At 63.5% G+C, this 113,614-nt stretch carries 101 protein-coding genes, 1 other RNA gene and 3 pseudogenes (2 of these 105 running past the window's edge); 59 read left to right on the top strand and 46 right to left on the bottom strand.

The features are described from left to right. The 3 genes and pseudogenes from ABI582_RS04590 to coaBC all read right to left on the bottom strand — a co-directional run. A pseudogene (locus ABI582_RS04590) lies at positions 1-436 on the bottom strand (phosphomannomutase/phosphoglucomutase); its annotated part reaches 983 nt to the left of the window's first position; the annotation flags it as partial. Between the two features lie 93 nt (positions 437-529). Continuing rightward, positions 530-985 carry a dUTP diphosphatase gene (gene dut, locus ABI582_RS04595; RefSeq protein ID WP_063422509.1) on the bottom strand — a complete coding sequence of 152 codons (456 nt, stop codon included), beginning with the start codon at positions 983-985 and terminating at the stop codon, positions 530-532. A 5-nt stretch (positions 986-990) separates the two neighbouring features. After that, positions 991-2,202, bottom strand: coding sequence for a bifunctional phosphopantothenoylcysteine decarboxylase/phosphopantothenate--cysteine ligase CoaBC (coaBC, locus tag ABI582_RS04600; protein ID WP_016489816.1), 1,212 nt, complete (start codon positions 2,200-2,202; stop codon positions 991-993). A 128-nt stretch (positions 2,203-2,330) separates the two neighbouring features. Here coaBC and radC point away from each other — a divergent pair, with 128 nt between their 5' ends. Then, a complete protein-coding gene (gene radC / locus ABI582_RS04605) occupies positions 2,331-3,011 on the top strand; it encodes a RadC family protein (protein ID WP_442118512.1) in 681 nt (226 codons plus the stop codon). A gap of 320 nt (positions 3,012-3,331) precedes the next feature. On the opposite strand, the gene ABI582_RS04610 is transcribed toward radC, so the two are convergent. Next, on the bottom strand, positions 3,332-4,939 hold the full coding sequence (locus ABI582_RS04610; RefSeq protein WP_028614092.1) for an ABC transporter substrate-binding protein: 1,608 nt from the start codon (positions 4,937-4,939) through the stop codon (positions 3,332-3,334). A gap of 361 nt (positions 4,940-5,300) precedes the next feature. On the opposite strand from ABI582_RS04610, the gene rpmB reads away from it, so the two are divergent. Together rpmB and rpmG are read left to right on the top strand one after the other, a co-directional pair. Next, complete coding sequence (gene rpmB, locus ABI582_RS04615; protein WP_003253504.1) at positions 5,301-5,537, top strand: 50S ribosomal protein L28; 237 nt, start codon at positions 5,301-5,303, stop codon at positions 5,535-5,537. An 11-nt stretch (positions 5,538-5,548) separates the two neighbouring features. Further along, positions 5,549-5,704 carry a 50S ribosomal protein L33 gene (gene rpmG, locus ABI582_RS04620; RefSeq protein ID WP_003253507.1) on the top strand — a complete coding sequence of 52 codons (156 nt, stop codon included), beginning with the start codon at positions 5,549-5,551 and terminating at the stop codon, positions 5,702-5,704. Positions 5,705-5,773: 69 nt separating this feature from the next. Here the strand turns inward: rpmG and ABI582_RS04625 are convergent, their stop codons facing one another. Both ABI582_RS04625 and ABI582_RS04630 read right to left on the bottom strand, forming a co-directional pair. Then, a complete protein-coding gene (locus ABI582_RS04625) occupies positions 5,774-6,097 on the bottom strand; it encodes a hypothetical protein (protein WP_442118513.1) in 324 nt (107 codons plus the stop codon). 100 nt (positions 6,098-6,197) lie between these two features. Further along, positions 6,198-6,557, bottom strand: a complete 360-nt coding sequence (locus tag ABI582_RS04630) for a cupin domain-containing protein (protein ID WP_016502222.1) — start codon at positions 6,555-6,557, stop codon at positions 6,198-6,200. Positions 6,558-6,753: 196 nt separating this feature from the next. Here ABI582_RS04630 and ABI582_RS04635 point away from each other — a divergent pair, with 196 nt between their 5' ends. Together ABI582_RS04635 and ABI582_RS04640 are read left to right on the top strand one after the other, a co-directional pair. Then, entirely contained in the window at positions 6,754-8,247 is a 1,494-nt protein-coding gene (locus ABI582_RS04635) for an aldehyde dehydrogenase (RefSeq protein ID WP_442118514.1), read from the top strand. A gap of 202 nt (positions 8,248-8,449) precedes the next feature. Next, the gene (locus tag ABI582_RS04640; RefSeq protein WP_019472523.1) at positions 8,450-9,589 is read left to right on the top strand and encodes an MFS transporter; all 1,140 of its coding nucleotides are present in this window, start codon (positions 8,450-8,452) and stop codon (positions 9,587-9,589) included. Between the two features lie 122 nt (positions 9,590-9,711). Here ABI582_RS04640 and ABI582_RS04645 read toward each other — a convergent pair whose 3' ends face one another. Both ABI582_RS04645 and ABI582_RS04650 read right to left on the bottom strand, forming a co-directional pair. After that, positions 9,712-11,265 carry a phospholipase D family protein gene (locus tag ABI582_RS04645; RefSeq protein ID WP_403011668.1) on the bottom strand — a complete coding sequence of 518 codons (1,554 nt, stop codon included), beginning with the start codon at positions 11,263-11,265 and terminating at the stop codon, positions 9,712-9,714. Between the two features lie 59 nt (positions 11,266-11,324). Continuing rightward, on the bottom strand, positions 11,325-12,755 hold the full coding sequence (locus ABI582_RS04650) for an aminotransferase-like domain-containing protein (protein WP_258654368.1): 1,431 nt from the start codon (positions 12,753-12,755) through the stop codon (positions 11,325-11,327). 178 nt (positions 12,756-12,933) lie between these two features. Between ABI582_RS04650 and ABI582_RS04655 the strand changes: the two genes are divergently transcribed. After that, a complete protein-coding gene (locus ABI582_RS04655) occupies positions 12,934-13,164 on the top strand; it encodes a DUF1127 domain-containing protein (protein WP_016502218.1) in 231 nt (76 codons plus the stop codon). A gap of 155 nt (positions 13,165-13,319) precedes the next feature. Here the strand turns inward: ABI582_RS04655 and ABI582_RS04660 are convergent, their stop codons facing one another. Next, the gene (locus ABI582_RS04660) at positions 13,320-14,612 is read right to left on the bottom strand and encodes an NAD(P)/FAD-dependent oxidoreductase (protein ID WP_442118515.1); all 1,293 of its coding nucleotides are present in this window, start codon (positions 14,610-14,612) and stop codon (positions 13,320-13,322) included. Between the two features lie 209 nt (positions 14,613-14,821). On the opposite strand from ABI582_RS04660, the gene ABI582_RS04665 reads away from it, so the two are divergent. Continuing rightward, on the top strand, positions 14,822-15,175 hold the full coding sequence (locus tag ABI582_RS04665; RefSeq protein ID WP_016489806.1) for a YkgJ family cysteine cluster protein: 354 nt from the start codon (positions 14,822-14,824) through the stop codon (positions 15,173-15,175). A 2-nt stretch (positions 15,176-15,177) separates the two neighbouring features. Here the strand turns inward: ABI582_RS04665 and dadR are convergent, their stop codons facing one another. Beyond that, positions 15,178-15,666 carry a transcriptional regulator DadR gene (dadR, locus tag ABI582_RS04670; protein ID WP_003258963.1) on the bottom strand — a complete coding sequence of 163 codons (489 nt, stop codon included), beginning with the start codon at positions 15,664-15,666 and terminating at the stop codon, positions 15,178-15,180. A 156-nt stretch (positions 15,667-15,822) separates the two neighbouring features. On the opposite strand from dadR, the gene dadA reads away from it, so the two are divergent. From dadA to ABI582_RS04695, 5 genes are all read left to right on the top strand, one after another. Then, positions 15,823-17,127, top strand: a complete 1,305-nt coding sequence (dadA, locus tag ABI582_RS04675; RefSeq protein WP_019472517.1) for a D-amino acid dehydrogenase — start codon at positions 15,823-15,825, stop codon at positions 17,125-17,127. A gap of 146 nt (positions 17,128-17,273) precedes the next feature. Continuing rightward, positions 17,274-18,347 carry an alanine racemase gene (gene alr / locus ABI582_RS04680; RefSeq protein ID WP_442118516.1) on the top strand — a complete coding sequence of 358 codons (1,074 nt, stop codon included), beginning with the start codon at positions 17,274-17,276 and terminating at the stop codon, positions 18,345-18,347. A gap of 109 nt (positions 18,348-18,456) precedes the next feature. Further along, positions 18,457-19,005 (top strand): cupin domain-containing protein, encoded by a 549-nt coding sequence (locus tag ABI582_RS04685; RefSeq protein WP_016489803.1) that lies wholly within the window; start codon positions 18,457-18,459, stop codon positions 19,003-19,005. A 154-nt stretch (positions 19,006-19,159) separates the two neighbouring features. Further along, on the top strand, positions 19,160-19,564 hold the full coding sequence (locus ABI582_RS04690; RefSeq protein WP_033692624.1) for a c-type cytochrome: 405 nt from the start codon (positions 19,160-19,162) through the stop codon (positions 19,562-19,564). 226 nt (positions 19,565-19,790) lie between these two features. After that, positions 19,791-21,647, top strand: a complete 1,857-nt coding sequence (locus ABI582_RS04695) for an acetyl-CoA hydrolase/transferase C-terminal domain-containing protein (RefSeq protein WP_442118517.1) — start codon at positions 19,791-19,793, stop codon at positions 21,645-21,647. Between the two features lie 119 nt (positions 21,648-21,766). On the opposite strand, the gene ABI582_RS04700 is transcribed toward ABI582_RS04695, so the two are convergent. Both ABI582_RS04700 and rep read right to left on the bottom strand, forming a co-directional pair. Then, the gene (locus ABI582_RS04700) at positions 21,767-22,339 is read right to left on the bottom strand and encodes a xanthine phosphoribosyltransferase (protein ID WP_019472726.1); all 573 of its coding nucleotides are present in this window, start codon (positions 22,337-22,339) and stop codon (positions 21,767-21,769) included. 63 nt (positions 22,340-22,402) lie between these two features. Continuing rightward, positions 22,403-24,412, bottom strand: coding sequence for a DNA helicase Rep (gene rep, locus ABI582_RS04705; RefSeq protein WP_016502210.1), 2,010 nt, complete (start codon positions 24,410-24,412; stop codon positions 22,403-22,405). Positions 24,413-24,706: 294 nt separating this feature from the next. Between rep and ABI582_RS04710 the strand changes: the two genes are divergently transcribed. Continuing rightward, positions 24,707-26,374: a putative bifunctional diguanylate cyclase/phosphodiesterase gene (locus ABI582_RS04710; protein ID WP_442118518.1), complete on the top strand. Its 1,668-nt coding sequence runs from the start codon at positions 24,707-24,709 to the stop codon at positions 26,372-26,374. 81 nt (positions 26,375-26,455) lie between these two features. On the opposite strand, the gene ABI582_RS04715 is transcribed toward ABI582_RS04710, so the two are convergent. Further along, a complete protein-coding gene (locus tag ABI582_RS04715; protein ID WP_442118519.1) occupies positions 26,456-27,844 on the bottom strand; it encodes a NorM family multidrug efflux MATE transporter in 1,389 nt (462 codons plus the stop codon). Between the two features lie 157 nt (positions 27,845-28,001). Between ABI582_RS04715 and ABI582_RS04720 the strand changes: the two genes are divergently transcribed. The 3 genes and pseudogenes from ABI582_RS04720 (at position 28,002) to ABI582_RS04730 (ending at position 31,042) form a co-directional block, all read left to right on the top strand. Further along, on the top strand, positions 28,002-28,928 hold the full coding sequence (locus tag ABI582_RS04720; RefSeq protein ID WP_442118520.1) for a LysR substrate-binding domain-containing protein: 927 nt from the start codon (positions 28,002-28,004) through the stop codon (positions 28,926-28,928). A gap of 215 nt (positions 28,929-29,143) precedes the next feature. Then, positions 29,144-30,187 (top strand): annotated as a pseudogene (locus ABI582_RS04725) (Cache 3/Cache 2 fusion domain-containing protein); the annotation flags it as partial. 132 nt (positions 30,188-30,319) lie between these two features. Continuing rightward, on the top strand, positions 30,320-31,042 hold the full coding sequence (locus ABI582_RS04730; protein ID WP_442118616.1) for a methyl-accepting chemotaxis protein: 723 nt from the start codon (positions 30,320-30,322) through the stop codon (positions 31,040-31,042). Positions 31,043-31,082: 40 nt separating this feature from the next. Here the strand turns inward: ABI582_RS04730 and hglS are convergent, their stop codons facing one another. Together hglS and ABI582_RS04740 are read right to left on the bottom strand one after the other, a co-directional pair. Then, positions 31,083-32,477, bottom strand: coding sequence for a 2-oxoadipate dioxygenase/decarboxylase HglS (gene hglS / locus ABI582_RS04735; RefSeq protein ID WP_442118521.1), 1,395 nt, complete (start codon positions 32,475-32,477; stop codon positions 31,083-31,085). A gap of 190 nt (positions 32,478-32,667) precedes the next feature. Continuing rightward, on the bottom strand, positions 32,668-33,558 hold the full coding sequence (locus ABI582_RS04740; protein WP_442118522.1) for a LysR family transcriptional regulator: 891 nt from the start codon (positions 33,556-33,558) through the stop codon (positions 32,668-32,670). A gap of 134 nt (positions 33,559-33,692) precedes the next feature. Between ABI582_RS04740 and amaB the strand changes: the two genes are divergently transcribed. Together amaB and amaA are read left to right on the top strand one after the other, a co-directional pair. Then, positions 33,693-35,183, top strand: a complete 1,491-nt coding sequence (gene amaB / locus ABI582_RS04745) for an L-piperidine-6-carboxylate dehydrogenase (protein WP_012274799.1) — start codon at positions 33,693-33,695, stop codon at positions 35,181-35,183. 162 nt (positions 35,184-35,345) lie between these two features. Next, on the top strand, positions 35,346-36,632 hold the full coding sequence (amaA, locus tag ABI582_RS04750) for an L-pipecolate oxidase (RefSeq protein ID WP_258654359.1): 1,287 nt from the start codon (positions 35,346-35,348) through the stop codon (positions 36,630-36,632). Between the two features lie 46 nt (positions 36,633-36,678). Here amaA and ABI582_RS04755 read toward each other — a convergent pair whose 3' ends face one another. Beyond that, entirely contained in the window at positions 36,679-38,106 is a 1,428-nt protein-coding gene (locus ABI582_RS04755) for a mechanosensitive ion channel domain-containing protein (protein ID WP_442118523.1), read from the bottom strand. A gap of 320 nt (positions 38,107-38,426) precedes the next feature. Here ABI582_RS04755 and ycaC (ABI582_RS04760) point away from each other — a divergent pair, with 320 nt between their 5' ends. From ycaC (ABI582_RS04760) to ABI582_RS04770, 3 genes are all read left to right on the top strand, one after another. After that, on the top strand, positions 38,427-39,056 hold the full coding sequence (gene ycaC / locus ABI582_RS04760) for an isochorismate family cysteine hydrolase YcaC (protein ID WP_019472736.1): 630 nt from the start codon (positions 38,427-38,429) through the stop codon (positions 39,054-39,056). A gap of 116 nt (positions 39,057-39,172) precedes the next feature. Further along, a complete protein-coding gene (locus ABI582_RS04765; protein WP_442118524.1) occupies positions 39,173-39,493 on the top strand; it encodes a hypothetical protein in 321 nt (106 codons plus the stop codon). Between the two features lie 244 nt (positions 39,494-39,737). Continuing rightward, positions 39,738-41,579 (top strand): amidohydrolase, encoded by a 1,842-nt coding sequence (locus tag ABI582_RS04770; protein ID WP_442118617.1) that lies wholly within the window; start codon positions 39,738-39,740, stop codon positions 41,577-41,579. 139 nt (positions 41,580-41,718) lie between these two features. Here the strand turns inward: ABI582_RS04770 and ABI582_RS04775 are convergent, their stop codons facing one another. Continuing rightward, positions 41,719-42,630, bottom strand: coding sequence for a LysR substrate-binding domain-containing protein (locus ABI582_RS04775; RefSeq protein WP_442118525.1), 912 nt, complete (start codon positions 42,628-42,630; stop codon positions 41,719-41,721). A gap of 135 nt (positions 42,631-42,765) precedes the next feature. On the opposite strand from ABI582_RS04775, the gene ycaC (ABI582_RS04780) reads away from it, so the two are divergent. The 3 genes from ycaC (ABI582_RS04780) to ABI582_RS04790 all read left to right on the top strand — a co-directional run bounded on the left by ycaC (ABI582_RS04780) (position 42,766) and on the right by ABI582_RS04790 (position 44,466). Beyond that, positions 42,766-43,395: an isochorismate family cysteine hydrolase YcaC gene (ycaC, locus tag ABI582_RS04780; RefSeq protein ID WP_012274792.1), complete on the top strand. Its 630-nt coding sequence runs from the start codon at positions 42,766-42,768 to the stop codon at positions 43,393-43,395. A gap of 495 nt (positions 43,396-43,890) precedes the next feature. Further along, positions 43,891-44,169, top strand: a complete 279-nt coding sequence (locus ABI582_RS04785; RefSeq protein WP_132844748.1) for a type II toxin-antitoxin system RelE/ParE family toxin — start codon at positions 43,891-43,893, stop codon at positions 44,167-44,169. A 12-nt stretch (positions 44,170-44,181) separates the two neighbouring features. Next, positions 44,182-44,466 carry a HigA family addiction module antitoxin gene (locus ABI582_RS04790; protein WP_024717670.1) on the top strand — a complete coding sequence of 95 codons (285 nt, stop codon included), beginning with the start codon at positions 44,182-44,184 and terminating at the stop codon, positions 44,464-44,466. A gap of 4 nt (positions 44,467-44,470) precedes the next feature. Here ABI582_RS04790 and ABI582_RS04795 read toward each other — a convergent pair whose 3' ends face one another. Next, a complete protein-coding gene (locus ABI582_RS04795; RefSeq protein ID WP_338745599.1) occupies positions 44,471-46,258 on the bottom strand; it encodes a monovalent cation:proton antiporter-2 (CPA2) family protein in 1,788 nt (595 codons plus the stop codon). A gap of 197 nt (positions 46,259-46,455) precedes the next feature. Further along, the gene (locus ABI582_RS04800; protein WP_442118526.1) at positions 46,456-47,946 is read right to left on the bottom strand and encodes a YifB family Mg chelatase-like AAA ATPase; all 1,491 of its coding nucleotides are present in this window, start codon (positions 47,944-47,946) and stop codon (positions 46,456-46,458) included. A 258-nt stretch (positions 47,947-48,204) separates the two neighbouring features. On the opposite strand from ABI582_RS04800, the gene ABI582_RS04805 reads away from it, so the two are divergent. Beyond that, the gene (locus ABI582_RS04805; RefSeq protein ID WP_442118527.1) at positions 48,205-50,223 is read left to right on the top strand and encodes a DUF4034 domain-containing protein; all 2,019 of its coding nucleotides are present in this window, start codon (positions 48,205-48,207) and stop codon (positions 50,221-50,223) included. Positions 50,224-50,228: 5 nt separating this feature from the next. Here ABI582_RS04805 and ABI582_RS04810 read toward each other — a convergent pair whose 3' ends face one another. The 3 genes from ABI582_RS04810 to ABI582_RS04820 are packed head-to-tail and all read right to left on the bottom strand — an operon-like array spanning position 50,229 to position 51,315. Continuing rightward, the gene (locus tag ABI582_RS04810) at positions 50,229-50,657 is read right to left on the bottom strand and encodes a TOBE domain-containing protein (RefSeq protein WP_338745591.1); all 429 of its coding nucleotides are present in this window, start codon (positions 50,655-50,657) and stop codon (positions 50,229-50,231) included. A 37-nt stretch (positions 50,658-50,694) separates the two neighbouring features. Continuing rightward, on the bottom strand, positions 50,695-51,048 hold the full coding sequence (locus ABI582_RS04815; RefSeq protein WP_258910669.1) for a gamma-glutamylcyclotransferase family protein: 354 nt from the start codon (positions 51,046-51,048) through the stop codon (positions 50,695-50,697). Continuing rightward, positions 51,049-51,315 (bottom strand): accessory factor UbiK family protein, encoded by a 267-nt coding sequence (locus ABI582_RS04820; protein ID WP_258654351.1) that lies wholly within the window; start codon positions 51,313-51,315, stop codon positions 51,049-51,051. It lies immediately after the preceding gene. A gap of 361 nt (positions 51,316-51,676) precedes the next feature. Between ABI582_RS04820 and glnK the strand changes: the two genes are divergently transcribed. The 3 genes from glnK to sutA all read left to right on the top strand — a co-directional run bounded on the left by glnK (position 51,677) and on the right by sutA (position 54,153). Further along, positions 51,677-52,015 (top strand): P-II family nitrogen regulator, encoded by a 339-nt coding sequence (gene glnK / locus ABI582_RS04825; RefSeq protein ID WP_002555808.1) that lies wholly within the window; start codon positions 51,677-51,679, stop codon positions 52,013-52,015. A gap of 46 nt (positions 52,016-52,061) precedes the next feature. Further along, entirely contained in the window at positions 52,062-53,393 is a 1,332-nt protein-coding gene (locus ABI582_RS04830) for an ammonium transporter (protein WP_016502193.1), read from the top strand. Between the two features lie 430 nt (positions 53,394-53,823). Further along, positions 53,824-54,153, top strand: coding sequence for a transcriptional regulator SutA (sutA, locus tag ABI582_RS04835; RefSeq protein ID WP_338745590.1), 330 nt, complete (start codon positions 53,824-53,826; stop codon positions 54,151-54,153). Between the two features lie 219 nt (positions 54,154-54,372). Here the strand turns inward: sutA and ABI582_RS04840 are convergent, their stop codons facing one another. Genes ABI582_RS04840 through lptM form a run of 6 tightly spaced genes read right to left on the bottom strand, consistent with a single transcriptional unit; the run spans position 54,373 to position 58,992 of the window. Next, the gene (locus ABI582_RS04840; RefSeq protein WP_063424102.1) at positions 54,373-55,068 is read right to left on the bottom strand and encodes an HAD family hydrolase; all 696 of its coding nucleotides are present in this window, start codon (positions 55,066-55,068) and stop codon (positions 54,373-54,375) included. Then, positions 55,065-55,964 (bottom strand): tyrosine recombinase XerC, encoded by a 900-nt coding sequence (xerC, locus tag ABI582_RS04845; protein WP_442118528.1) that lies wholly within the window; start codon positions 55,962-55,964, stop codon positions 55,065-55,067. The genes ABI582_RS04840 and xerC overlap by 4 nt, the downstream gene beginning before the upstream one ends. Next, complete coding sequence (locus tag ABI582_RS04850; RefSeq protein ID WP_049273680.1) at positions 55,964-56,674, bottom strand: DUF484 family protein; 711 nt, start codon at positions 56,672-56,674, stop codon at positions 55,964-55,966. The genes xerC and ABI582_RS04850 overlap by 1 nt, the downstream gene beginning before the upstream one ends. A gap of 13 nt (positions 56,675-56,687) precedes the next feature. After that, complete coding sequence (gene dapF / locus ABI582_RS04855; RefSeq protein WP_019473711.1) at positions 56,688-57,518, bottom strand: diaminopimelate epimerase; 831 nt, start codon at positions 57,516-57,518, stop codon at positions 56,688-56,690. Positions 57,519-57,522: 4 nt separating this feature from the next. Continuing rightward, on the bottom strand, positions 57,523-58,770 hold the full coding sequence (gene lysA / locus ABI582_RS04860; protein ID WP_258910787.1) for a diaminopimelate decarboxylase: 1,248 nt from the start codon (positions 58,768-58,770) through the stop codon (positions 57,523-57,525). 9 nt (positions 58,771-58,779) lie between these two features. Beyond that, positions 58,780-58,992, bottom strand: coding sequence for an LPS translocon maturation chaperone LptM (gene lptM, locus ABI582_RS04865; RefSeq protein WP_016502186.1), 213 nt, complete (start codon positions 58,990-58,992; stop codon positions 58,780-58,782). 190 nt (positions 58,993-59,182) lie between these two features. On the opposite strand from lptM, the gene cyaY reads away from it, so the two are divergent. The 3 genes from cyaY (at position 59,183) to rnk (ending at position 60,299) form a co-directional block, all read left to right on the top strand. After that, the gene (gene cyaY / locus ABI582_RS04870) at positions 59,183-59,515 is read left to right on the top strand and encodes an iron donor protein CyaY (protein ID WP_016502185.1); all 333 of its coding nucleotides are present in this window, start codon (positions 59,183-59,185) and stop codon (positions 59,513-59,515) included. Position 59,516: 1 nt separating this feature from the next. Continuing rightward, positions 59,517-59,741, top strand: a complete 225-nt coding sequence (locus ABI582_RS04875) for a DUF1289 domain-containing protein (RefSeq protein WP_338745587.1) — start codon at positions 59,517-59,519, stop codon at positions 59,739-59,741. Between the two features lie 147 nt (positions 59,742-59,888). Continuing rightward, positions 59,889-60,299 carry a nucleoside diphosphate kinase regulator gene (gene rnk, locus ABI582_RS04880; RefSeq protein WP_016502183.1) on the top strand — a complete coding sequence of 137 codons (411 nt, stop codon included), beginning with the start codon at positions 59,889-59,891 and terminating at the stop codon, positions 60,297-60,299. Between the two features lie 29 nt (positions 60,300-60,328). On the opposite strand, the gene ABI582_RS04885 is transcribed toward rnk, so the two are convergent. Next, entirely contained in the window at positions 60,329-63,178 is a 2,850-nt protein-coding gene (locus tag ABI582_RS04885) for a class I adenylate cyclase (RefSeq protein ID WP_442118529.1), read from the bottom strand. Between the two features lie 167 nt (positions 63,179-63,345). Between ABI582_RS04885 and ABI582_RS04890 the strand changes: the two genes are divergently transcribed. After that, positions 63,346-63,798: a YaiI/YqxD family protein gene (locus ABI582_RS04890; protein WP_403014407.1), complete on the top strand. Its 453-nt coding sequence runs from the start codon at positions 63,346-63,348 to the stop codon at positions 63,796-63,798. A gap of 153 nt (positions 63,799-63,951) precedes the next feature. On the opposite strand, the gene elbB is transcribed toward ABI582_RS04890, so the two are convergent. Continuing rightward, positions 63,952-64,611, bottom strand: a complete 660-nt coding sequence (elbB, locus tag ABI582_RS04895; RefSeq protein ID WP_017148021.1) for an isoprenoid biosynthesis glyoxalase ElbB — start codon at positions 64,609-64,611, stop codon at positions 63,952-63,954. A 112-nt stretch (positions 64,612-64,723) separates the two neighbouring features. Between elbB and ABI582_RS04900 the strand changes: the two are divergent. Then, positions 64,724-65,350 (top strand): annotated as a pseudogene (locus ABI582_RS04900) (sterol desaturase family protein); the annotation flags it as partial. Positions 65,351-65,851: 501 nt separating this feature from the next. On the opposite strand, the gene ABI582_RS04905 reads toward ABI582_RS04900, so the two are convergent. Further along, positions 65,852-66,496 (bottom strand): DedA family protein, encoded by a 645-nt coding sequence (locus tag ABI582_RS04905; RefSeq protein ID WP_442118530.1) that lies wholly within the window; start codon positions 66,494-66,496, stop codon positions 65,852-65,854. A gap of 213 nt (positions 66,497-66,709) precedes the next feature. Here ABI582_RS04905 and ppk1 point away from each other — a divergent pair, with 213 nt between their 5' ends. Further along, a complete protein-coding gene (ppk1, locus tag ABI582_RS04910; protein ID WP_016502177.1) occupies positions 66,710-68,965 on the top strand; it encodes a polyphosphate kinase 1 in 2,256 nt (751 codons plus the stop codon). On the opposite strand, the gene ppx is transcribed toward ppk1, so the two are convergent. Beyond that, positions 68,952-70,454, bottom strand: a complete 1,503-nt coding sequence (ppx, locus tag ABI582_RS04915) for an exopolyphosphatase (RefSeq protein ID WP_338745584.1) — start codon at positions 70,452-70,454, stop codon at positions 68,952-68,954. The two genes, ppk1 and ppx, sit on opposite strands and share 14 nt — an antisense overlap. A 256-nt stretch (positions 70,455-70,710) precedes the next feature. Here ppx and trxA point away from each other — a divergent pair, with 256 nt between their 5' ends. From trxA to ABI582_RS04940, 5 genes are all read left to right on the top strand, one after another. Next, entirely contained in the window at positions 70,711-71,037 is a 327-nt protein-coding gene (trxA, locus tag ABI582_RS04920; protein ID WP_063424113.1) for a thioredoxin TrxA, read from the top strand. Positions 71,038-71,265: 228 nt separating this feature from the next. Further along, a complete protein-coding gene (rho, locus tag ABI582_RS04925; protein WP_003253661.1) occupies positions 71,266-72,525 on the top strand; it encodes a transcription termination factor Rho in 1,260 nt (419 codons plus the stop codon). A 201-nt stretch (positions 72,526-72,726) separates the two neighbouring features. Then, a complete protein-coding gene (ubiD, locus tag ABI582_RS04930; protein ID WP_016489755.1) occupies positions 72,727-74,193 on the top strand; it encodes a 4-hydroxy-3-polyprenylbenzoate decarboxylase in 1,467 nt (488 codons plus the stop codon). Continuing rightward, the gene (locus ABI582_RS04935; RefSeq protein ID WP_442118531.1) at positions 74,193-75,161 is read left to right on the top strand and encodes a CDP-6-deoxy-delta-3,4-glucoseen reductase; all 969 of its coding nucleotides are present in this window, start codon (positions 74,193-74,195) and stop codon (positions 75,159-75,161) included. The genes ubiD and ABI582_RS04935 overlap by 1 nt, the downstream gene beginning before the upstream one ends. A 246-nt stretch (positions 75,162-75,407) precedes the next feature. After that, the gene (locus ABI582_RS04940) at positions 75,408-76,058 is read left to right on the top strand and encodes a gamma-glutamylcyclotransferase (RefSeq protein ID WP_019470975.1); all 651 of its coding nucleotides are present in this window, start codon (positions 75,408-75,410) and stop codon (positions 76,056-76,058) included. A 115-nt stretch (positions 76,059-76,173) separates the two neighbouring features. Here ABI582_RS04940 and ABI582_RS04945 read toward each other — a convergent pair whose 3' ends face one another. Continuing rightward, positions 76,174-77,151, bottom strand: a complete 978-nt coding sequence (locus tag ABI582_RS04945; protein WP_442118532.1) for an NADPH:quinone oxidoreductase family protein — start codon at positions 77,149-77,151, stop codon at positions 76,174-76,176. A gap of 157 nt (positions 77,152-77,308) precedes the next feature. Between ABI582_RS04945 and ABI582_RS04950 the strand changes: the two genes are divergently transcribed. Then, entirely contained in the window at positions 77,309-77,713 is a 405-nt protein-coding gene (locus tag ABI582_RS04950; protein WP_016489751.1) for a flagellar basal body-associated protein FliL, read from the top strand. Between the two features lie 407 nt (positions 77,714-78,120). On the opposite strand, the gene ABI582_RS04955 is transcribed toward ABI582_RS04950, so the two are convergent. The 4 genes from ABI582_RS04955 to ABI582_RS04970 form a co-directional block, all read right to left on the bottom strand. Next, positions 78,121-79,233, bottom strand: coding sequence for an ABC transporter permease (locus ABI582_RS04955; protein ID WP_442118533.1), 1,113 nt, complete (start codon positions 79,231-79,233; stop codon positions 78,121-78,123). Between the two features lies 1 nt (position 79,234). Beyond that, the gene (rbbA, locus tag ABI582_RS04960; protein WP_442118534.1) at positions 79,235-81,955 is read right to left on the bottom strand and encodes a ribosome-associated ATPase/putative transporter RbbA; all 2,721 of its coding nucleotides are present in this window, start codon (positions 81,953-81,955) and stop codon (positions 79,235-79,237) included. Beyond that, positions 81,952-82,911 carry an HlyD family secretion protein gene (locus ABI582_RS04965; RefSeq protein WP_442118535.1) on the bottom strand — a complete coding sequence of 320 codons (960 nt, stop codon included), beginning with the start codon at positions 82,909-82,911 and terminating at the stop codon, positions 81,952-81,954. The genes rbbA and ABI582_RS04965 overlap by 4 nt, the downstream gene beginning before the upstream one ends. A 95-nt stretch (positions 82,912-83,006) precedes the next feature. Next, entirely contained in the window at positions 83,007-83,456 is a 450-nt protein-coding gene (locus ABI582_RS04970; protein WP_442118536.1) for an EVE domain-containing protein, read from the bottom strand. A gap of 179 nt (positions 83,457-83,635) precedes the next feature. Here ABI582_RS04970 and ABI582_RS04975 point away from each other — a divergent pair, with 179 nt between their 5' ends. Continuing rightward, positions 83,636-83,788, top strand: coding sequence for a hypothetical protein (locus ABI582_RS04975; protein ID WP_016489747.1), 153 nt, complete (start codon positions 83,636-83,638; stop codon positions 83,786-83,788). A gap of 18 nt (positions 83,789-83,806) precedes the next feature. Here ABI582_RS04975 and ABI582_RS04980 read toward each other — a convergent pair whose 3' ends face one another. From ABI582_RS04980 to ABI582_RS04995, 4 genes are all read right to left on the bottom strand, one after another. Continuing rightward, on the bottom strand, positions 83,807-84,415 hold the full coding sequence (locus ABI582_RS04980; RefSeq protein ID WP_338745578.1) for a 5-formyltetrahydrofolate cyclo-ligase: 609 nt from the start codon (positions 84,413-84,415) through the stop codon (positions 83,807-83,809). Positions 84,416-84,502: 87 nt separating this feature from the next. After that, a non-coding RNA gene (gene ssrS / locus ABI582_RS04985) (6S RNA) lies at positions 84,503-84,682 on the bottom strand. A gap of 17 nt (positions 84,683-84,699) precedes the next feature. After that, positions 84,700-85,020, bottom strand: coding sequence for a cell division protein ZapA (locus ABI582_RS04990; RefSeq protein WP_234226386.1), 321 nt, complete (start codon positions 85,018-85,020; stop codon positions 84,700-84,702). Continuing rightward, positions 85,017-85,199 (bottom strand): TIGR02449 family protein, encoded by a 183-nt coding sequence (locus tag ABI582_RS04995; RefSeq protein WP_029886233.1) that lies wholly within the window; start codon positions 85,197-85,199, stop codon positions 85,017-85,019. The genes ABI582_RS04990 and ABI582_RS04995 overlap by 4 nt, the downstream gene beginning before the upstream one ends. Before the next feature lie 181 nt (positions 85,200-85,380). On the opposite strand from ABI582_RS04995, the gene ABI582_RS05000 reads away from it, so the two are divergent. The 10 genes from ABI582_RS05000 to gcvP all read left to right on the top strand — a co-directional run bounded on the left by ABI582_RS05000 (position 85,381) and on the right by gcvP (position 97,928). Further along, on the top strand, positions 85,381-85,935 hold the full coding sequence (locus ABI582_RS05000; RefSeq protein WP_043198934.1) for a YecA/YgfB family protein: 555 nt from the start codon (positions 85,381-85,383) through the stop codon (positions 85,933-85,935). A gap of 21 nt (positions 85,936-85,956) precedes the next feature. Next, the gene (pepP, locus tag ABI582_RS05005) at positions 85,957-87,291 is read left to right on the top strand and encodes a Xaa-Pro aminopeptidase (protein ID WP_442118537.1); all 1,335 of its coding nucleotides are present in this window, start codon (positions 85,957-85,959) and stop codon (positions 87,289-87,291) included. Further along, positions 87,288-88,487 carry a 2-octaprenyl-6-methoxyphenyl hydroxylase gene (gene ubiH / locus ABI582_RS05010; protein ID WP_338745577.1) on the top strand — a complete coding sequence of 400 codons (1,200 nt, stop codon included), beginning with the start codon at positions 87,288-87,290 and terminating at the stop codon, positions 88,485-88,487. Before pepP ends, ubiH begins: the two co-directional genes overlap by 4 nt. Further along, entirely contained in the window at positions 88,484-88,966 is a 483-nt protein-coding gene (locus ABI582_RS05015; protein ID WP_016489741.1) for a DUF4442 domain-containing protein, read from the top strand. Before ubiH ends, ABI582_RS05015 begins: the two co-directional genes overlap by 4 nt. Positions 88,967-88,975: 9 nt before the next feature. After that, positions 88,976-90,193: a 2-octaprenyl-3-methyl-6-methoxy-1,4-benzoquinol hydroxylase gene (locus ABI582_RS05020; RefSeq protein ID WP_442118538.1), complete on the top strand. Its 1,218-nt coding sequence runs from the start codon at positions 88,976-88,978 to the stop codon at positions 90,191-90,193. A gap of 220 nt (positions 90,194-90,413) precedes the next feature. Next, entirely contained in the window at positions 90,414-91,415 is a 1,002-nt protein-coding gene (locus ABI582_RS05025) for an extracellular solute-binding protein (RefSeq protein WP_016489739.1), read from the top strand. A gap of 160 nt (positions 91,416-91,575) precedes the next feature. Next, positions 91,576-93,198, top strand: a complete 1,623-nt coding sequence (locus tag ABI582_RS05030; RefSeq protein ID WP_442118539.1) for an ABC transporter permease — start codon at positions 91,576-91,578, stop codon at positions 93,196-93,198. A 123-nt stretch (positions 93,199-93,321) separates the two neighbouring features. After that, on the top strand, positions 93,322-94,404 hold the full coding sequence (gene gcvT, locus ABI582_RS05035; RefSeq protein ID WP_338745574.1) for a glycine cleavage system aminomethyltransferase GcvT: 1,083 nt from the start codon (positions 93,322-93,324) through the stop codon (positions 94,402-94,404). Positions 94,405-94,455: 51 nt separating this feature from the next. Then, positions 94,456-94,839: a glycine cleavage system protein GcvH gene (gene gcvH / locus ABI582_RS05040; protein ID WP_338745573.1), complete on the top strand. Its 384-nt coding sequence runs from the start codon at positions 94,456-94,458 to the stop codon at positions 94,837-94,839. Positions 94,840-95,054: 215 nt separating this feature from the next. Continuing rightward, entirely contained in the window at positions 95,055-97,928 is a 2,874-nt protein-coding gene (gcvP, locus tag ABI582_RS05045) for an aminomethyl-transferring glycine dehydrogenase (RefSeq protein WP_442118540.1), read from the top strand. Between the two features lie 114 nt (positions 97,929-98,042). Here gcvP and ABI582_RS05050 read toward each other — a convergent pair whose 3' ends face one another. The 3 genes from ABI582_RS05050 to ABI582_RS05060 all read right to left on the bottom strand — a co-directional run bounded on the left by ABI582_RS05050 (position 98,043) and on the right by ABI582_RS05060 (position 100,640). After that, the gene (locus ABI582_RS05050) at positions 98,043-98,357 is read right to left on the bottom strand and encodes a DUF2388 domain-containing protein (RefSeq protein ID WP_338745571.1); all 315 of its coding nucleotides are present in this window, start codon (positions 98,355-98,357) and stop codon (positions 98,043-98,045) included. Positions 98,358-98,445: 88 nt separating this feature from the next. Then, positions 98,446-100,119 (bottom strand): GspE/PulE family protein, encoded by a 1,674-nt coding sequence (locus ABI582_RS05055; RefSeq protein ID WP_442118541.1) that lies wholly within the window; start codon positions 100,117-100,119, stop codon positions 98,446-98,448. Positions 100,120-100,334: 215 nt separating this feature from the next. Then, positions 100,335-100,640 carry a hypothetical protein gene (locus ABI582_RS05060; RefSeq protein WP_258654328.1) on the bottom strand — a complete coding sequence of 102 codons (306 nt, stop codon included), beginning with the start codon at positions 100,638-100,640 and terminating at the stop codon, positions 100,335-100,337. 126 nt (positions 100,641-100,766) lie between these two features. Here ABI582_RS05060 and ABI582_RS05065 point away from each other — a divergent pair, with 126 nt between their 5' ends. Then, on the top strand, positions 100,767-101,237 hold the full coding sequence (locus ABI582_RS05065; protein WP_016502150.1) for an Lrp/AsnC family transcriptional regulator: 471 nt from the start codon (positions 100,767-100,769) through the stop codon (positions 101,235-101,237). Positions 101,238-101,409: 172 nt separating this feature from the next. On the opposite strand, the gene ABI582_RS05070 is transcribed toward ABI582_RS05065, so the two are convergent. Further along, positions 101,410-102,777 (bottom strand): CYTH domain-containing protein, encoded by a 1,368-nt coding sequence (locus tag ABI582_RS05070; RefSeq protein ID WP_016502149.1) that lies wholly within the window; start codon positions 102,775-102,777, stop codon positions 101,410-101,412. 115 nt (positions 102,778-102,892) lie between these two features. Here ABI582_RS05070 and argE point away from each other — a divergent pair, with 115 nt between their 5' ends. Both argE and argA read left to right on the top strand, forming a co-directional pair. Beyond that, positions 102,893-104,035 (top strand): acetylornithine deacetylase, encoded by a 1,143-nt coding sequence (gene argE / locus ABI582_RS05075; protein ID WP_019473412.1) that lies wholly within the window; start codon positions 102,893-102,895, stop codon positions 104,033-104,035. Positions 104,036-104,159: 124 nt separating this feature from the next. Continuing rightward, positions 104,160-105,458, top strand: coding sequence for an amino-acid N-acetyltransferase (argA, locus tag ABI582_RS05080; protein WP_016502147.1), 1,299 nt, complete (start codon positions 104,160-104,162; stop codon positions 105,456-105,458). A gap of 149 nt (positions 105,459-105,607) precedes the next feature. On the opposite strand, the gene ABI582_RS05085 is transcribed toward argA, so the two are convergent. After that, entirely contained in the window at positions 105,608-106,984 is a 1,377-nt protein-coding gene (locus tag ABI582_RS05085; RefSeq protein ID WP_016502146.1) for a glutamine synthetase family protein, read from the bottom strand. 574 nt (positions 106,985-107,558) lie between these two features. On the opposite strand from ABI582_RS05085, the gene ABI582_RS05090 reads away from it, so the two are divergent. The 5 genes from ABI582_RS05090 to potA all read left to right on the top strand — a co-directional run. Then, the gene (locus tag ABI582_RS05090; RefSeq protein ID WP_338745566.1) at positions 107,559-108,917 is read left to right on the top strand and encodes a glutamine synthetase family protein; all 1,359 of its coding nucleotides are present in this window, start codon (positions 107,559-107,561) and stop codon (positions 108,915-108,917) included. A gap of 48 nt (positions 108,918-108,965) precedes the next feature. Further along, positions 108,966-110,327, top strand: coding sequence for an aspartate aminotransferase family protein (locus ABI582_RS05095; RefSeq protein ID WP_338745565.1), 1,362 nt, complete (start codon positions 108,966-108,968; stop codon positions 110,325-110,327). 169 nt (positions 110,328-110,496) lie between these two features. Beyond that, positions 110,497-111,594 carry a polyamine ABC transporter substrate-binding protein gene (locus tag ABI582_RS05100; protein ID WP_338745564.1) on the top strand — a complete coding sequence of 366 codons (1,098 nt, stop codon included), beginning with the start codon at positions 110,497-110,499 and terminating at the stop codon, positions 111,592-111,594. A gap of 158 nt (positions 111,595-111,752) precedes the next feature. Next, positions 111,753-112,847, top strand: coding sequence for a polyamine ABC transporter substrate-binding protein (locus tag ABI582_RS05105; RefSeq protein WP_043198901.1), 1,095 nt, complete (start codon positions 111,753-111,755; stop codon positions 112,845-112,847). A 60-nt stretch (positions 112,848-112,907) separates the two neighbouring features. After that, positions 112,908-113,614 carry the 5' portion of a polyamine ABC transporter ATP-binding protein gene (potA, locus tag ABI582_RS05110; RefSeq protein ID WP_442118542.1) on the top strand. It continues 436 nt past the right edge of the window, so only the first 707 of its 1,143 coding nucleotides appear in the window; the start codon lies at positions 112,908-112,910; its stop codon lies off the right edge, out of view.

The following is a 113,614-nucleotide window of genomic DNA, read 5'->3' on the forward strand; positions in this document are numbered from 1 at the left end:
GGGTCAGCAGGGCCTGGATCTGTTCGTTGGCCAGGGTGTCACCGGCAATGACGATCTTGAAACCGTTGTAGTCCGCCGGGTTGTGGCTGCCAGTCAGCATCACCCCCGACTTGCCGGCCAGTACATTGGCCGCGTAGTACAGCGCAGGGGTAGGCACCAGGCCGACGTCGCTGACCTGGCAACCGGCATCGACCAGGCCTTTGATCAGCTGTTCGCCCAGCATCGGGCCCGATAGGCGGCCATCGCGACCTACCGAAACCTGCGGTTCGCCCTGGGCCAGGCTCTGCGCACCGATGGCGCGGCCGATCCAGTAGGCGGTATCGGCATGGAGGGTTTTGCCGACCACGCCGCGAATGTCATAGGCGCGGAAGATGCTGTCTGGTAGCGCGGCGGGGACCAAGTGGGCCATGTCGTTCATCTCTGGAAGCTCCAATAGTCAAAGGCTTTCTGGACAGGCGCAAACTGAACGCTTGGACGGTGCTTTCGCCAGAGAGTTCGCCATCCTTGGCCTGAACGGTCATTTGCCGGCTTAGTGGCTGCCGGAGTGACCGAAACCGCCAGCGCCACGCTGGCTTTCATCGAACGCTTCGACGATGTCGAAATGCGCCTGTACCACCGGGACCAGCACCAGCTGGGCGATACGTTCGCCAACCGCGATGGTGAACGGCGTGTTGCCACGGTTCCAGCACGACACCATCAGCTCGCCTTGGTAGTCCGAGTCGATCAGGCCGACCAGGTTGCCCAGCACGATGCCGTGCTTATGGCCCAGGCCCGAGCGCGGCAGGATCATCGCTGCCAGGCCCGGGTCGCCGATGTAGATCGACAGGCCGGTAGGGATCAGCAGGGTCTGGCCTGGCTCGAGGACGGTGTCCTCCTTGAGCAGGGCGCGCAGGTCCAGGCCGGCGGAGCCAGGGGTGGCGTAGGCTGGCAGGGGGAATTCGGTACCCAGGCGTGGGTCGAGGATCTTGGCTTGAAGAGCGTGCATGTAACTTATTGAACCTGATTGAGCCGATCGGCGATGAAGGCGACCAGTTGCCGGGCGATCTTGCCCTTGCTGGTCTGCGCGAAGAGGGTCTGGTGCTGCTGGCGGTCGATCACGGTCAGGGCGTTTTCTTCGCTGTTGAAGCCGATGCTGGGGTTGGCCACATCATTGGCGACGATCAGGTCGAGGTTCTTGTCCTTGAGCTTGCGCGTGGCGTAATCGAGCAGGTGTTCGGTTTCGGCGGCGAAGCCGACGCTGAACGGGCGGTCGCTGCGGCCAGCAATGGTGGCAAGGATATCGGGATTGCGCACCATCTGCAGCAGCATGCCGTCGCCGGTCGTAGGATCTTTCTTCAACTTTTGCGTGGCAACGACTTCCGGGCGGTAGTCCGCAACCGCCGCCGAGGCGATGAACAGGTCGCACGGCATGGCCGCTTCACAGGCCGCGAGCATGTCCCGCGCGCTGACCACGTCAATGCGGCTGACCCGGTCGGGGGTTGGCAGGTGCACAGGGCCGGTGACGAGGGTGACCCGAGCCCCGGCTTCGGCGGCCGCTTCGGCCAGGGCGAAGCCCATCTTGCCGGAGCTATGATTGGTGATGTAGCGCACCGGGTCGATATTTTCCTGGGTCGGGCCGGCGGTGATCAGCACGTGCTTGCCGGTCAGTGCCTGGCGCTTGAAGCTTTCTGCGGCGCACCAGGCCAGATCGGTGGCTTCGAGCATGCGGCCCAGGCCCACGTCGCCACAGGCCTGGCTGCCGGATGCCGGGCCGAACACCTGGATGCCACGGCTCTTGAGCAGCTCGAGGTTGGCCTGGGTAGCCGGGTCGCGCCACATGGCCTGGTTCATGGCCGGGGCCACGGCGACGGTGGCGTCGGTGGCCAGCACCAGGGTGGTCAGCAGGTCGTCGGCCATGCCTTGGGCCATGCGCGCCATGAGGTCGGCCGTGGCCGGGGCGATCAGCACCAGGTCGGCCCACTTGGCCAGTTCGATATGGCCCATGGCCGCTTCGGCGGCGGGGTCGAGCAGGTCCATGTGCACCGGGTGGCCCGACAGCGCCTGCAGGGTCAGCGGGGTGATGAACTCGGCACCACCACGGGTCATGACGACGCGCACCTGCGCGCCGTGCTCCAGGAGACGGCGAATCAGCTCGGCGCTTTTGTAGGCGGCAATGCCGCCACCCACGCCGAGAACGATGCGCTTGCGATACAGCCGCTGCATAGGCTTGCCTTTTTCCAGTGAGAGCGGGCGGCGACGTTTGAAATTGCCTGCGGCAGTACGTCGCATGTACGAGGCGAAATAGATTAACACAGGGTCGAAATGGGCCGCAGCAAGGGCAGGGGGCGGGGATGAATATCAGGGAATGGCCGGCTGAAGAAAGGCCGCGGGAAAAGTTGCTGCAGCGTGGGGCGGCGGTACTCACGGATGCCGAATTGCTTGCCGTGCTGCTGGGGTCTGGTGTGGCCGGGCGCAACGTACTGGACCTTGCGCGGGGGCTGTTGGTGCGTTTTGGCGGGCTGAGGCAGTTTCTGGAGGCCGATCGCGAAGCGGTGCTGCGCGAGCCGGGCATCGGGGCCGTGAAGTATGCGCAGTTACAGGCGCTACTGGAGATCGGCCGGCGTTATCTGGGTGAAAACATCAAGCGCGCAGAGGCTCTGGATGGGCCAGCGGCGGTGCGGCGTTACCTCAAGGCCATGCTGCGGCATGAGGCCAGTGAAGTGTTCGGGTGTCTGTTTCTGGACACCAAGCACCGGCCGTTGGCGTTCGAGATCCTGTTCAGGGGCACGATAGATCGGGCAAGCGTTTATCCGCGCGAAGTGGTGCGGCGGGCTTTGCTGCATAACGCGGCGGCTTTGATCCTGTGTCACAACCATCCTTCGGGGAACAGTGAGCCGAGCCAGGATGACGTGCATTTGACCCTGTCGTTGAAGCGGGGGCTGGGGCTGATCGATGTGCGGGTGCTGGATCACATCATCATCGGTGACGGGGAGCCCTTATCGATGGTTGAGCAGGGGTGGATTGTGGCGTAGGCAGGTCGATGCGGTCAGGGCTAGCACGCGCCTGTCTTGAGGTTTGTGGCGCCTGGGAGATCGAGCGCCGCCCGCGCGGCGCATCGCGAGCTGCGCTCGCTCCTACGTTTGTTTCGGGCCAATTATACCTGTGGGATTTGCGCGCGAACGCCCTGGCGCATGGCGCAATATCGCGTCGTACAAACAAGGCGGTCGCGCGCGCCGGTCACAGGCGTTACTGGCCCGAAACAAACGTAGGAGCGAGCGCAGCTCGCGATGCGCCGCGCGGGCGGCGCTCGATCTCACAGACGCCACAACGCTTAAGGCAGGCGCCCCAAAACTCACTTGGTCACTGACACCTTGCTGAAATCCAGCCGTCCGAACGGGCTCACCTGGTACCCCTCAACCCCTTGGCGCAGCAGGGTAGCCGCCGTCGGATGCGCCAGCGGCACCCACAGTGCCTGCTGCTGGATCAGCGTCTGCGCCTGCTGATACAGCCGGCTGCGCACGCTCTGGTCGTTGGTGGTGCGCCCGGCGCTGATCAGTTGGTCCAGGCGGTTGTCGCAGAAACGGGCAAAGTTGGTCCCCGACTCTACCGCAGCGCAGGAAAACTGCGGGCTGAGGAAGTTGTCCGGGTCGCCGTTGTCGCCCGCCCAGCCCATGAACAGCAGGTCATGCTCACCGGCTTTGGCGCGGCGGATCAGCTCGCCCCATTCGATCACGCGGATCTCTGCCTTGACCCCGATCTTGGCCAGGTCGGCCTGCAGCATCTGCGCGCCAAGGCTGGGGTTGGGGTTAAGCAGGCTGCCCGACGGGCGGGTCCAGATGGTGGTGCTGAAGCCATCGCCCAGGCCCGCCTTGGTCAGCAGCGCCTTGGCTTTCTTCAGGTCCAGCGGGTAACCGGGCAGGTCCTTGGCATAGCTCCAGGTGTTGGGCGGGTAGGGGCCGTTGGCGGCCACCGCGGAGTCTTCGAACACGGCCTTGAGGTAGGCCTGCTTGTCGAATGCCAGGTTGATGGCCTGGCGCACTTCCGGTTTGTCCAGTGGCGGGTGCTGGCTGTTGATGGCGACGAAGGCAGTCATGAATGCCGGGGTCGTGGCCACCTTGAGGTTGCCGTCCTTGCCTGCTTCGGCAATATCCAGCGGCTTGGGCGACAGGGCCACCTGGCACTCGCCACGCTTGAGTTTCTGCAGGCGCACGTTGGCATCGGTGGTGATGGCGAAAATCAGCGGGTCGACCGCGGGCTTGCCGGCAAAGTAGTCAGGGTTGGCGCGGTAACGCACCACGGCGTCTTTCTGGAAGCGCTGGAACACGAACGGCCCGGTGCCGATCGGCTGGTTGTTGAGCTTCTCGGGCGTGCCGGCCTTCAGCAGCTTGTCGGCATATTCGGCGGAGTAGATCGAGGCGAAGCCCATGCTCAGCGTGGCCAGGAATGTGGCGTCCGGGTGGCTGAGGGTAAAGCGCACGGTGTTTGGCGCCGGGGCCTCGATTGCCTTGATCAGGCTGCCCAGTTGCAGCGACTGGGCATGCGGGTAGCCACCCGGTGCGGTCTTGTGCCAGGCATGGGCGGGGTAGAGCATGCGCTGGAAGCTGAACAGCACGTCGTCGGCGTTCAGCTCACGGCCTGGCTTGAAGTAGGGGGTGGTGTGGAATTTCACGCCATCGCGCAGGGTGAAATCATACACCAGGCCGTCGGCCGACACCGTCCAGCTGGCTGCCAGGCTCGGCACCACCTTGCCTTGCGCCGCGTCGAACTCCACCAGGCGGTTCATCAGCACGTCTGCCGTGGCGTTGGTGGTGGTCAGCGAGTTGTACTGCACCACGTCGAAGCCTTCGGGGCTGGCTTCGCTGCACACGCTCAGCGGCGCGGCCTGGGCTACGCCGGCAGCGAACAGAGCGCCGGCGGCGAACAGAGAGTTGAACAATAAGGAAAGGGCGGCAGCACGCATGGTGGCTCCTTGGCTGTCGGTGGCCCATCTGCCAGTGCAGTCTGGAAAAGGCCTACCCTAGTGTGCCTGCCGATAAATGACCACACCCTTTTTTACAAATCTGGCGACGAGCGGTCGACGGCTGACGGGGCCTGCCGCTATGCTGGCCCGGCGCGTTCTGGCTTGCGGCAATGTGTATCTACTGTTGTTGCACGCGAGTCTTTCTGGTATAAAGCAGCGCTCTTTTCTAGGGGCTCGGCCTGTCGCATAAGCGGATCCGGTCGATAAGACCTCCAGAATCACGGCGCCCAGGCGCCAAAGACTGAGAGATTAAGCGGCCAACCCATGCCGGGTTGGGCATGTGGTTTTAGAGGGCTGAGTCATGTCGAGAGTCTGTCAAGTTACTGGTAAGGGTCCAGTAACCGGGAACAACATTTCCCACGCAAACAACAAAACCCGTCGTCGTTTCCTGCCGAACCTGCAGCACCACCGTTTCTGGGTTGAATCCGAGAAGCGTTTCGTGCGTCTGCGCGTTTCCGCCAAGGGCATGCGTATCATCGACAAGCGCGGCATCGACGCCGTTCTGGTTGACATCCGTAAAGCTGGCGCCAAGGTTTAAGGGAGAACATCATGCGTGAATTGATCCGTCTGGTTTCGAGTGCCGGTACCGGCCACTTCTACACCACCGACAAGAACAAGCGCACCACCCCGGACAAAATCGAGATCAAGAAATATGATCCGGTTGTTCGCAAGCACGTGGTGTACAAGGAAGCCAAGATCAAGTAATTGATCGGCGACCTGAAAAAAAACCCGCATCCGAAAGGACGCGGGTTTTTTTATGGCTGACGTTCTGAATTAGCCGAAACTGCAACCCTCAATCACGCCCTGTGCGTTGGTGCGCAGGGTGATGCGGTTAGGATTCAGTTCGCGGGTGGAGAGGTCGCCAGGGCCAATGACGGGGCGCTGAGTGAGGTCCTCAATGTTTACCTTGACCGCCGCGGAGAAGCGGGTGCCGATGATGGATTTCATAAGCTGTAAGATCTGCTCGTCTGTCATCCGCGGTCGCTCCTGCTCGGGTGGCTTGGGCTTGGGCTTGGGTGGTCGTGACACTGCGGCACCGCCAGCGACGCCCAAGCCAATCTTGGTGTTTGCTTTGTCCAGTGATTCATCTTTTAGCATGACAAGTTCCTTAGATCAGGGTTTGCTCAATGTGAGCACGGCCATGCTGAACCTGAACAATGCGTGCATGCGGTAGATAACCACTGCCTCACAGCTCTGATCATTTCTGCTCGAACATCACATAGATCTTGCGGCAAGGCTCCAGCACCTCCCAGGTGCCCTTGAAGCCGGCCGGGATGACAAACCGATCACCGGTACGCAGGGTCTTGGCACCCCCGTCCTGGTCGCGCAGCACCGAAACGCCATGGACGATCTCGCAGTACTCGTGCTCGGTGTAGTTCACCGTCCACTGCCCTACCTCACCTTCCCACACGCCCGCGGCAAACTGCCCGCAAGGGCTGGAGTAATGGTTGTAGACCGCTTGGTCTGGCTCGCCCTTGAGGATTTTTTCCGCCGCCGGGCGGTAGCGTTCGGCCTCGGTGATGACCTGGGCGAAGTCGATGATGCTGTCGATTCTCATGGTGCGGCTCCTGTTGTTGTTTAATAAAATGAACATCAGTAGGCTTTTGAGCCTTTCGTGTCAAATATATTGATAGTTTACAACGGCTGGTTTAGGGTATCGCTTGCCAGTGTGCGCTCGTCGCCCGGCCAGAATTCTGACAACGCCTGTGAGTCCTCAGTGCGGCGTTGCACCTAAACAAGAGGAGGAGTTTCGTATGACTACCCTGACCCGTGCGGACTGGGAACAACGTGCCCAGCAACTGAAGATCGAAGGCCGCGCCTTCATCAACGGCGAATACACCGATGCCGCATCCGGTGAAACCTTCGAGTGCCTGAGCCCGGTCGACGGACGCTTCCTGGCCAAGGTTGCCAGCTGCGACCTGGCCGATGCCAACCGCGCTGTGGAAAACGCCCGCGCCACCTTCAATTCCGGTGTGTGGTCGCAGCTGGCCCCGGCCAAGCGCAAGGCCAAGCTGATCCGCTTCGCCGACCTGCTGCGCAAGAACGTCGAAGAGCTGGCGCTGCTGGAAACCCTGGACATGGGCAAGCCGATTGGCGACTCCTCCAGCATCGACATCCCGGGTGCGGCGCAAGCCATTCACTGGACTGCCGAAGCCATCGACAAGGTTTACGACGAAGTCGCCCCGACCCCGCACGACCAGCTTGGCCTGGTGACGCGCGAAGCCGTGGGTGTGGTCGGTGCCATCGTACCGTGGAATTTCCCGCTGCTGATGGCCTGCTGGAAACTCGGCCCGGCGCTGGCTACCGGTAACTCGGTGGTGCTCAAGCCGTCCGAAAAATCGCCGCTGACCGCCATCCGCATCGCCCAACTGGCGATCGAAGCCGGTATCCCGGCTGGCGTGCTGAACGTGCTGCCAGGCTACGGCCACACCGTGGGCAAGGCCCTGGCCCTGCACATGGACGTCGACACCCTGGTGTTCACCGGTTCCACCAAGATCGCCAAGCAGTTGATGGTGTACGCGGGCGAATCGAACATGAAGCGCATCTGGCTGGAAGCCGGTGGCAAGAGCCCGAACATCGTCTTTGCCGACGCGCCAGACCTGCAAGCTGCCGCCGAGGCCGCTGCCAGCGCCATCGCCTTCAACCAGGGCGAAGTGTGCACTGCAGGCTCGCGCCTGCTGGTCGAGCGTTCGATCAAAGACAAGTTCCTGCCAATGGTGGTCGAAGCCCTGAAAGGCTGGAAGCCAGGCAACCCGCTGGACCCACAGACCACGGTCGGTGCCCTGGTCGATACCCAGCAGATGAACACCGTGCTGTCGTACATCGAAGCTGGCCACAAGGACGGCGCCAAGCTGCTGGCCGGCGGCAAGCGCACCCTGGAAGAGACTGGCGGCACCTATGTCGAGCCGACCATCTTCGACGGCGTGACCAACGCCATGCGCATTGCCCAGGAAGAAATCTTCGGCCCAGTGCTGTCGGTGATCGCCTTCGACACCGCCGAAGAAGCCATCGCCATTGCCAACGACACGCCATACGGCCTGGCGGCTGGCATCTGGACCTCGGACATTTCCAAGGCCCACAAGACCGCCCGTGCTGTGCGCGCTGGCAGCGTCTGGGTCAACCAGTACGACGGCGGCGACATGACCGCACCGTTCGGTGGCTTCAAGCAGTCGGGCAACGGCCGTGACAAGTCGCTGCATGCGCTGGAGAAATACACCGAGCTGAAGGCGACCTGGATCAAGCTGTAATTCCAGGGGGCCGCGTTGCGGCCCAATCGCCGGCAAGCCAGCTCCCACAGGTTCTTCGCAGCCCTCAAGGCCTCCGTTGTACCTGTGGGAGCCCGGCTTGCCGGCGATGGGCTGCACAGCAGCCCCAACAATAGCCGGGTCGGCTTACGCTGACCCGGCTTCGTCGTTTTTGCTGTTCAAGAATTCTGCCTGGGAGGCTGCAATGCGTTGGGGTACCTACTTCGCCGTACTGGCATCGGTGCTCAGTGTCGGGCTGGCGCTTGGCGTGAGCATGCCGCTGGTGTCCCTGCGGCTGGAGGCCTGGGGCTACGGCAGCTTTGCCATCGGTGTGATGGCGGCGATGCCGGCGCTGGGCGTACTGGCGGGTGCCAGCCTGGCCAGCCGCCTGGCAGGCTGGGTTGGCGTACCTTCGGCGATGCGCCTGTGCCTGTGGGGTGGGGCGCTGTCGATCGGCCTGCTGGCCCTGTTGCCTAGCTACCCGCTGTGGCTGCTGCTGCGGCTGATGATCGGCATGTCCCTGACCGTGGTGTTCATCCTCGGCGAAAGCTGGATCAACCAGCTGGTGGTCGAGCAATGGCGTGGCCGCCTGGTGGCGCTGTACGGCAGCAGCTACGCCTTGAGCCAGCTGGCGGGGCCGCTGGTGCTGGGCTTTCTCGGCTCCGATGACGACTTCGGTTTCTGGGCCGCGACGGGCCTGCTGCTGGTCGCGCCGCTGATCCTGCTGGGGCGTGGCGGTGCACCGAGCACGGAAGCCTGCAACGTTACCTTCGGCGACCTGTTCCGTTTCTGCCGGCGTTTGCCGGTGATCGCCTGGGCCATTGCCCTGTTCGCTTCGTTCGAGGCGATGATCCTTACCTTGCTGCCGGTGTATTGCCTGCAGCAGGGCTTCACCACCGAGATCGCCCTGTTCATGGTCAGTACCGTGGTGGTGGGTGATGCAGTGTTGCAATTGCCCATCGGCGCGTTGGCCGACCATATGTCGCGCCGCACCCTGTTCACCGGCTGCGCGGTAAGCCTGCTGGTGTCCAGCCTGGCGATTCCGCTCTTGCTGCATACCCCGGTGATCTGGCCGCTGTGGGTATTGTTCGGGGCCAGTGCAGGAGGGTTGTTCACCTTGTCACTGGTGTTGATTGGCGAGCGCTACCGGGATGATGCGCTGGTGCGGGCCAACGCCCATGTTGCGCAGCTGTGGGGTATTGGTTGCCTGCTCGGGCCGTTGCTGGCGGGGGCGGGGAGCCAGTGGGTCAGCGGGCATGCGCTGCTGTGGCTGATGGCTGCGGGGGCTGCGGGGCTTGTGGTGTTGACCCAGCGGCGTGGGGCTTTCGAGGCTGTTTCCGCCTGAGGGATTTTGGGGCCGCTTTGCGGCCCATCGCGACACAAGGCCGCTCCTACAAGTGATCGGGTATCGCCTGTAGGAGCGGCCTTGTGTCGCGATGGGCTGCAAAGCAGCCCCAAAGATGGCGGCTACAACATCTTCTCCAAGCCAACCGCCTTGCTGATCCAGGCATTGAACCGCCGCCACATCCCACCCGGTTCAGACGTCAGCACGTGCCGCTGGCCATTGTCCTCGGTGGCCCACACCAGCTTGTCACCCATCAGTTTCACCTGATAGCTCAGCGCAGGCGCCATGCCCTGCTGGGCCAGCTCGCGGGTGTATTCGGCCAGCTCCGGGCTGTCTACCAGCACCCCGACCTCGGTGTTCCACAGCACTGAACGCGGGTCGAAGTTGAACGAGCCGATGAAGGTTTTGCGCCGGTCGAACACGATCGCCTTGGTGTGCAGGCTCGAGTCGGAGCTACCACTAAAACTCAACCGCCCCGCGCTGGGGTCGCCTGGCTGGCGGCGAAGCTCAAAAAGCTGTACCCCATGCTCAAGCAAGGCCCTGCGATAGGGCGCATAGCCGCCATGCACTGCCGGCACGTCGGTGGCTTCCAGCGAGTTGGTCAGCAGCTTCACCGAAACGCCAGCGTCGGCGCGGCCGGTCAGGTACAGCAGGCCCGGTTCGCCCGGCACAAAGTAGGCCGATGCCAGGATCAGCTCTCGGTGCACGTTGGCCAGGTCCGGTGCCAGCTGCTGGCTCAACAGCAACTGTGGGTCCGGTTCGTCGTCGGCCAGCACCTTGCTGGGTGCATCCCACAGCACCTGGGCGTGGGCCCAGATCAGCTCGTTGCGCCACACGTCCAGGCGCGGTTGCGACTGGTAGGCCATCAAGCGGTCGTACAGGGCTTTGCGCTGGGTGCGCGCCTCAGCCAGGGACACTTCCAAGCGATGGCGGCTGGCCCGCAGGTCGTTGGCATCCGGCTCACGCCAGAGGAAGTCGGTGATCGGCCGGCTGAGGGCGCTGTTCCAGTACTGGTCGAAGCTGTGCCCCAGCTGCTCGGCCACCGGGCCTATACCCAGCAGGTCGATGTCGGTGAAGTTGAGGTTGGGCTCGGCATCGAAATACTCGTCGCCCAGGTTACGCCCGCCGACAATCGCCATGCTGTTGTCTACCAGGAACAGCTTGTTGTGCATGCGCCGGTGCTGGCGCGACAGGTTGAACAGCCGCCCCACGGCGCGCGTTACGCCGGTGCTGCGGCCCAGGTGCAGCGGGTTGAACACGCGGATCTGGATGTTGGGGTGGGCATCGAGGGTGCCCATGATGGTGTCCAGGCCGTCGCTGGTGGTGTCGTCCAGCAGGATGCGCACACGCACGCCACGGTCGGCGGCACGCAGCAGTTCGTGCACCAGGGCGCGGGTGCTGAGGCCGTCGTGGACGATGTAGTACTGCAGGTCGATGCTGGCCTGGGCGTTGCGGATCAGTTCGGCACGGGCGCGGAACGCTTCATTGCTGTTGGGCAGCAGGCGAAAGCCCGAGCGACCGCCGTACGGCGCGGCCTGGCGCAGCACCGAGCGGCCGAAGGCGGAGTCATTGGCGGGCAGCGCCTGGCTGGTTTCGCGGGGCGCGCTGACGCTGGCGCAGCCGGCAAGGCCGAGCAGCAGCACCAGCAGCAGAGGCAAGGCGTGCTGGAGTCTCAAGGGTGGATCGTCCTGTGCAGCAAGGGCTTTGGGGTTGGACCGTGGCGGGCGGCGCAAAGTTACGCGTCGGCGCTTTCTTCATCCAGTAGACGAAGGGCGGTTTCACCCACCTTGCGCACGGCAGCCTCGATCTGCGGCGTCGGCCGCGCGGCGAAGTTCATGCGCAGGCAGTGGCGAAACTTGCCCGAGGCCGAGAAGATGCTGCCCACCGCAACTTGCACACCTTGCTCCAGTAAAGCCCGGTTCAGGCGCAGCGTATCGAAATGTTCGGGTAGTTCCACCCACAGCATGAAGCCACCCTGGGGTCGGCTGACCCGGGTGCCCGGCGGGAAGTAGCGGGTTACCCATTCGCTCATCAGGTCTCGGCCACGCTGGTACTGGCTGCGCATGCGCCGCACGTGGGGCTGGTAGTGGCCGCCGGCAATGAAGTCGGCGATGGCCAGCTGCGGCTGGCTGGCGCTGCTGCCGGTGCTGATGTACTTCATGTGCAGCACCCGCTCCAGGTACCGCCCGGGCGCCACCCAGCCCACCCGCAGGCCGGGGGCGAGGGTTTTGGAAAACGAGCTGCAGAACAACACGCGGCCATCGTCGTCGAACGACTTGAGCGTACGCGGGCGCGGGTAGGTGTAGGCCAGGTCGCCGTACACATCGTCCTCCAGAATCGCCACGTCGTAGCGCTGGGCGAGGCTCAGCAGGGCCTTTTTGCGGGCCTCGGGCATGATGTAGCCGAGCGGGTTGTTGCAGCTGGGGGTGATCTGGATGAGCTTGATCGGCCACTGTTCCAGGGCCAGTTCCAACGCCTCCAGGCTGATGCCGGTCACCGGGTCGGTGGGGATTTCCAGCGCCTTCATGCCCAGGCCCTTCAGGGTTTGCATGGCGCCGTGGAAGCTGGGCGAGTCGACTGCGACGATGTCGCCTGGCTCGCAGACCGCGCGAATGCTGCACGACAGCGCCTCGTGGCAACCGGTGGTCACTACCAGGTCGGCCGGGCTCAGGCGGCAACCGGAGTCGAGCATCAGCCGCGCCACCTGCTCACGCAGGGCCAGGTTGCCGTGGATGTTGTCGTAATACAGGCCAGGCATGTCCTGGCGCCGGCTCAACTGAGCCAGGCTACGCAGCAGCGGCTTGAGGGTAGGGCTGTTGATGTCGGGCATGCCACGGCCGAGCTGGACTACATCCTGGCGCGGCGTGCTGCGGATCAGCTCCAGCACTTGTTCCCACTGCGAGATATCCACCGGCCGCTGGGCCGGGCGGCTGACGGCGGGCAGGGCTGGCAGGTGGCGGTGGTCGCTGACGAAGTAGCCGGATTTGGGCCTGGGCGAGACCATGCCGCCGTCTTCCAGTATGCGATAGGCCTGCTGCACGGTGCTCAGGCTTACCCCGTGTTCCACACTCAGGGCGCGCACCGAGGGCAAGCGCTGGCCGGGGCGATACAGGCCCTGCTCGATACGGGCACCGAGCAGTTCAGCCAGGTTCAGGTAGAGGGTCACGGCATACTCCTGCGCTGCATTGGCATAGCGACCGGTACAGTTGGGCTGAAAATACAGCATTCAGTCGGCCGACGGCCAATTCTGTATGGGAATAATAAGGCTGTATTGGATCTGTATTGTCGATGGTGCCGACGCGCATCCTTTCTCCACGGTATCAACTGAACGGGAGGGTGCGGTGATGGGTGGCATGAGCGATGTGCGCTTGCAACTGATGGCCAGGGAGCTGGAAGCCGGGCAGCAGGCCAAGGTATTCAACGCGCCGGAAGGGCTTGGGCGTTGGGGGCTGATGCTGCATCGCTGGCACACCCGCAGGGCGCTGTTGCAGCTGACGGATGACGAGTTGCGCGATGTCGGGCTCAGCTGGGAGCAGGCCCGTACCGAAGGGCGTAAACCCTTCTGGAAAGACTGATCAACGTGACGATGCGCGGCCCCTGTAGGAGCGGCCTTGCGTCGCGAAAGGGGTGCGAAGCGCCCCCGATTTTCAGCTTCGCCGCTAATATCGCTGGGGCCGCTAGGCGGCCCTTTCGCGACGCAAGGCCGCTCCTACAACGACCGCGTCAGCTTTCAGATCAGCTCTTTGAGGCGATGCCACAGCATGCCCAGCGCCAGCAGCGGCGAGCGCAGGTGCTTGCCGCCAGGGAAGGTGATATGCGGCACTTTGGCGAACAGGTCGAACCGCCCGCTTGCCTGGCCACTGATGGCCTCGCCCAGCAGGCGCGCGGCCAGGTGGGTGGCGTTGAGCCCATGGCCTGAATAGGCCTGGGCGTGATACACGTTCGGCTGGCTGGCCAGGCGGCCAACCTGCGGCAGGCGGTTGGCGCCAATGCCAATCATGCCGCCCCACTGGTAGTCGATACGCACGTCGGCCAGCTGCGGGAACACCTTGAGCATCTTCGGGCGCATGTAGGCGGCGATGTCCTTCGGGTCGCGGCCTGAATAGTGGCAGGCACCGCCGAACAGCAGGCGGTGGTCGGCGGACAGCCGGTAGTAATCCAGCGCCACGCGCTGGTCACACACCGCCATGTTCTGCGGCAGCAACGCGCGGGCGCGTTCTTCGCCCAGCGGCTCGGTGGCGATGATGTAGCTGCCGGCCGGCAGCACCTTGCCGCCCAGCTCGCGGTTGAGGCCGTTGAGGTAGGCGTTGCAGCACAGCACCAAGGTCTTGGCGCGTACCCGGCCCTGGGCGGTATGCACCTGCACTTCGGGGCCATAGTCGATGCGGGTAACCTCGGACTGCTCGAACAGCTTCACGCCCAGGCGGCTGGCCACGGCCGCTTCACCCAAGGCCAGGTTGAGCGGGTGCAGGTGGCCGGAGCCCATGTCGACCAGCCCGCCCACATAACAGTCGGCGCCGACCACGCTGTGGATATCGTCCTTGCCAACCAGCCGCAGCTCATGCGCGTAGCCCAGGCTGCGCAGTTCTTCGGCGTCTTCGGCAAAGCCCAGCAGCTCGGCGGGCTTGTTGGCCAGGTCGCAGTAGCCCCAGGTCAGGTCGCAGGCGATGGCATGCTTTTCGACCCGCTCGCGGACGATCTGCACGGCCTCCAGGCCCATCAGCTTCATGCTGCGCACGCCTTCCTCGCCTATTACCGGCAGGAACTGTTCCAGGCCGTGGCCGACGCCGCGGATCAACTGCCCGCCATTGCGCCCGCTGGCGCCCCAGCCGAGCTTGCGCGCTTCCAGCAGGATGACCGAGAGGCCGCGTTCGGCCAGCTCGATGGCAGTGTTCAGGCCCGAGTAGCCTCCGCCAATGATGCATACATCGGCGCTGTGCTCGCCTTGCAGGAAGGAGTAGTCAGGGTGTGGCGCGCTGCTGGCGGCGTAATAGGAGGCGGCGTGCTGCGCGCTGTGGATCATGGGCTTGGTCCTGAGGCTGGTGGGCTAGGGGAGGAGGATAAGTCGGGGTGGGGTAGTGGGCAACAAGGCGAGGGCTGCGCCCTCGTTCGCGGGCTCGCCCGCTCCCACAGGCACTCTACAATCTTGAGACCTGCGAGTTACCTGTGGCAGCGGGCAAGCCCGCGAATGGGCTTATAATCCAACTTCAGTCTTCAATTTTGTACCTAGCCATGTCCTGCAACCGCCACAAGATCCACTTCCTGCGCGAACTCATCCCCTCGTTCGAGTGCGAGCCCGGCTGCCACGACTGCTGCGGCCCGGTCACCACGTCGACAGAAGAAATGGCCCGCCTGCCGCGCAAGTCCCAGGCCGAGCAGGAAGCTGCCCTGGAGCGCCTGGACTGCGTGCACCTGGGCCCCAACGGTTGCACGGTGTATGAAGAGCGCCCGATGATCTGCCGCCTGTTTGGCACCACACCACGCATGGCCTGCCCGCGTGGCCGTGGGCCTGAGCCGATGATCGAGCCCGCAGCCGAGCAGCTCGTACACCAGTTCATTGCCACCACCCGCCAGGTGCTGGTCTAGCCTCAGTCCGGGATCGGCAGGCAGAGGCTTTCTTTCACCTCTTCCATCACGATGTAGCTCTTCGATTCGCGCACGTGCGGCAGCTTCAGCAGGATGTCGCCAAGCAGCTTGCGGTACGACGCCATCTCCGAAATGCGCGCCTTCACCAGGTAGTCGAAGTCACCTGACACCAGGTGGCATTCCAGCACGTGGGGCAGTTTCAACACCGCGCGGCGGAACTCTTCGAAGGTGTCGCCCGACTTGTAGTCCAGGCTGATTTCGACGAACACCAGCAGGCTGCCCTTGAGGTGCTGCGGGTTCAGGCGGGCGTTGTAGCCCATGATGATGCCCTCGCGCTCCAGCCGGCGAACCCGCTCGGTGCAAGGGGTGGTGGACAGCCCAACTTTCTCGCCCAGTTCGGTGAAGGAAATACGCCCGTCATTCTGCAGGATCCGCAGGATGTTACGGTCGATCTTGTCCAGTTCACGCTTGCTCTGGTGCTGGGTTCTCATAGGGGATGCCCCTCCGTGAAAGGCGATTTTGCCGAGAATTCTCGCCAATAATAGGCTTTTATATAGTGAATTGCACTGGTCTCAAATTCCTATACTGCGCCCATTCATGCCATATCAATAAAAGTCTGCGGCGTGCCGCGTGTGAGGGATATAACGATGCGAGTTCTGGTACTTGGTAGCGGTGTAATCGGAACCGCCAGTGCCTACTACCTGGCCCGGCAAGGTTTTGAAGTGACGGTGGTCGACCGCCAGCCGGCGGTGGCCATGGAAACCAGTTTTGCCAACGCAGGCCAGATCTCGCCCGGTTATGCCTCGCCCTGGGCCGCCCCAGGCGTGCCGCTGAAGGCCATCAAGTGGCTGCTCGAGCGCCACGCGCCCCTGGCCATCAAGCTCACCGGCGACGTCGACCAGTACCTGTGGATGGCGCAGATGCTGCGCAACTGCACCGCCAGCCGTTACGCAGTGAACAAGGAGCGCATGGTGCGCCTGTCCGAGTACAGCCGCGACTGCCTGGACGAATTGCGCGCCGAAACCGGCATTGCCTACGAAAGCCGCTCCCTGGGTACCACCCAGCTGTTCCGCACCCAGGCCCAGGTGGATGCGGCGGCCAAGGACATTGCCGTGCTCGAGCAGTCTGGCGTGCCTTACGAGCTGCTGGACCGCGAGGGGATTGCCCGCGTCGAGCCGGCCCTGGCTGGCGTGAAGGACATTCTGGCCGGCGCCCTGCGCTTGCCTAACGACCAGACCGGCGACTGCCAGATGTTCACCACCAAGCTCGCCGACATGGCCATCAAGCTGGGTGTGGAATTCCGTTTTGGCCAGGACATCCAACGCCTGGACTTCGCGGGCGACCGCATCAATGGCGTGTGGATCGACGGCAAGCTGGAAACCGCCGACCGCTACGTGTTGGCGCTGGGCAGCTACTCGCCGCAGATGCTCAAGCCGCTGGGTATCAAGGCCCCGGTTTACCCGCTGAAGGGCTACTCGCTGACTGTGCCGATCACCAACGGCGACATGGCCCCGACCTCGACCATCCTCGACGAGACGTACAAGGTCGCGATCACCCGTTTCGACAACCGTATCCGTGTTGGCGGCATGGCTGAAATTGCCGGTTTTGACCTGTCGCTGAACCCGCGCCGACGCGAAACGCTGGAGATGATCGTCAACGACCTTTATCCTCGCGGTGGTGACCTGAGCCAGGCCAGCTTCTGGACCGGCCTACGCCCGGCGACCCCGGACGGCACGCCGATCGTGGGTGCCACGGCGTTCCGCAACCTGTTCCTGAACACCGGTCACGGTACCCTGGGCTGGACCATGGCGTGCGGCTCCGGTCGCCTGCTGGCCGACCTGATTGCGCGCAAGAAACCGCAGATCAGTGCCGAAGGCCTGGACATTTCCCGTTATGGCAACAGCCGGGAAGCGACCAAGCACGGGCAGGGCGCGCCGGTTCACCAGCAGTAAAAGCCTGCACCGGCCCATTCGCGGCTAAAGCCGCTCCCACAGGGATCGCATGGTCTTGGCCATTGTGCGGTCCCTTGTGGGAGCGGCTTTAGCCGCGAAGAACCCAACACCGTTTTCAACCTGTGAACCACCATAAGGCAGCCGCCATGCGTCCCGCCCGCGCCCTGATCGACCTCCAGGCCCTGCGCCACAACTACCGTCTGGCCCGTGAACTGACCGGTGCCAAAGCCCTCGCCGTGATCAAGGCCGATGCCTATGGCCACGGTGCCGTCCGCTGCGCCCTGGCCCTGGAGGCCGAAGCCGACGGCTTTGCCGTGGCCTGCATCGAAGAGGCGCTGGAGTTGCGCGCCGCCGGTATCAAGGCCCCGGTGCTGCTGCTGGAAGGCTTCTTCGAAGCCAGCGAGCTGGCGCTGATTGCCGAGCACGACCTGTGGTGCGTGGTGCACTCGCTGTGGCAGCTGGAAGCCATCGAGAAAACCCAGCTGCACAAGCCACTCACCGTCTGGCTGAAGCTGGACAGCGGCATGCACCGCGTCGGCCTGCACCCCAAGGACTACCACGACGCCTACCAGCGCCTGCTGGCCAGCGGCAAGGTTGTGCGCATCGTGCTGATGAGCCACTTCGCCCGTGCCGACGAACTGGATGCCGACGCCACCGCCCAGCAGATCGCCGTGTTCGAGACCGCCCGCCAGGGCCTGGCCGCCGAGTGCAGCCTGCGCAACTCGCCGGGCGTGCTGGGCTGGCCGCAAGCGCCCGGCGACTGGGTACGCCCAGGCCTGATGCTGTACGGCGCCACGCCGTTCGAAGTGCCCCAGGCCCAGGCCGCACGCCTGCAACCGGTGATGACCCTGCAATCGCGGGTCATCAGCGTGCGCGAGCTGCCTGCCGGCGAGCCGGTGGGCTACGGCGCCAAGTTCGTCAGCCCACGGCCAACCCGTGTTGGCGTGGTCGCCATGGGCTATGCCGATGGCTACCCGCGCCAGGCGCCCAACGGCACCCCGGTGCTGGTCGCCGGCCAGCGCACTCAGCTGATTGGCCGGGTGTCGATGGACATGCTCAACATCGACCTGACCGACGTGCCGCAAGCCACCGTCGGCAGCCCGGTCGAACTGTGGGGCAAGCAGGTGCTGGCCAGCGAAGTGGCCGCACACGCGGGCACTATTCCTTACCAGATCTTCTGCAACCTGAAGCGGGTACCGCGGGACTACATCGGCGAATGACACGCTGAAGCGGACAGGTTGAGGGGCGGTGTGTTGTAAATACTGAACGGCATTGCCATGATATCGTTCACATCCATCCCCCTTTCCACCGTTTCAGGAGGCTCCAGCTTTGGACGTCGGCGAACGACTGCAAGCCATCCGCAAGCTCAAGGGCCTGTCCCAGCGCGAACTCGCCAAGCGTGCCGGTGTGACCAACAGCACCATCTCGATGATCGAGAAGAACAGCGTGAGCCCCTCCATCAGCTCGCTGCGCAAGGTGCTGAGCGGCATTCCCATGTCGATGGTCGAGTTCTTTTCGGTCGAGCTGGAACCTGAAAGCCCCACTCAGATCGTCTACAAGGCCCACGAGCTGATCGATATCTCGGACGGCGCGGTGACCATGAAGCTGGTGGGCAAGTCGCACCCCAACCGTGCCATCGCGTTTCTCACCGAGGTGTACCCGCCTGGCGCCGACACCGGTGCCGAAATGCTCACCCACGACGGCGAAGAAACCGGCATCCTGCTCGAAGGCCGGCTGGAGCTGGTGGTCGGCAACGAGATCTTCATCCTCGAAGAAGGCGACAGCTACTACTTCGAAAGCACGCGCCCCCACCGCTTTCGCAACCCGTTCAACCAGCCTGCGCGCCTGATCAGTGCGGCGACGCCTTCAAATTTTTGATCCAGCGCAGTGCATTGATTCGGCAATACCCCTTTCCCGTGTAGGGTCGTTTCACGGCCTCTGGGTTCCCGCTATACTTTTCAACGCTCGCCGTTCCGTGGCCGCGAGCGTGATTAGCCACCATGAGGGTGTTCGCGTGAACCAAATCAAGAAGATGCTGGCCGTACCAGCAGCCGTATTCGCCCTCTGGGCAATGAGCGCAACCGCTGCGACCAATGACGACATTGCCAAACGCCTGGAGCCGGTTGGCCAGGTGTGCGTCCAGGGCCAGGAATGCAAAGGCATGGAAGTGGCTGTTGCAGCGGGGGGCGGGGGTGCCAAGACGCCCGATGAGATCATCGCCAAGCACTGCAATGCCTGCCATGGCACCGGGCTGCTTGGTGCGCCTAAAGTGGGCGACACCGCCGCGTGGAAAGAACGCGCCGACCACCAGGGCGGCCTGGATGGCATCCTGGCGAAGGCCATTACCGGCATCAACGCCATGCCGCCCAAAGGCACCTGCGCAGACTGCTCGGATGACGACCTGAAAGGGGCGATCAAGAAAATGTCCGGGCTGTAAGGCACAGCTGAATTGCATCAGGCCCGCCGTTGATGGCGGGCTTTGTTTTTGTGGTGCCTGTGCCGGCCCTTTCGCGGGCACGCCCGCTCCCACAAGTCCCACACAGAACCTGAGGATTGTGGTTATCCTGTGGGAGCGGGCGCGCCCGCGAAAGGGCCGGTACAGGCAACCAACCTGTCAGCGCCATGTCCAACCCCTGAACCCATGGATGTCTCAGGAGGCCCCGATGCACCTCTGCTCCATCGACCATGCTGTCGAGCAGGTCTTGTCCCGGCTGCCAAACCATATCCATATGGGCCTGCCATTGGGCCTGGGCAAGCCTAATGCTTTCGTGAACGCCCTCTACGCACGGGTGCGCGAGCTGCCCGAGCGGCGGCTGACTATCTACACCGCGCTGTCCCTCGGCCGCCCACCATTGGGCGACGGCCTGCAGCGGCGCTTTCTCGAACCCTTCGTCGAGCGCGTCTTCGCCGACTACGAAGAGCTCGACTACCTTGCCGACCTGCGCAACGACAGCCTGCCGTCGAACATCCGCGTCGAGCAGTTCTTCATGCAGCCCGGCAGCCTGCTGCACAGCGAGGCCGCCCAGCAGGACTACATCAGCAGCAACTACAGCCACGCCGCACGCGACATCAACGCCAAGGGCCTTAACCTGGTCGCGCAACTGGTGGCCGCCACACCTGAAAAGCCTGTTCACCTGAGCCTTGCCTGCAACCCCGACATCACCCTCGACCTGCTGCCGATGATCGCCAAGCGCCGTGCGGCCGGCGAAACCATCCTCATGCTCGGCCAGGTGCACGCCGAACTGCCCTACATGCCGGGCGATGCGGAACTGCCCATTGATGCGTTCGACCTACTGCTCGATGAAACCGAGCAACGTCGCCTGTTCTCCACGCCTAACATGCCGGTGAGCACCCAGGACCACTGCATCGGCTTGCACGCCAGCACGCTGGTGCGCGATGGCGGCACCCTGCAGATCGGCATCGGTGCCATGGGCGATGCAGTCGCCGCCGCGTTGCTGGCGCGCCAGGGTGACAACGCAGGCTACCGGGCCTTGCTAGACGAGCTGGATATGGGCCCGTGGCATGCGCTGATCGAGCGCGAAGGGGGGCTGGGGACGTTTGCCCAAGGCTTGTACGGCTGCAGCGAAATGTTCGTCAATGGCCTGCTGGTACTGGCCGAAGCCGGCCTGTTGCGGCGCCCGGCCGATGACGAAGGGCCAGTGGTGCATGGCGGTTTTTTCCTCGGCCCGCAGGCCTTCTACCAGCGGTTGAGGGAGATGCCACTCGAACAGCGCGCGCGGTTTGCCATGACTCGTATCAGCTTTATCAACGAGCTGTACGGGCAGGAAGAACTTAAGCGACGCCAGCGCCGCGATGCGCGCTTCCTCAATACTGCGTTTGCCATGACCTTGCTCGGCGCCGGCGTGGCCGATCAGCTGGAAGACGGCCGCGTGCTGAGCGGCGTGGGCGGGCAGTACAACTTCGTCGCCCAGGGCCACGCGCTGGAAGGCGGGCGTTCGATTCTGCTTTTGCGCAGCTGGCGCGAGGCAGGCGGGGAGGTGACCTCGAACCTGTTCTGGACCTACGGCCACTGCACCATCCCCCGGCACCTGCGCGATATCGTGGTGACCGAATACGGCATTGCCGACTTGCGTGGGCAGACCGACAGCGAGGTGATTGCGCGGTTGCTGGCGGTGAGCGATTCGCGGTTTCAGCAGGGGCTCATCGAGCAGGCCAAAGAGGCCGGCAAGCTGCCCAAGGGTTTTGAGCTGGACGCTCGCTTTACCGACAATACGCCGCAGCGGTTGGAGGCGATCAGGGCGCGGCATGCGCGGCTGTTCCCGGAGTATCCGATGGGGACGGACTTTACAGCTGAGGAGCGGGACCTGTTGCGGGCGCTGAACTGGTTGAAGAGCAAGTTCAAGCTGAGCGAGGTGCTGGAGCTGGGCAAGGCAGCGTTGGATGCGCCGGGGCCTGAGGGGTATCAAGGGCACCTGGAGCGGATGGGGCTGGGCGCTCCGCAGGGATTGAAGGAAGAGCTGTATCAGCGGCTTTTGCTGGCAGGGTTGGCGGCGACCTGAAAATTGCCGGGGCTGCTTTGCAGCCCATCGCGACACAAGGCCGCTCCTACAAGGGTTATGCGTTTTCCTGTAGGAGCGGCCTTGTGTCGCGATGGGCCGCAGAGCGGCCCCAGTGGGCATCACTCGATGAAGCTGACCACACCGCCTTCCAGCGACTTCACCCGGGCCAACGATTCAACGCGGTAGCCCTGGCTGTCCAGCTCGGCACGGCCGCCCTGGAACGACTTCTCGATCACGATACCCAGGCCGGCCACGGTGGCACCGGCTTGCTTGATGATCGAGATCAGCGCCTGCGACGCCTTGCCGTTGGCCAGGAAGTCGTCGATTACCAGCACGCGGTCGCTGCTGTTGAGGTGGCGTGGCGAGATGGCCACGGTGTTCTCGGTCTGCTTGGTGAAGGAATACACCGAGGCAGTCAGCAGGTTCTCGGTCAGGGTCAGCGACTGGTGCTTGCGCGCAAATATCACCGGTACGCCCAGCTTCAGGCCGGTCATCACCGCCGGGGCAATGCCCGAGGCTTCGATGGTGACGATCTTGGTCACGCCGGCATCGGCGAACAGGCGGGCGAACTCGTCACCGATCAGCTGCATCAGGGCAGGGTCGATCTGGTGGTTGAGAAACGCGTCGACTTTGAGAACTTGATCGGAAAGCACGATGCCTTCTTCGCGAATCTTCTGCTGCAGTGCTTCCACTGTGTATCTCCGATGTAGCAAAGGTGGCCGCAAGAAGCGGCAAAGTTAAAGAGTAGTGGTTGATCAGCGTTTGAGCATTGCCCGAATATCGGCCAGGGCGTTGTTGCCGCGTGCGGCCTTTACTTCGACCGGCGCATCGTCCAGGCCCTCCCAGGCCAGGTCGTCCGGAGGCAGTTCGTCAAGGAACCGGCTGGGCGTGCAGTCGATGATTTCACCGTACTGCTTGCGCTTGGCAGCGAAGGTGAAAGCCAGGGTCTGGCGCGCGCGGGTAATGCCCACGTAGGCCAGGCGGCGTTCCTCTTCGATGGTGTCGGCCTCGATGCTGGAGCGGTGCGGGAGGATTTCCTCTTCCATGCCCATGATGAACACGTAGGGGAACTCCAGGCCCTTGGAGGCGTGCAGGGTCATCATCTGCACACCTTCGGCGTTCTCTTCTTCTTCCTGCTGACGCTCGAGCATGTCACGCAACACCAGCTTGCCGATGGCGTCCTCGATGGTCATGTCGCCCTCTTCGTCCTTCTCGAGGGTGTTTTTCAGCGCTTCGACCAGGAACCAGACGTTGCTGATACGGAACTCCGCCGCCTTGTCGCTGGCGGTCTGCTGGCGGATCCAGTTCTCGTAGTCGATATCGCGGATCATCTCGTGCAGCGCGGCAATCGGGTCTTCCAGGGCGACCTTGTGGCGTACCCCGTCCAGCCAGTGCTTGAAGCGCTGCAAACGCTCGGTGTAGCGGGCGTCCAGGTGCTCGCCCAGGCCCAACTCCTCGCTGGCGGCGTACATCGAAATGCCGCGCTCGGTGGAATAGTTGCCGAGCTTTTCCAGGGTGGTGGAGCCGATTTCGCGGCGCGGTACGTTGATCACCCGCAGGTAGGCGTTGTCATCGTCCGGGTTCACCAGCAGGCGCAGGTAGGCCATCAGGTCCTTGACTTCCTGGCGGCCGAAGAAGCTGTTGCCGCCCGACAGGCGATACGGCACCTGGTGGTGCTGCAGCTTCAGTTCGATCAGCTTGGCCTGGTAGTTGCCACGGTAGAGGATGGCGAAATCGCTGTACGGGCGGTTGGTGCGCAGGTGCAAGGTGAGGATTTCCATGGCCACGCGTTCGGCCTCGGCTTCCTCGTTCTTGCAGCGGATGACGCGGATCTCGTCGCCCACGCCCATCTCGCTCCACAGCTGTTTCTCGAACGCGTGCGGGTTGTTGGCGATCAACACGTTGGCACAGCGCAGGATGCGGCTGGTGGAGCGGTAGTTCTGCTCGAGCATGACGATCTTCAGGGAGGGGTAGTCCTCCTTGAGCAGCATCAGGTTTTCGGGGCGCGCACCGCGCCAGGCGTAGATCGACTGGTCGTCGTCGCCCACCACGGTGAACTGGTTGCGCATGCCGATCAGCATTTTCACCAGCAGGTACTGGCTGGCGTTGGTGTCCTGGTATTCGTCCACCAGCAGGTAGCGCACGCGGTTCTGCCAGCGCTCCAGTACCTCGGGGTGCTCCTGGAACAGTTTGACCGGCTGCAGGATCAGGTCGTCGAAGTCCACCGCGTTAAACGCCTTGAGCGTGCGCTGGTAGTGGGTGTAGACGATGGCGGCGGTCTGCTCGCGCGGGTTGCGCGCCTTTTCCAGGGCCTCGGGTGGCAGGACCAGGTCGTTCTTCCAGGCACCGATCATGTTCTTGATCTCGTCGATGCCGTCGTCGCCGGAGTATTCCTTCTGCATGATGTCCGACAGCAACGCCTTGATGTCGGACTCGTCGAAGATCGAGAAGCCTGGCTTGTAGCCCAGCTTGTCGTGCTCCTTGCGGATGATGTTCAGGCCCAGGTTGTGGAAGGTACACACCGTCAGGCCACGGCCCTCCCCTGGGCGCAGCAGGGTGGCGACCCGCTCCTTCATCTCGCGTGCGGCCTTGTTGGTGAAGGTCATCGCCACGATGTACTGGGCACGGATGCCGCAGTTCTGGATGAGGTGGGCAATCTTGCGCGTGATCACGCTGGTCTTGCCCGAACCTGCACCGGCGAGCACCAAAAGAGGGCCGCCGACGTAGTCACGGGCTTCTTGCTGCCTGGGATTGAGTCGGGACATGCTAGAAACCGGGGGTCGCCAGAAAATAGCCGCGCATTCTAACAGGCATGGGGCGGTTGTGGCGCGACCGTCTGACGTCTGAGTCAGACTTTTGTCTGTCCCATTATTAGTGCGACTAATGCTACTAGAGGAAAAAATCATATTTGCCGCTTCCTCTGGTTTCGAGCAGGATGCACGACAAAATACGTCGGGATGCTACGCCCGCAACTGCATGTATAAAAGTGAAAATCATTTTCATTAATGCAGTAGCATACTGGCAGTTATCGTTGCACCGTGAAGTCCTAAGGAGCCCGCTTGTCCACGCCTGTCGAACCTTTGCGTTTGCTGCTGTTGGCTGATGAGCCGCAATGGGCTGCCTTGTTGCACGCCTGCATGCCTGCCCTTAACGGCAGTGCCGTGCTGCTGACCGCGCCTGACTGGGACTCGGTCGATAGCCTGTTCAGCCATGATCGCCAGGCCGTGGTGCTGGCAACTCCGGCCTTGCAGCCAGTGCCTGGGCGCTGCGAGCTGCCAACTATTCTGCTGCTGGACCACGAGCCCGAGGTGGCGCCCAGCGCCGTCAGCGACTGGCTGGTACGCGACCAGCTCAATGCCGACACCCTGCGCCGCTCGCTGCGCCATGTGCGCGAACGCGGGGTGCTGGTGGCCACCTTGCAGCGCCTGGCCGAACAGGACCCACTGACCGGCATCGCCAACCGCCAGGGCTTCCAGGCCTTGCTGACCGCGCGCCTGGCCGAGAACGAGGGCCGTGGCATTGCCTTGGGCCACCTGGACTTGGACAACTTCCGCCACGTCAACGATGCGCTCGGCCACCAGAGCGGCGACCGCCTGATCCTGCAAGTGGTGGCGCGGCTGCAAAACCAGCTCGAAGCAGGCGACCAGCTGGCGCGCCTGGGCAGCGACGAGTTTGCCTTGCTGATCGACACCCGCCGCGACGCCAACCGCGCTGAATGGATCGCCGAGCGCATCGTCGAGGCCCTGGCCGAACCCTACTGGATCGACGGCGAAAGCCTGCTGCTGGGTTGCAGCCTGGGCCTGGCCCATGCCCGCGCGCACAGCGGTGCCGACCCGCTGATGTGGCATGCGCACATCGCCATGCGCCAGGCCAAGGGCAGCCAGGGCTGCACCTTCCATGTGTTCAATGAACGCATCAATCGCAACGCCCGCAGCCTTGCCGACCTGGAAAGCGAACTGCGCCGCGCGCTGCGCCGTGACGAGCTGGAGCTGCACTATCAGCCGCGGCTCGACCTGGCCGACGGGCGCATTGTCGGCCTGGAGGCGCTAGTGCGCTGGCGCCATGCCGAACGCGGGCTGTTACCGCCCAGCGAATTCGTGCCCCTGGCCGAGCAGAGCGGCCTGATCGTGCCCTTGGGCTACTGGGTGATTTCCCGCGCGCTGCGCGACATGCAGGCGCTGTGCGAGCGCGGCCTGGAGCCGCTGCACATGGCGGTAAACCTGAGTTTTCGGCAGTTCCAGGACAGCCAGCTGCTGGCCACCCTGAGCCGCCTGATCCTTGAGCATGGCGTGGACGCCCGCTGGCTGGAATTCGAACTGACCGAAACGGCGGTGATGCGCCGCAACGAGCTGGTGCGCCAGACCATGGACGCCCTCGGCCGCCTGGGCGTGCGCTTCTCGCTCGACGATTTTGGCACCGGGTTTTCTTCGTTCGTACACCTCAACAGCTTGCCGATCACTTTGCTCAAGGTGGATCGCAGTTTTGTTGCGGGAATGGAAATGCGTGAGGAAAACCGCAAGCTGGTGCACGCCATGATCAACCTGGCGCACAACCTCAACCTCGAAGTGGTGGCCGAGGGGGTGGAGAGCGAAGAGCAGCTGGCGTTGTTGCGTGGGTTTGGCTGTGACCAGGTGCAGGGCTTTTTGGTCAGCAAGCCGCTGCCGGTGGGGGAGTTGATCGATTTTTTGCTGAAGGTGCCTGGCTGTCAGTTGGATGCTGTCCTGTAGGGCCCTTTCGCGGGCACGCCCGCTCCCACAGGGATCGCGCAATCCTGTGGGAGCGGGCGTGCCCGCGAAGAGGCCCTGAAGTCAGGCCGAAGCAGCAGCCCCTGCGCGCGCCACCGCCTTCCTCAAAAGCCGTTTCATCCGCCACTCAAAGCCAAAGGTCAGCGCCACCGCCGCACACGCCAGCCCCAGCGCCAGCCCCCACCAGATGCCCACCGCCCCACCGCCCAGGGTAAAGGTGAACAACCAGGCGCTCGGCGCCCCCACCAGCCAGTAGCACACCAGCCCGATCAGGAAGGTGGTCTTGGCATCCTTCAGCCCACGGATCGAGCCCATGGCAATGGTCTGCATGCCATCGAAAAGCTCGAACCACGCCGCCACCATCAACAACTGCACGGCCACCTGGAAGATCGCGGCAAAGGCCGGGTCATTGCGGTCGATAAACAGCCCCACCAGCGCTTCGGGCAGCAGCAGGAACAGGGCGGCAAAGGCAAACATGATCATCGCCCCGAACCCGATACCCACGCGCCCGGCACTGCGCGCCGCCAGCAGGTTGCCAGCGCCGTAGTACAAGCCGACGCGCATGGTCACCGCATAGGACAAGCCCGTCGGCACCATGAACGCCGTGGACACGATCTGCAGGGCGATCTGGTGCGCCGCCAGTTCGGTACTGCCCAGCACGCCCATGCACAGCGCGGCGAAGGCGAACAGGCCCACCTCCACCATGTAGGTGCCGCCAATCGGCAAACCCAGCCGCCACAGCTCGCGCAGGGCCGGCAGCGACGGGCGTGACAGGCCCTTGCGCAGTGGGTAGGCGGCATAGGCCGAATGCCAGCGGATGTACAGGGCAAGGGCGATGGCCATGCCCAGCGATACCACTGCGGTGACCAGGCCGATGCCCATCAGGCCCAGCTTTGGCAGGCCGAACATGCCTTCGATCAACGCCACGTTGAACAGGTAGTTGAGCACCGTGCCGACCACGCTGATCACCATCACTGGGGTCGAGCGGCCCAGCGCGCTGGTAAAGCCACGCAAGGCCATGAAGGTCAGGTAGCTGGGCAGCGCCAGTGGCAGCAGGGTGAGGAATTCGGCGGCCGAGGCAACGTTTTCGGGCTGTTGCCCGAACATCAGTAGAACAGGCTCCAGGTTCCACAGCGCCAGCGCGGCAACCAGTGACAGCCCCCAGGCCAGCCACAGGCCGTTCTGGGCCAGGCGAGTGGCGCCTTCGATGTCGTTGGCGCCCTTGCGGATCGCCACCAGGGTGCCGACCGCAGCGATCACGCCCAGGCAAAAGATCGACACGAATGAGTAGCTGGCCGCGCCCAGGCCGCCACCGGCCAGCGCTTGCGGGCTGATTCGGGCCATCATCAGGGTGTCGGTCAACACCATCAGCATGTGCGCCAACTGCGAGGCGATCAGCGGCCCGGCCAGGCGCAGCAAAGCCTTGAGTTCTGTGGTGAGCGCGACATGCATGGGGGCGGTCCTTTTTCCTGGGGAAAACAACGAAGGGCGATTCTGAGGCTTCGGTCAACTTTGCACAAAAGGATAAAAGCGATCCTTGGCATGAGTGTGACTCATGTATATATGCTTGCTGGTGATTCGCTCCACAGTCCCGTATGGCAGGTGCCTCATGACCAGACAGCTCCCCCCGTTGTATGCCCTGCGCGCATTCGAAGCTGCTGCACGGCTTTGCTCCTTCACCCGTGCCGGCGAAGAGCTGTCGATTACCCAAAGTGCTGTCAGCCGGCATATCCGTACGCTGGAAGAGCACTTTGCCTGCCGCCTGTTCGTGCGCAGTGGCCGCAGCCTGCAATTGACTGAAGCGGCGCGGGTGCTGTTACCCGGCGTGCGCGAAGGCTTCGCGGCGCTGGAGCGGGCCTGCGATAACTTGCGCGGCGAAGATGACATCTTGCGTATGAAAGCCCCCTCGACCCTGACCATGCGCTGGTTGCTGGCGTGCCTTAGCCGGTTCCGCCACCTGCAACCGGGTAACGAAGTGCAGCTGACCAGCGCCTGGATGGACGTCGACCATGTGGACTTCAACCAGGAGCCGTTCGATTGTGCGGTGCTGCTCAGTGATGGCGTGTTCCCGGCAGAGTGGGAGGTGCGCAAGCTGTTTCCGGAATTGCTGATCCCGGTCGGCGCGCCCGACCTGCTCGACGAAGAACCCTGGGACGTGTGCCGGCTGGCCTCTATCGAACTGCTGCACCCCACGGTGGACAAGCGTGACTGGCGGGAATGGCTGGAGCGCATGGGGCTTGGCGACAAGGTTTCGCTCAAGGGCGGGCAGGTGTTCGACACCCTGGAGCTGGGCATGATTGCCGCTGCACGGGGCTACGGGATTTCCATGGGTGATTTGCTGATGGTGGCCGAAGATGTGGCGCAGGGGCGGTTGAGCCTGCCTTGGCCGACAGCAGTGCCCAGTGGGATGGACTACTACCTGGTGTGGCCGCGCACCCGGCCGGGTGGCGAACGGTTGCGGCGCTTGAGTGCTTTTCTGCAAGAGGAAGTGGCGGCGATGGATCTGCCCGATGTGGCAATCCTGCCGCCCCTTTGAGGGGCTGCACCGGCACCTTAGCGGGCAAGCTCGCAAAAAGCCCGGAACAGGCAATGGAAAACGTTTGCGTATATCCCGGTCCGGCGCTCAAGTATTCGGCGGCCACGCCGATCCAGTGGCACCAGCGTCCCGGAAGAGGACGCGCTTCCCGTCGATAAAAAAGCGGGCGGTCAGCGTGATCAGGATGATCCCGGCCTCTTGCCAGGAGCTTCCCCATGTCTCAACCGCGTGCCCGAATTGCCTCGCAACTCGGTATCGCCCTCGCCATCGTGCTGGCGCTGGTGATTTCCGGCAGTACCCTTTTTGCCCTGCGTTCGCTGGACGATGCCAACCTCGCCACACGCCAGGCACACCTGGCCAGTGAGGCGCGCTTGCTGGCCGACCAGCTCGACACGTTCCACGGCTCGCTCAAGGACAATACCCAGCGCCTGAGCGGCCTGTTCGAACGCCGCTTTGCCTCAGGCCTGTCGCTGCATGCAGGGGAAAGCGTGCAGGTCGCCGGCCAGGCGACGCCAGCCTTGTACCTGGGCGACCACTTGCTGAACAACGACTTCCAGCAGGTTGACGAGTTCCAGCAGATGACTGCTGGTATCGCCACGTTGTTCGTGCGCAGTGGCGACGACTTTGTACGCATCAGCACCAACCTGAAAAAGCAGGACGGCAGCCGTGCCATCGGTACCCAGCTCGACCGCCAGCACCCGGCCTACCCCAAGCTGCTGGCCGGGCAAATGTACGTGGGCCGTGCCGTGCTGTTCGAGCGCAACTACATGACGCGCTATGTGCCGGTGGTCGACGGCAATGGCCGGGTGATCGCCGTGTTGTTCGTCGGCTTCGACTACACCGACGCGCAGAATACCCAGTTCGCCAACCTCAAGCGCTTCCGCATCGGCCAGACCGGTTCGTTGGCACTGCAGGATGAAAAGGGCCAATGGCTGGTGCCGCCGGCCAATGCCGAGCAGCCGCTGTACAGCGCTAGTGCGCCCTTTGCCGAGGGCCCCTGGACGGTGGTTGCAAGCATGCCGCTGGCGGAAATCCGCGAGGTGACCTGGAGTGTCGGTCTGCGCCTTGCCGTCGGCAGCTTGCTGGCCATGCTGCTGGCCGTGGCTGCCACACTGTGGTTGCTGAGGCGCAAGCTGCGCCCGCTGGACGACTTGGTGCGTCAGGCCGAAGCGCTCGGGGCGGGTGACCTGAATGCGCGGCTGAGCGTGACCAGCCATGACGAAATCGGGCAGTTGGCCCGCAGCTTCAACAAGATGGGTGAGGCACTTTCGACCATGGTCGAGCACATCCGCGGTGCGTCCGAGCAGGTCAGTACGCGCGCCCGTTCGCTGTCTGGCCTGTCTGCCGGTGCCTGTGAGGGTATGGACCAGCAATCTGGCGAAATCACCAGCATGGCTGGCGCCGTGGAGGAGTTCAGCGCCACCTCGATGAACATCGCCGACAACATGGCGGGCACCGAGCGCATGGCCCGCGACAATGCCCAGCAGACCCGTATCGGTCGCAGCGCCATGGAAGAAGCGTCGTATTCGCTGAAGCAGATTGCCGATGCCCTCGGCGGTACCGCCACGGTGATGGACAGCCTGGGCGCATGTTCGCAAGAGATCGGCGGCATCATCAGCGTAATCACTGCGATCGCCGAGCAGACCAATCTGCTGGCATTGAACGCTGCCATCGAAGCGGCCCGTGCCGGGGAGCAGGGGCGTGGCTTTGCGGTGGTGGCTGACGAGGTGCGGGGTCTGGCAGCGCGAACCCGCCAGGCCACGGATGAAATCTCCGGGATGATCACCAGCATCCAGCAGCAGACCGGGCACGCCATCACCACACTGGAGCAGAGTAACCAGCTGATGCAGGAAGGCCTGGAGCGCAACGACAAAGTGGCACAGGCATTGACACGAATCGACGAGCAAAGCCGTGCGGCGGGTGAGCAGTTTGCCGTGATCAGTACGGCGACCCAGGAGCAAAGTAGCACCGCGACCGTGCTGAGCCGCAACTTGCAGAGCATCGCCCAGGCCAATGGCGAGCAGCGGGAGGTAGCCAATGAGCTGGCGTTTACTGCGCGGGAGCTGGAAGGGTTGGCGGCGCAGTTGCGTCAGGAAGTGGACCGCTTCCGCTGAAGGCACAGGGGGCGCGAAGCGCCCACTGTGATCTGTCGACTTACAGCGAGCCCAGGTTCAACGCCTGCGCACAGGCCTGAAGTGAGCGGCGCTCGCTTTGCGCATACAGTGCCAGCTCATCCTGCACCGCCAGCCCCAGCGCCGCTTCGAACGCATCGCGGTTGGCATTGCTGCCGTACTCGGCCTGCGCATCGTCGCCCAGGTTGGACTGGAAGATCCCCGCTGCGCTCACTGGCAGGAAGTCCTCGTAAACCAGCGCCTCGAAGTGCACATGGCCAGCGTCGATCAGCCCTTGCAGGGTGGTCGGGCGGCCTTCCTGGTCGCGCGCAGCCAGGCCTTTCTCAGTGGCGAAGTAGCGGAAGTACGCCAGGCCCTGTTCACGCATCTGCGCCAGGTCATCCGGGAACTCGGCAAAGGTATTTTTGAGCAAGGCCATGTAGCGCTCGGCATTGGCTTCGGCCGGTGCGCCACCCAGGGCAGCGCGGGTGGCGTCGAGCAGCTTGTCGTACAGCTGGCGACCTTTTGGGGTCAGGGCTGCACCGCGTTGCTCGATTTCGCCAAAGCGCGCGGTGTGGCTGCCTTCGCTACCCTGCTGGTCGCTGAACGCGACCTTTTCCTGCAAGGCCTTGAAGCTGGTCTGGCGCAGCAGGATCGGGTGGCGGCGGGTGGGCGGGCCTTCGACCACGGCCTTCGGGGGGATGCCCTTGGCCGGCATGCCGAGCTGGATTGCATCGATGTCCAGGGTGCGTGGGGTCAGGTGGTTGATGTGCGGGCCCTTGAAGGCCACCACATCGGCAATCAGGCGGTGCTGGTCGTGCAGTTGCTGGTACTGCTCGGCGGTGACGGTGGCGTCATGGTGCCAGCGGAAGGTGTGTAGCGCTTCCTGCACGAACGCTTCGGCATCGGCTGCGTTCAGGCCGCCATCGCGTTCGCACTGGGCGATCAGTTCGAGGGCGCGGGTGGTGAAGATCTGGCGCTTGGCCAAGATGCTCTGTGCCAGCTCACGCAGCTGCGGGTTGTCGATCAGCTCCAGGCGCAGCAGCGAGGTGAACACACGGAACGGGCTGACGTGCAGCGACTGCTCATGTACTGCGCGAAAAGCGGTGGAGTGCACCGGCACGCCGGCAGAGCTGAGGTCGTAATAGCCGACCGGCTGCATGCCCATGACGGCGAACAGGCGGGCGATGGTGGCCAGTTCTTCTGCGGTGCCGACGCGGATGGCGCCGTGGCGCTCGTGGTCCAGGCGCTCGATTTCGCCGGTCCAGCGCAGGGCTTCGGCAACCTCGGGCTGCTGGGCCATGACCTGCTGGTTGATTTCGCTCACCAGCTCCAGCAACGTGCCGTACAGCGGCACTTCCTGTTTGTACATGAGCGACATGGCGGCAGAGAACTGCGCGCGAATGCTGTCTGGGCTGACGAAATCGTGGGCGGGCATCGCTAGCTTCCTGGTTGGGTTAGGACGCTTACATGAAAGCTGGGAATGCACTTGGCTCACAAGCGAAAAAAAGTGAGTGTGTCATTCCTTTTTTGATCGACCTTCAGGGCTATTGGGGCTGCTTTGCAGCCCATTCGCGGCACAAGGCCGCTCCTACAGGGGACCGCGTTGGCCTTGTGCCCCGGCAATCTCAAGGCTGAAGCTGCTCCTGAATCCACCCCACCAAAGCCCGCACCTTGGGCACCTCCGCCGCATGCTCGGCATACGCCAGGTAATGCGCCCCGGCACTGCGCATCGCATGGTTCCACGGCACCACCAGGCTCCCTTCTGCCAGTTCCTTCGCCGCCAGGTAACGCGGCACCAGCGCCACCCCGCAACCCGCCTGCGCCGCGCTCAACGCCATATAGAACGTATCGAAGCGCGGCCCGTGGTAGGCGCTGACACTCTGCAACCCCAACTCCAGGAACCACTCATGCCAGGCCTCCGGCCGCGAAGTGCTTTGCAGCAGCACCAGGTCGGCCAGTTCTGCAGCATCGCCCAGCGTGCGCCCGGCCAGCAGCTCCGGCGCACACACCGGCACCACTTCCTCACGGAACAGCTCCACGCAGGTGGCACCCGGCCAGGTGCCCTGGCCATAGAAGAACACCACGTCCGCCGAACCCTGCAGCAGGGCGAACGGCTCCATCTCGTTGCGGATGTCCAGGTGGATGTTGGTGTGGCGCTTGCCAAAACCCTTGAGGTGCGGGATCAACCAGCGCACGCCAAAACTCGGTTGAGTGGCTACTTTCAATATCTCGGTCTGCTCGCCGTAGGTGAGTACGTAGCGGCTGGACATATCCACCTGGGTGAGGATCTTGTTGACCTCGGCCAGGTACAGGCTGCCGGCCGGGGTCAGTTGCAAGCGCCGGCGGATGCGCAGGAACAGGTGGTGGCGCAACATGTCTTCAAGCTGCGCCACCTGCTTGCTGACGGCGCTCTGGGTCAGGTGCAGTTCTTCGGCGGCACGGGTAAAGCTCAAGTGACGGGCTGCAGCTTCAAAGCACTGCAGGGCGGTCATGGAAGGCACCAGGCGTTTGGACATAGCGGTCTCTGCGGCTCAAATCATTACCTGACGGAATGATATGCGGAATAAAGGTCGTTTGTTGTACCTATGTGATCGGATTAATACTGATCCACATCATTTTCCACCCCATCACCGATGTAGGAGATGCACAAATGGTTGCTGGATTGCTCGAGCGCCTTGGCGTTGCCGCCGAGGCTTACACCCAGGGCGACTACCCTGTTCACACGCCGATCGACGGCAGCCAGATCGCCTCGGTGAAACTGCTCGGCAAGGCCGAGACCATCGCCCGCATCGATCAGGCCCAGAGCGCTTTCGACGCCTGGCGCACTGTGCCGGCCCCGCGCCGTGGCGAACTGGTGCGCCTGTTCGGCGAAGTGCTGCGTGAGCACAAGGCCGACCTGGGCGAGCTGGTCTCGATCGAAGCCGGCAAGATCACCCAGGAAGGCCTGGGCGAAGTGCAGGAAATGATCGATATCTGCGACTTCGCCGTTGGCCTGTCGCGCCAGCTGTACGGCCTGACCATCGCCTCTGAGCGCCCGGGCCACCACATGCGTGAAACCTGGCACCCGCTGGGCGTGGTTGGCGTGATCAGCGCCTTCAACTTCCCGGTCGCCGTCTGGGCCTGGAACACCGCTCTGGCCCTGGTGGCCGGTAACTCGGTGGTGTGGAAACCGTCTGAAAAGACCCCGCTGACCGCCCTGGCTTGCCAGGCGCTGTTCGAAAAAGCCCTGAAAGCCTTCGGCGACGCCCCGGCTGGCCTGGCACAACTGGTAATCGGTGGCCGTGAAGCCGGCGAAGCCATGGTCGATGACCCGCGCGTACCGCTGGTCAGCGCCACCGGCAGCACCCGCATGGGTCGCGAAGTCGGCCCACGTGTGGCTGCCCGCTTCGGCCGCAGCATCCTCGAACTGGGCGGCAACAACGCCATGATCCTGGCGCCGAGCGCCGACCTGGACCTGGCCGTGCGCGGCATCCTGTTCTCGGCTGTCGGCACCGCCGGCCAGCGTTGCACCACCCTGCGCCGCCTGATCGTGCACCGCTCGATCAAGGACGAAGTGGTTGCCCGCGTCAAAGCCGCCTACGGCAAAGTGCGTATCGGCGACCCGCGCAAGGACAACCTGGTGGGCCCGCTGATCGACAAGCTGTCGTTCGACGCCATGCAGGGCGCGCTGGCCAAGGCCCGCGACGAAGGTGGCCAGGTGTTTGGTGGCGAGCGTCAGCTGGCCGACCAGTACCCGAACGCCTACTACGTGTCGCCTGCCATTGCCGAAATGCCGGCGCAGAGCGACGTGGTGCGCCACGAAACCTTCGCCCCGATCCTGTATGTGCTGGCCTACGACGACTTCGAAGAGGCCCTGCGCCTGAACAACGAAGTGCCACAAGGCCTGTCGTCGTGCATCTTCACCACCGACATCCGTGAAGCCGAGCGCTTCCAGAGTGCGTCGGGCAGCGACTGCGGTATCGCCAACGTCAACATCGGTACCAGCGGCGCCGAGATCGGCGGTGCGTTTGGCGGCGAGAAGGAAACCGGCGGTGGTCGTGAGTCGGGTTCGGATGCCTGGAAAGGCTACATGCGTCGCCAGACCAACACCGTGAACTACTCGCGCGAGCTGCCGCTGGCGCAGGGTATCGTGTTCGACTGATTCGATGCTGCATGGCCGGGGGCAAAGCCCCCGGTTCGCGGGTAAACCCGCTCCCACAGGGACAACACAGTTTTCGGAATCTGTGATGACCCTGTGGGAGCGGGTTTACCCGCGAATGGGCCGCCCTGCGGCCCCAACAAGAACAAATTGCTGGAGCCGGCCATGTCCGAACTGCGTCAAGAATGCTTGTGGGAATTCGTCAGCAAACCGACCGTTGCCGCCCAGGCCCTGGCCGGTGAGCACAAGGCTGATGTCTGCGTGATCGGCGGTGGCATCACTGGCCTGTCGGCGGCCATCCACCTGCTCGAACAGGGCAAGTCGGTGATCCTGCTGGAGGCCTGGAAGATCGGCCACGGTGGCTCCGGGCGCAACGTCGGCCTGGTCAACGCCGGCACCTGGATCCGCCCCGACGACGTCGAGGCCACCCTCGGCCACAAGCAGGGCAGCCGCCTGAACAAGGTGCTCGGCGAAGCCCCCGGCGAAGTGTTCGCCATGATCGAGCGCCTGGGCATCGACTGCCAGGCCCAGCACAAAGGCACGCTGCACATGGCGCACAACGCCACCGGCATCGCTGACCTTGAGGCCCGCCACGAACAATGGCGCCGCCGTGGTGCCGACGTAGAGTTGCTGACCGGCGCCCAGTGCCAGGAATACTGCGGTACCAACAAAATTTCCGCCGCGCTGCTCGATCGCCGCGCCGGCACCATCAACCCCATGGGCTACACCCAGGGCCTGGCGGCTGCAGTGGCGCGCCTGGGCGGCAAGCTGTTCCAGCAGTCTTCGGTCGAAGGCCTGGAACGTGATGGCGATGGCTGGCGGGTGAAGACCGCGCGTGGCTCGGTGCGCGCCGACAAGGTGGTGATTTCCACTGGCGCCTACACCGAAGGCGACTGGAGCAACCTGCAGAAGCAGTTCTTCCGTGGTTACTACTACCAGGTGGCGTCCAAGCCGCTGCAGGGCGCCGCAGCCGACAAGGTGCTGCCACATGGCCAAGGCTCGTGGGACACCCGTACCGTGCTCAGCAGCATCCGCCGCGACGACCAGGGCCGCCTGCTGCTCGGCAGCCTGGGCCGGGTCGACAACAAGCCGGCGTGGTTTGTGCGCAGCTGGGCGGACCGTATCCAGAGCCACTACTACCCGGAGCTGGGCAAGGTCGAGTGGGAAATGCACTGGACCGGCTGTATCGACTTTACCCCAGACCACCTGATGCGCCTGTTCGAGCCGGCGCCAGGGTTGGTCGCGGTTACGGGTTACAACGGGCGGGGCAACACCACGGGTACCGTGATCGGCCGTGCGTTTGCCGAGTTTCTGCTCAAGGGTGAGGCGGACAGCCTGCCGATTCCGTTCTCGCCAATGAGCGGCGTGAGTGCGCCTTCGCTGCGGACTGCGTTCTACGAGTCCGGCTTCTCGCTGTACCACGCGGGGCAGTGCCTGAGGGTTGTGTTGTAAGTACTGGCCTCTTCGCGGGCACGCCCGCGAAGAGGCCGGCGCAGGCTTACTTGTGCAACCAGCTGAGGAAGCCGCCTTTCTTGATCAGGGCCGGTTTTTGCAGCAACAACGACTCCCGGCTTTGCCGCCGGAACCGCTGCAGTTTGCTTAACGCCGTCTGCACCTCGCCACGCTGCTGCAAACAGCTCTTCACCTGTTCCTTTTCGATGCGGTACAGCACGCAACCGGTCAGCGTGCGGAACTCGGCGAACGAGTCGTCCTCATCGATGATCCCCTCGATCCCCAGCACCTCGCCCGGCCCCATGCGCCCGGCCTCGATCCGCTTGTCGCCATCGCGCACCGACGCCGACACCACCCCGCTGCCAATCACCAGCAGGTGCTCGGAATGCTCGCCCACGCCCAGGATCACCTGGTCCGCCAGGTACTCCACCGCCGTCATGCGCTGGCTCAGCGCGTCACGCTCCTCATCACTTAGCGAGCGGAACACCCGCACTTCGTCCAGCACTTCGCGCTGGCGGCTGCGCGGCGGCAGGGCCAGGTCTACGTTCCACATCACCCCGCTGGCCGCCAGGTGCCGATGGGCAAGGTCGAACAGCTGATTGCGCGCGTCGCCCTTGGCGCCCGCATCGGCCACGAAGCCGCTGGCCTCGTACTCCACGGACTCCAGTGTCGAGGCCTTCACCGTCACCTTCGGCTTTGGGGTCGCAAGGATGGCACTCACGCCCTGCAAGGCTTTTTCCAGCGCATCGAACACTCGCTTGGGCCGCACCTTGGCCGGCACCACCACGCTGATCGACACCCCATGCACATCGGCCGGGCGGCTGTGGTTGAGCAGCCGCGCCTTGGCCGCGACCGAGTTGGGGATCACCGCCAGGCTGCCGGTGCCGGTCAGCAGGCGCGTGGCGCGCCAGTCGATGTCCAGCACCTTGCCTTCGGTGCCGTCGATGGAGATTGAATCGCCAATCTGATAGGGCCGCGTGGTGTTCAGCACGATGCCGCTGAACACGTCCGCCAAGGTGCTCTGCAACGCCAGGCCGATGACGATGGCCATCACCCCGGACGTCGCCAGCAAGCCCTTCACCGGCAGTTGCATCACATAGCCCGCGGCAGCCACTACAGCGACCAGAAAGATCAACGCCCCCAGCACATCCTGCAGCAACCGCCCGCCATGGCTGCCCCGGGCCACCAGCAGCAGGCCGAACACCACCGTGACCGTGCGCGCGCCAAACAGCCACCAGCCGATGGCCAGCACCGTGGCCATGAGGTTGCGCGAGACATCGTCGGGCCAGGGGGGCGGTTGCAGCGGGCTCATGCCGGCGGCCACCAGCACCGAGCTGAACAGCAGGAATATCACCAGCCGCGTGCCGATGCGCCAGGCACGGCGCTGCATGGGGATGACTTGCCAGAGCACCAGGTCGAGCAGGATGAGGGTAGTGCCGAGCAACAACGGGGACGACTGGATGAACGCCAGCATGGTGGTCTCGGGGGTGAGGGGAGGGCTGTGGGTAGTAATAGAGCAGGTTGCTGCTGCAGGCAATGGGGCCTGCACCGGCCTCTTCGCGGGTAAACCCGCTCCCACAGGGACTGTGCATGACTTGCAGGATGCGCGATCCCTGTGGGAGCGGGTTTACCCGCGAAGAGGCCAGCAAAACCAACGCCAATGTATCGTTCCTAAAACAGAACGCTAAAGCCAAAAACCGCTATCTACCGCTCCAAAGGTGATGGTTTTAATCTTCTCCCATCAACGCAAAACACCCAACTTACTGAAGACAGAAACCCTTAGGAGCAACGACCATGACAAACTTCAAATACAACCGCCTGAACAAAGACGACGCCGCCGTACTGCTGGTCGACCACCAGGCTGGCCTGCTGTCCTTGGTCCGCGACATCGAGCCGGACGCGTTCAAGAACAACGTGCTGGCCCTGGCTGACCTGGCCAAGTTCTTCAACCTGCCGACCATCCTCACCACCAGCTTCGAGCAAGGCCCCAATGGCCCACTGGTGCCGGAACTGAAAGCCCTGTTCCCGGACGCCCCGTACATCGCCCGCCCAGGCCAGATCAACGCCTGGGACAACGAAGACTTCGTCAAGGCAGTGAAGGCCACCGGCAAGAAGCAGCTGATCATCGCCGGCGTCGTGACGGAAGTGTGTGTTGCCTTCCCGGCCCTGGCGGCCCTGGAAGAAGAGTTTGATGTGTTCGTGGTGACCGACGCCTCCGGTACCTTCAACGCCATGACCCGCGACGCCGCCCATGACCGCATGAGCCAGGCCGGTGCGCAACTGATGACCTGGTTCGGCGTAGCGTGCGAGCTGCACCGCGACTGGCGCAACGACGTTGAAGGCCTGGCCGCGCTGTGCTCCAACCACATACCGGACTACCGTAATCTGATGACCAGCTACAACGCCTTCAACGCCGGCAAGTAAGCCGACCGCCCCGGGCACCGCCAGTCGGTGCCCGCCAAAGGGCAGCACACCCATCCAATCATCCGCCCGTTCACCGTTGCACAGTGGATGCGGGCAAGCTCATCCAAGGAACGCCGATGAACACCGCACTCCAGCACAACCGTGAAGTGGTGACCGTATGCCTGCAACACCAGGTTCTCGCTAGCCCGACGGGCGCCACGCCGGCCCAGCCGCCGCGCTGGAAGCAGGCGCTGCTGACCTATCTGGTGATCTGCCCGATGACCATGATCGTTCCGCAGTTGCTGGTGCCGCTGTTCGCACGCTTTCCGCAGCTGGGCGGCCCGATTACCGGCAACCTGATCGTCAACCTGTTCGTCATCCTTCCCGTGGTGTTCTACATCATGCCTTGGGTAACCCGCCGCTGTGCCAACTGGCTGCGCGGGCAGCACAAAGTTTGAACACGGCTAACCTTCTTCAACCCACCGCACATCCATCCAAGCCCTGACCGTGCATCAACCGGCATGCTGCGTAGTCGCCCTGCCGGCCCAGTCGGAGAAGCCTATGTCCCAGGACCGCAACGATAAGACCCGTCGCCAGTTCCTCGCCACCAGCACTGTGCTCGGTGCCGCCGGCGCGCTCTGGTCTGCATTGCCCTTCGCCGGCCAGGCCGGTTCCGCTCACGCATCCATCCAAGGAGGTTCCATGACCGCTGACCTGATTTTGTTCAACGGCAAACTGCACACCGTTGACCGCGAAAAGCCCACCGCGACTGCGGTCGCCATCAAGGACGGCCGCTTCATCGCCGTGGGCAGCGACGCCGAGGCCATGGCCCACAAGGGCGCCACCACGCAGATCATCGACCTCAAGCAGCGCACGGTCATCCCCGGCCTGAACGACTCGCACCTGCACCTGATCCGCGGTGGCCTGAACTACAACCTGGAGCTGCGCTGGGAAGGCGTGCCGTCGGTGGCCGATGCCCTGCGCATGCTCAAGGACCAGGCTGCGCGCACGCCCACCCCGCAGTGGGTACGCGTGGTGGGCGGCTGGAACGAATTCCAGTTTGCCGAAAAACGCATGCCAACCCTTGAGGAGATCAACCAGGCTGCGCCCGACACCCCGGTGTTCCTGTTGCACCTGTATGACCGCGCGCTGCTCAACCGCGCTGCGCTCAAGGCTGTCGGCTACGACAAGGCTACCCCCAACCCGCCGGGTGGCGAAATTCAGCGCGACAAGTTTGGCAACCCGACCGGCATGCTGATCGCCCGCCCGAACGCGATGATTCTCTACGCCACCCTGGCCAAAGGGCCGAAGCTGCCGCTGGAGTATCAGGTCAACTCCACCCGCCAGTTCATGCGCGAACTCAACCGTCTGGGCCTGACCAGCGCCATCGATGCCGGCGGTGGCTACCAGAATTTCCCCGATGACTACTCGGTGATCCAGGAGCTGGCCGACAACAACCAGCTGACCGTGCGCATCGCCTACAACCTGTTCACCCAGAAGCCCAAGGAAGAGCTGGACGACTTCAAGAAGTGGACCTCCAGCGTCAAGCTGCACAGCGGCACCGACTTCCTACGCCACAACGGCGCCGGCGAAATGCTGGTGTTCTCTGCCGCCGACTTCGAGGACTTCCTCGAACCGCGCCCGGACCTGCCACAGACCATGGAAGAAGAGCTGGAGCCGGTGGTCCGCCACCTGGTCGAGCAGCGCTGGCCGTTCCGCCTGCACGCCACCTACAACGAATCGATCACGCGCATGCTGGACGTGTTCGAGAAGGTCAACCGCGACATCCCGTTCAACGGCCTGCCGTGGTTCTTCGACCACGCCGAAACCATCACTCCGCAGAACATCGAGCGCGTGCGCGCCTTGGGCGGTGGTATCGCCGTCCAGGACCGCATGGCCTTCCAGGGTGAGTACTTTGTCGACCGCTACGGCGCCAAGGCTGCCGAACAGACCCCGCCGATCAAGCGCATGCTCGACATGGGCGTGCCGGTGGGTGCCGGTACCGATGCCACCCGCGTGTCCAGCTACAACCCGTGGACCTCGCTGTACTGGCTGGTCAGCGGCAAAACCGTCGGCGGCATGGAGCTGTACCCGGAAGGCCTGGACCGCGACACCGCACTGCAACTGTTCACCCAGGGCAGCGCGTGGTTCTCCAGCGAGCAGGGCAAGAAGGGCCAGATCAAGGTGGGCCAACTGGCCGACCTGGCGGCGCTGTCGCTGGACTTCTTCAGTGTCGATGAAGAGGCGATCAAGGGCATCGAGTCGGTGCTGACCATCGTCGATGGCAAGGTGGTGTACGGCGCTGGCGAGTTCGACAGGCTCGGCCCGCCGCAGGTGCCGGTACTGCCGGAGTGGTCGCCGGTGGCCAAGGTGCCGGGGCACTGGCGCGTCGGTACGCCATCGTTGGCAGCCGCCGTGCACCAGTGCAGCGGGCCATGCGGGGTGCATGCGCACAGCCATGAGAAGGCACGGCATTCGAGTGTGCCGGTGAGTGACTTCCAGGGCTTCTGGGGTTCGCTGGGTTGTTCCTGCTTTGCTTTCTGAGCTTCTTTGCCTGCATAAATGACGGCCGCTTCGCCGGACAAGCCCGCTCTCACAGGTTCACCACCCATCCCGAGGGCAGTGGGGTAACTTGTGGGAGCGGGCTTGTCCCGCGAAAGGGCCGTTACTGACAGCTACCGACTCAAGCCATGTCGCTGATCGCAAATTCCTCAGCCAGATGATCGATCAGCGCGCGCACCGACGGCAATAACCCCCGCCGCGACGGGAAGATCGCATGCACAATGCCGCAACGCGGGTGCCACTCAGGCAGCAATTCAACCAGCCGCCCCGACGCCAGGTCCTCGCGAACCGCCACCCGCGGCAAGTGCGCAATCCCCACCCCGGCCACCACGAAATGGCGCAGGGCAAACAAGTCGTCAGTCACCATGCGCGGTGTATGCGGGATGACGATGCTGCGGCTGTTGTCCTCACCCTGGAACAGTTCCCACTGGTACTCGCGCTGGGCACTGCCCCAATGCACGCTGGGTAGCGTGCCCAGCAGCTGCGGGTCAAACCCTTTGGGCAGTTGCGCCAGGTAGCGCGGCTGGCCGACCAGGCACTGGGTGCTGTTGCTCAGCACCTTCATCACCATGTCGGTGTTCTCCAGCGGCGGAAAGCGCACGCGCAGGGCGATGTCGAAGCCCTCATGCAGCAGGTCGACACGGCGGTTGGTGCTTTCGATGAACAACTCCACCTGTGGGTACTTGAGCATGTAGCGGGTCAGCATCGGCCCGACCCAGGAGTTGAGCAGGGTGGTGGGGCAACTGATGCGCACCAGCCCGCGTGGCTCGCTGCGGTTGCGCTCGATGATTTCCGCCGCGCCCTCGGCCTCCACGCGCATGGCCAGGCAACGGTTGTAGTAGGCCTGGCCGATCTCGGTCAGCGAGCAGTGCCGGCTGGTGCGGTGCAGCAGCCGCACGCCCAGGCGGTCTTCAAGGTCGGCGATGCGCCGGCTGAGTTTCGACTTGGGCATGTCCAGCGCCCGCCCGGCCGGGGCGAAGCCGCCGTGCTCCACGACTTGGGTGAAGTAGTAGAGGGAGTTGAGGTCTTCCAATGATCGTTCTCCAAACGGAACGCTAAGGACGGTTTTCGCAGTCTAGTGCAGCAAAGGTGATGATTTTAATCTGTGCCCATCAACGCGAAACACCCCGGATTGCTGAAAAATTCATAACCCTTAGGAGCACAGACCATGAGCAAATTCACCTACAACCGCCTGAACAAAGACGACGCTGCCGTACTGCTGGTCGACCACCAGGCTGGCCTGTTGTCCCTGGTGCGTGACATCGAGCCGGACAAGTTCAAGAACAACGTACTGGCCCTGGCTGACCTGGCCAAGTTCTTCAACCTGCCAACCATCCTCACCACCAGCTTCGAGCAAGGCCCTAACGGCCCGCTGGTGCCAGAGCTGAAAGCGCTGTTCCCGGATGCGCCGTATATCGCCCGCCCAGGCCAGATCAACGCCTGGGACAACGAAGACTTCGTCAAGGCGGTGAAGGCCACTGGCAAGAAGCAGCTGATCATTGCCGGTGTGGTGACTGAGGTCTGCGTAGCCTTCCCGGCGCTGTCGGCGCTGGAAGAAGAGTTCGATGTGTTCGTCGTGACCGATGCCTCCGGCACCTTCAACGAAATGACCCGCGATGCCGCCCATGACCGCATGAGCCAGGCCGGTGCGCAGCTGATGACCTGGTTCGGCGTGGCCTGCGAGCTGCACCGCGACTGGCGCAACGATGTCGAAGGGTTGGCTGCGCTGTGCTCTAACCACATTCCGGATTATCGCAATTTGATGACCAGCTATAACGCGCTGACTGCGGGTAAGTAAGCAAACTAGTAGCAGTACGCACAAAGGCCGGCTCCCTCTGCAGGGAGCCGGCTTTTTTTGTTTGCTGTACCGGCCTCTTCGCGGGCACGCCCGCTCCCACAGGTACTGCACAGTTTCAGAACCAGTGGTGATCCTGTGGGAGCGGGTTCACCCGCGAAGAGGGCGGTACAGGCAGCATCAATTCATGGGCTGTGGCTCAATCCCTTTCCGCAACGACTCAAGCAACCTTCTGCCGTTTCGAGCGCATTCAGGTTGCCCCGGAACAGGCTTTTGCCGGTGTCATCTGTTCACGCAGGAAGTGGTGAGCATGACGTGCCCCCCCACGCTATCACCCTTTTTGGGAAATCTCCTACATGAAAGAGCGGAAGGCGTAACGGCGCTAAACGGGCACGCCAAGAGCAAACTGAGCACCCGGAAATTTTTCAGGAGTGACTCCATGCGCAGCGTCAACGCTAGCTTGAAAAGTGTAAGGTGCGACCTTACACTCAAGCATCAATGATAAGAAGTTTCAGGCACAAAGGCCTGAGGCTGCTCCATCAGCAACGTGACACGTCTGGAGTGCGTGCAGATCATGTGAATCGCTTGCGGCGTTTACTGGCTTCTCTTGAAGTTGCACAAACCGCAGCAGACATGAACCGGCCGGGTTACCGTCTTCATCCTCTGCACGGAAAGCTGGAAAGCTATTGGGCAGTAAATGTCTCGGGTAACTGGCGAGTGGTGTTCCGCTTCGTGGGTACCGATGTGGAGCTTGTTGACTATCTGGATTATCACTAGGAGGCTTGAGTCATGCCTATGTTCGATCCTCCCCATCCTGGGGAGTCTTTGCGAGAAGATGTGTTGCCCGCAATTGGCATGAACGTTTCTGAGTTAGCTCGCCACCTCGGCTATTCGCGGGGGCAGTTGTCCACGGTACTCAATGGGCGCGCCGCCATTTCTGCCGATCTTGCTTATCGGCTTGAGCTGGCAGGCCTTGGGCCTGCCCGGCAATACCTTGCCGAACAGGCAGCTTACGATCTTTGGCAAGCCGCTCAGCGTGAGCATCCTCAAATAGAGCGGTTGGTGTTCGCCTGACCACTCAATCCGCATCCGAATCAAACAACCGCTCCAGCTCCACCCGCGCCTCCTTGGCCGTCTGCATCACCTTGGCCCGGTCATCGCGAACCTGCCCCTGGGCCACCAGCACTTCTTCGTCATGCTGGGTAAACCGGGCGATACGGTCCGCCGCCTGTTCATCGCTCAAGCCCAACCCCACCAGTGCCCGGCGGGTCATCTCCAGGCTGGAGTAGAACGTCTCGCGAATCGGCTCGGCGCCTGCATCCACCAACTTGTGCACATGCTGGCGGTTACGTGCCCGGGCCAGCACCTTCAGGTGCGGGTACAGGCGCTTCACCCGTTCGGCGGTATGAATGGCGGCTTCTGGGTCATCGATGGTGATGATGAAGTACTCCGCTTCACCCACCTTGGCGGCGTGCAGCACCTCGGGGCGCAGCGGGTCGCCGTAGAACACCGGCACCTGTTCGAACATGCGGGTCATCTCGATGGTGTCCACCGAGGTTTCCAGGGCAATGAACGGGATTTTTTGTGCCCGCAGGATGCGCGCGACGATCTGGCCCATGCGGCCCATGCCGACGATCACCACCCGCGGTGTATCCGTCTGGATCTGCTTGTACTGCTCGGGCACTTCACGCGCCGGTTGCGGGCGTTTGAGGGCGCGGGCGCAGCCCAGCATCAGCAGCGGGGTGATGGCCATCGACAGGGTAATGGTCATCAGCAGCAGGTCGTAGGTCTGGGTGTCGAACAGGCCTTGATCCTTGCCCAGCTTGAACACCACAAAGGCGAACTCGCCACCCGCCGCCAGCACCATGCCCAGGCGTAGGGCGCTGGCGCTGTTCAGGCCACCGACCAGGCGCCCGACGCCTATCAGCAGCACCAGCTTTACCGCCACCAGCAGCAGCGTCAGGCCCAGTACCACCAGCGGCATGTCCAGCAGCAGGCGTAGGTTGGCGCCCATGCCCACGCTGATGAAGAACAGCCCCAGCAGCAGGCCCTTGAATGGTTCGATCTGCGATTCCAGTTCGTGGCGGTATTCCGAGTCGGCCAGCAGCAGGCCGGCGAGGAAGGCGCCCAGGGCCATGGAAATGCCGGCTTCTTCCATCAGCCAGGCCGTGCCGATCACCACCAGCAGTGCGGTGGCAGTAGACACTTCAGGCAGGCCGGTGCGGGCCACGGTGCGGAACACCGGGCGCAGCAGGTAGCGGCCACCGACGATCACCACGGCGATGCTGGCGAATACCTTCAGGCCGTGTTGCAGGCTGTCGCCGTGGCTGGTGTCCGGACCACTGGCGGCCAGTAGCGGCACCAGGGCGATCAGCGGGATCGCAGCGATGTCCTGGAACAGCAAGATGGCGAACGCCAGGCGCCCGTGCGGGGCGTTGAGCTGCTTGCTCTCGGCCAGGCTCTGCAGGCCAAGGGCGGTGGACGACAGCGCCAGGCCCAGGCCGAGCACGATGGCTGCCGGCAGTGTCTGGCTGAAGCCGAACAGGGCAATGGCGCCGATCAGCGCGCCGGTCAGCAGTACCTGGGCGGTACCGACACCGAACACCGACTTGCGCATCAGCCACAGGCGTTTGGGCGACAGCTCCAGGCCAATGATGAACAGCAGCAGGACCACGCCCAGCTCGGAGATATGCGCCACGCTTTCGGTGTCGCGGATCAGGCCAAGTGCCTGCGGGCCGATGGCTACACCGGCCAGCAGGTAGCCCAGCACGGCGCCCAGCTGCAGGCGCTTGGCCAGGGGGACGGCGACGACGGCAGCGAGTAGAAAGATGACCGCGGTTTGCAGAAGGCTGCCTTCGTGTGGCATTGGCTCTTACTCCATGAGCTGCCGGGGCAGCGTTTGAACAGTTTGGCCGACGATTCTGAGGGGTGAGGTGGCGTCAGACAATCAGCTGTCCGGGAGAAATATTGTCCCGTAAAATGGGACAGTTACTGCCGGCCGCTTTCATTTGCAGATTCTGCTGGTGGGGCAAAATTTCGGGGCCGCTTTTCAGCCCCGATAATCTAACTGCTCCCCGGCCGGTATTGCAGGGCCTCGGCCAGATGTGCCCGGCCGATCGCCTCACAACCCTCGAGGTCCGCCAGTGTCCGCGCCACCTTCAATAACCGGTGCGCCGCCCGCAACGACAGGGTCAACCGCTCGCAGGCCCCCTCCAGCCATGCCTGGTCCACCGCCGCCAATCCGCAATGGCGGCGCAACCCTTCGAGGTCGAGAAACGCATTCACACACCCTTGGCGACGCTGCTGTACCTCCCGCGCCTGCGCCACCCTGGCGGCCACATCGGCACTGGTTTCACCACAGGGCTGGTTGTTAAGCGTGGTGCTCTCGCGGGCCACGGTCAGGTGCAGGTCGATGCGGTCCAGCAGCGGCCCCGACAACTTGTTGCGGTACCGCGCGATCTGCTCGGTGCTGCAGCGGCAGCGGCCAGTGGGGTCGCCCAGGTAGCCGCAAGGGCATGGGTTCATCGCCGCCACCAGCTGGAAGCGCGCCGGAAAGCGCACCTTGTCTCGGGCCCGGGCAATGACGATTTCGCCCGACTCCAGCGGCTCGCGTAGCACCTCCAGCACGCGCCGCTCGAACTCTGGCAGCTCATCGAGAAACAGCACTCCATGATGGGCGAGGGTGATTTCGCCCGGTTGCGGACGGCTGCTGCCACCGACCAGTGCCGGGCCGGATGCGGAGTGGTGGGGGTGGCGAAACGGTCGCTGCGGCCAACTGCTCAGCGGTGTATGCCCGCTGACCGACTGGATGGCCGCCACCTCAAGCGCCTCGTGCTCGTCCAGCGGTGGCAGCAGCCCGGGCAGGCGGCTGGCGAGCAAGGTCTTGCCGGTGCCGGGTGGCCCGGTGAACAACAGGTTGTGCGCCCCAGCCGCCGCCAGCATCAACGCGCGCTTGGCCGCCAGCTGGCCCTGTACCTCGCTCAGGTCGGGGTAGGGGCGTTGATGCAGGATCAAGCCATTGGCCGCGTATGGCGGCAATGGCACCTGGCCGTTCAGGTGGGCGACCAGCTCCAGCAGGTGGCCCACCGCATACACCACCAGCCCGCCGGCCAGGCTGGCTTCCTCGGCATTTTCCCGTGGAACTACCAGCGAGCGGCCCGCCTCGCGAGCCGCCAGGGCCGCCGGCAGCACGCCTTGCACTGCACGCAATTTGCCAGACAACGCCAGTTCGCCCAGGCACTCAACCTCTGCAAGGCTGGCCGCTGGCACCTGGCCGTCGGCGGCCAGGATGCCCAGGGCAATGGCCAGGTCGTAGCGCCCGCCGTCCTTGGGCAAGTCGGCGGGGGCCAGGTTCTGGGTTATGCGCCGCTGCGGATAGTTCAGCCCGGAGTTGACGATGGCACTGCGTACACGGTCCTTGCTTTCCTTGACTGTGGTTTCTGGCAGGCCAACCAGGGTGAGATGAGGCAGGCCGTTGGCCAGGTGGGTTTCGACGCTGACCGAGGGTGCCTGCACACCCACCTGGGCGCGGCTGTGGACGATGGCTAGGGACATGGACGCTCCGTTGTCGCTGGAAAAGGGCCGCTTCCTGCGGCTGGGTCAAGGATAGCGATGGTGGCCCTGGCAGGCGCAACAAGTGTGCGTCGTGGTTTTGCAAAGCAGGTTTTTTCCCTCTGTTTTCTTAAAAATCGGCAAAAAATGGATCCAATAATCTTTGCGCAGGTGCCTGGTATGGCTTAGTGTTGTTGGGCAAATGCCGTTGCCATGGGATGGCACAGCGTCTTCTTTCAAATGGACTTGAGGTATTGCGCCGTGCAAACGCTCACCCACACGCGCCAGGTCATCCGCGAACTGGTGCAGGCCAATTCATTCATCGAGCTCACCCGCTTTTTCGACAGCCTTGAGGCGCAGTGGCGCCAAGCCGCGCCAGGCGAGTTCCCGGCTTACCTGGCGGCTGTCGAAGGGGACATGCTGGTTGACCTGGAAAACCAGGGGGACAGGGCCCTGAGCCAAGTGCTCAAAGCCTGGGTCGACGCCTGCCCCAAGGCTTACCACCCGCAGGTGGTAATGGGCATGCACTGCTTCCATCGGGCCTGGCAGGTGCAGGAGGGTGGTCAACGCGACGCTGCACGCTTGCTGGCCGTTGAACAAATATGTGAAACCGCGACCGCGTACCTGTTGCGTGCAATGGACCGCTCTGCTCAACCCGTGGCAGCCGCCATTGGAATGCTGCGTGTCAGTGCTCAGCTGCGCGAGCCTGGCTGGTTGAACGAACTATTTCAGGGGCAGCCTGCGCGCTACAGGCCCAGTGCCCATGCCGATGTAGAAGTGCAGGAAGCCGCGGCACCTTTACTGGTGAAGCATGGGTTGCTGCCCTTGGCCGAGCTGCCCCAAGCGTTGCCGGCGTGCCTGAGCAGGCGGGCCGATCACGAAAACGAAGCGCCACGTTATTACTGGTTGCGTCATGCGCTGGTAGCCCGCCCAGGTTGTTTCGAAGCGGTCCAGGCCCTCGCTGTTTACCTGCTGCCCCGTTGGGGTGCCAGTTTCGATGCGCTGGAGCTGTTGGCCAATGGGCCGTTGTGCGAGGCCTGGGACGAAGCGCTGCGTAATGCGTTGCGCTGGATGGCCGTCGAAGAACGGCTGAAGCTGCCACATGCCGAGCAGTTGCAGGCCGTCGCTGATTGGCAGCAGCTGTTTGATAGCTGGTTGCAACGCCCGCTTAGGCCAAGGGAAAGCACCGTCGTGCTGGCTTGGCGAGGCGCGCTGCGTAGCAGTGCCTTGCAAGACCATGCCGGCGGTATGCGCGATTTCGCCGCGAGCTTGGCATGTAACGCAGATCACGGTGCCATCCCTGCCATGGGCGAGCCATTTCGCTGCATGGTCGGGCTGATAGTTCGCGATGGCATGGCAGATGAACATCAACTGTTGCGCACCGCCATCGAGCGCCTGTGTGAAGGCCGCTCGCATGCTGGCGCCTGTGCAATGCGTGCTGCCGGGCATCGCTTCGGCCTGTGGGGGCTGCCACGTTCGGCCGAGCAGGCAAGGCTGTGGTCGCAGCTGGCGGTGACGCGCCAGCGCGCGGGCCAGGCGCCAGGCTTCGATGTGCTCGCTGTGGCGCGGCTGCTGTGGGCTGCCAACCGGCATGAGGTGGCTTGTTACCTGTATGAGCGCTGCGCCGAGCTGAGCTTGCCGGGGGCTGCCCTTGGCTTGTACGAGCTGCACAGCGGCGGCCTGGGCAACACCCCGGCGGACTATCTGGATGACGAGGCGGCTGAGCATTGGCTGCAGCGTGCGGTAGAGGCGGGCAGCAGGCAGGCCAAGTACAACCTCGCCTGCCTGCGCATGGAGGGTGATGAGGACCTGAATGAGCGAAGTGCCATGCTGGCCGTCAGGCGCCTGCTGGTCGATGCGTTGGGTAATCCGCAGACCAATGCGCGTGCGCGCTTGCACCTGGGTATTCTGTTGCGCCAGTTTGGCGAAGCGCAGGAGCGATCCGAGGCTGTCGCCTACCTGTCGAGCCTGGTCGAGCACCCGGACGCGTGGATTGCGGGGCGCGCCAGTGCCGAACTGGGGTTGGCCTGGATGCAGGGGCGCGGCACCCGCAAGCAGAGCCGTTTCGCCGCCATCGAATGGGCCAACCGTGCGGCTGCCTTGCAGCCTGGGGATTCAGCCATCGAAAACATCCAGGCCGAGATCCTCAACTCGCACAACCGGGTGAAGACCCTGGTTACCCAGTGTGGTGCGACCCTGTTTCGCGGCACCTTGCATGCCAGCGAGTTGCCGCCGAAACAGGCAGTATCCGAGCCGGGCCGGCTACGGGCGTCGGCCTGATACCCTCAGGGCTTGGCGCCGAGGATGATGTGCGAGGCCTTGATCAGCGCAGTGGCCTTCACACCCGGTGCCAGGCCCAGCTCCTGCACGGCTTCGCGGGTCACGATGGCGAACACCTCGGTGCCGCCGGCCAGCTTCAGCACCACTTCGGCATTCACTGCACCATCACCCACCCGCACCACTTCGCCTTCCAGTGCGTTACGGGCCGATAGCTTGTAGCCGGCGGCGTCGGTCATCAGTACCACCCACGGCGCCTTGACCAGCGCCACGGCGTCTTTGCCGACGTTGATGCTGAGATTATGCAGGCTGGCCATGGTGACCACCGCTACCAGCTTTTCGCCGCCACCCAGGGTCAGCTCGACTTCGGCATTGACCGCGCCGGGCTGAACGTTGGTGACTTTGCCTTCAAAAACATTACGTGCGCTGACTTTCATGGGGAACGCTCCGTGTAACAACCCGCGCCAGAGGGATTCAGGCGCGCACATAAACCCAGGCAGTCAGGCCCGAAGCGAGCGTGACGGCGACGCGCTTGTAGTCGGCAACTTCATAGCGGTCCGCCGCCGCCAGCTCTTCTTCGCTGATCTGGAAGACCGTGCCGGCCACGCTGTCGTCGGCCTGGCTGCTGGGGGAAACGATGGGGTGATGGGACTTGCCGCTGGCCGCCAGCACAGCCGGGTCGGTGATCTCGACCCAGTCCTGTCGGTAGCCCGGCATGCGGTCGGCCTGGCCGCTCAGCTCACGGCCGAAGTTGGCCAGTTGCACGGCCTTGTCCTGCAGCGTGCCGTAGGAAAACAGCAGTACCGGGTATGCGCTGGAGGGCTGCATTCACTCGTCCTGTGGCGTCGGGTTCAGCCGTGCTTCCAGCTCGGCTACTTGTTTTTCCAAAGCCTCGAGGCGAGCGCGGGTGCGCGCCAGCACGACCATCTGGCTGTCGAATTCGTCACGGCTGACCAGGTCCAGCTTGCTGAAGGCACCTTGCATCAGCACCTTGAACTGGCTTTCCAGTTCTGCACGGGGCTGGGCGGTATCGCTGCTGAACAGACGCGAGGCCTGGTCGCTCAGGGCATCGAGAAGGGCTTTGGGCGCAAGCATGGGGCAGTCCACTGAAACTTAGAATGGCCGGCAGTGTAGCACGCACAAACCGGACGTTTGGGTGCACGTTTTTCGCGCAATGCGCCCTGCCTGGGCGCACCGAAACTGTGCATGTTTTCCATGCTGGCGACTGGCCAATCCCGACCCTTTCGCATAACTCGCTGTTTTCCGGTGATTTGCCGGAACTGGCAAGGTTTCTGCAAAGACCTGTACGAGCCATGCACTGATGCAGTTCCTTGTGACCAAGCAGTGCGCACGCGGAGCCGGATGCCGACGACGCGTTACAAAGCCAACCGCTGCGCTTAGACTTGAGACGGGTTTGTTTTCCTGGGGCAAGTCCACCAAATCGGGAGAGAGTTTCATGAAGCTAGTCACAGCCATCATCAAGCCGTTCAAGCTGGACGACGTGCGCGAGTCGCTGTCGGAAATCGGCGTGCAGGGCATCACTGTTACTGAAGTCAAAGGCTTCGGCCGGCAGAAGGGCCACACCGAGCTGTATCGCGGTGCTGAATATGTGGTCGATTTTCTGCCCAAGGTGAAGATCGATGTCGCCATCGATGACAAGGACCTTGATCGGGTAATCGAAGCCATCACCAAGGCAGCCAACACCGGCAAGATCGGTGACGGCAAGATTTTCGTGGTGAATCTGGAGCAGGCGATCCGCATCCGTACCGGCGAAACCGATACCGACGCGATCTAAGCAACAACAACGCCTCACCAAACCCAACGCCCCAGGAGAAAACAACATGACTCTGCGTAAGATCGCAGGGCTAGGAGCCCTATTGTCCCTCGTAATGCCCGGGCTTGCCCTGGCAGAGGAAGCTGCCCCAGCGCTGAACTCCGGCGACACCGCCTGGATGCTGACTGCAACGGCGCTGGTGCTGTTCATGACTATCCCGGGCCTGGCCCTGTTCTATGGCGGTATGGTGCGTTCCAAGAACGTGCTGTCGGTGATGATGCAGTGCTTTGCAATCACCGGCCTGATGAGCATTCTGTGGGTCGTCTACGGCTACAGCATGGCCTTCGATACCACCGGTATGGAAAAGGGCGTACTTAACTTCAATTCCTTCGTCGGCGGCTTCTCCAAGGCCTTCCTCAGCGGCGTCACGCCCGAGAACCTGACGTCGGCCACCGCACTGTTCCCTGAAGCGGTATTCATCACCTTCCAGATGACCTTCGCCATCATCACCCCGGCACTGATCGTGGGTGCCTTCGCCGAGCGCATGAAGTTCTCCGCGATGCTGGTGTTCATGGGCATCTGGTTCACCCTGGTGTATGCGCCGATCGCGCACATGGTATGGAGCGGTGACGGTGCACTGATGTGGGACTGGGGCGTACTGGACTTCGCTGGCGGCACCGTGGTGCACATCAACGCCGGTATCGCAGGCCTGGTCTGCTGCCTGGTGCTGGGCAAGCGCAAGGGCTACCCGACCACCCCGATGGCCCCGCACAACCTGGGCTATACCCTGATGGGCGCCGCCATGCTGTGGATCGGCTGGTTCGGCTTCAACGCAGGCTCCGCCGCCGCCGCCAACGGCACCGCTGGCATGGCCATGCTGGTCACCCAGATCGCCACCGCTGCTGCTGCACTGGGCTGGATGTTCGCCGAGTGGATCGGTCACGGCAAACCCAGCGCCCTGGGCATCGCTTCGGGTGTGGTTGCCGGCCTGGTTGCCATTACCCCGGCTGCAGGTACGGTGGGCCCGATGGGCGCCCTGGTGATCGGCCTGGCTTCGGGTGTGATCTGCTACTTCTGCGCCACCACCCTCAAGCGCAGGCTCGGCTATGACGACTCGCTGGACGCCTTCGGCGTGCACGGCATCGGCGGCATCATCGGTGCCATCCTTACCGGTGTGTTTGCAGCCCCGGCGCTGGGCGGCTTCGGTACCGTCACCGATATCGGCATGCAGGTCTGGATCCAGGCCAAGGGCGTGATCTTTACCGTGGTCTATACCGCCATCGTCACCTACGTGATCCTCAAGGTGCTGGATGTGGTGATGGGCCTGCGGGTGAACGAAGAAGAAGAGTCGGTCGGCCTCGACCTGGCTCAGCACAACGAACGCGGCTACAACCTGTAACTGCGACGCGGTAAAAACTTGCCCGGCTTGCCGGGCATTTTTTTGCCAGATTTTCAGCATTTCGCGCTTGGCAAACGGTTTATCCGTCACGTTCGCGACGTAGGTAAAAAACTTACAAGTCGTAGGGCGTTTATGGAGCTTTGCTTTTTCCACGGGCGCGCTAGAATGCGCGCCGAAGGGTGTTTGACGTGTAGTCCACACACTTCGCCAGCCTTTGCTAGGCTTGCCAATAGCGTGTGGCCAGCAGGGGCGAGATGGATTTGTCAGGTCCTGCCAGGAGCAGGGCCTGCTGGGTGCCGCCTCCCATCAGGAGCGCCGACCCAAGGGCAGTGGCCTAACCCACGGCCAGTTGAATTTTCACTGGTGGCTGCCGGTCTACGGCTGCACTGGTCTATAACTAACCTGCTTTTCGCAAGTCATGAGGTAGAACATGAGCGACGACGATCTGGAAAACGACGACCTCGAAGTAGGCGATGAAGACGAGGCTGATGATGGCCTCGAAGCGGCGGCTGACGACGGCGTCGAAGACGCTGGCGATGACGACAGCAGCCCGGCACCTGCTGCCAAGGGCAAGTCCAAGGCGGCTGTCTCGGTAGACGAGATGCCGAGCATGGAAGCCAAGCAGAAGGAGCGTGATGCACTGGCCAAGGCGATGGAAGAATTCCTTTCGCGCGGTGGCAAGGTGCAGGAAGTCGAGGCCAACGTGGTCGCCGACCCGCCCAAGAAGCCGGACAACAAATACGGCAGCCGCCCTATCTGAGTGGCTGAACGCAAAAAAGCCCGCCGTCGCTGCGGGCTTTTTTGTGCCTGTTGCGTAGGTCAGGCTTGCGCGGTCTCTGTAGGAGCGGCCTTGCGTCGCGAAAGGGCCGCAAAGCGGCCCCAGCACTTTGTGCGTCTGCGGAAATCCAGGGGCTGCTTCGCAGCCCTTTCGCGACGCAAGGCCGCTCCTACTGGGGCCGCGGAGGCGGTGGCGAAGCTGTCAGCGCCAGCGCGAAAGGACGTCGGGCAGCTGCGACAGGCGCTGGATCTCGGCATCCGGTGCCTGCTCACCGGTCCAGGCCTTGCCCTGGGGGTTGAACCAGACGGCCCGTAGCCCGGCGCGCTGGGCGCCTGCGATGTCATCGCCGGGGTGGTCGCCGATGTGAACGGCGGCGCTGGCGTCCGCCTCGCCGCGGCGTAGGGCTTCCAGGAACGGTGCCGGGTCCGGCTTGCCGATGCCGAGGTCTTCGGCGCACAGGGCAAAGCGGAAGTAATCCGCCAGCCCCAGCCGGCTCACATCGGCATTGCCATTGGTGACCACGCCCAGGGTGTAGTGATGGCGCAAGATTTCCAGCACCGGCTGCACCTCGGGGAAGATTTCCACCTGGTGGCGAGCATGCAGGAATACTTCAAAGCCTTCGTTGGCCAGCGCCTGTGCCTGCTTCTCGCTGTAGCCGACTTCTTCCAGGGCATGGAACAGCACCCGTCGGCGCAGGGCGCTGATGCGGTGCTTGAGGCCGGGCTCGGCCTGTACCAGGCGCTCGCGGATGGCAAACAGGTGCTCCACCGGCACGCCGCCCAGGATCGGGGCGTTGGCTTCTAGCCAGTCGCGCAGCACGACCTCGGCGCTGGCGATGACCGGCGCGGTGTCCCACAGGGTGTCGTCGAGGTCGAATGTGATCAGCTTGATGCTCATGAGTCTGTGCCTTTGCTGCGTTTGGCCCGAGGGTGGGCGCTATCGTACACCGCGGCCAGGTGCTGGAAGTCCAGGTGGGTGTAGATCTGCGTGGTGCTGATGTCGGCATGGCCGAGCATCTCTTGCACCGCCCGCAGGTCCTGGGACGATTCCAGCACATGGCTGGCGAAGGAATGGCGAAGCATGTGCGGGTGCAGGTGCTGGCCCAGCTCGCGCTCACCCGCCTTCTTCACCCGTTGCTGCACAGCCCGTGGCGTGATGCGGTTGCCCTGGCGGGTGATGAACACCGCACGGTCACGCGGGTTGCCGATGCCGCGCAGGCGGTACCAGGCCTGCAGCGCCTCACGGGCCTTGCGGCCAACCGGCAGGACGCGGGCCTTGCCACCCTTGCCCAGCACCTGCACCAGGCCGGCGGCGAGGTCGATGTGATCGAGGTCGAGGTTGGTCAGCTCGGACAGGCGCAGGCCAGACGAATAAAACAGTTCAAGGATGGCCTGGTCACGGCGGGCGATGAAGTCGTCGTCGACGCCGCCATCAAGCAGCTGCAGGGCGCGGTCGGTGTCCAGCACCTTGGGCAACCGGCGCTCACCCTTGGGCGCGCTCAGGCCGGTGGCCGGGTCGTGCTGGCACAGACCTTCGCGGTTAAGGTAGCGGTACAGGCCGCGCACCGCCGACAGCAGCCGGGCCAGGCTGCGTGAAGACTGGCCGTGGTGGTGCAGGCGGGCGATCAGCTGGCGCAGTTGCTGGATCTGCAGCGCCTGCCAACCGGCAATGCCGTGTTCCTTGGAGTAGCCGATGACCTTGTCCAGATCGCGACGGTAGCCCACCAAAGTGTGCTCCGACACCTGGCGCTCGTTGCGCAGGTGTGCGCAATAAGCCTCCAGCTGGCGTTCCATCAGCGTACCGAGCGCAGGGTCTGGGTAACGCGCGGTACAACGCGGCCGAGCACTTCGGCGATGTAGCCGAGGAACAGGGTGCCGACGCTGCTCTTATAGTGTTGCGGGTCGCGGCTGCCGATCGCCAGCACCCCATGCAGCCCCTGGTATTCGAGGGTGGCCACGGCGCTGGAGCCCACTTCTCGGCGCTGTTCTTCACCGAACAGGAACGCCAGCTCGTGTTCACGCAGGTTGCCACTGACCGTCTTGCCACCGCCCAGCAGGGCACCGATGGCCTGTTGCGCCTCGGCGTTGCTGACCCAGCGCCCGACTGGCGCGACGTTGTCGCCGAACAGGATGAGGCTGACGAAGGGCACCTGGAATTCCTGGCGCAGGCTGTCTTCGACCGCCATCACCACTTCTTCCAGGGTGCCGGCATCGAGCAGGTCGAGGATCAGCCGTCGGGTCTTGTCGAACAGCCGATCGTTGTCGCGGGCCACGTCCATCAGTTGCGACAGGCGATGGCGCATCTCGATGTTGCGGTCGCGCAGCAGCTTGAGCTGGCGTTCCACCAGCGACACGCTGTCGCCACGCTGGTGCGGGATGTGCTGTTCGATCAGCAACTCGTCGTGCTCGGCGAAGAAGGTGGGGTGGGCGCGCAGGTAGGCGACCACCGCTTCGGCATCGAGCTCGGCGGACTGCTGGGGTACAACCTTGGGCTGATCGGTCATGGCGGTTACTCGCTTAGAGACGAACCTGTCCTTCGTAGACGCGCACGGCAGGGCCGGTCATCAACACGGGCTTGCCGGGGCCGGCCCATTCGATGTGCAGGCGGCCACCGGGCAGGTCGAGGGACACCGGGGAATCCATCCAGCCTTGGCTGATCGCTGCCACGGCCGCGGCGCAAGCGCCGGTGCCGCAGGCCTGGGTTTCGCCAGCGCCTCGTTCCCATACGCGCAGGTTGGCGCGGTGGCGGTCGATGACCTGGAGGAAGCCGGCATTCACCCGCTGCGGGAAGCGTGGGTGGTTTTCGATCTTCGGGCCCAGCTCATGCACGGGGGCAGTATGCACGTCGTCGACGCGCAGCACGGCATGCGGGTTACCCATGGACACGGCAGCAATCGAATGCAGCTGGCCGTCGACTTCCAGTGGGTAGTTTGGCGCCTGCGCGTCAGCGACGAAGGGGATTTCGGCAGGAATGAACCGCGGTGGGCCCATGTCGACACTCACCTGGCCGTCGTTCTGCACGTCCAGCACGATGATGCCGCTTTTGGTTTCCACGCGGATGCGCTTTTTCGCGGTAAGGCGCTTGTCCAGCACGAAACGGGCGAAGCAACGCGCACCGTTGCCGCACTGCTCCACTTCAGAGCCGTCGGCGTTGAAGATGCGGTAGCGGAAGTCCACTTCCGGGTTGTTCGGCGCCTCGACGATCAGCAACTGGTCGAAGCCGATGCCGGTATGGCGGTCACCCCATTGCTTGGCGTGCTTTGGCTGGATATGCGCGTGCTGGCTGACCAGGTCGAGGACCATGAAGTCGTTGCCCAGGCCGTGCATCTTGGTAAAACGCAGCAGCATGGGCTTACTCCGGCAGCAGGCTTTCGCCAGCGTACAGTTCGGCGATGGTCTCGCGGCGGCGTACTTCGAACGCCTGGTCGCCGTCGACCAGGATTTCAGCGCAACGGCCACGGGTGTTGTAGTTGGAGCTCATGACAAAACCATAGGCGCCCGCAGACTGTACGGCCAGCAGGTCGCCTTCGGCCAGGTTCAGCACGCGGTCCTTGCCGAGGAAGTCGCCGGTCTCGCAGATCGGGCCGACCAGGTCGTAGGCACGGCCTTCGCCCTCGCGTGGGATGACCGCGCTGACACCCATCCAGGCCTGGTAAAGGGCCGGGCGAATCAGGTCGTTCATTGCCGCATCGATGATGGCGAAGTCTTTGTGTTCGGTGTGCTTGAGGTATTCCACGCGGGTCAGCAGCACGCCGGCGTTGGCCACGATGTAGCGGCCCGGCTCGAACACCAGGGCCAGGTCGCGCTTGCCCACGCGCTCGCGAATGGCCTTGATGTAGTCGGCCACCAGTGGTGGTTCTTCGTCGCGGTAGCGCACGCCAACGCCGCCACCCAGGTCCAGGTGGCGCAGGTGGATGCCGCAGTCGGCGAGGCGATCGACCAGGTCCAGCAGGCGGTCGAGGGCATCGAGGAACGGTTCCACGGTGGTCAGCTGCGAGCCGATGTGGCAGTCGACGCCAACCACTTCCAGGTTCGGCAGCTGCGCGGCACGCACGTAGATGGCCTCGGCGTCGGCGATGGCGATGCCGAACTTGTTTTCTTTAAGCCCGGTGGAGATGTACGGATGGGTGCCGGCGTCAACGTCCGGGTTCACGCGCAGCGACACCGGGGCAACCTTGCCCATCTCGGCGGCCACGACTTGCAGGCGCTCCAGCTCGTCGGTGGACTCGACGTTGAAGCAGTGCACACCCACTTCCAGGGCGCGGCGCATGTCTTCGCGGGTTTTGCCGACGCCGGAGAACACCACGCGGTCGGCGCGCCCGCCAGCAGCCAGCACGCGCTCCAGCTCACCGCCGGAGACAATGTCGAAGCCTGCGCCCAGGCGCGCCAGCACGTTCAGCACGCCAAGGTTGGAGTTGGCCTTGACCGCGAAGCACACCAGGTGCTCGGTGCCTTGCAGGGCGTCGGCGTAGCTGCGGTACTGGGCCTCGATGTGGGCGCGCGAGTACACGTAGGTGGGGGTGCCGAAGCGTTCGGCGACGGCCGACAGGGCCACGCCTTCCGCGAACAGCTGACCGTCGCGGTAGTTGAAAGCGTTCATCTGGTTTCCTTACTGCGCAGGCGACTGCTCGGGCTCGGACTGCAGCTCGGGCTGCTGCGCTGGCGCCGGGGCCGGCTTGGCTTTTGGCTGGTGCTGGTGCGACTTGTGCGCTTTGCCGTTATCGCCGTCTTCAGGCAGATACAGCGGGCCTTTCTGGCCGCAGGCCGAAACGAGGCAGGCAACAGCGACCAGCGCCGCGAAGGAGGAAATCAGGCGCTTCATGGGTGAAATCCTTAGAAAAATGCAGTATTGCGCCCGAGTATACCGAGCGACCGGCGGCTTGCCTATGCAAGGGCCGGTCCGCCGGGCGGGCTATTCTTACCGCTTTCAATGGCTAATCTTTGCATTCGGCGCCAAGCGCCCGTATCTTGCCCGGCTTGCCTGTAACGCAGCCAATTTCGAGGTTCCTGCAATGAGTTTGAGTGAAGCGCGTTTCCATGACCTGGTCGACGCGACCCAACAGGCGTTGGAAGACCTGTTCGACGAAAGCGGCATGGACCTGGACATGGAGAACTCTGCCGGGGTCCTCACCGTCAAGTTCGAAGGTGGCGCCCAGCTGATCTTCAGCCGCCAGGAACCGCTGCGCCAGCTGTGGTTGGCCGACCGTTCCGGTGGTTTCCACTTCGACTACGACGAAGAAAGCGGCAAGTGGGTGTGCGAGAAGAGCGAAGAGCTGTTGGGCGAAATGCTCGAGCGCATCGTCTGGGAGCGGGCCGGCGAGAAGCTGGACTTCGACGAGATCTGACATGAGCAGCGCCCCGGCCCGTCCCCCCAAGCCGCTCTACAGCAACGTCAGCCCCGCTGTGCCATCACCGTGCATCAGCGTTTGCCGGCTGGACGAACAGCGGGTGTGCACCGGCTGCCAGCGGCATGTGGAGCACATTCGCGAATGGCGTTCCGCCGATGACGAACGGCGTCGGCAAATCTGCCGCGAGGCCCAGGCCCTGCGCGACCAGGCTAAGCCACACTGATAGCAAGGGCTTGAGTATTTGCCCGGCTGTGGTAGTGTCGGGTTTCTGCGTCGGTGACGCCAAAGCCTTCACAAACCCCGCCCTTGGGCGGGGTTTTGCTTTATCTGCACGACGAAAATCGCCTGTTCAAAGGAGTCTGACTGGATCATGAGCACCAAGCCTTCCCTCATCCTCACCCGATTGGACGTACAGCGTCTGGAGCGTCTGATCGACAGCCTCGACGAGAGTACGCCGGGTGTGCTCGCCCTGCAGGACGAGCTGGACCGCGCCGAGCAGGTGGTCGGTCACGAGGACGTGCCAGCGGGCGTGGTGACCATGAACTCGCGCGTGCACTGCCGTGAGGAGGCCAGCGGCAAGGACTACCACCTGACGTTGGTCTATCCGAAGGACGCAGGGCCGGAAGGCAATGTCTCGGTCCTGGCACCGATCGGCTGCGCCTTGCTGGGGCTTTCGGTGGGCGAGCAGATCGACTGGCCGGCACCGGGGGGCAAGACCCTCAAGCTGAAGCTGCTGGAAGTGGAATACCAGCCAGAAGCGGCGGGCGATTACGACCTGTAAGGGCAAGGGGGCCGCGCAGCGGCCCCCGATCACTCACTTAGCACCTGCTCCAACCCCTCATTCAACGCCTGCTCCAGCACCCGCTTGTAGCTCAGGTACACCTGCGTCGCGCCCAGCCGGTCATCCAGCAGCTCGGACAAATCCAGGTCGGTGATGTAGCACCGGTACTGTCCGGCACCGCGCCGTTGCCCGATGATCTGCCTGGCCACCACCGCATACAGCTGACCACCATGCTCCAGCTCGGAAAACTCTTGCTGGTCGCAGTACAGCGTCACATGCGCCGCACCCGCCACTCCGGCCTGGATGATGGCCTGCACTTCATAGTAAGGCTGGCCGCTGCCCTCGACCGGAGCCAGGCGCGGCTCGATGCTGCGCGCCTTGCCAGCGCCGGAAGGCAACAGTTGCGCGTAGTGGATGTCCAGCGAGGCCGCGCGCTGGGTATCCAGCGGCAGCCGGGCATCACGGCGCATCACCACCGAACGCAGGAAACGCTGCAGTGGCAGCAGCAGGTGGGCTTCGTCATGCAGGGGCAGGCGCTGCTGCCACAGGGCATTGTATTCATCCAGCACATACAACTCGGCCCAGCCACCCTGCAGGCGGTAGAACACCTGGATGCAAGCCGGGCGGCCCTGTTCCAGCACCAGGCGCAGGTCGTGCTCCAGCAGTGCGTTGCTATCCAGGTACAGCGGGCTGTAGGCGCTACGCTCCTCGCCCAGGTGGGCCAGCAGTGCTTCGTGCTCGGCCAGGGTGGCCAGGCCGACATGCCCGGCCAACAGCTCCAGCACGTGGGTGTGCTGAGCCACCTCTAGCAGGTAACGGTGGTTGGCGCCCTGGTCCAGCAGCAGCTGCACCGTGTCGAAAATTTCCTCCACGCGCTGGCCGATGGCTTGTGCGCGGCTCTGGCAAAAGCAGCGCACCCGCACCCGTGGTCGGTGGCCGCGCAGCACCGGGCTGTTGAGGAAGTCCCGCAAGCAGCGTACCAGTGCATGTTCACCGTCGTAGCGCTGGACCAGCACCTCGTTCCAGCTGTTCAGGGTGACCTGGTCCAGGGTAAGTACCAGGTTCTCGCGCACGCCTGCGTAGCTCAACGAGTCGGTACGCTCGGTGGTCATCAAAATGTTCAGGTCGCGGTGATGGCGCAGCGGGTCGATGGCGACGTTGACCAGCAACAATACCTCGTCGGCAACGCTGGGCTGCAGCAGGCGCACTTCGCTGACGATCGGCAAGGGCAGGGGGATGCTTTGCTGCAGGCAACCCATCAGGTTGAACAGCTCGAATTCACTGAGGTCGCTGGTGCCCGGGTGCAGCGCTACCCGCGTGCTGCTGTCGATCACGCCGTTGCGATGGGCCCAGGCCAGCAGCTCGATCAGCTCGCGGCAGCGTTTTATCGGGCTGAAGTACTCCACCTCGTGGGTGCTCAGGTTGCCGCTGTACAGCTCCCAGTGGTTGCTGCCGGGTTCCTTGCGGTTGGCCGTCTGGACCAGCGTTACGGTGCCTTCGGCCAGGTCCGGGGCGATGCCGGGGTTGATCACCTCGACCTTGCCGGCGCGGCGCTCAAAAGCCGCATACAGGCGCCGGCCCAGCACATTGAGGTCGCGCTGCTCGGCGCGGCTGCTGGCGTTTTGGGTGCTGGCGAACTGGCTGAGGAAGCGGTAGCTATGGTTCAGCTCCGCCACCAGTTCGCGGCGCTCGACAGCGACTTGTTGCACTTTCCACTGGCTACGGCTGTCCAGCAGGGCCAGCTGACGCTCGTCCCAGCCCCACTCGTCTGCCAGGCGCTGCAACAGCCGGCGCTGCCAGCCATTGACGCGGCCTTGGTCGCTGAGCTTCTTGTTCACCTTCAGGTACAGGCTGCGCCTTACCAGCTCCAGGCGCGCGGGCTCGCCACGTTGCAGCAGGTAGCGTTCGATGCGTCGGTACACCATCACATACGGGTCCAGCTCGTCGAGGTCGAGCTGGTTGGCGAACACCGCCTGCTTGTAATCCAGGCTCAGGCAGCGGACGGCCGGGTGCTCACTGGCGTAGGCCTCGGTCAGCAGCAGCTTGAGTAGCGACTTGTAGGGCGAATCGATGCCCTTGAACAGTTGCCACAGGCCGGCACCGACGAATTCGCCGGGCGGGATGTGCGCCAGGTTGCCGAGGTCGAGGGCATCCTGGCTGCGGATGAAGCGCTTGGTCAGCAGGGTCTGGGTGTAGGCGCGGTAATTGTGCTCCTGGTAGACGGGCACCAGCCACCACAGGGGTGTGCGCCCTGCCAGCCAGAGGGTGGTGCGGTAGAACTCGTCCAGCAGCAGATAGTGCTGGGTGGTACCGCAGTCGTCGGAGCCCAGTTGGCAGTCGCGCTGGCCCTGGGCAAAGCCTTGCGTGTCGATCAGGAAGAAGTGCGCCTCGGCGCCCAGGCTTGCCGCCCAGTCCTCCAGCAATTGGCACTTGCGGCGCAGTTCTCCCAGCAAGTGCTCGGGCAAGCCGGGCGCATGGCACACCCACAGGTCCATGTCGCTGTGCTCGGCCTGGGCCAGCGAGCCCAGGCTGCCCATCAGGTAGAGGCCATGGATCGGGCGTGGCGGGTTGCCATGGCGGACCTTGTAGGTGAACGAGCGGGCCAGGCGCTGGGCCTCGACCACCAGATCGGCACCTGGCTCGTAGCCCGACACGCCAGCAGGTGTGCTGCCTGAGACGTAGCCCGGCAACAGCGGATGGTTCACGTGGAACAGCAGCGGCAGCAGCGTCAGTACCTGTTGCTGGCGTGTCGACAGGCCTTCCATTGCCCGCTGCAGCCTCCCCTGGTTCAGCTGTAGGAAACGCGCACGCAATGTCGCCAGGACCTTGCGATCGATGCCTTCGTCCAGGTCAGGGCGGATTTCGTGAGGGTGGTTCATTGTGCGCTCGGGCAGGCCAGTAAAGCTGTGGCGAGTGTAGCCTGAGTGGTGGGGCCGGATAAGCGCTAATTGGTATTTTTGGCGCCATTTTCCCAGCGCGCACCTGCTCCAGCTTTCGCTGCGCTTCAGGCATGATGGGCGCACTGATTTCATGTAGAGAATTTCCGATGCGTGTATGGATCGATGCCGACGCCTGCCCCAAGGCGGCCAAGGATCTGATCGTCAAGTTCGCCCTCAAGCGCAAGTTCGAAGTGGTGATGGTGGCGGGCCAGGCCGTGGCCAAACCAGCGTTCGCGATCGTGCGCCTGATCGTGGTACCCAGCGGCATGGACGCAGCCGACGACTACCTGGTCGAACACGCCGTGCCGGGCGAGCTGGTGATCTGCAGTGATGTGCCGCTGGCTGACCGCCTGGTTAAAAAGGGCGTGACCGTGCTGGACCCGCGCGGGCGCGAATTTGACGAGCGCAACATGGGCGACCGCCTGGCGGCGCGCAACCTGTTCACCGAGCTGCGTGAGCAGGGCCAGGTGGGGGGAGGGCAGGCGGCTTATGGTGAACGTGAAAAGCAGGCGTTTGCCAATGCACTGGACCGGATCATTGCCCGGCTGTCCAAGCCCTGAGAGCTGACGCGGTTTCTGTAGGAGCGGCCTTGTGTCGCGATCGGGCCGCGAAGCGGCCCCGGCAATTTATGCGGCGAAGCTGAAATCCTGGGGCCGCTTCGCAGCCCGATCGCGACACAAGGCCGCTCCTACACAGAGCGCTCGTGACGTAGCTCACTCGTGTGTGAGTTCCAGCACCCGGTCCACCAGCTTGTAGATCCCGCCCGCCGCTTCGCTGATCGACTTGGCTTCCATGTAAGCCGGGGTAGTCACCAACTTGCGCTGGGTGTCTTCGACAATGTCGTGTACATCGCACTCTTCATGGGTGCCGCCCATCTTTTCGACAGCCGCCGCAGTGCCTGCGTCGCTACCGATGGTGCAGACCACGCCCGGCCCGTAGATCTTCGCGGCCAGTGCCGGCGAGATGCAGATCAGGCCAACCGGCTTGCAGGCGTCGGCGAAGGCTTCGGCCAGGGCCAGCACGTCCGGGTTGACGCTGCAGTTGGCGCCTTCCACGGCGAAGTTGGACAGGTTTTTCGCCGCCCCGAAACCGCCCGGCACGATCAACGCATCGAAGTCTTCAGCCTTGGCTTCGCGGATGTCCTTGACCTCGCCGCGGGCAATGCGCGCCGACTCCACCAGCACATTGCGCGACTCGGGCATTTCCTCGCCCGTCAGGTGGTTGATGACATGCATCTGCGCAATATTCGGCGCGAAGCACTGCACCTGCGCACCGCGCTGGTCGAGGCGCAGCAGGGTGATCACGCTTTCGTGGATTTCGGCGCCGTCATACACGCCACAGCCGGAAAGAATCACCGCTACTTTTTTTGTCATGCTCATTACTCCAGTGTCGAGGCGCTAAATGTCCTCTAGTTTGGCAGATGTCGCCATAGGGGTTGCCGCAGGTGCGGCCTAATCTTTATGGATACCGCCTGAGGCCGTACCCATGGACCTGATATTGCTGGCCGTGCCGTTCTTCTTCGTGCTGATCGCCGTGGAGCTGGTGGCCGACCGTGTGCGTGGCCAGCGCAACTTTACCCTGGCCGACTCGATCAACAGCCTGAGCACTGGCGCGCTGTCGACCAGCACCGGGTTGCTTACCAAGGGAGTAGGGCTGCTGACCTATGCCTTGGCGTTCGAGCACTTGGCGCTTTTGCGCCTGCCGCCCGAAGCCTGGTGGGTATGGCTGCTGGCCTTCGTGCTGTACGACTTCTGCTACTACTGGCTGCACCGACTGGGCCATGAACGCAACGTGCTGTGGGCCGCGCATTCGGTGCATCACCAGAGCGAGGAATACAACCTCACCACCGCGTTGCGCCAGACCAGTAGCGGGTTCATCTTCTCGTGGGTCTTCTACCTGCCGCTGGCGCTGCTGGGCGTGCCGCCACTGGTGTTCATCACCGTGGCATCGCTCAACCTGCTGTACCAGTTCTGGGTGCATACCCGGCACATTCCCAAGCTTGGCTGGCTTGAGTGGGTGTTGATCACGCCATCCAACCATCGCGTCCACCATGCGCAAAACCCTGTTTACTTGGATCGCAACTATGGCGGTGTGTTCATTCTCTGGGACCGTCTGTTCGGCACCTTCAAAGAGGAGGACCCGGCCGAGCCTGTGGTGTTCGGGGTAACCACGCCGCTGGCCAGCTGGAACCCTCTGTGGGCCAACCTGCAGTTCTATGCCCAGCTCTGGCATGACGCCCGGCGCACTGCCAGCCTGTGGGACAAGTTGCGCATCTGGTTCATGCCCACTGGCTGGCGCCCGGCCGATGTGGCCGCACGTTACCCACAGGCCAAACAGGACCTGGCGCTGTTTCGCAAGTTCGAGATTGCCCTGGGCCGCCCGCAACAAGCCTACGTGGCGACGCAGTTCGTGGTGTATGTGGCCTTGGGCAGCTACCTGATGGACGTAGCCGAACGCGTGCCGGCCGCCGCGCTGGTGCTCGGCTGGTCGCTCATGGCGTTTGGTCTGTTCGTGCTGGGCGGGTTGCTGGAGAACCGGCCCTGGGCTGCACGCCTGGAACTGGCGCGGCTTGTGGTGAATGCGCCGGCGCTGTACCTGGCCGGCGCAATGGGCCTAGCGGTGGTCGCGCCGCTGGCCTGGGTCCTGCTCGTGGTCTACAGCCTTCTCAGCCTGTGGGGCCTGGGCCTGGTCCGCCGCCTTGCGCTCCGCGCGCAAGGCGCGGAAACGCCGGCGCAGCCACAACAGCACGCCCAGCCCCACCAGGCCACCAAGTACCCATAGCTCGTAACGCTTCACGTTGCCCAGCAGGCCTTCGAGGATGGCGCCGAAGTGGTACGCAGCCGCGCCCAGGGCTATTGCCCAGATGGCCGCGCCAAGGCCATTGAGCAGCAGGTAGCGGCGCGGCGGGTAGCCCGACAGGCCAATGGCCACCGGCATGACCGTACGCAGGCCATAGACGAAGCGGAAGCTCAGCACCCAGATGTCGGGGTGGCGGCGGATGTGGTCCAGCGCCCGGTCACCCATTGCTTGCCAGCGTGGTTTGCGCGCCAGGATCCTGCGCCCATGGCGGCGGCCCATGAAGTACCACAGCTGGTCGCCGGCATAACTGCCGAGGAACGCCACCAGGCACACCAGCTTGATGTCCATGTACCCACGGAATGCAAGGAAACCCGCAAGCACCAGGATGGTCTCGCCTTCGAAGAAGGTGCCTAGAAAAAGGGCAAAGTAGCCGAAATCCTGCAGGAATTGTTGAAGCATTTTCTGAGGTGCTGGCGAAATGAACGCGCAGCCTACCCCTTCGCGCGCATTCGTGAAAGTGTCCAAATGTGTCTCGACGTGAACAATTCCTACACAGACAATGCCAGAGGCCACGCGCCATGGCTTGCCCTGGTGTGTAACACAGGCGTCATAATGGGCGCTTATCTTGCCGCTCAATTGATGATAGGGCGTTAACGTCCTCAGGAACGCCAGATGAATAATGAAGTGCTCACCCCTGTCGCGATCAAGGAAGCCCAGGAGCTCCCGGAAGAGTTGGTGCAGACCCCGCCAGACCTGCCGCCGGCGCCCGAGCCGGAGCCTGTAGAGGAGCAGGTCGCCGAGCCTGTGGCCGCGGCGCCCGCGCCGGCCCCGGCCCCGGCAATCACCGTCCCCGGCCTGGACGACAGCAGCCTGTACATTCATCGCGAACTCTCGCAGCTGCAGTTCAACATCCGCGTGCTGGAACAGGCCCTGGACGAGAACTACCCACTGCTCGAACGCCTCAAGTTCCTGTTGATCTTCTCCAGCAACCTCGACGAGTTCTTCGAGATCCGCGTCGCCGGCCTGAAGAAGCAGATCAACTTCGCCCGTGAACAGGCCGGTGCCGACGGCCTGCAGCCGCACCAGGCGCTGGCGCGTATCAGCGAGCTGGTGCACATCGAGGTAGAGCGCCAGTACGCGATCCTCAACGACGTGCTGCTGCCTGAGCTGGAAAAGCACCAGATCCGCTTTATCCGCCGCCGTTACTGGACGCCTAAGCTCAAGACCTGGGTGCGCCGCTATTTCCGCGACGAAATCGCCCCGATCATCACCCCGATCGGCCTCGACCCGACCCACCCGTTCCCGCTGCTGGTGAACAAGAGCCTCAACTTCATCGTCGAGCTGGAGGGGGTCGATGCCTTCGGCCGCGACTCGGGCCTGGCGATCATCCCGGCCCCGCGCCTGCTGCCCCGGGTTATCCGCGTGCCTGAAGAGGTGGGCGGCCCGGGTGCCAACTACGTGTTCCTGTCGTCGATGATCCACGCGCACGCCGACGACCTGTTCCAGGGCATGAAGGTGAAGGGCTGCTACCAGTTCCGCCTGACCCGTAACGCCGACCTGGCGCTGGACTCCGAAGAAGTCGACGACCTGGCCCGTGCCCTGCGGGGCGAGCTGTTCTCGCGCCGTTACGGCGACGCCGTGCGCCTGGAGGTGGCCGACACCTGCCCGAAACACCTGTCGGACTACCTGCTCAAGCAGTTCAGCCTCAGCGAAAGCGAGCTGTACCAGGTCAATGGCCCGGTCAACCTCACCCGCCTGTTCAGCATCACCGGCCTGGACAGCCACCCGGAGCTTCAGTACACGCCGTTCACCCCGGCGATCCCCAAGCTGCTGGTGAACGCCGACAACATTTTCAGCGTGATCAGCAAGCAGGACATCCTGCTGATGCACCCCTTCGAGTCCTTTACCCCGGTGGTCGACCTGCTGCGCCAGGCCGCCAAGGACCCGCACGTGCTTGCCGTGCGCCAGACCCTGTACCGGTCCGGGGCCAACTCGGAAATTGTCGACGCCCTGGTGGACGCTGCGCGTAACGGCAAGGAGGTCACCGCGGTGATCGAACTGCGCGCGCGCTTCGACGAAGAGTCCAACCTGCAGATGGCCAGCCGCCTGCAAGCGGCCGGTGCGGTGGTGATCTACGGCGTGGTCGGTTTCAAGACCCACGCCAAGATGATGTTGATCCTGCGTCGCGAGCAGGGCGAGATCGTGCGTTATGCGCACCTGGGCACCGGCAACTACCACGCCGGCAATGCCCGCCTGTACACCGACTACAGCTTGCTGACCTCAGACGACGCCCTCACCGAGGACGTCGGCAAGCTGTTCAGCCAGCTCATCGGCATGGGCAAGACGCTGCGCATGAAAAAGCTGCTGCACGCGCCGTTCACCCTGAAGAAGGGCATGCTCGACATGATTGCGCGCGAAACCCAGTTTGCCCTCGAAGGCAAGCCGGCGCACATCATTGCCAAGTTCAACTCGCTGACCGACGCCAAGGTCATCAAGGCGCTGTACAAGGCCAGCCAGTCGGGTGTGAAGATCGACCTGGTGGTGCGTGGCATGTGCTGCCTGCGCCCAGGCATTCCGGGGGTTTCACACAATATCCAGGTGCGCTCGATCATCGGCCGCTTCCTTGAGCACACGCGGGTGTTCTACTTCCTCAATGGCGGCGAAGAGCAGATCTACCTGTCCAGTGCCGACTGGATGGAGCGCAACCTCGACAAGCGCGTCGAGACCTGCTTCCCGGTGGAAGGCAAGAAGCTGTTGCTGCGGGTGAAGAAGGAGCTGGAAGGCTACCTGACCGACAACACCCACGCCTGGACCTTGCAGCCGGACGGGCGCTACGTGCGCATCACCCCGACCGGCAACCAGAACCCGCGCAGTGCCCAGGCGACCCTGCTGGAGCGCCTGAGCAACCCGGTCCTCAACGTACGCTGAGGACGAAGCCGACCCGGGCCAGCCACTCCGCCTCGTTGGCGAAGTCGGCCTGGGTCAGCTGGTTCTGCTCCAGCCAGCCTTCAGGGAAGGCTACATCCAGGCTGTTGTCCCCGCCCTTCAGTACGACCTTTGGCATCTGTTGGGTGCCGCGGATGTGGTGGAACAGGATGGCAAAGCGCAGCAGCACGCACAGGCGCAGCAGCTTGACCCCTTCGTCACCCAGTTCGGCGTAACGGTCTTTGGGAATGTTGCGACGGTGGCCGCGAACCAGCAGGGCCATCATCTGCTGATCTTCCCTGGAAAAGCCCGACAGGTCGGAGTGTTCGATCAGATAGGCGCCGTGCTTGTGGTAGTGGTAATGGGCAATGTCCAGCCCGATTTCGTGCACTTTCGCTGACCAGCCCAGAAGATCGCGCCAGTTTCCGTCTTTCAGGTCCCAAGCGTCGGCCACCTGGTCGAAGGCGTGCAAAGCCTTGCGCTCGACCCGTGCAGCCTGGCCCTGGTCCACGTGGTAGCGCTCCATCAGCGAGTTAAGGGTGCGCTCGCGCACGTCCTCGTGGTGGTGTCGGCCAAGCAGGTCGAACAGCACGCCTTCGCGCAGGGCGCCGTCGCAGTGGTCCATGCGCTGCAGCTCCAGCGCATCGAAGATCGCTTCGAGAATGGCCAGGCCTGCGGGGAAGATGGTGCGGCGATCCGGCTTGACGCCGTCGAAGTCGATCTTGTCGACCTCGCCCAGCTTGAACAGCTTGCGTTTGACCCAGGCCAGGCCCTCGGCGTTGACCTCACCATTGCCCAGGCCACCGGCCTTGATGGCGGCGCCGATGGCGCGAATGGTGCCGGACGAGCCAATGGCCTCGTCCCAGGTCAGGCGATGCAGGGCATGCTCGATGCTCATCAGTTCCAGGCGCGCGGCCGTATAGGCCTGGGCGTAGCGGGCCGGGGTAATCTTGCCGTCACGGAAGTAGCGCTGGGTGAAGCTGACGCAGCCCATTTGCAGGCTTTCGCGTAGCAGCGGCTCGAAGCGCTGGCCGATGATGAACTCGGTGCTGCCGCCGCCGATGTCCGCCACCAGGCGCTTGCCGGGGGTGTCGGCCAGGGTGTGCGACACGCCCAGGTAGATCAGGCGCGCCTCTTCACGGCCGGAGATGACCTCCACCGGGTGGCCGAGGATGGCTTCGGCGCGCTGGATGAACTGGTTACGGTTGCGCGCTTCGCGCAAGGCGTTGGTACCGACGATACGCACGGAGCCTGCCGGCATGCCGTTGATCAGCTGCGAAAAGCGCTTGAGGCAATCCAGGCCTCGTTCCATTGCCTCTTCACTGAGTTTGCGCTCTTCGTCGATGCCGGCGGCAAGCTGAACCTTCTCGCCGAGCCGCTCGAGAATGCGGATTTCGGTATGGTGGGCCTTGGCCACGACCATGTGAAAACTGTTGGAGCCAAGGTCGATGGCGGCGATCAGGGACAGGTTCTTCGCGATGGTATGCGGCATGATCTGGTTGTTCTCGGTCGTTAACCCGGCAATCGTGCCACGATAGCAGGCTGACGCCAACGCGTGACACGCAGCCGATGTGCTGGCCTTGATGCAAGGCAATGTGCCATTCGATTCTATGACCGCTGTATGACAGTTTCGATTCGCGGCGTCTTGCGCAACTATAGTTACACTCAATCGTCCGTGGCTTCCTGTCGGCGGCGGGGGCAGCTATGATGGGCAACGTTTTTTATTGCTTACGACCTTGGAGATTTCCATGAGCGACAAAATCAAACACGTCACCGACGCCAGCTTCGAAGCCGACGTACTGCAGGCTCAAGGCCCGGTGCTGGTCGACTACTGGGCTGAGTGGTGCGGCCCATGCAAGATGATCGCTCCGGTTCTGGACGATATCGCTACCACCTACGAGGGCAAGCTGACCGTCGCCAAGCTGAATATCGACGAGAACCAGGAAACCCCAGCCAAGCACGGCGTGCGTGGTATCCCGACGCTGATGCTGTTCAAGAACGGCAACGTCGAAGCCACCAAGGTTGGCGCGCTGTCCAAGTCGCAGCTGGCCGCGTTCCTCGACGCCCACCTGTGATGTGAAAAAAGCCCCGCAAATGCGGGGTTTTTCTTTTTCAGAGCACTAGACGCAGAAAAAAGCAAGTGTTACATTCGGCCTCGCACTGCTTTTCCAGTGCCCTCTACACGCCGTCGCCGAAGCATCCCTAATTCGAATCAGTACGCGATCCTGTCGCCATCTAGCGGCGCGGCCTCATTAAGCCAGAAGCTTAATTCTCCCTTCTTACATGATTACGTCACTCCCCTTATGAACCTGACTGAACTCAAGCAAAAGCCGATTACCGATCTTTTGGAAATGGCCGAACAGATGGGCATCGAGAACATGGCCCGTTCGCGCAAACAGGACGTGATCTTCGCCCTGCTGAAGAAGCACGCGAAGAGCGGCGAAGAGATTTCGGGTGACGGCGTGCTGGAGATTCTCCAGGATGGTTTCGGTTTCCTGCGCTCGGCTGATGCGTCCTACCTGGCCGGCCCGGACGATATCTACGTCTCGCCCAGCCAGATCCGCCGTTTCAACCTGCGTACCGGCGACACCATCGTCGGCAAGATCCGCCCGCCGAAGGAAGGGGAGCGTTACTTCGCCCTGCTGAAGGTTGATACCATCAACTTCGACCGTCCGGAAAACGCGAAGAACAAGATCCTGTTCGAAAACCTGACGCCGCTGTTCCCGAACAAGCGCCTGAAGATGGAAGCCGGTAACGGCTCCACCGAAGACCTGACCGGTCGCGTCATCGACCTGTGCGCCCCGATCGGCAAAGGCCAGCGTGGCCTGATCGTCGCCCCGCCAAAAGCGGGCAAGACCATCATGCTGCAGAACATCGCGGCCAACATCACCCGTAACAACCCCGAGTGCCACCTGATCGTCCTGCTGATCGACGAGCGCCCGGAAGAAGTGACCGAAATGCAGCGCACCGTGCGCGGCGAAGTGGTTGCTTCCACCTTCGACGAGCCGCCAACCCGCCACGTGCAGGTTGCCGAAATGGTGATCGAGAAGGCCAAACGCCTGGTCGAGCACAAGAAGGATGTGGTCATCCTGCTGGACTCCATCACCCGTCTGGCGCGTGCCTACAACACCGTGATCCCGAGCTCGGGCAAGGTGCTGACCGGTGGTGTCGACGCCCACGCCCTGGAGAAGCCGAAGCGCTTCTTCGGCGCCGCGCGTAACATCGAAGAAGGCGGTTCGCTGACCATCATCGCCACCGCGCTGGTCGAAACCGGCTCGAAGATGGACGAAGTGATCTACGAAGAGTTCAAAGGCACCGGCAACATGGAGCTGCCGCTGGACCGCCGCATCGCCGAGAAGCGCGTGTTCCCGGCCATCAACATCAACCGTTCCGGTACCCGCCGCGAAGAGCTGCTGACAGCCGACGACGAACTGCAGCGCATGTGGATCCTGCGCAAGCTGCTGCACCCGATGGACGAAATCGCCGCCATCGAGTTCCTGGTCGACAAGCTCAAGCAGACCAAGACCAACGACGAGTTCTTCTTGTCGATGAAGCGCAAGTAAGCTTCGCAAGCAGGAATCGATTGGGGCTGCTTTGCAGCCCATCGCGACACAAGGCCGCTCCTACAGGATTACGCATTACCTGTAGGAGCGGCCTTGTGTCGCGATGGGGCGCGAAGCGGCCCCAAGTCATTTTTGGCCATTAGGTGCCGAACGGCGCTACACTCTGCACCCCGACCGATACGGCCAACACGAGGCTTTTGCATGCAGTATCGCGACTTGCGCGACTTCATCCGTGGCCTGGAACAGCGCGGCGAGCTCAAGCGCATCCAGGTACCGATCTCCCCTGTCCTGGAAATGACCGAGGTCTGCGACCGCACCCTGCGTGCGAAGGGCCCGGCATTGCTGTTCGAAAAGCCCACCGGCTTCGACATCCCGGTGCTGGGCAACCTGTTCGGCACGCCAGAGCGCGTGGCCATGGGCATGGGCGCCGAGTCGGTCGATGAACTGCGCGAAATCGGCAAGCTGCTGGCCTTCCTCAAGGAGCCCGAGCCACCCAAGGGCCTGAAGGACGCCTGGTCCAAGCTGCCGATCTTCAAGAAGGTCGTGTCGATGGCGCCGAAGGTAGTCAAGGACGCGGTGTGCCAGGAAGTGGTGGTCGAGGGTGACGATGTCGACCTCGGCGCACTGCCGATCCAGCATTGCTGGCCAGGCGACGTGGCGCCGCTGATTACCTGGGGCCTTACCGTTACCCGTGGCCCGAACAAGGACCGCCAGAACCTGGGCATCTACCGCCAGCAGGTCATCGGCCGCAACAAGGTCATCATGCGCTGGCTGAGCCACCGTGGCGGCGCCCTCGACTACCGTGAGTGGTGCGAGAAAAACCCCGGCCAGCCGTTCCCGGTTGCCGTGGCCCTGGGTGCTGACCCGGCGACCATCCTGGGTGCCGTGACCCCGGTGCCGGACACCCTTTCCGAGTATGCCTTCGCCGGCCTGCTGCGCGGCAACCGCACCGAGCTGGTCAAGTGCCGTGGCAGCAACCTGCAGGTACCGGCCACCGCCGAGATCATCCTGGAAGGCGTGATCCACCCGGGCGAAATGGCCCCGGAAGGCCCGTACGGCGACCACACGGGCTACTACAACGAGGTGGACAGCTTCCCGGTGTTCACCGTCGAGCGCATCACCCACCGGCAGAAACCGATCTACCACAGCACCTACACCGGCCGCCCGCCAGATGAGCCGGCGATTCTCGGTGTGGCGCTGAACGAAGTGTTCGTGCCAATTTTGCAGAAGCAGTTCCCGGAAATCACCGACTTCTACCTGCCGCCGGAAGGCTGCTCGTACCGCATGGCGGTTGTGACCATGAAAAAGCAGTACCCAGGCCACGCCAAGCGCGTGATGCTGGGTGTGTGGTCGTTCCTGCGACAGTTCATGTACACCAAGTTCGTTATTGTCACCGATGACGATATCAACGCCCGTGACTGGAACGATGTGATCTGGGCCATCACCACACGCATGGACCCCAAGCGTGATACGGTGATGATCGACAACACGCCGATCGACTACCTGGACTTCGCGTCGCCGGTATCGGGGCTGGGGTCGAAGATGGGCCTGGACGCCACGCACAAGTGGCCGGGCGAGACTACACGCGAATGGGGACGGGTCATCGTCAAGGACGAAGCCGTCACCCGCCGTATCGATGAGCTGTGGGATCAGTTGGGAATAGATTGATGCAGGTAACGTTGCAGCCGTCCGGGGCGGTGCTGGCGCTCGAACCCGGGGAACGGATCCTGGATGGAGCGCGGCGGTTGGGCTATGACTGCCCGAATAGCTGCCGCAATGGCAATTGCCATGTCTGCGCCGCGTTGTTGGTCGAAGGGCGGGTACGCCAGGACGGCGAAGTCCGTGACCATGGCGAGCTGTTTACCTGCATTGCCGAGCCGCTGGAGGACTGTGTGTTGCTCTGGGATGGTGTGCTCGCCTTGGGTGAGCTGCCGGTCCGCAAGCTGGCGTGCAGCGTCAGTGAATGCGTCGACGTGGGTGGCGACGTCTGGCGGGTGCGTTTGCGCGCGCCGGCCGGCAAGCCGCTGCGTTACCACGCCGGGCAGTACCTGATGATCGAGCGCGAGGGCGGCAAACAGGCCGCGTTCTCGCTGGCCTCCGCACCCCACGCCGGGCGTGAACTGGAGCTGCACGTGCTGGCGCGTGAGCCCAGTGCATTGCAACTGATCGAGCAGCTCAAGCGTGACGGCCTGGCACGCATCGAAATGCCGTTTGGCGACACCCACCTGGCCGAGCTGCCCGACGGGCCGCTGGTGCTGATTGCCGCCGGCACCGGAATGGGCCAGATGCACAGCCTGCTCGAGCATTGCCGCGCCAACGGTTTCAAATACCCGGTACACCTGTACTGGGGTGTGCGCCGGCCCGAAGACTTCTACCAGATCGAGCACTGGGACGAATGGCAGCGCCTGCCCAACCTGTTCCTGCACCAGGTCGTCAGTGACCTGTGCGGCTGGGAGGGCCGTTGCGGCATGCTGCATGAGGCGGTCTGCGAGGACATCGCCGACCTCAATACAGTGCATGTGTATGCCAGCGGCTCACCGAACATGATCTACGCCACCCTCGACGCCCTGGTCGAAGCCGGCATGGATGCACACCGCATGCGTGCGGATGTGTTTGCCTACGCCCCACGCGGTTAATAACCGAAGTTGGAACAAGTGGGTATAAGGCGGTAATTGTTACCGCCTTGGCTAATAACTTTAACCGTTGCCGAAACAGTACTTCCCCAGTCGTCGGAACCGCGCATTAAAGTATTGCCCCAGGGCTTGAGTATTCCTGCATTTCTGGCCTATGGTTACTGCAAGCGCCCTTGGTACACGGCTTGGGGCCGCAGCTTGAGCGAATCTCGCTACATCCGTAGTTCACAGGGATAATGGCGGCAGCTTATGTCGGCAATTGAAAGTATGTCTTGGCAAGTTTCATATCCTCCTTCACTCGACTTTGGTCAGCAACATACTCGCGACCAGTTGTTCAACTCCATGAAAACGACCATGTCTCGGCATCAGGGCGGGCCGGTGTGGCTGTTTGCCTACGGTTCGCTGATCTGGCGCCCTGAGTGCAATTCGGTGGAGCGCCAGCGCGCGCGGGTACATGGATATCACCGTGGCCTTTACTTGTGGTCGCACGAGCATCGCGGCACCCCGGAAACCCCCGGCCTGGTGTTCGGCCTGGACCGTGGTGGTTCCTGCAGCGGTTTTGCCTACCGGCTGGAGGAGAGCAACCTGGACGACTCGCTGATGGCCCTGTGGCAACGCGAGATGCCGTACCCGGCCTATCGGCCGCACTGGCTCAATTGCCGGCTGGGCGATGGCAGCAAGGTACAGGCCTTGGGCTTTGTACTGGAGCGGCATTTGCCGTGCTATGCGGGCAACCTGCCGGATACCTTGCTCAGCCAGATCCTGGCCAGTGCCAAGGGGCGTTATGGCACCACGCGCGATTATGTCGAGCAGACCTTGAATGCCTTGCGCAGCCACCAGATGCCCGATCGCAACCTGGAGGCGCGGTTCAGGCGTTGCCATAACCTGCGTGAAGTTTGAGTTTTTGGGGCCGCTGTGCGGCCCATCGCGGCACAAGGCCGCTCCTACAGGGATTTGCGTTCAATTGTAGGAGCGGCCTTGTGTCGCGATGGGCTGCACAGCAGCCCCAGAAAAATCAATGCATCAACACCACCAACTTACCCACAGCCTGCCGCTGCCCCAGCTTCTCGATGGCAGCCCCAGCCTCGGCCAGTGGATAAGTCTGCGACACCAGCGGCTTCAACTTGCCTTCGGCATGCCAGGCAAACAGCTGCTTGAAGTTGGCCGCATTATCCTCGGGCTGGCGCTGTGCAAACGCCCCCCAGAACACCCCCAGCACCGCCGCGCCTTTGAGCAGCACCAGGTTGGTCGCCAGCTGTGGAATGCTGCCGCTGGCAAAACCCACCACCAGCAGCCTGCCATTCCAGGCCAGCCCGCGCACTGCCTGCTCGAACAGCTCTCCGCCCACTGGGTCGTAAATGACGTCCACGCCCTGGCCACCGGTCAGCCGCTTGATTTCTTCGCGCAGGCTGGCCTGGCTGTAGTCGATCAGCTCATCTGCCCCGGCTGCCTTGGCCACGGCCAGTTTCTCGGCACTGCTGGCTGCCGCGATCACCCGCGCGCCCATGGCCTTGCCGATTTCCACCGCCGCCAGGCCGACCCCGCCGGATGCGCCCAGTACCAGCAGCGTCTCGCCTGCTTGCAATTGGCCGCGCTGGCGCAGCGCGTGCATCGAGGTGCCATAGGTCATGCCGAAGGCGGCAGCGGTGGTGAAGTCCATGCTGGCCGGGATCGGCAGCACGTTGTAGAACGGCACCGCCACCTGCTCGGCGAAAGCACCCCAGCCGGTGAGTGCCATGACCCGGTCGCCGACCTTGAGCGCGCCGGCTTTTTCCCCGACCGCGGCCACCACGCCCGCTGCTTCGCCGCCGGGTGAGAACGGCAGTGGTGGCTGGAACTGGTATTTGCCTTCGATGATCAGGGTGTCGGGGAAGTTGACACCGGCGGCCTGCACATCCAGCAGAATCTCGTTTTTCTTCGGCTGCGGGCTGGCCACGTCTTCCAGTACCAGATCACGCGCCGGACCCAGGGTTTTGCACAACACAGCTTTCATCGGGGCTATTCCTTTGCGGGTAGTGGCCGATAAGTGTAGGAGGGCGGCTTGCCGGGTCAACGAGCATGGCCCGCCCTGATGGGCCGGCATAAGCCCGGGCTTGGGTTTGAGCGGCGTGCTGGGTAAGCTGGCGCCAACTGTATTGAGGAGCGAATTCGTGAAAGCGTGGATCTTGATGGTACTGGCGCTGCTGCTGCCGGCTGCGGCCATGGCCGAAGAAGCCAAGGAAGGGGCGCCCAAGGTCGCCTACATCAGCCTGAGCCCGCCCTTTGTCGGCAACTATGCCCTCGACGGCGGCCCGCGGCTGCGCGTGTACAAGGCCGACGTGGCCCTGCGCGTGACCGGCGACGAAGCGGCCAAGGCGGTAAAGCACCACGAACCGCTGATCCGCAACCAGCTGGTAGCACTGTTCACCCAGCAGACCGTGGACAACATGAGCAACGTCGAGGCCAAGGAACACCTTCGCCAGGAGGCGTTGAAGCAGGTGCAGCAGGTGCTGGAAGCAGAAGAGGGCAAGCCGATCGTCGAGGACCTGCTGTTCAACAACCTGATCGTGCAATGAACTGAAACCTTATGAGGCCAATCGCTGCGCAGTTCGCATGAAGGGGTATCAAGTGATTGCGTGGTGGCTGCCAATTGGCTGTCTTGAGTTTTCAGGGAGGCGTACATCGAGCGCCGCCCGCGCGGCGCTGGATCGCGAAGGCGCTAAAATAATCATGGCGGACCCTCCTGTGCACATATCCAGAAACAGGGCTGCCTATTATCAATCGTGCGTATGCTAAGCCATAATCGCCCTGTTCCCGCAAGGGACTTGCGAGACTCTGTGGATCCTGGTTCAACCAGCTATTACAGAGCCGGGCAGGTAAATGGCGATGACAAGCCAACCTGTCTGTGATCAGGGCGCCGAAAGGCGCCCTTTGTCTTTGTGCCAGTTTTCCAATTTCCTGACCGGAATGATATCGCACGCCCTCATGACGCCAGGCTACGGCGAAACCGCGCCAGGGCGACGCTGAAAAACACCAGGCCGATCAGCGCCAGCGCCAAAATATCCGGCCATACCACCGCCCATCCGGCATCCCGGAACAGGATCGCGGTACCCAGGCTGACAAAGTGCGTCGACGGTGACCCCTGCATCACCCATTGCAGCCATTGCGGCATGCTGTCCAGGGGTGTGCTGCCGCCAGACAGCAACAGCATCGGGATGATCACCGGGATTGCCAGCAGGCCGAACTGCGGCGTCGAGCGTGCCAGGGTGGCGAGGAAGATGCCCAGCGCGGTACTGGCGAACAGGTACAGCGCGGTCACGGCCAGAAACAGCCCCATCGAGCCGGACAGCGGCACACCCAGCGCGCCTTTCACGACCACCACCAGCGAAACCCACGTGCAGATCACCACCACCAGCGCGTTGCTGCCGATTTTTGCCAGCATGATTTCCAGTGCGGTGAGCGGCAGCACCAGCAGGTGGTCGAGGGTGCCATGCTCACGCTCGCGCAGCAGCGCGGTGCCGGTGAGGATGATCGCCAGGATGGTGATGTTGTTGACGATCTGGATTACCGCCAGGAACCAGCCCCCCTCAAGGTTGGGGTTGAACAGCGCCTTGGGGTTGATCAGCACCGGGCTTTGCCCGTTGCCGCGCTGGCTGTAGTCGAGCAGCTCGCGCTCGAAGATGCGGCCGATGTAGCCGGCGCCCATGAACGCCTGGCTCATGGCCGTGGCGTCGACGTTGACCTGCAGCTCCGGCGAGCGCCCGGCCAGCAGGTCGCTCTGGAAGTTCACCGGTACGTTTATCACGAAGGTGTACTCGCCGCTGTCCATGGCCTGGTCCAGGCGTTCTGCGGGCAGCGACACGGCGGGCTGGAACTCGGGCGGTTGCAGGGCTTGGGTCAATTTGCGCGACAGCAGGCTGTGGTCTTCGTCCACTACCGCGACGCTGGCGTTGTGTACGCCGATCACCGAGCCGGCGGCCGGCATGTAGATCGCCACGCTGAAGGCATACAGCAAGAACAGCAGCAACACGCTGTCGTGACGCAGGCTGGTCAGTTCTTTCAGGCCCAGGCGCAGGGTGTGGTTCAGGCGCGACATGTCAGGCCTCCTGCTTCTTCAGCATGGCCAGGCTAAGGCCGGTGAACGCTGCGAAGAAGCCCAGCAGGATAAGGCACTGCGGCCACAGCTCGCGCAGCCCCAGCGCCTTGGTGAAGGTGCCGACCGCGATATCGAGGAAGTAGCCCGCCGGGAACAGTTGGCCCATCACCGCCGCTGCGCCGTCCAGCGACGAGCGTGGCACGATCAGGCCGGAAAACTGGATGGTCGGCAGGCTGGTGATGATCATGGTGCCCAGGATGGCCGCGATCTGGGTGCGGGTGAAGGCCGAGATCAGCAGCCCCAGGCTGGTGGTGGCCAGCAGGTAGGCCACGCCACCACAGGCCAGGGCCAGCACGCTGCCCTTGAGCGGCACGGCGAACAGCCAGCGGTTCATTGCCACCAGCAGCGCCAGGTTGACCAGGCTCACGGCCAGGTAAGGCATCTGCTTGCCAAGCAGGAACTCCAGGCGGGTGAGGGGGGTGGCGTAGAAGTTGGTGATGGAGCCGAGTTCTTTCTCGCGGACAATGCCCAGCGCGGTGAGCATGGCCGGGATGAAGGCGAGGATCAGCGCCATTACGCCCGGGCCGATGGCATTCACGCTGACCACGTCCTGGTTGTAACGAAAACGTGTTTCCAGGCGCACCAGCTCCTGACGCGCTTGCGGCTGTGGGCTGGCCTTGGCCAATTGCTCAAGGTTGGCCTGGTGCACGGCTTCCACATAATTGCGGCTGGTTTCTGCGCGGAACGGCATGCCGCCGTCGAGCCAGGCCGCCACCACCGGTTGGCGCCCGGCATACAGGTCGCGGCCAAAGCCGGGCGGAATCTCCAGCGCCAGTTTGATGTCCGAGCGTTGCAAGCGCTCGTGCATCTCGCGGCTGTCACGAATCGGCGACTGTTCGGCAAAATAGCGTGAGCCACGGAAGGCCTCAAGGTAGGCCCGGCTTTGTGGGCTCTGGTCCTGATCGTGCACGGCGAAGGCAAGGTTTTCTACATCCAGCGAAATGCCGTAGCCGAAGATCACCATCATGAACAACGCGCCTGCCAGGGCGAAGGCCAGGCGCACCTTGTCGCGCAGCAGTTCCTTGCCCTCACGGCTGGCCACCGCCAGCAGGCGGCGCAGGCTGAAACCCTGGCGCAGCGGCGGAGCGGGCGTGGCTGCCTGCTCCAGCACGGCGTTGTCCGTGGCTGGCGGCGCGAGCTCCTGGGCCTGCTCCAGGCAACGCACGAACGCGTCCTCCAAAGTGTCACCGTGGTACTGGCGCTGCAGGGCATCGGGTGTGTCGCAGGCCAGTACCCGCCCGGCATGCATCAACGAGATGCGGTCGCAGCGCTGGGCTTCGTTCATGAAGTGGGTGGAGAGGAAAATGGTCACGCCCTGTTCGCGTGACAGTTCCACCAACAGCCGCCAGAAGTCGTCGCGAGCGGCCGGATCGACGCCGGAGGTCGGTTCATCGAGGATCAATACTTCCGGGCGATGCAGCACCGCCACCGCCAGCGACAGGCGCTGGCGCAGGCCAAGGGGCAGGGCGCCGGACGGCTGGTCGGCGATAGCGGCCAGGTCGAAGCGCTCGATCAGCTCATCGATGCGCTGGGCGCTCTCGGCTTTGGGCAAGTCGAACAGGCGGGCATGCAAGGCCAGGTTCTGCCGGGTGCTGAGCTCGCCATACAGCGAGAAACTCTGCGACATGAAACCGACCCGCTTTCGCGTGGCCAGGTCACTGGCGTCCACCGGGCGGCCGAGCAGGCTGGCGCTGCCCTCGCTGGCCGGCATCAGCCCGGTGAGCACTTTCATGGTGGTGGTCTTGCCGCAGCCGTTGGAGCCGAGGAAACCGAAGATCTCGCCACGGCCAATGGCGAAACTGACCTTGTTCACCGCCGTGAAGTCGCCAAAGCGCAGCGTCAGGTCGTGGGCCTCGATGGCGACCGGGCTGTCCGTGGCCGGGCGCGGCGGGATGCGCAAGGGTTGCTGCTGCGCCTTGCCCGCGCCCTGGTAGTGGGTGAAGGCGTCGTCCAGCTTGCCGCTGGGGGTGACTGCGGCCAGTTCGTGGCTTGGCCCTGCGGCCAGCAGTCGGCCGCCATCGAGCATAAGGCAATGCTCGAACTGTTCGGCCTCTTCCATGTAGGCGGTAGCCACTAGCAGGGTCAGTTGCGGGCGCTGTGCGCGAACCTGTTCGACCAGCTCCCAGAAGCGCCGCCGCGACAGCGGGTCGACGCCAGTGGTGGGTTCGTCGAGGATCAGCAGGTCCGGCTCGTGGATCAGCGCGCAGCACAGCCCCAGCTTCTGCTTCATGCCACCCGACAGCTTGCCGGCCGGGCGCTCGGCAAAGCGTTGCAGGTCGGTGGCCTGCAGCAGGTTGGCCATGCGCTGTTCGCACTCGCGGCGGCCCAGGCCGAATAGGGTGGCGAAAAAGCGGATGTTCTCGCTGATCGACAGCTCCGGGTACAGGTTATTGCCCAGCCCCTGCGGCATGAACGCCACTTTCGGGTACAGCGCCGCGCGATGACGGCGCTGGCGGATCGAGCCACCCAGCACCTGCAGCTCGCCCTGTTGCAGGCGTTTGACGCCGGCGATCAACCCCAGCAGGGTCGATTTGCCGGCGCCGTCAGGGCCGATCAGCGCGCAGCGGGTGCCCGCAGGCAGGCTGAAGCCGAGGGTGTGCAGGGCCACCAGGTCGCCGTAGCGGTGGCCGATGCCCTCAGCCAGCAGTGCCGGGGCGTTCATTGCAGGTTGGCCGGCCAGTCCACCTCAGCCGTGCGCACATAGCCGGCGCCTGGCATACCCGGTTTGGCCTGCGGCACTGCGCCGGGGTCGGTCAGGCGAAGCTTGACGCGGAACACCAGCTTTTGCCGCTCGTCGCGGGTTTCGACCTGCTTGGGGGTGAACTGGGCCTTGGCTGCGACAAAGGCCACCTTGGCTGGCAAGGCGCGTTCGGGCAGGGCGTCCAGCACGATGCGCGCCTGGTCACCTACGGTCAGCTTGCCGCTGGTGGAAGCCGGCAGGTACAGGTTCATGTACTGGTCGCTGGGGTCGATCAGCATCAGCACGCGGCCGCCGGCACCCAGTACTTCACCTGGCTCGGCCAGGCGCAGCTGGATAATGCCGTTGATGGGCGCACGCAGGCTGCTGTCGTCGATTTCGCTGGTAAGCTGGGCCACCTGGGCTTCGGCTGCGCCGATGGCGGCCTTGATCGCTGCCAGCTGGGCGCGGGCGGCGACCACGGCGGCGTTGGCGGTGTCAAAGCGTGCCTGTTGCTGGTCGAGCAGTTGCTGGCTGGCGTATTTGCGCTGGAAGATTTCGCGCACGCGCTTGAGGTCCTGGCTGGCCAGCAACAGTTCGCTCTGGCGCAGCTGCACGCTGGCCTGGGCGGCGGCGTAGTTTTCCCGCGCGCGCAGCACTTCGGCTTCGGCCTGGGTGCGCTGGGCTTGCATGGTGCGGGTGTCAATGCGTGCCAGCAGCTGGCCACGGGTGACATTGTCGCCTTCGTCGACCAGCACTTCGGCCAGGCGGCCGGGGACCTTGCTGGCGATCTGCACTTCGGTGGCTTCGAGGCGGCCGTTGCCCATGCTCAGGCCTTCGGGCAGCTGGTCGTGGAGCGACTTCCAGTACCCCAGCCCTGCGGCTGCAGCGAGCAGGGCGATCAGCGCGGTGGCGAAGATTCTGGGGGCGTATCGGTTCATCGATCTGCATCCTTGCGGTTCTGCACACCACATCATGGCGCGGGGCCATTCGTGGCGTGTTGATATCGGTCAAACCCTTGACCATAGCCAGTGTTTCAACGCAACGCGACAATCACCGCCCATTGTTCGGGTGTCACCGGCATCACCGACAGGCGGCTGCCTTTTTGCACCAGCGGCAGCTCGGCCAGGCCGGACTGCTGCTTCAGCCTGCCCAGTTCCAGCACCCGTGGCAGTGTTTGCACATGGGCCACATCCACCGCACTCCACGGGTTCTTGTCGGGCGTGGCCTTGGCATCGTAGTAGTGGCTGTGTGGGTCCAGCGCGGTGGGGTCGGGGTACGCTGCGCGGGTGATTCTGGCAATACCGGCGATGCCCGGTTGCGGGCAGCTGGAGTGATAGAAGAAGAATTCGTCACCCACATTCATGGCCCGCAGGAAATTACGCGCCTGATAGTTGCGCACGCCGTCCCAGCGCGCTTCGCCAAGGCGGCCGAGGTCTTCGATGGAGAGTTCGTCGGGCTCGGATTTCATCAGCCAGTAGGCCATGGATGCTGCTCCTGAAAAGGTTTGAAATAACCTGTTGCACGAAACCGACAGCCGGTTGGCGTCAAGGTTTGCGTGCGGACGCAGGTTGTCGGAAAATGCGCCCCGTTTAAAGCGCGATGCGCTGGCGATACCCAGAAAATCGCCACGCACTGAACAGTTTGCCTGGGGGGCAATCTTCGATGAATCAACGCAAAAAGCCGGATCTGCTGTGGATCCTGGTGTTCATTTTTGGCCTGGGTGTGGTCACTACCGGTTATGCGCAGGGTTTGTGGGAGCGCAAGCTGGACAGCGCCTACCAGATGCCGGTCGACGCCAGCCAGCCACAACGTTGATGCCCCCGCTGGCGCCGCTCAACGCGGTGCCAGGTACCAGCCACGGTCCGAGACCGTCCCTTGCAGCGGTACATCCCAGCTGGCCTGCGCCAGCCGCTCGACCTTCTGGCATTCGTGCGCCAGCCCCAGCAGCAATGGTTTTTTCCAGGTTTGCCGACGCGCCTGGTAGGCCAGGCTGCGATCATAAAAGCCCCCGCCCATTCCCAGACGCCCGCCCACTTCGTCAAAACCGACCAGCGGTAGCAGGATCAGGTCCAGCGCCCAGATCGGTCGCTGGCGCTTGCGGTCCGTCACCGGCTCGGGAATACGGAAGCGGTTGGGCTTGAGCTTTTCGCCCTGCTCGAACCGCTGGAATACCATGCGCGTGCGCGGCCAGGCGTGCAGCACCGGCAGGTAGGTGCGCTTGCCGCGACGCTGGGCTTCGCGCAGCAGCAGGCAAGGGTCGATTTCGCCGTCGTTGGGCAGGTACAAGGCAATGTGGCGGGCGCGGCGGAACAATGGGTGTTGCGCCAGCTGGCGATACAGGCCGAGGGTGGCCTTGCGTTGCTGGGCAGGGGTAAGGGCGCGGCGGGCATTGCGAAGCAGGCGACGGAGCTGGGGGCGGGTGAGCGGCGCGGTGTCGGTCATGGCACGGGCGATCCCAGATCTACTGGCCGGCACTGGACGGTCGGCCAAAACGAATTGCCCGCCTGAAGGGGCGGGCAAAAAAAATTCAGGCTCCCCGATCAGACCGCTGTCGGTGTAGCCCTTGAACCCGAAAGTTCAAGGTGGAGATTGCAGGGGGCGTTAAGGCTTTCCGTCGGGCGGACATGCACACCGGCCCCAGCGTGCAACCCCCGTGGTTGTGCGTATCGGCTCAGGGACATAACCGACTGGCGCATCCACCAGGGAGTGGCGCCAGTATACCAATCTCAGCCGATTTTGGTATCCGTGTCGTCGGACAAAGCCTTGTCTACCCGATCCAGCAGGTCACGCACCTGTTCGCGGTTGGTGCCGCTGGCCGGGGCTTCGGCGCGGTCTTCCTGGCGATGCAGCATTTCGTGGGTAATGTTCAATGCCGCCATGACCGCGATGCGGTCGGCGCCAATCACCTTGCCGCTGCTGCGGATCTCGCGCATCTTGCCGTCCAGGTAGCGCGCGGCGCTGACCAGGTTGCTGCGCTCTTCCGGCGGGCAGATGATCGAGTACTCTTTGTCGAGGATCTGCACGGTGACGCTATTGCTTGAACTCATGAGTCTTGCTCCAGAGCCTTGAGGCGTAAGATCATCGACTCGACCTTGCGCTTGGCGATCTCGTTCTTTTCGATGAGGTGGGCGCGCTCTTCGCGCCAGGATTTTTCCTGAGCTACTAGGAGTGCATTTTGCCGTTTTAGTTGCTCGACGCGTTCGATCAGCAACTCGAATCGGCTCATCAGTGCCTGAAGGTCGTTCTCTTGCGTGGGTTGCACTCGATTCGCTCCGTCGTTGAGTCACCTGGCGATGATGCCTCTCCCTGGGCGGCGACGGCCAGTGCCGATGGTCTTGGCGCGTCTGCCGGTGCTAGGATACAAGGTCTCCATTCTAGTCATTGCGCCGTCTGGCGCCTAGCTGCCCATGCCCAATACCCAATCGCCTTACATCGCCTTCGCCATGCTGCTCTCTAGCAATGGTCATCCTGTCACCCCGGCCGAACTGCACGGCCTGCTGATCGGCCGTAGCTGCGCCGGCGCCGGCTTCGACGCCGATGCCTGGCTGGCCGATGCCGCCCAGTTGCTGGAAAACGAGCCCGGGGACACCGTGCGCAACGCCCTGATCGGCCTGCAGGAAATGGTCAAGGGCGAGCTCACCAGCGACGACATGGCCATCGTCCTGTTGCTGCCGTCCGACGACGCCGCCCTGAGCGACCGCGCCACCGCGCTGGGCCAGTGGTGCCAAGGCTTCATTACCGGTTTCGGCCTGAATGCCGGCGGCAAGGACTTGTCTGACGAAGCCAAGGATGTGCTGCAGGACCTGGTGGCCATTTCCCAGGTACAGGAAGCCCTCGAAGAGTCCGAAGACGGCGAGAGCGACTACATGGAAGTCATGGAATACCTGCGCGTGGCGCCTCTGCTGCTGTTCTCCGAGCTGGCCAAGCCGGCCGCACCCGCGCCCAAGCCATCGCTGCACTGATCAACCGGGGGTAGTCTGCCCATGAGCCACATTCCCAAGGGCGAGTATGCCCGTCGGCGCAAGGCGCTGATGGCGCAGATGGTCCCCAACAGCATCGCCATCCTGCCCGCCGCCGCTGTTGCCATCCGCAACCGCGACGTCGAGCACGTGTATCGACAGGACAGCGACTTCCAGTACCTCAGCGGCTTTCCGGAACCTGAGGCGGTCATTGCGCTGATCCCGGGGCGTGAACACGGCGAGTACGTGCTGTTTTGCCGTGAGCGCAACCCGGAGCGCGAACTGTGGGACGGGCTACGGGCCGGCCAGGAAGGCGCGGTGCGCGATTTCGGCGCCGACGATGCCTTCCCCATCACCGACATCGACGAGATCCTGCCGGGACTGATCGAAGGCCGCGAGCGGGTGTACAGCGCCATGGGCAGCAACCCCGAGTTCGACCGGCGGCTGATGGACTGGATCAACGTGATCCGCTCCAAGGCCCGCCTGGGCGCGCAGCCGCCGAACGAGTTCGTTGCGCTGGATCATCTGCTGCACGACATGCGCCTGTATAAATCGGCAGCGGAAGTGAAGGTGATGCGTACCGCCGCAGCCATCTCGGCGCGGGCACACGTGCGGGCCATGCAGGCCTGCCGGGCCGGGCTGCACGAATACAGCCTGGAAGCCGAACTGGATTACGAGTTCCGCAAGGGCGGCGCGAAGATGCCGGCCTACGGCTCGATTGTCGCGGCTGGGCGCAATGGCTGCATCCTGCACTATCAGCAGAATGACGCCCCGCTCAAGGATGGCGACCTGGTGCTGATCGACGCCGGTTGCGAAATCGACTGCTACGCCAGCGACATCACCCGCACCTTCCCGGTCAGCGGGCGCTTTTCGCCCGAGCAGAAGGCCATCTACGAGCTGGTGCTCAAGGCCCAGGCCGCGGCGTTTGCCGAAATCGCCCCGGGCAAACACTGGAACCACGCCCACGAGGCGACCGTGAAGGTCATTACCGAAGGCCTGGTCGAGCTTGGCCTGCTTTCGGGCGAGGTGCAGGCGCTGATCGACAGCGAGGCCTATCGCGCTTTCTACATGCACCGTGCCGGGCATTGGCTGGGCATGGATGTGCACGACGTGGGCGAGTACAAGGTGGGTGGCGAGTGGCGTGTGCTGGAGCCCGGCATGGCGCTGACCGTCGAGCCGGGCATCTACATAGGCGCCGACAATCAGGCCGTGGCCAAGAAATGGCGCGGCATTGGTGTAAGGATCGAGGACGACGTGGTGGTGACCAGGCAAGGTTGTGAAATCCTGACTTCGGGCGTGCCGCGCACGGTTGCCGAGATCGAGGCGCTGATGCAGGCCGCCCGCAAGGACGCGGCATGAGTCGCGTGAACCTGGCGATCATTGGCGGTGGCCTGGTGGGCGCAAGCCTGGCCTTGACCCTGCAGGCCGGGGCCAAGGCACGCGGCTGGAAGATCTTGCTGATCGAGCCGTTCGCCCCTGGCGACAGCTTCCAGCCCAGCTACGATGCGCGCTCTTCGGCGTTGTCGTTCGGTACTCAGCAGATCTACCAGCAGCACGGCCTGTGGCAGGCCATCGGCCGCCGAGCCGAGCCGATCCGGCAAATTCACGTGTCCGACCGCGGCCGCTTCGGCGCCACCCGTCTGGATGCCCAGGAAGAAGGCGTACCGGCGCTGGGCTACGTGGTGGAAAACGCCTGGCTTGGCCAGTGCCTGTGGCAAGGGCTGGACAGCGACGTGGTGAGCTGGCGCTGCCCGGCGGAAGTGACCTCGATGCAGGCGATCGAAGGCGGTTACCGCCTGGGGTTGAATGATGACACCCAGCTGGAATGCGACCTGGCGGTACTGGCCGACGGTGGCCGTTCCGGTCTGCGCGAGCAGTTGGGCATTCACGTACGCCACACGCCGTACCAGCAGAGCGCGTTGATCGCCAACATCACCCCGGGTGAGGCCCACGGTGGCCAGGCGTTCGAGCGCTTCACCGAAGAAGGCCCCATGGCCCTGCTGCCGTTGCCGGAAAACCGCTGTGCGCTGGTGTGGACCCGCCAGGGCATGGATGCGCGGCGCCTGGCCGACATCGACGAGCGCAGCTTCCTGCGCGAGCTGCAAGGCGTGTTTGGTTATCGCCTGGGCGCGTTGCGCCAGGTCGGCGCACGGCACCTTTACCCCTTGTCGCTGATCGAGGCCCAGGAGCAGGTGCGGCCGCACCTGGTGGTCCTGGGTAATGCCGCGCACAGCCTGCACCCTATTGCCGGCCAGGGCTTCAACCTGTCGCTGCGCGATGTGCAGTCGCTGGCCGAGGCGTTGCTGGCCGGCCCGCAGCAGCCTGGCGACCTGGCCACGCTGCAGGCTTACGCCCAGCGCCAGCGTCTGGACCAGGCCATGACCATCGGCTTTTCCGACCAGGTCACCCGGTTGTTCGGCAGCAACCAGCCCTTGCTGGCCGCCGGGCGTAACCTGGGCCTGCTCGGGCTCGACCTGCTGCCGCCCGCCAAAAGCTGGTTCGCCCGCCAGGCCATGGGCCTGGGCACCCGCCCCGATCCGCGGGGGCAGGCATGAGCAACCCGCGTAAACTGGCACGTCGTGCGCGTATGTTGCGCTGGATGCTGAACCTGTACCCGCCGTACCTGGGGGCGGGCATCCGCGTGCAGTCCATCAGCCCCGACCTGCGCAGCGTCAAGGTGGCGATGAAGCTGACCCGCTGGAACCGCAACTATGTCGGTACCCAGTTTGGCGGCAGCCTGTATTCGATGGTCGACCCTTTCTACATGTTGCTGCTGATCGAGCAGTTGGGCCGCGACTATATCGTCTGGGACAAGGCCGCCAGCATCGATTTCATCTCGCCGGGCAAAGGCCCGGTGTATGCCGAATTCCACGTCGATGACGCGCTGCTGGACGACATCCGCCAGCAGACCGCCACCGGCAAGAAGTGCCTGCCGCGTTTGCAGGTCGATATCCGCGATGGCGCCGGCGAGCTGGTGGCGCGGGTCGATAAAACCCTATACGTGCGGCTCAAGCCGCAAGCGAGGCTGGCGTAAGGCATGGAAATGCGCGCAGATCTGTTGATTGTCGGTGCCGGTATGGTTGGCAGCGCACTGGCCCTGGCGTTGCGCCACAGTGGCTTGCAAATCCTCTTGCTCGATGGCGGCCCGCTGACGGTCAAGCCCTTCGACGCCCAGGCGCCGTTCGAGCCACGTGTCAGCGCGCTGTCGGCGGCCAGCCAGCGCATCCTCGAGCGCCTCGGCGCGTGGGACGGCATCGCCCAGCGGCGCGCTACGCCGTATTCCGACATGCATGTGTGGGATGGCAGCGGCACCGGGCAGATTCACTTCTCGGCTGCCAGCGTGCACGCCCAGGTGCTTGGCCATATCGTCGAGAACCGGGTGGTGCAGGATGGCCTGCTGGAGCGCCTGCACGACAGCGACATCGGCCTGCTGCCCAACGCGCGGCTGGAGCAGTTGCGTCGCTCGGGGGACGAGTGGTTGCTGACCCTGGCGGATGGCCGGCAACTGCGTGCTCCGCTGGTGATCGCCGCCGACGGTGCCAATTCGGCGGTGCGGCGCCTGGCTGGCTGCGAAACTCGCGAATGGGATTACCTGCACCATGCCATCGTCACCAGCGTGCGCTGCAGTGCCGGGCACCAGGCCACGGCCTGGCAGCGCTTCACCGATGAGGGGCCGTTGGCATTTCTGCCGTTGACCCGCGATGGCCAGCAGGATTGGTGCTCGATTGTGTGGTCGACCACCCCGGAGCATGCCGAGCAGTTGATGGCGCTGGGTGAAGCCGCCTTCCTGCAGGCCCTGGAGCGTGCTTTCGAGGGGCGCCTGGGTGACGTGCTGCAGGCCGATCCGCGGGTGTGCGTGCCGCTGCGCCAGCGCCACGCCAAGCGCTATGTGGACGAGGGCCTGGCCTTGATCGGCGATGCTGCGCACACCATCCACCCGCTGGCGGGGCAGGGCGTCAACCTGGGCTTCCTCGATGCTGCGGTGCTGGCCGAAGTGCTGGTCAATGCCTGCGAGCGGGGTGAGCGGCTGGCGGATGTGAAGGTGTTGAGCCGTTACGAGCGGCGACGCATGCCGCACAACCTGGCGCTGATGGCGGCCATGGAGGGCTTTGAGCGGTTGTTCCAGGCCAACCCGCTGCCATTGCGCTGGTTGCGTAACAGCGGGTTGAAACTGGTGGAGCAGATGCCGGAGGCCAAGGCGCTGTTTGTGCGCCAGGCATTGGGTTTGAGTGGTGATCTGCCGGATCTGGCCAAAGCCTGAAGGCTGTGCGCGATGCTTTGTAGGAGCAGCCTTGTGCTGCGAAGAGGCCAGTGAAACCAGCCAGTTTTGCTCGGTTGGCTGCCGGCCCTTTCGCAGCGCAAGGCTGCTCCTACAATGGGCGGTGCAAGCTCTGCAACATCCGGTAACTGCTAGGTAGATGAGCCAGAAAATGGGATTCACTACCATTCGCACCTCTCAAACGTTCCGAGGAGTGCTTCCCATGTTGCCACGCAAGCCCCTACTGGCCGCCCTGGCCCTGACCCTGTTCGGCGGCACTGCCCAAGCGGCGGACGAAGTGGTGGTGTACTCCTCGCGCATCGACGAGCTGATCAAGCCGGTGTTCGATGCCTATACCGCCAAGACCGGGGTCAAGATCAAGTTCATCACCGACAAGGAAGCCCCGCTGATGCAGCGCATCAAGGCCGAGGGCGACAACGGCGTGGCCGACCTGCTTTTGACCGTCGATGCCGGCAACCTGTGGCAAGCCGAGCAGATGGGCATCCTGCAGCCGATCAAGTCCGACATCATCGACCAGAACATTCCGCCGCAGTACCGCGCCTCGTCCCATGACTGGACCGGCCTGAGCCTGCGCGCCCGCACCATCATCTACTCCACCGAGCGGGTCAAACCCGAGGAGTTGAGCACCTACGAAGCCCTGGCCGACAAACAGTGGGAAGGGCGCCTGTGCCTGCGCACGGCGAAGAAGGTGTACAACCAGTCGCTCACCGCCACCCTGATCGAGACCCATGGCGAGGCAAAGACCGAGCAAATCGTCAAAGGCTGGGTCAACAACCTGTCCACCGATGTGTTCTCCGATGACAACGCGGTGATCCAGGCCATCGAGGCCGGCCAGTGCGACGTGGGCGTGGTCAACACTTACTACTACGGCCGCCTGCACAAGCAGAACCCGAACCTGCCGGTGAAGATCTTCTGGCCCAACCAGGGTGACCGTGGTGTGCACGTCAACCTGTCGGGTATTGGCCTGACCAAGCACGCGCCACACCCGGAAGCGGCGAAAAAGCTGGTGGAATGGATGACGGGCGAAGACGCGCAAAAGCTGTTCGCCGACATCAACCAGGAGTTCCCGGCCAACCCGAAGGTGAAGCCTTCCGAGGAAGTGGCGGCGTGGGGCAGCTTCAAGGCTGACAGCATTCCGGTGGAAATCGCCGGCAAGCGCCAGGCCGAAGCCATCCGCCTGATGGATCGGGCTGGCTACAACTAAGCGCCAGGCCTTATCCTTCCGGGGCCTTTCAGGGCCTCTTCGCGGGTGAATCCGCTCCCACAGGGATCGCACAATACTTGTATCTTGTGCAGCCCCTGTGGGAGCGGGTTCACCCGCGAACGACCGCGCAGCGGTCGCCATCGCACTCGAGATTTCAGCCTTGCCCCACACCCCCCAACGCCGCTGGTACCTCCCGGTCTCCCTGATCGCCGCCCTGGTGCTGCTGCCCCTGAGCGTTCTGCTGCTGTCGTGGCAGTCGATCGATACGCAGATCTGGTCGCACCTGCTCGACACCCAGATGAGCCGCCTGTTGGGCAATACCCTGACGCTGGTGGTGGGTGTGGGCATCGGCGTCACCGTACTGGGCGTCAGCCTCGCCTGGCTCACCAGCCTCTGCGAATTCCCTGGCCGGCGCTGGCTGGACTGGGCGCTGATGCTGCCGTTCGCCATCCCGGCCTATGTGCTGGCGTTCGTCTTCGTCGGCCTGCTGGACTTCGCCGGCCCGGTGCAAAGCGCGCTGCGTGAGGTGTTCGGGCCGATGCGCCTGCCGCGGGTGCGCTCCACCGGCGGGGTGATCATCGTGCTGGTGCTGGTGTTCTACCCCTACGTCTACCTGCTGGCGCGCACGGCCTTCCTGGCCCAGGGCAAAGGCCTGATGGAAGCGGCGCGCGTACTCGGGCTATCGCCCCTGCAAGCGTTCTGGCGCGTGGCCCTGCCCATGGCGCGGCCGGCGATCGGTGCCGGCATTGCCCTGGCCTTGATGGAAACCCTGGCCGACTTCGGCGCGGTGGCCGTGTTCAATTTCGACACCTTCACCACCGCCATCTACAAGACCTGGTACGGCTTCTTCAGCCTGTCCAGCGCCGCCCAGCTGGCCAGCCTGTTGCTGCTGGCAGTGATGCTGGTGCTGTACGGCGAGCGCCGTGCCCGGGGTGCCAGCCGCAGCGGCAACGAGCGGCCGCGGGTGCAGGCGTTGTACCACCTGCGTGGGATGAAGGCGTTGCTGGCCAGTGGCTGGTGCCTGCTGGTGTTTGCCTGCGCCTTCGTCATCCCGCTGCTGCAGCTGCTGGCGTGGTTCTGGCAACGCGGCCGGCATGACCTGGACGAGCGCTATGTCGGCCTGGTGTTGCACACCCTGTACCTGGGCAGCATGGCGGCACTGGTCACGGTGAGCGTGGCGCTGGTGCTGGCCTTTGCCCGGCGGCAGGCGCCGACGGGGGGTATCCGCTCCGGGGTCGGCCTGGCCAATCTGGGCTATGCCTTGCCGGGCTCGGTGCTGGCAGTGTCGATCATGCTGGCCTTCAGTTACCTCGATAACCACTTGGTCATCCCGCTGTCCAGCTGGTTGGGCGGGGCAGGCAAGCCGCTGCTGCTGGGCAGCCTTGCGGCCTTGCTGTTGGCCTATCTGGTGCGCTTCATCGCCGTGGCCTACGGGCCGCTGGAAAGCAGCCTGGAGCGTATCCGCCCGTCACTGCCCGAGGCCTCCCGTAGCCTGGGCGTGGGTGGGCCCAGATTGTTTTTCAAGGTGTATCTGCCGCTGCTGGTGCCCGGTGCCCTCAGCGCCGCCCTGCTGGTGTTCGTCGACGTGCTCAAGGAAATGCCGGCCACCTTGCTGATGCGACCGTTCGGCTGGGACACCTTGGCGGTACGGGTGTTCGAGATGACCAGCGAGGGCGAATGGGCACGTGCCTCGCTGCCCGCATTGACGCTGGTGCTGGTGGGCCTGCTGCCGGTCATCGGCCTGATCCGCCGTTCGGCACATCGACCCGGTCGCAGTCACTGAGGGTGCCAGCCTGCGTCCTTGCGGCTACAATGCGCGGCATTCGCGCGGTGGGTCCTACAAGAAGAGCTGACGATCAAACGTCATCGACCGCCGCCGCTTCGCCACGCCCGGAAGGAGAAACCCATGGGACAGCGCACGCTTTTGTATGACCTGCACCTGGCGCTTGGCGCCAAAACGGTCGATTTCGGTGGCTGGGACATGCCCCTGCACTATGGCTCGCAGGTCGAGGAGCACCACCAGGTGCGCAGCGATTGCGGGGTTTTCGATGTGTCCCACATGACCGTGGTCGACGTCGATGGCAGCGATGCCACTGCCTGGCTGCAACGCCTCTTGGCCAACGACGTGACCCGCCTCGAAGAAACCGGCAAGGCGCTATACAGCCCGCTGCTCCATGAGCAGGGCGGGGTGATCGACGACTTGATCGTCTACCGCACGGAAAACGGCTACCGCCTGGTCACCAACGCCGCCACCCGGGCCAGAGTGCTGGATTGGCTGCAACAGCAGCGGGCCGGGTTTGCCGTGGACTTCCAGGTCCGCCCCGATCTTGCCATTCTCGCCATCCAGGGCCCGCGTGCACGCGAAAAGGTGGCAGCCCTGCTCAGCCCCACGCGCGCAGCATTGATTCGCGAACTGCGCCCGTTCGAAGGCGTTGCCGAGGGCGACTGGTTTATTGCCCGCACCGGGTATACCGGTGAAGACGGCCTGGAGATCATCTTCCCGGGCGATCAGGCGGTGGCATTCTTCAACGACCTGGTCGGCGCCGGCATCGCCCCCAGTGGCCTCGGCGCCCGCGACACCCTGCGCCTGGAAGCCGGCATGAACCTGTACGGCCAGGACATCGACGAAGCCCACACCCCGCTGACCTCCAACCTGGGCTGGAGCATCGCCTGGGAGCCGGCCGAGCGCGACTTCATCGGCCGCGCCGGCCTGCTGGCGGAAATCGAACAGGGTGTGCAGGAAAAACTGGTCGGCCTGGTGCTGGAAGAGCGCGGCGTGTTGCGTGCCCACCAGGTGGTGCGTGTGGCCGGGATTGGCGAAGGGGAGATCACCAGTGGTAGTTTCTCACCTACGCTGAGCAAGTCTATTGCCCTTGCGCGCGTACCCATGGCTACCGGTGACCGGGCCGAGGTGGAAATCCGCGGCAAATGGTACCCGGTGCGGGTGGTCAAACCGACCTTCGTGCGCCACGGCAAAATCCTGATCTGAACATTTTTTAACCGGCGGGCCTACCGCTGAGCCAATCGAGGAATTCAAGACATGAGCAATATCCCCGCCGACCTGCGTTTTGCCGAAAGCCACGAGTGGGCTCGCCTGGAAGCCGACGGCAGCGTGACCGTGGGTATCAGCGACCACGCCCAGCAAGCCCTGGGTGACGTAGTGTTCGTCGAGCTGGCCGAAGTCGGCAAGGTATTCGCCGCTGGCGACGCCGCCGGTGTGGTCGAGTCGGTCAAGGCCGCTTCGGACATCTACGCCCCGATCGGTGGCGAAGTGATCGCAGTCAACGAAGAGCTGGCTGACAGCCCGGAGCAGCTCAACGAAGAACCTTACGGCGCTTGGATCTTCAAACTGAAGCCAAGCAACCCGGCCGAGCTGGAAAAGCTGCTGGATGCTGCTGGCTATGCAGCTGCCATCGGCGAGTAACTGATAGATCTTGGGGCTGCTTTGCAGCCCTATCGCGACACAAGGCCGCTCCTACAGGAGATCTCGATCCCTTGTAGGAGAGGCCTTGTGTCGCGATAGGTGCGCAACGCGCCCCCGGCTTTCGCCAGGCCAAAGCAAGTTTCCCCGCAGAATCGGCAATCCCTTCCTAGACTTGTAAGTCTCCATGAGACCTGGTCTAGGAAGAGAGCGTCGTCATGTCCCAGTCGCCATCCCTGCATCAACTGCAAGAGCTCAACCCTTTCCTGCGTCGCCACCTGGGCCCCGATGCCGCAGAGCAGCAGGCCATGCTCAACGTGTTGGGTGTTGCCAGCCGCAATGAGCTGATCGAGCAGACCGTACCGCCAGACATCCGCCTCAATCGCCCCCTCGACCTGCCAGCGGCGCTGGACGAACAGGGCGCCCTGGCCAAGCTCGCCGGATACGCCGCGCAGAACCAGGTCTGGACCAGCCTCATCGGCATGGGCTACCACGGCACCATCACCCCCACGGTCATCCTGCGTAACGTGCTGGAAAACCCCGGCTGGTACACCGCCTATACGCCGTATCAACCCGAAATCGCCCAAGGCCGGCTGGAGGCGTTGCTGAACTTCCAGCAAATGGTCATCGACCTTACCGGGCTGGCGCTGGCCAATGCCTCGCTGCTCGATGAAGCCACCGCCGCCGCCGAGGCCATGGCCTTGGCCAAGCGGATGGCGCGCAACAAGAGCAACGCCTTCTTTGCCGACCAGCACTGCCACCCGCAGACCCTGTCGGTGCTGAAGACCCGCGCCGAGGGCTTTGGCTTCGAACTGATCGTCGACGCTGTGGATAACCTTGGTAATCACGCCGTGTTCGGCGCGTTGCTGCAGTATCCCGACACCCACGGCGAGGTGCGCGACCTGCGCCCGCTGATCGACCATCTGCACAGCCAGCAGGCGCTGGCCTGCGTGGCTGCCGACCTGCTCAGCCTGGTGGTGCTGGCGCCCCCCGGCGAGATGGGCGCCGATGTGGTACTGGGCTCGACCCAGCGCTTCGGCGTGCCGATGGGCTACGGCGGCCCCCACGCGGCCTACTTCGCCTGCCGCGACGACTACAAGCGTGCCATGCCGGGGCGCATCATTGGCGTGTCGCGCGATGCCCGTGGCAACACGGCGCTGCGCATGGCCCTGCAAACCCGCGAGCAGCATATCCGCCGCGAGAAGGCCAACTCCAATATCTGCACGGCCCAGGTGTTGTTGGCCAATATTGCCGGCTTCTACGCGGTGTACCACGGCCCTGAAGGCCTGCAGCGCATCGCCCAGCGCGTGCACCGGCTGACCTTCATCCTGGCGGCTGGCCTGGAAGCCAAAGGCATCCAGCGGCTCAACCAGCATTTCTTCGACACCCTCACCCTGGATGTAGGCGGTGCCCAGGCGGCCATTATCGAAAGCGCCGAAGCCGCGCACATCAACTTGCGCATTCTTGGTCGCGGGCACCTGGGCGTGAGCCTGGACGAAACCTGTAACGAGCACACGGTGTTGCGCCTGCTCGATATCTTCCTGGGTGTGGACCACGGCCTGGAGATTGCCGCCCTCGACCAGTTGGCCCTGCCCGAAGGCATTCCTGCCGGCCTGGTGCGGCGCACGCCGTTTCTCGCTCACCCGGTGTTCAACCTGCACCACAGCGAAACCGAGATGCTGCGCTACCTCAAGCAGCTGGAGAACAAGGACCTGGCCCTGAACCAGTCGATGATCCCGCTGGGTTCGTGCACCATGAAGCTCAACGCCAGCAGTGAAATGATCCCCATCACCTGGCCCGGTTTTGCCCAGATGCACCCCTTTGCGCCGGCGGCCCAGGCCACGGGTTACAAGGCGATGATCGATGAGCTGGAACGCTGGCTGTGCGCAATTACCGGCTTCGATGCCATTTGCATGCAGCCCAACTCCGGTGCCCAGGGCGAGTACGCAGGCCTGATGGCCATTACTCGCTACCATCGCAGCCGCCACCAGCCACAGCGCACGCTGTGCCTGATTCCGTCGTCGGCCCACGGCACCAACCCGGCGTCGGCGCAAATGGCGGGCATGGAGGTGGTGATCGTGGATTGCGACGAGCACGGCAACGTCGACCTGGCCGACCTCAAGGCCAAGGCCCACGCGGCCGGGGAGCGCCTGTCATGCCTGATGGTCACGTACCCGTCCACCCACGGGGTGTACGAAGAGGGCATTCGCGAAATCTGCGAAGTGGTCCATCAGCACGGCGGCCAGGTGTACATGGATGGCGCCAACCTCAATGCCCAGGTGGGCCTGACGCGTCCGGCCGACATTGGTGCCGATGTCTCGCACATGAACCTGCACAAGACCTTCTGCATCCCACACGGCGGTGGTGGGCCGGGCATGGGGCCGATCGGTATCCGCGCGCACCTCACGCCGTTTGTCGCCAGCCACCCGGTGGTACCGGTGCCCGGCCTGGACCCGAACAACAGCGCGGTCAGCGCTGCGCCCTGGGGTAGCGCAAGCATCTTGCCGATCAGCTGGATGTACATTGCCATGATGGGGCCGCAGCTGGCCGATGCCAGCGAGGTGGCGATCCTTTCGGCCAACTACCTGGCCAGCCAGCTGGGCGGCGCCTTCCCGGTGCTCTACCGCGGGCGCAACCAGCGGGTGGCGCATGAGTGCATCCTCGACCTGCGGCCGTTGAAGGCACTGACTGGTATCAGCGAGGAGGACGTGGCGAAGCGCCTGATGGACTATGGCTTCCATGCCCCCACCATGTCATTCCCGGTGCCCGGTACGCTGATGGTGGAGCCGACCGAAAGTGAGTCGAAAGCCGAGCTGGACCGGTTCGTCGAGGCGATGCTGGCGATTCGTGCAGAGATTGGCGAGGTGCAGGAGGGCAACTGGCCGGCGGAGAACAACCCGCTCAAGCATGCGCCGCATACCCTGGCAGATGTGCTGGGGGTGTGGGACAGGCCGTATAGCCTGGAGCAAGCGGTGGCGCCCAGTGCTCACGTGCGCCAGCACAAATACTGGCCAGCGGTGAACCGGGTCGACAACGTATATGGGGACAGGAACCTGTTCTGCGCGTGTGTGCCGGTGGAGGCTTACCGCTGAGAACAGGGGCCGCTTTGCGGCCCATCGCGACACAAGGCCGCTCCTACAAGGGAACGCGATACCCTGTAGGAGCGGCCTTGTGCCGCGATTGGGGTGCGAAGCACCCCCAAGGAATTACTCGGCTACCGCATTCTTGGCCAGGATGGCATTGGCCAGCTCCATGTCGGAAGCCTGCATCCCTGGGTGCTCTGCCCGCGCCTGGCGCATGGCCGCTTCCAGGAACGGCCCGCGGATTGTGCCTTCGCTGGCGACGAAGCTGCTGGCGTCGTCCTGCGCGGCCACAACCAGTTTGTGATCTCGTGAGGTCAGGTAGCTCGATCCAGTGGTTGCACCGGAAGTCATCACGTTACGCCAGAAGGTATCGGCCATGGCCGAGCCGATTGGCAGCGAAAGCAAGGCAGCGGCAGCGATGGCGGTTTTGAGACGCATGTTGAAACACCTCGAAGGGTGAGGGTTGAAGATGCGCGGTTGGATCTTTCTGGGCAAGGCAAGTTCCTTGAATACAAAGGACTTTTCGTCAGCTGCAGACGCGCAGCACTTCCTCGGCACGGGTCTGCCCGCACGCCACTTTGGCCTCGCCGCAACGGCGCAGGTCAACCAGGCCATCGGCCAGCGCCTGGCGCCGCAAATGGGCCAGGTCGGCGTTCGGGCCAATCAATGCACGCAGGGTTTCGCTGGGCTGCAGCAGTTCGAACAGCCCCGTACGCCCATGAAAACCGGTGCCACGGCAGGTCAGGCAACTGGCTGATGGGTTCGCCACACAGTCTGGGCACACTGTACGCACCAGGCGCTGGGCCATGACCCCGACCAGCGTGGCCTTGATCAGGTAGTCGGCCACACCCAGCTCTTGCAGGCGGGTGATTGCGGCGCAGGCGTCGTTGGTATGCAGGGTCGACAGTACCAGGTGCCCGGTCAGGGCCGCCTGCACCGCCACCAGCGCGGTTTCGCGGTCGCGGATCTCGCCGATCATGATGATGTCCGGGTCCTGGCGCAGCATGGCCCGCACGGCACTGGCAAAACCCAGGTCCAGCGCGGGCTGCACCTGCAGCTGGTTGAAGGCCGGTTCCAGGCGCTCGATCGGGTCTTCGATGGTGCACAGGTTGACCTGCGGCGTGGCCAGCAGCTTGAGGCTGGCGTACAGCGTGCTGGTCTTGCCGGAACCGGTGGGGCCGGTGACCAGGATGATGCCTTGGCGCTGGCGCAGCAGGCCTTGCCACTGGGCCAACTGTGGCCCCTGCAGACCGAGGCGCTCGAAGCCCTCGTGCAGTTGGTGCGGGTCGAACAGGCGCAGTACCAGCTTTTCGCCGAACGGGGTCGGCAGGGTCGACAGCCTTAGCTCCACTTCGCCGCCACCCGGTAGCCGGCTTTGCAGGCGGCCGTCCTGCGGGCGGCGCTTTTCTGCAACGTCCAGGCGGCCCAGGTGTTTCAGGCGGCTGACCAGCGCCAGGGTGACCCCGGCGGGGAAGGCATAGACGGTGTGCAGCAGGCCATCGATGCGGTAGCGCAACTGGCCCTGTGCGCGTCGGGGCTCCAGGTGGATATCGCTGGCGCGCTGCTCAATGGCGTATTGCAGCAGCCAGTCGACGATATGCACGATGTGCGCGTCGTCGGCGCTGGCCTCGGTCTGGCGCTTGCCCAGTTCCAGCCACTGTTCGAGTTCGCCCAGGCTGGCCGATTGCTGGTGCTGTGCGCCCTTTACCGACTGGGCCAGGCGGTGAAACGCCTGCCCTGACTGGCGGATCTGTATTGGGCTGGCCAGCACGCGACGAATCGGTCGACCCAGGCTGCGAGCCAGGTCAGCCTGCCAGTCGTCCTGGTAGGGCTGGGCGCTGGCCACGGTGATGCCGGAGGGGGCGTCGGCGACGATGAGGATGCCATGGCGCTGGGCGAAGGCGGGGGATACCAGGCCGGCGACCTGGGGCAGGTCGAGCTGCATGGGGTCGATGCGCAGGTAGGGTTGGCCGACCTTGTTGGCCAGCCATTGGCAGAGGCTGTCCAAGTCCAGCAGTTGGCCGGGTTGTCGGCGGTCTTTCAGGCAGCAGGCGGCGACTTGTTCCAAGGGGTGGGCGGTGGGGTGTGCGGCGGCGTGTTCGAGTACTTGCAGGGTGTCGGTGGCGTGCAGGTACTGATCGGCTAGCAGGGCCTGGAGCACGTGCTTCAGGTCGAGTTCCAGGTTGTCGGGGGTGTGCATGGTTGGCGTCCGTGCCTGATGGGGAGTGCTGGTCAAGGCTAGCCGGGCGGCGGGAGGGCATCGAAGGTGAAGGATTTCAGGGTTTTGCAGCGCCTGTGCCGGCCTCTTCGCGGGTAAAACCCGCTCCCACAGGTACTGCACAGGTTACAAGGTCTGCGCGATCCCTGTGGGAGCGGGTTTACCCGCGAAGAGGCCGGCGCAGGACAGCAGAGGGTTCAGACCACTGCCAACGCCACCCGATGCACATTTGTCAGGCTCACTTCACCCACACACACCAGGTTACGCAGTTTCTGCGCAATCACCTCGGCCCGGTGCCAGCTCAGGCCGCCAATGCCGACTTCGATATCCAGCCAGTCTTCCTGCTGGCTGACGTGCACGCTGTGCGGGGTCAGGAACTGAAGGGCAAACAGGTTGAGCACGCGGCACAGGCTGTCGGGCTCGGCGTCGGCCTGCAGGCGGTAGTGCACGGTGCTGTGGGCGTTGCTGGCGGCCCAGGCGTCGGTACGGGGTTGTGCGTTCATGCTGGTCTCCGCAAATGTGGGAGAAATTCTTGCACGTCAGGGGCGGTATTTTTTCGCTATGATCTGATCATTTCGCTGTATTGATGAATTGATCAATTCAAATAATGTCGCTCGGGAGATTGAATAATGCATAGCGAGCTGGACGCCTACGACCGCCGAATTCTCGAACTGCTGCAAGAGGACGCTTCGCTGTCCAGCGCGCAGGTCGCCGAGCGCGTGGGGCTGTCGCAATCGCCGTGCTGGCGGCGCATACAACGCTTGAAGGAAGAGGGGGTGATTCGCGGGCAGGTGACCTTGCTGGACCGCAAGAAGGTCGGCCTTAACACGCAGATTTTCGCCGAGGTGAAGCTAAATGCTCACGGGCGCTCCAACTTTACCGAATTCACCGAGGCGATCCGCGGGTTTCCGGAGGTGCTTGAGTGTTACGTGCTGATGGGGGCGGTGGACTTTCTGCTGCGCATCGTCACGTCGGACATCGAGGCCTACGAACGGTTCTTCTTCGAAAAGCTGTCGAACGTGCCGGGCATTCAGGAAGTCAACTCGATTGTGGCGCTGTCGGAGATCAAGTCCACCACCAGCCTGCCGCTGTCGCGGTAGGACACACATTGCAAGGCAGATGCGGTAACTGTAGGAGCAGCCTTGCGCTGCGAAGGGGCCGGTCTGACATGAAAAAATCTGTGGCAAAACGGGCCTCTTCGCAGCACAAGGCTGCTCCTACAGGGATTGCGTCCACCTGTAAGCCTTGTGCTGCAAAAAAGGCGATGTGGTATCAAGCCTTGATCAGGTGCTTCCAGCCGCGGCTCTGATCCACTGCCCGGGCCTGTTCGATACGGGCTTCCAGCACTTCATCGCTGATCGGCAGTTCGGCCAGCTCGTGCAGCTTCTTCAAGTCGCCATACAGGCGGTCCATCTGCGGCGCTTCCAGCACCTGGCGGGCGTGGTGCAGCCAGCCCAGCAGTTGCTCGATACGTGGCAGCTGCTCGGCCAGGTCTTCCGGGCGCTGGGTGTACAGTGGCAGCTTCAACGCACGGCCTTCCTCGCCCAGCAGGTGAGCCAGCCAGCTGGCCAGTTGCGCCTTGCCCTGACGCTCGCCACGGCCTTTGCGCTCCACGGTCCAGGCACGGGCCAGCAGCCAGCGCGAGGTTTCCAGCGAGAACTGGCCCCAGCGCACGTCTTCCAGCTCTTCGGCAAACTGCTCGGGCGCGGCGCGGCGGATGTCCTCGTCGTCGTTGCCGGCCTGCACCAGCGGGCGCCAGTCTTCCAGCAGGGCATCGAGGCTGCTGCGCAGGTCACGGGTGCTGGCACGCGGCGCCGCCTGGCCAAGGCTGGCGGTGAGTGCGCGCAGTTCGCTCAGGCACTCGACCCAGTCCTGCAGCAGGCGCCAGTGGCCGTTGTGGCGGTACTGCTCGGCCAGGCGCTGGCTGCTGCCCAGCAGTTGCCAGGCCAATGCGGCGTAGGCGTCGTCCAGGGCCATTTCGGCTTCCAGCTCGGTGTGCGGCAGGCCCAGCTCGTAGCTGTCCGGCTCCAGCAGGCGGTAGCCACGCTCGGCCTTGCTGATGTCGCAGGGCATCAGCGGCAGGCTGGCGGCTAGCTCGGCGGCCAGCTCCAGCAGCGCTTGCGGGTCACCTTCGCGCAGTTCCAGCTCCAGCTCGCAAATCTCTTCCTTGCGCTTGCCGGCAATCACGAAGCCTTGGTCCAGCGCGGCCTCGATCACCACTTTGCTCTTGCCACGGCCCCAGGCGATTTCGGCGTATTCACGGCTGAAGTCGGTGGTGAACAGCGGCTTGATGGTTTTCTTGTCCAGGCCTGCCAGTTGCTCGGGCCAGCAGGTGGCGTCCAGCTTCTTCAGATCGAGCTTGACCTTGTCCAGGTTCCATTCGTACTCGTTGCGCTCGGACAGGCCCGCCACGCTGGTGCCGCGGCACTTGAGGGTCTGGATGACGGCATCGCCATCGCGGCGCAGGCGCAGGGCGACACGGGCGGCGGACAGCTCACGCTCGGGGGTGTCGAAGTACTGGTTGAGCAGTTCACGGGTCTGCCAGCCGGACTTGTTGCGCTTTTTCAGCAGAGGGTGCTCGCGCAGGGCGGCAAGGGTCTCGCGGCTGGCGCGGAGCTTCAGTTCGGTTTCTTTGTGCATCACAGACTCGAAAGAGGGGCGTGGTTGGCGGAGAGTCTACAGCAGTCAGCCGCCAACGGTTTATTCCAGACGGCGGATAGTCCTATGATGGGCAACGCTTCCGAGGAGTTTGCGCATGCCGTTGCCGACGCTGAAAGACCAGTTTGCCGCCTTGATCGCCGCGCCCTCGGTCAGTTGCACCCAGCCCGCGCTGGATCAGTCCAACCGCCAGGTCATCGACCTGCTGGCGGGGTGGCTGGGCGACCTGGGCTTCACATGCGACATCCAGCAGGTCACGCCGGGCAAGTTCAACCTCCTGGCCAGCCGTGGCAGCGGCCCGGGTGGCCTGGTGCTGGCCGGGCACAGCGACACTGTGCCCTATGACGAACAACTGTGGGCCAGCGACCCGTTGAAGCTGACCGAGGTCGATGGCCGCTGGGTCGGCCTGGGCAGTTGCGACATGAAGGGCTTTTTTGCTCTGGTCATCGAAGCTGTCATCCCGCTGTTGGAGCACGACTTCAAGCAGCCACTGCTGATCCTCGCCACCTGCGACGAAGAAAGCTCCATGTCCGGTGCCCGCGCCCTGGCCGAGGCCGGCCAGCCGCTGGGCCGTGCGGCGGTCATCGGCGAGCCTACCGGGCTGCGGCCGATCCGCATGCACAAAGGCATTCTCATGGACCGCATCGACATCCTCGGGCGCAGCGGCCATTCGTCGGACCCGAACCTGGGCCGCAGCGCCATGGAGGCCATGCATGCGGTAATGGGCGAGCTGATGGGCCTGCGCCAGCAATGGCAGCAAACCTATCGCAACCCCCAGTTCACCGTGCCGACCCCGACCATGAACTTTGGCTGCATCCACGGCGGCGACAACCCCAACCGCATCTGCGGCCAGTGCGCGCTTGAATTCGACCTGCGGCCGCTGCCGGGCATGGATGTAGAGCAACTGCGCGCCGCCATTCGCGAGAAGCTGGTGCCCGTGGCCGAACGCCATGATGTGCGCATCGACTACGCCCCCCTGTTCCCGGAGGTGCCGCCGTTCGAGCAGGCTGCCGATGCCGAGCTGGTGCAAGTGGCGGAACGCCTGACCGGCCATCGCGCCGAAGCGGTGGCGTTCGGCACCGAAGCGCCTTATCTTCAGCAGCTGGGTTGCCAGACCATCGTGCTGGGCCCTGGCGACATCGCCTGCGCCCACCAGCCCGGCGAATACCTTGAAATGTCACGAATCGAGCCTACCGTGCGTCTATTGCGTGACCTGATCCGGCACTATTGCCTGCACTAAACGTCAATCGAGTTGATTCGTTCCTGCCTAGAGGAGACCGCGCGTGACCGCAAGCCTGTTCCGACGATGATCTTGAACGCCCCTTTTATCGCCGTTCTCCGTCCACTTATCCACAGGCCCTGTCATGCCCGACTACGTCAACTGGCTGCGTCATGCCTCCCCGTACATCAATGCCCATCGCGACTGCACCTTCGTGGTCATGCTCCCTGGCGATGGTGTGGAACACCCTAATTTCGGCAACATCGTCCACGACCTGGTGTTGCTGCACAGCCTTGGCGTGCGCCTGGTGCTGGTGCATGGCTCGCGCCCGCAGATCGAAAGCCGCCTGGCCGATCGCGGGCTGACCCCGCACTACCACCATGGCTTGCGTATTACCGATGCCGCCACCCTGGACTGCGTGATCGACGCCGTAGGCGCCCTGCGCCTGGCCATCGAGGCACGCCTGTCGATGGACATCGCCGCGTCGCCGATGCAGGGCTCGCGCCTGCGCGTGGCGTCCGGCAACTTGGTTACCGCACGGCCGATCGGCGTGCTCGAAGGGGTGGACTACCACCACACCGGTGAAGTGCGCCGGGTTGACCGCAAGGGCATCAGCCGCCTGCTCGACGAGCGCTCCATCGTGCTGCTGTCGCCGTTGGGCTACTCGCCCACCGGCGAAATCTTCAACCTGGCCTGCGAAGACGTGGCCACCCGTGCCGCCATTGAACTGGGGGCGGACAAGTTGCTGCTGTTCGGCGCCGAGCCGGGCCTGCTGGACGCCGACGGCAAGCTGGTGCGGGAACTGCGCCCGCAGCAGGTTGCCCCGCACCTGCAGCGCCTGGGCAGCGACTACCAGGGCGAGCTGCTGGATGCCGCCGCCGAGGCCTGCAAGGGCGGCGTGGCACGCAGCCACATTGTCAGTTATGCCGAGGACGGCGCGCTGCTCACCGAGCTGTTCACCCGTGGCGGTGGCGGTACGCTGGTGTCGCAGGAACAGTTCGAAGTGGTGCGCGAGGCGACCATCGAGGATGTGGGCGGCTTGCTGGAGCTGATCAGCCCGCTGGAAGAACAGGGCATCCTGGTGCGCCGCTCGCGTGAAGTGCTGGAGCGGGAGATCGAGCAGTTCAGCGTGGTGGAGCGCGAGGGCATGATCATCGCTTGTGCGGCGCTGTACCCGATTGCCGACTCCGAAGCAGGGGAGCTGGCGTGCCTGGCGGTCAACCCGGAATACCGCCACGGCGGGCGTGGGGATGAATTGCTGGAGCGCATCGAGAGCCGGGCGCGGCAGATGGGGTTGAATACCCTGTTCGTGCTGACGACGCGCACTGCGCACTGGTTCCGCGAGCGCGGTTTTGCACCCAGCGGCGTGGAGCGCCTTCCGTCGGCGCGGGCCTCGCTGTACAACTACCAGCGCAACTCCAAGATTTTCGAGAAGCCCCTGTAAACCTGTGCCGGCCTCTTCGCGGGTAAACCCGCTCCCACAAGGACCTCGCAGGTTCTGAATGCTGTGCAATACCTGTGGGAGCGGGTTTACCCGCGAAGCAAGCGGCGCGGTCCGGAATGAAAAACGCCGCCCTTGTGGGCGGCGTTTTTTTACACGGTGTGCAGGTACCAGTTGTACTCGAGGTCGGAGATCGAGTGCTCGAACTCCTCCAGCTCGCTTTCCTTGCACGCGACAAAGATGTCGATGTACTTCGGATCGATGTACTTGTTGAGGATCTCGCTGTCGTCCAGCTCGCGCAGGGCATCGCGCAGGTTGTTCGGCAGGCTCTGCTCCAGCTGTTCGTACGAGTTGCCTTCGATCGGCTTGCCCGGCTCGATCTTGTTGGTCAGGCCATGGTGCACGCCAGCCAGCACGGCCGCCATCATCAGGTACGGGTTGGCATCGGCGCCGGCTACCCGGTGCTCGAGGCGCACGGCATCGGCAGAGCCTGTAGGCACACGCAGCGCTACGGTGCGGTTGTCCAGGCCCCAGCTTGGCGCGTTCGGTACATAGAACTGCGCGCCAAAGCGGCGGTACGAGTTGACGTTCGGGCAAAGGAACGCCATGGACGCGGGCAGGGTCTCGAGCACACCGCCGACAGCGTGACGTAGCGCGGCGTTCTGCTCGGGATCCTCGCTGGTGAAGATGTTGTGGCCATCTTTGTCCAGCACGGAAATGTGTACATGCAGGCCGTTGCCTGCCTGGCCCGGGTAGGGCTTGGCCATGAAGGTGGTGTCCATTTCATGGTCGTAGGCGATGTTCTTGATCAACCGCTTGAGCAGTACTGCGTAGTCACAGGCCTTGAGCGGGTCGGGCACGTGGTGCAGGTTGACTTCGAACTGCGCCGGGGCGCTTTCCTTGACGATGGCGTCGGCCGGGATGCCTTGTTCTTTCGCGCCTTCAAGGATGTCCTGCAGGCAGTCGGCATATTCGTCGAGGTCGTCGATCAGGTAAACCTGGGTCGACTGCGGGCGTTTGCCCGAAATGGGCGAGCGCGGCGGCTGTGGGCGGCCGTTCACGTTCTCCTGGTCGATCAGGTAGAACTCAAGCTCGAATGCAGCGCAAATGGTAAGGCCCAGCTCGTCGAACTTGCTCACCACTTGACGCAGTACTTCACGAGGGTCGGCGAAGAACGGCTCGCCTTCGATCTCGTGCATGGTCATCAGCAGTTGGGCAGTGGGGCGCTTTTGCCACGGCTCATTACAGAGCGTGTCGGGGATCGGGTAGCAGATGCGGTCAGCATCGCCGATGTCCAGGCCAAGCCCGGTACTTTCGACGGTAGAACCGTTGATGTCCAGGGCGAAGAGGGAGGCCGGCAGGTTGATGCCTTTCTCGTAAACCTTGTGGAGGCTGGTGCGCTCAATGCGCTTGCCGCGCACCACACCATTCATATCTGCAATCAGAAGGTCAACGTAGAGAACCTCAGGATGTTCCTTAAGGAACGCGTTCGCTTCGTTAAGCTGAACGGCACGCGGGGGTACCGACATGATGCAACACCTTTGTTGTTAAAAATATCAATCAAGGGGGGCTTGCAGGACCAGTCAATCGAAAAGCCATACTGATGTCAAGCCAACCCCATGATGCCCTGAAATGGCACATCTACGGCAGATTTGCTGCAAATCGGGGCGTGCCATTATCCGCTATTTCACGTGTGAAGGGCTATCTCAAGCGTACCGTCTTTTATTTTTTACGCGGGTGTTGTGTAAAAAAATGAACAAGGCTAAGCTCGGTCACAACCCAGAACACAATAATACGAGGGTCACATGGTCCGCTTGCCGCGACCTGAAAGCACTGCCTGCGCAGCGCCATCGGGTACCTTTGTCGGTTTTTCAAGCTTCGTCAATGGCGTGGTCGCCCTGGCCGCAATAATTGACGTTTGGCGTTTTCGGGCCCGCCCTCGTAGCAGCTTGCCGCCCTTCGCTTCGTCTTCCTGCCCTTCCAACTCATTACGGACACACGTGTTTTCAGTGTATCCACTGCGGCGCTGCGCGGGGGTTTTTGCTTTAGCAACCTACTCCATCCAGAATCAATGCGCGGCCCACCTTACCTCCTGAGGTATTTATGAGTAACAACCTCGACCAGCTCACCGATTGGTTGAAAGAGCACAAGATCACCGAAGTCGAATGCATGATCAGTGACCTGACCGGCATCACGCGCGGCAAGATTTCGCCCACCAACAAATTCATCGCCGAAAAAGGCATGCGCCTGCCCGAGAGCGTGCTGCTGCAGACCGTGACCGGCGACTACGTCGACGACGACATCTATTACGAACTGCTCGACCCGGCCGACATCGACATGATCTGCCGGCCCGACGAGAACGCCGTGTTCCTTGTGCCGTGGGCCATCGAGCCAACAGCGCAGGTGATCCACGACACCTACGACAAGAAGGGCAACCCGGTCGAACTGTCGCCGCGCAACGTGTTGAAAAAAGTCCTCAAGCTCTACGCCGACAAGGGCTGGCAGCCGATTGTCGCGCCTGAGATGGAGTTCTACCTGACCAAGCGCAGCGAAGACCCGGACTTCCCGTTGCAGCCCCCGGTAGGCCGTTCGGGCCGCCCGGAAACCGGCCGCCAGTCGTTCTCGATCGAAGCCGCCAACGAATTCGACCCGCTGTTCGAAGACGTCTATGACTGGTGCGAACTGCAGCAGCTGGACCTGGACACGCTGATCCACGAAGACGGCACGGCGCAGATGGAAATCAACTTCCGTCACGGCGATGCCCTGCACCTGGCCGACCAGATTTTGGTGTTCAAGCGCACAATGCGCGAGGCGGCGCTCAAGCACAACGTGGCGGCCACCTTCATGGCCAAGCCGATGACCGGCGAGCCGGGCAGTGCCATGCACCTGCACCAGAGCGTGGTCGACCTGGCCACCGGCAAGAACATCTTCAGCAATGAAGACGGCAGCATGAGCGAGCTGTTCCTCCACCACATCGGTGGCCTGCAGAAGTTCATCCCCGAGGCGCTGCCGCTGTTCGCCCCCAACGTCAACTCGTTCCGCCGCTTCCTGCCCGACACTTCGGCGCCGGTGAACGTGGAGTGGGGCGAAGAAAACCGCACCGTCGGCCTGCGCGTGCCGGATGCCGGCCCGCAAAGCCGTCGGGTGGAGAACCGCCTGCCGGGCGCTGACGCCAACCCTTACCTGGCCATTGCCGCCAGCCTGCTGTGTGGCTACATCGGCATGGTCGAAGGCATCGAGGCCAGCGCGCCGGTGCAGGGCCGTGGCTACGAACGCCGCAACCTGCGCTTGCCGCTGACCATCGAAGACGCCCTGGAGCGCATGGAAAACAGCCGTGCGCTGGTGCAGTACCTGGGCAAGAAGTTCATCACCGGCTACGTCGCAACCAAGCGCGCCGAGCACGAAAACTTCAAACGCGTCATCAGTTCCTGGGAGCGAGAGTTCCTGCTGTTCGCTGTCTGATAAACCCTGGGGCCGCTGGAGCGCGGCTGTCGAACAACGGAGAAGCACATGAGCACCAACAACCCGCAAACCCGTGAATGGCAAACCCTGAGCGGGGAGCACCATCTCGCACCTTTCAGTGACTACAAGCAGCTGAAGGAGAAGGGGCCGCGCATCATCACCAAGGCCCAGGGGGTGCATTTGTGGGACAGCGAGGGGCACAAGATCCTCGACGGCATGGCGGGCCTGTGGTGCGTGGCGGTCGGTTACGGCCGTGAAGAGCTGGTGCAGGCAGCAGAAAAGCAGATGCGCGAGCTGCCGTACTACAACCTGTTCTTCCAGACGGCCCACCCGCCTGCACTGGAACTGGCCAAGGCCATTACCGATGTGGCGCCCGAGGGCATGACCCATGTGTTCTTCACCGGCTCCGGCTCCGAAGGCAACGACACCGTGCTGCGCATGGTGCGCCACTACTGGGCGTTGAAGGGCAAGCCGCACAAGCAGACCATCATCGGCCGTATCAACGGCTACCACGGCTCCACCTTCGCCGGTGCCTGCCTGGGCGGCATGAGCGGCATGCACGAGCAGGGCGGCCTGCCGATCCCGGGCATCGTGCACATCCCGCAGCCGTACTGGTTCGGCGAAGGCGGTGACATGACCCCGGATGCGTTCGGTATCTGGGCGGCCGAACAGCTGGAAAAGAAAATCCTCGAAGTGGGCGAAGACAACGTCGCCGCCTTCATCGCCGAGCCTATCCAGGGCGCTGGCGGCGTGATCATCCCGCCAGAAACCTACTGGCCGAAGGTGAAGGAGATTCTCGCCAAGTACGACATCCTGTTCGTTGCCGACGAAGTCATCTGTGGTTTCGGCCGTACCGGCGAGTGGTTCGGCTCTGACTACTACGACCTCAAGCCCGACCTGATGACCATCGCCAAGGGCCTGACCTCCGGTTACATCCCCATGGGCGGTGTGATCGTGCGTGACAAAGTGGCCAAGGTGATCAGCGAAGGCGGTGACTTCAACCACGGCTTCACCTATTCGGGCCACCCGGTAGCGGCCGCGGTGGGCCTGGAAAACCTGCGCATCCTGCGCGACGAGAAAATTGTCGAGAAGGCGCGCACTGAAGCGGCACCGTATTTGCAAAAGCGTTTGCGTGAGCTGCAGGACCACCCGCTGGTAGGTGAAGTGCGCGGCCTTGGCATGCTTGGCGCGATCGAGCTGGTCAAGGACAAGGCCACCCGCAGCCGTTACGAGGGCAAGGGCGTGGGCATGATCTGCCGCACCTTCTGCTTCGAAAACGGCCTGATCATGCGTGCGGTGGGGGACACCATGATCATCGCGCCGCCGCTGGTCATCAGCCATGCGGAAATCGACGAACTGGTGGAAAAGGCCCGCAAATGCCTCGATCTGACCTTGGAGGCGATCAACTGATCACCTGCTAGGCTAGCGATGTGACATTAAGTCGTTACAAGGTTCTGCTCTCCTTGAAACAGAGCCTTGTAACTTGCCAGACTAGCGACTGATTCAGTCGCCGCGCGCTCTGCACCGTAGGTCCTGGCTGCTGAACAGATGGCTAAATAAAAATTCTGGAGCATGACGCATGAATAAAGTGGGCAAGACGTTGCTGGCCGCAGCCCTGATGGGTGCCATGGCTACTGCTGCACAGGCTGACGACAAGGTGTTGAACGTCTACAACTGGTCGGACTACATCGCGCCGGACACCATCGCCAAGTTCGAGAAGCAGACCGGTATCAAGGTCAAGTACGACGTCTTCGACAGCAACGAAACCCTCGAAGCCAAGCTGCTGGCAGGCAAGTCGGGCTACGACATCGTGGTGCCGTCCAACAACTTCCTGGCCAAGCAGATCAAGGCGGGGGTGTACGAGGAACTGGACCGTTCCAAGCTGGCGAACTGGAAAAACCTCGATCCGGACCTGCTCAAAGCCGTTGGCGATGCCAGCGACAAGGACAACAAGCACGCCTTCCCGTACATGTGGGGCTCGATCGGCATCGGCTACAACCCGGAGAAGGTCAAGGCCGCGCTGGGCGTGGACAAGATCGACTCGTGGGACGTCGTGTTCAAGCCTGAGAACATCGCCAAGCTCAAAAGCTGCGGTGTGAGCTTCCTGGATGCACCGACCGAAATGATCCCGGCCGCGCTGCACTACCTGGGCCTGCCGAGCGACAGCACCAAGAAAGAAGACCTGAAGGCCGCCGAGGACCTGTTCCTCAAGATTCGTCCTTCGATCACCTATTTCCACTCCTCCAAGTACATCGGTGACATGGCCAACGGCAACATCTGTGTAGCCGTCGGTTACTCGGGTGACCTGGAGCAGTCCAAGGCCCGCGCCCACGAAGCCGGCGACAAGGTCAAAGTGGACTACGTCATTCCGAAAGAAGGCGCCGGTACTTTCTACGACATGGTCGCCATCCCGAAAGATGCCGAGCATAAAGACGCCGCCTACCAGTTCATGAACTTCCTGCTGCAGCCGGAAATCATGGCCGAGATCACCAACGCCGTGCGCTTCCCGAACGGCAACCAGGCTGCCACTGCGCTTGTGGACAAAGACATCAGCGGTGACCCGAGCATTTATCCGCCTGCCGAAGTGAAGAAGCAGCTGTACGCGATCGCTGCGCCTGACGCTTCTGTGCAGCGTGTGATCACCCGCAGCTGGACCAAGATCAAGTCGGGCAAATAAGCCCGATGCGACACCTCTGGGCCGGGCTTTTCCGGCCCGGAGCCAGTGAAAGGCAATTGATGATTGCGGCATCGAAGCTGCGAAGGTAAGTTGCGCGCCGGTTTTGCGTGTGCGGCAGCATTGTCGCGACTCAGGCACTGATTGTGAGGAGCACCCACTTGTCTATTTCTGTATTCCGCAAGGCCTTGATGGCCGGTGCGGGCCTGACGCTGGCATGCAGCGTCCAAGCGGCGCCTACGGTGCACTTTTACAACTGGTCCGACTATATCGGCCCGACCACACTCGCGGACTTCGAGAAAGCAACGGGCATCAAGCCCGTGCAGGACGTGTTCGACTCCAACGAAACCCTGGAAGGCAAGCTGCTGGCCGGTAACACCGGCTATGACGTGGTCGTGCCGTCCAACCATTTCCTCGGCAAGCAGATCAAGGCGGGCGCGTTCCAGAAGCTCGACAAGAACCTGCTGCCCAATTATGCCAACCTGGACCCGGCGTTGATGAAACGCCTGGAAAAAAACGACCCGGGCAACCAGTACGCCGTGCCTTACCTGTGGGGCACCAACGGCATCGGTTACAACGTCGACAAGGTGAAGGCCGCGCTGGGCGTGGACACCATCGACTCCTGGGCCGTGCTGTTCGAACCCGAGAACATGAAGAAGCTCTCCAAGTGCGGCGTGGCCTTCCTCGACTCGGCGGACGAAATGCTGCCGGCGGTGCTCAACTACATGGGCCTGAACCCCAACAGCACCGACCCCAAGGACTATGCAAAAGCCGAGCAGAAGCTGCTGGCCGTGCGCCCGTACGTGACCTACTTCCACTCGTCCAAGTACATCACCGACCTGGCCAACGGCGACATCTGCGTCGCGGCAGGCTTCTCGGGCGATATCTTCCAGGCCAAGGCCCGCGCTGAAGAAGCGAAGAAGGGCGTGAACCTGGCCTACGCCATTCCCAAGGAAGGCGGCAACCTCTGGTTCGACGTGCTGGCGATCCCTGCAGATGCCAAAAACGTCAAAGAGGCCCACGCCTTCATCAACTATTTGCTGAAACCTGAGGTTATCGCCCAGGTCAGTGATTACGTCGGTTACGCCAACCCGAACCCCAAGGCTGGCGACCTGATGGACCAGGCCGTGAGGACTGACGCCGCGGTATACCCACCGCAGGAAGTGCTGGACAAGATGTTCGTCAACAGTGAGTTGCCACCCAAGGTGCAACGTTTGATGACCCGCAGTTGGACCAAGGTCAAGTCGGGCAAGTAACAATCCAGGCCCGCCGCAAAAACAGGGGCGGGCACACAAATCTTGTTGGGAGTTTCACTCATGGCAGTTGCCTCCGGTGCCTATAAGAAAGCCCTCGAGGGTGGCCAGCAACCCAAGCAGGTGCTGGTCAAGATCGACCGGGTTACAAAAAAATTCGACGAAACCATCGCCGTAGACGATGTGTCGCTGGAAATCCGCAAAGGCGAGATCTTTGCCCTGCTGGGTGGCTCCGGTTCTGGCAAGTCCACCTTGCTGCGCATGCTGGCCGGCTTCGAGCGCCCGACTGAAGGGCGAATCTTCCTCGATGGCGTCGACATCACCGACATGCCGCCCTACGAGCGGCCGATCAACATGATGTTCCAGTCCTACGCGCTGTTCCCGCACATGACCGTGGCGCAGAACATCGCCTTCGGCCTGCAGCAGGACAAGCTGCCCAAGGCTGACATCGACGCCCGCGTGGCCGAGATGCTCAAGCTGGTGCACATGACCCAGTACGCCAAGCGCAAGCCGCACCAGCTGTCCGGTGGCCAGCGTCAGCGCGTGGCCCTGGCCCGCTCCTTGGCCAAGCGGCCCAAGCTGCTGCTGCTCGACGAGCCGATGGGTGCGCTGGACAAGAAACTGCGTTCGCAGATGCAGCTGGAACTGGTGGAGATCATCGAACGCGTGGGCGTGACCTGCGTGATGGTGACCCACGACCAGGAAGAAGCCATGACCATGGCCCAGCGCATCGCCATCATGCACCTGGGCTGGATCGCCCAGATCGGCTC

This window comes from Pseudomonas sp. SAS7 (genome assembly GCF_052112345.1).
Lineage (GTDB): Bacteria > Pseudomonadota > Gammaproteobacteria > Pseudomonadales > Pseudomonadaceae > Aquipseudomonas > Aquipseudomonas putida_Q.

Coding starts and splice junctions, on each gene's coding strand:
- dut (WP_063422509.1), bottom strand. CDS start 985: ATGCACGCTCTTCAAGCCAAGATCCTCGACCCACGCCTGGGTACCGAA.
- coaBC (WP_016489816.1), bottom strand. CDS start 2,202: ATGCAGCGGCTGTATCGCAAGCGCATCGTTCTCGGCGTGGGTGGCGGC.
- radC (WP_442118512.1), top strand. CDS start 2,331: ATGAATATCAGGGAATGGCCGGCTGAAGAAAGGCCGCGGGAAAAGTTG.
- ABI582_RS04610 (WP_028614092.1), bottom strand. CDS start 4,939: ATGCGTGCTGCCGCCCTTTCCTTATTGTTCAACTCTCTGTTCGCCGCC.
- rpmB (WP_003253504.1), top strand. CDS start 5,301: ATGTCGAGAGTCTGTCAAGTTACTGGTAAGGGTCCAGTAACCGGGAAC.
- rpmG (WP_003253507.1), top strand. CDS start 5,549: ATGCGTGAATTGATCCGTCTGGTTTCGAGTGCCGGTACCGGCCACTTC.
- ABI582_RS04625 (WP_442118513.1), bottom strand. CDS start 6,097: ATGCTAAAAGATGAATCACTGGACAAAGCAAACACCAAGATTGGCTTG.
- ABI582_RS04630 (WP_016502222.1), bottom strand. CDS start 6,557: ATGAGAATCGACAGCATCATCGACTTCGCCCAGGTCATCACCGAGGCC.
- ABI582_RS04635 (WP_442118514.1), top strand. CDS start 6,754: ATGACTACCCTGACCCGTGCGGACTGGGAACAACGTGCCCAGCAACTG.
- ABI582_RS04640 (WP_019472523.1), top strand. CDS start 8,450: ATGCGTTGGGGTACCTACTTCGCCGTACTGGCATCGGTGCTCAGTGTC.
- ABI582_RS04655 (WP_016502218.1), top strand. CDS start 12,934: ATGGGTGGCATGAGCGATGTGCGCTTGCAACTGATGGCCAGGGAGCTG.
- ABI582_RS04660 (WP_442118515.1), bottom strand. CDS start 14,612: ATGATCCACAGCGCGCAGCACGCCGCCTCCTATTACGCCGCCAGCAGC.
- ABI582_RS04665 (WP_016489806.1), top strand. CDS start 14,822: ATGTCCTGCAACCGCCACAAGATCCACTTCCTGCGCGAACTCATCCCC.
- dadR (WP_003258963.1), bottom strand. CDS start 15,666: ATGAGAACCCAGCACCAGAGCAAGCGTGAACTGGACAAGATCGACCGT.
- dadA (WP_019472517.1), top strand. CDS start 15,823: ATGCGAGTTCTGGTACTTGGTAGCGGTGTAATCGGAACCGCCAGTGCC.
- alr (WP_442118516.1), top strand. CDS start 17,274: ATGCGTCCCGCCCGCGCCCTGATCGACCTCCAGGCCCTGCGCCACAAC.
- ABI582_RS04690 (WP_033692624.1), top strand. CDS start 19,160: ATGCTGGCCGTACCAGCAGCCGTATTCGCCCTCTGGGCAATGAGCGCA.
- ABI582_RS04695 (WP_442118517.1), top strand. CDS start 19,791: ATGCACCTCTGCTCCATCGACCATGCTGTCGAGCAGGTCTTGTCCCGG.
- rep (WP_016502210.1), bottom strand. CDS start 24,412: ATGTCCCGACTCAATCCCAGGCAGCAAGAAGCCCGTGACTACGTCGGC.
- ABI582_RS04715 (WP_442118519.1), bottom strand. CDS start 27,844: ATGCATGTCGCGCTCACCACAGAACTCAAGGCTTTGCTGCGCCTGGCC.
- ABI582_RS04720 (WP_442118520.1), top strand. CDS start 28,002: ATGACCAGACAGCTCCCCCCGTTGTATGCCCTGCGCGCATTCGAAGCT.
- ABI582_RS04730 (WP_442118616.1), top strand. CDS start 30,320: ATGGCTGGCGCCGTGGAGGAGTTCAGCGCCACCTCGATGAACATCGCC.
- hglS (WP_442118521.1), bottom strand. CDS start 32,477: ATGCCCGCCCACGATTTCGTCAGCCCAGACAGCATTCGCGCGCAGTTC.
- ABI582_RS04740 (WP_442118522.1), bottom strand. CDS start 33,558: ATGTCCAAACGCCTGGTGCCTTCCATGACCGCCCTGCAGTGCTTTGAA.
- amaB (WP_012274799.1), top strand. CDS start 33,693: ATGGTTGCTGGATTGCTCGAGCGCCTTGGCGTTGCCGCCGAGGCTTAC.
- amaA (WP_258654359.1), top strand. CDS start 35,346: ATGTCCGAACTGCGTCAAGAATGCTTGTGGGAATTCGTCAGCAAACCG.
- ABI582_RS04755 (WP_442118523.1), bottom strand. CDS start 38,106: ATGCTGGCGTTCATCCAGTCGTCCCCGTTGTTGCTCGGCACTACCCTC.
- ycaC (WP_019472736.1), top strand. CDS start 38,427: ATGACAAACTTCAAATACAACCGCCTGAACAAAGACGACGCCGCCGTA.
- ABI582_RS04765 (WP_442118524.1), top strand. CDS start 39,173: ATGAACACCGCACTCCAGCACAACCGTGAAGTGGTGACCGTATGCCTG.
- ABI582_RS04770 (WP_442118617.1), top strand. CDS start 39,738: ATGACCGCTGACCTGATTTTGTTCAACGGCAAACTGCACACCGTTGAC.
- ycaC (WP_012274792.1), top strand. CDS start 42,766: ATGAGCAAATTCACCTACAACCGCCTGAACAAAGACGACGCTGCCGTA.
- ABI582_RS04785 (WP_132844748.1), top strand. CDS start 43,891: ATGATAAGAAGTTTCAGGCACAAAGGCCTGAGGCTGCTCCATCAGCAA.
- ABI582_RS04790 (WP_024717670.1), top strand. CDS start 44,182: ATGCCTATGTTCGATCCTCCCCATCCTGGGGAGTCTTTGCGAGAAGAT.
- ABI582_RS04795 (WP_338745599.1), bottom strand. CDS start 46,258: ATGCCACACGAAGGCAGCCTTCTGCAAACCGCGGTCATCTTTCTACTC.
- ABI582_RS04800 (WP_442118526.1), bottom strand. CDS start 47,946: ATGTCCCTAGCCATCGTCCACAGCCGCGCCCAGGTGGGTGTGCAGGCA.
- ABI582_RS04810 (WP_338745591.1), bottom strand. CDS start 50,657: ATGAAAGTCAGCGCACGTAATGTTTTTGAAGGCAAAGTCACCAACGTT.
- ABI582_RS04815 (WP_258910669.1), bottom strand. CDS start 51,048: ATGCAGCCCTCCAGCGCATACCCGGTACTGCTGTTTTCCTACGGCACG.
- ABI582_RS04820 (WP_258654351.1), bottom strand. CDS start 51,315: ATGCTTGCGCCCAAAGCCCTTCTCGATGCCCTGAGCGACCAGGCCTCG.
- glnK (WP_002555808.1), top strand. CDS start 51,677: ATGAAGCTAGTCACAGCCATCATCAAGCCGTTCAAGCTGGACGACGTG.
- ABI582_RS04830 (WP_016502193.1), top strand. CDS start 52,062: ATGACTCTGCGTAAGATCGCAGGGCTAGGAGCCCTATTGTCCCTCGTA.
- sutA (WP_338745590.1), top strand. CDS start 53,824: ATGAGCGACGACGATCTGGAAAACGACGACCTCGAAGTAGGCGATGAA.
- ABI582_RS04840 (WP_063424102.1), bottom strand. CDS start 55,068: ATGAGCATCAAGCTGATCACATTCGACCTCGACGACACCCTGTGGGAC.
- xerC (WP_442118528.1), bottom strand. CDS start 55,964: ATGGAACGCCAGCTGGAGGCTTATTGCGCACACCTGCGCAACGAGCGC.
- ABI582_RS04850 (WP_049273680.1), bottom strand. CDS start 56,674: ATGACCGATCAGCCCAAGGTTGTACCCCAGCAGTCCGCCGAGCTCGAT.
- dapF (WP_019473711.1), bottom strand. CDS start 57,518: ATGCTGCTGCGTTTTACCAAGATGCACGGCCTGGGCAACGACTTCATG.
- lysA (WP_258910787.1), bottom strand. CDS start 58,770: ATGAACGCTTTCAACTACCGCGACGGTCAGCTGTTCGCGGAAGGCGTG.
- lptM (WP_016502186.1), bottom strand. CDS start 58,992: ATGAAGCGCCTGATTTCCTCCTTCGCGGCGCTGGTCGCTGTTGCCTGC.
- cyaY (WP_016502185.1), top strand. CDS start 59,183: ATGAGTTTGAGTGAAGCGCGTTTCCATGACCTGGTCGACGCGACCCAA.
- ABI582_RS04875 (WP_338745587.1), top strand. CDS start 59,517: ATGAGCAGCGCCCCGGCCCGTCCCCCCAAGCCGCTCTACAGCAACGTC.
- rnk (WP_016502183.1), top strand. CDS start 59,889: ATGAGCACCAAGCCTTCCCTCATCCTCACCCGATTGGACGTACAGCGT.
- ABI582_RS04885 (WP_442118529.1), bottom strand. CDS start 63,178: ATGAACCACCCTCACGAAATCCGCCCTGACCTGGACGAAGGCATCGAT.
- ABI582_RS04890 (WP_403014407.1), top strand. CDS start 63,346: ATGCGTGTATGGATCGATGCCGACGCCTGCCCCAAGGCGGCCAAGGAT.
- elbB (WP_017148021.1), bottom strand. CDS start 64,611: ATGACAAAAAAAGTAGCGGTGATTCTTTCCGGCTGTGGCGTGTATGAC.
- ABI582_RS04905 (WP_442118530.1), bottom strand. CDS start 66,496: ATGCTTCAACAATTCCTGCAGGATTTCGGCTACTTTGCCCTTTTTCTA.
- ppk1 (WP_016502177.1), top strand. CDS start 66,710: ATGAATAATGAAGTGCTCACCCCTGTCGCGATCAAGGAAGCCCAGGAG.
- ppx (WP_338745584.1), bottom strand. CDS start 70,454: ATGCCGCATACCATCGCGAAGAACCTGTCCCTGATCGCCGCCATCGAC.
- trxA (WP_063424113.1), top strand. CDS start 70,711: ATGAGCGACAAAATCAAACACGTCACCGACGCCAGCTTCGAAGCCGAC.
- rho (WP_003253661.1), top strand. CDS start 71,266: ATGAACCTGACTGAACTCAAGCAAAAGCCGATTACCGATCTTTTGGAA.
- ubiD (WP_016489755.1), top strand. CDS start 72,727: ATGCAGTATCGCGACTTGCGCGACTTCATCCGTGGCCTGGAACAGCGC.
- ABI582_RS04935 (WP_442118531.1), top strand. CDS start 74,193: ATGCAGGTAACGTTGCAGCCGTCCGGGGCGGTGCTGGCGCTCGAACCC.
- ABI582_RS04940 (WP_019470975.1), top strand. CDS start 75,408: ATGTCGGCAATTGAAAGTATGTCTTGGCAAGTTTCATATCCTCCTTCA.
- ABI582_RS04945 (WP_442118532.1), bottom strand. CDS start 77,151: ATGAAAGCTGTGTTGTGCAAAACCCTGGGTCCGGCGCGTGATCTGGTA.
- ABI582_RS04955 (WP_442118533.1), bottom strand. CDS start 79,233: ATGTCGCGCCTGAACCACACCCTGCGCCTGGGCCTGAAAGAACTGACC.
- rbbA (WP_442118534.1), bottom strand. CDS start 81,955: ATGAACGCCCCGGCACTGCTGGCTGAGGGCATCGGCCACCGCTACGGC.
- ABI582_RS04965 (WP_442118535.1), bottom strand. CDS start 82,911: ATGAACCGATACGCCCCCAGAATCTTCGCCACCGCGCTGATCGCCCTG.
- ABI582_RS04970 (WP_442118536.1), bottom strand. CDS start 83,456: ATGGCCTACTGGCTGATGAAATCCGAGCCCGACGAACTCTCCATCGAA.
- ABI582_RS04975 (WP_016489747.1), top strand. CDS start 83,636: ATGAATCAACGCAAAAAGCCGGATCTGCTGTGGATCCTGGTGTTCATT.
- ABI582_RS04980 (WP_338745578.1), bottom strand. CDS start 84,415: ATGACCGACACCGCGCCGCTCACCCGCCCCCAGCTCCGTCGCCTGCTT.
- ABI582_RS04990 (WP_234226386.1), bottom strand. CDS start 85,020: ATGAGTTCAAGCAATAGCGTCACCGTGCAGATCCTCGACAAAGAGTAC.
- ABI582_RS04995 (WP_029886233.1), bottom strand. CDS start 85,199: ATGAGCCGATTCGAGTTGCTGATCGAACGCGTCGAGCAACTAAAACGG.
- ABI582_RS05000 (WP_043198934.1), top strand. CDS start 85,381: ATGCCCAATACCCAATCGCCTTACATCGCCTTCGCCATGCTGCTCTCT.
- pepP (WP_442118537.1), top strand. CDS start 85,957: ATGAGCCACATTCCCAAGGGCGAGTATGCCCGTCGGCGCAAGGCGCTG.
- ubiH (WP_338745577.1), top strand. CDS start 87,288: ATGAGTCGCGTGAACCTGGCGATCATTGGCGGTGGCCTGGTGGGCGCA.
- ABI582_RS05015 (WP_016489741.1), top strand. CDS start 88,484: ATGAGCAACCCGCGTAAACTGGCACGTCGTGCGCGTATGTTGCGCTGG.
- ABI582_RS05020 (WP_442118538.1), top strand. CDS start 88,976: ATGCGCGCAGATCTGTTGATTGTCGGTGCCGGTATGGTTGGCAGCGCA.
- ABI582_RS05025 (WP_016489739.1), top strand. CDS start 90,414: ATGTTGCCACGCAAGCCCCTACTGGCCGCCCTGGCCCTGACCCTGTTC.
- gcvT (WP_338745574.1), top strand. CDS start 93,322: ATGGGACAGCGCACGCTTTTGTATGACCTGCACCTGGCGCTTGGCGCC.
- gcvH (WP_338745573.1), top strand. CDS start 94,456: ATGAGCAATATCCCCGCCGACCTGCGTTTTGCCGAAAGCCACGAGTGG.
- gcvP (WP_442118540.1), top strand. CDS start 95,055: ATGTCCCAGTCGCCATCCCTGCATCAACTGCAAGAGCTCAACCCTTTC.
- ABI582_RS05050 (WP_338745571.1), bottom strand. CDS start 98,357: ATGCGTCTCAAAACCGCCATCGCTGCCGCTGCCTTGCTTTCGCTGCCA.
- ABI582_RS05055 (WP_442118541.1), bottom strand. CDS start 100,119: ATGCACACCCCCGACAACCTGGAACTCGACCTGAAGCACGTGCTCCAG.
- ABI582_RS05060 (WP_258654328.1), bottom strand. CDS start 100,640: ATGAACGCACAACCCCGTACCGACGCCTGGGCCGCCAGCAACGCCCAC.
- ABI582_RS05065 (WP_016502150.1), top strand. CDS start 100,767: ATGCATAGCGAGCTGGACGCCTACGACCGCCGAATTCTCGAACTGCTG.
- ABI582_RS05070 (WP_016502149.1), bottom strand. CDS start 102,777: ATGCACAAAGAAACCGAACTGAAGCTCCGCGCCAGCCGCGAGACCCTT.
- argE (WP_019473412.1), top strand. CDS start 102,893: ATGCCGTTGCCGACGCTGAAAGACCAGTTTGCCGCCTTGATCGCCGCG.
- argA (WP_016502147.1), top strand. CDS start 104,160: ATGCCCGACTACGTCAACTGGCTGCGTCATGCCTCCCCGTACATCAAT.
- ABI582_RS05085 (WP_016502146.1), bottom strand. CDS start 106,984: ATGTCGGTACCCCCGCGTGCCGTTCAGCTTAACGAAGCGAACGCGTTC.
- ABI582_RS05090 (WP_338745566.1), top strand. CDS start 107,559: ATGAGTAACAACCTCGACCAGCTCACCGATTGGTTGAAAGAGCACAAG.
- ABI582_RS05095 (WP_338745565.1), top strand. CDS start 108,966: ATGAGCACCAACAACCCGCAAACCCGTGAATGGCAAACCCTGAGCGGG.
- ABI582_RS05100 (WP_338745564.1), top strand. CDS start 110,497: ATGAATAAAGTGGGCAAGACGTTGCTGGCCGCAGCCCTGATGGGTGCC.